Source organism: Frischella sp. Ac48 (genome assembly GCF_019641635.1).
GTDB classification, from domain to species: Bacteria; Pseudomonadota; Gammaproteobacteria; order Enterobacterales; family Orbaceae; genus Frischella; species Frischella japonica.
This window is the reverse complement of the sequence record NZ_JAETXP010000016.1, coordinates 1-115,343: the sequence shown is the minus strand read 5'-3', so window position 1 is coordinate 115,343 and position 115,343 is coordinate 1. Positions and strand designations below refer to the sequence as shown.

88 protein-coding genes, 4 tRNA genes, 1 pseudogene and 1 riboswitch (1 of these 94 running past the window's edge) are annotated in these 115,343 nt (G+C 35.0%); of the genes and pseudogenes, 73 read left to right on the top strand and 20 right to left on the bottom strand.

Annotation, left to right across the window (positions count from 1 at the left end; all coding sequences use genetic code 11):
* The 3 genes in view from fliP to fliR are tightly spaced (at most 39 nt apart) and all read left to right on the top strand, a layout consistent with a single transcriptional unit that may run on beyond the window.
* Positions 1-518, top strand: partial view of a flagellar type III secretion system pore protein FliP gene (gene fliP / locus JMI89_RS10810; RefSeq protein WP_187756164.1) — the 3' portion only. 199 nt of this gene lie to the left of the window's left edge; the window shows 518 of its 717 coding nt (coding positions 200-717); its start codon lies beyond the left edge, outside the window; the stop codon is at positions 516-518.
* An 8-nt stretch (positions 519-526) separates the two neighbouring features.
* Positions 527-796, top strand: coding sequence for a flagellar biosynthesis protein FliQ (gene fliQ / locus JMI89_RS10805; protein WP_187756108.1), 270 nt, complete (start codon positions 527-529; stop codon positions 794-796).
* A gap of 39 nt (positions 797-835) precedes the next feature.
* Complete coding sequence (fliR, locus tag JMI89_RS10800; protein WP_370633746.1) at positions 836-1,609, top strand: flagellar biosynthetic protein FliR; 774 nt, start codon at positions 836-838, stop codon at positions 1,607-1,609.
* A gap of 189 nt (positions 1,610-1,798) precedes the next feature.
* On the opposite strand, the gene JMI89_RS10795 is transcribed toward fliR, so the two are convergent.
* The gene (locus JMI89_RS10795) at positions 1,799-2,239 is read right to left on the bottom strand and encodes a JAB domain-containing protein (protein WP_187756106.1); all 441 of its coding nucleotides are present in this window, start codon (positions 2,237-2,239) and stop codon (positions 1,799-1,801) included.
* Positions 2,240-2,837: 598 nt separating this feature from the next.
* On the opposite strand from JMI89_RS10795, the gene rpe reads away from it, so the two are divergent.
* The 8 genes from rpe to purD all read left to right on the top strand — a co-directional run bounded on the left by rpe (position 2,838) and on the right by purD (position 12,990).
* Entirely contained in the window at positions 2,838-3,509 is a 672-nt protein-coding gene (gene rpe / locus JMI89_RS10790; protein ID WP_255562895.1) for a ribulose-phosphate 3-epimerase, read from the top strand.
* A 2-nt stretch (positions 3,510-3,511) separates the two neighbouring features.
* Entirely contained in the window at positions 3,512-4,201 is a 690-nt protein-coding gene (locus tag JMI89_RS10785; RefSeq protein ID WP_220680059.1) for a phosphoglycolate phosphatase, read from the top strand.
* Between the two features lie 30 nt (positions 4,202-4,231).
* Positions 4,232-5,230 carry a tryptophan--tRNA ligase gene (trpS, locus tag JMI89_RS10780; RefSeq protein ID WP_187756103.1) on the top strand — a complete coding sequence of 333 codons (999 nt, stop codon included), beginning with the start codon at positions 4,232-4,234 and terminating at the stop codon, positions 5,228-5,230.
* A 152-nt stretch (positions 5,231-5,382) separates the two neighbouring features.
* Positions 5,383-6,744, top strand: a complete 1,362-nt coding sequence (gene trkA / locus JMI89_RS10775) for a Trk system potassium transporter TrkA (protein ID WP_187756102.1) — start codon at positions 5,383-5,385, stop codon at positions 6,742-6,744.
* Positions 6,745-7,045: 301 nt separating this feature from the next.
* Positions 7,046-8,962 (top strand): ABC transporter ATP-binding protein, encoded by a 1,917-nt coding sequence (locus JMI89_RS10770; RefSeq protein WP_187756101.1) that lies wholly within the window; start codon positions 7,046-7,048, stop codon positions 8,960-8,962.
* A 211-nt stretch (positions 8,963-9,173) separates the two neighbouring features.
* Positions 9,174-9,917 carry a carbonic anhydrase gene (locus JMI89_RS10765; protein WP_187756100.1) on the top strand — a complete coding sequence of 248 codons (744 nt, stop codon included), beginning with the start codon at positions 9,174-9,176 and terminating at the stop codon, positions 9,915-9,917.
* A 145-nt stretch (positions 9,918-10,062) separates the two neighbouring features.
* Complete coding sequence (gene purH, locus JMI89_RS10760; protein WP_187756099.1) at positions 10,063-11,652, top strand: bifunctional phosphoribosylaminoimidazolecarboxamide formyltransferase/IMP cyclohydrolase; 1,590 nt, start codon at positions 10,063-10,065, stop codon at positions 11,650-11,652.
* A 51-nt stretch (positions 11,653-11,703) separates the two neighbouring features.
* Positions 11,704-12,990 carry a phosphoribosylamine--glycine ligase gene (purD, locus tag JMI89_RS10755; protein ID WP_220680058.1) on the top strand — a complete coding sequence of 429 codons (1,287 nt, stop codon included), beginning with the start codon at positions 11,704-11,706 and terminating at the stop codon, positions 12,988-12,990.
* A 175-nt stretch (positions 12,991-13,165) separates the two neighbouring features.
* Here the strand turns inward: purD and adhE are convergent, their stop codons facing one another.
* The 4 genes from adhE to glnS form a co-directional block, all read right to left on the bottom strand.
* A complete protein-coding gene (gene adhE, locus JMI89_RS10750; RefSeq protein WP_187756097.1) occupies positions 13,166-15,838 on the bottom strand; it encodes a bifunctional acetaldehyde-CoA/alcohol dehydrogenase in 2,673 nt (890 codons plus the stop codon).
* Positions 15,839-16,236: 398 nt separating this feature from the next.
* On the bottom strand, positions 16,237-17,037 hold the full coding sequence (gene tcdA / locus JMI89_RS10745; protein WP_187756096.1) for a tRNA cyclic N6-threonylcarbamoyladenosine(37) synthase TcdA: 801 nt from the start codon (positions 17,035-17,037) through the stop codon (positions 16,237-16,239).
* Between the two features lie 270 nt (positions 17,038-17,307).
* Positions 17,308-17,877, bottom strand: coding sequence for a hypothetical protein (locus tag JMI89_RS10740; RefSeq protein WP_187756095.1), 570 nt, complete (start codon positions 17,875-17,877; stop codon positions 17,308-17,310).
* 472 nt (positions 17,878-18,349) lie between these two features.
* Positions 18,350-20,008, bottom strand: a complete 1,659-nt coding sequence (gene glnS / locus JMI89_RS10735; RefSeq protein WP_220680057.1) for a glutamine--tRNA ligase — start codon at positions 20,006-20,008, stop codon at positions 18,350-18,352.
* Between the two features lie 322 nt (positions 20,009-20,330).
* Here glnS and JMI89_RS10730 point away from each other — a divergent pair, with 322 nt between their 5' ends.
* The 7 genes from JMI89_RS10730 (at position 20,331) to gyrB (ending at position 29,664) form a co-directional block, all read left to right on the top strand.
* Positions 20,331-21,083, top strand: coding sequence for a MipA/OmpV family protein (locus JMI89_RS10730; protein ID WP_187756093.1), 753 nt, complete (start codon positions 20,331-20,333; stop codon positions 21,081-21,083).
* 110 nt (positions 21,084-21,193) lie between these two features.
* Entirely contained in the window at positions 21,194-22,108 is a 915-nt protein-coding gene (locus JMI89_RS10725; RefSeq protein ID WP_220680056.1) for a recombination-associated protein RdgC, read from the top strand.
* 179 nt (positions 22,109-22,287) lie between these two features.
* Positions 22,288-23,343, top strand: coding sequence for a porin OmpA (gene ompA / locus JMI89_RS10720; RefSeq protein WP_187756091.1), 1,056 nt, complete (start codon positions 22,288-22,290; stop codon positions 23,341-23,343).
* A 228-nt stretch (positions 23,344-23,571) separates the two neighbouring features.
* Positions 23,572-24,942, top strand: coding sequence for a chromosomal replication initiator protein DnaA (gene dnaA, locus JMI89_RS10715; protein WP_187756090.1), 1,371 nt, complete (start codon positions 23,572-23,574; stop codon positions 24,940-24,942).
* Positions 24,943-24,966: 24 nt separating this feature from the next.
* Entirely contained in the window at positions 24,967-26,070 is a 1,104-nt protein-coding gene (dnaN, locus tag JMI89_RS10710) for a DNA polymerase III subunit beta (protein WP_187756089.1), read from the top strand.
* A gap of 63 nt (positions 26,071-26,133) precedes the next feature.
* Positions 26,134-27,210, top strand: a complete 1,077-nt coding sequence (gene recF, locus JMI89_RS10705) for a DNA replication/repair protein RecF (RefSeq protein WP_187756088.1) — start codon at positions 26,134-26,136, stop codon at positions 27,208-27,210.
* Between the two features lie 42 nt (positions 27,211-27,252).
* The gene (gene gyrB / locus JMI89_RS10700; RefSeq protein WP_187756087.1) at positions 27,253-29,664 is read left to right on the top strand and encodes a DNA topoisomerase (ATP-hydrolyzing) subunit B; all 2,412 of its coding nucleotides are present in this window, start codon (positions 27,253-27,255) and stop codon (positions 29,662-29,664) included.
* A gap of 59 nt (positions 29,665-29,723) precedes the next feature.
* On the opposite strand, the gene JMI89_RS10695 is transcribed toward gyrB, so the two are convergent.
* Positions 29,724-30,902, bottom strand: coding sequence for an FAD-dependent monooxygenase (locus JMI89_RS10695; RefSeq protein ID WP_187756086.1), 1,179 nt, complete (start codon positions 30,900-30,902; stop codon positions 29,724-29,726).
* Positions 30,903-31,202: 300 nt separating this feature from the next.
* Here JMI89_RS10695 and JMI89_RS10690 point away from each other — a divergent pair, with 300 nt between their 5' ends.
* The 4 genes from JMI89_RS10690 (at position 31,203) to proC (ending at position 35,680) form a co-directional block, all read left to right on the top strand.
* Positions 31,203-31,886 (top strand): XRE family transcriptional regulator, encoded by a 684-nt coding sequence (locus JMI89_RS10690; RefSeq protein ID WP_220680055.1) that lies wholly within the window; start codon positions 31,203-31,205, stop codon positions 31,884-31,886.
* A gap of 195 nt (positions 31,887-32,081) precedes the next feature.
* A complete protein-coding gene (locus tag JMI89_RS10685) occupies positions 32,082-33,002 on the top strand; it encodes a LysR family transcriptional regulator (protein WP_220680054.1) in 921 nt (306 codons plus the stop codon).
* 914 nt (positions 33,003-33,916) lie between these two features.
* Positions 33,917-34,306 (top strand): DUF2628 domain-containing protein, encoded by a 390-nt coding sequence (locus JMI89_RS10680; protein ID WP_187756083.1) that lies wholly within the window; start codon positions 33,917-33,919, stop codon positions 34,304-34,306.
* 582 nt (positions 34,307-34,888) lie between these two features.
* A complete protein-coding gene (gene proC, locus JMI89_RS10675; RefSeq protein WP_220680053.1) occupies positions 34,889-35,680 on the top strand; it encodes a pyrroline-5-carboxylate reductase in 792 nt (263 codons plus the stop codon).
* Between the two features lie 57 nt (positions 35,681-35,737).
* Here proC and gss read toward each other — a convergent pair whose 3' ends face one another.
* From gss to JMI89_RS10655, 4 genes are all read right to left on the bottom strand, one after another.
* Positions 35,738-37,624 carry a bifunctional glutathionylspermidine amidase/synthase gene (gss, locus tag JMI89_RS10670; protein ID WP_187756081.1) on the bottom strand — a complete coding sequence of 629 codons (1,887 nt, stop codon included), beginning with the start codon at positions 37,622-37,624 and terminating at the stop codon, positions 35,738-35,740.
* A 209-nt stretch (positions 37,625-37,833) separates the two neighbouring features.
* Entirely contained in the window at positions 37,834-38,472 is a 639-nt protein-coding gene (locus JMI89_RS10665; protein WP_187756080.1) for a LysE/ArgO family amino acid transporter, read from the bottom strand.
* A gap of 712 nt (positions 38,473-39,184) precedes the next feature.
* On the bottom strand, positions 39,185-40,951 hold the full coding sequence (locus JMI89_RS10660; protein ID WP_220680052.1) for a DUF262 domain-containing protein: 1,767 nt from the start codon (positions 40,949-40,951) through the stop codon (positions 39,185-39,187).
* Positions 40,952-41,571: 620 nt separating this feature from the next.
* The gene (locus JMI89_RS10655; RefSeq protein ID WP_187756079.1) at positions 41,572-42,669 is read right to left on the bottom strand and encodes a GntR family transcriptional regulator; all 1,098 of its coding nucleotides are present in this window, start codon (positions 42,667-42,669) and stop codon (positions 41,572-41,574) included.
* A 269-nt stretch (positions 42,670-42,938) separates the two neighbouring features.
* On the opposite strand from JMI89_RS10655, the gene JMI89_RS10650 reads away from it, so the two are divergent.
* The 6 genes from JMI89_RS10650 to JMI89_RS12145 all read left to right on the top strand — a co-directional run bounded on the left by JMI89_RS10650 (position 42,939) and on the right by JMI89_RS12145 (position 50,310).
* Positions 42,939-43,883, top strand: a complete 945-nt coding sequence (locus JMI89_RS10650; RefSeq protein ID WP_187756078.1) for a sugar ABC transporter substrate-binding protein — start codon at positions 42,939-42,941, stop codon at positions 43,881-43,883.
* Between the two features lie 84 nt (positions 43,884-43,967).
* The gene (locus JMI89_RS10645; protein ID WP_187756077.1) at positions 43,968-45,458 is read left to right on the top strand and encodes a sugar ABC transporter ATP-binding protein; all 1,491 of its coding nucleotides are present in this window, start codon (positions 43,968-43,970) and stop codon (positions 45,456-45,458) included.
* Positions 45,459-45,531: 73 nt separating this feature from the next.
* Positions 45,532-46,482, top strand: a complete 951-nt coding sequence (locus JMI89_RS10640) for an ABC transporter permease (protein ID WP_370633745.1) — start codon at positions 45,532-45,534, stop codon at positions 46,480-46,482.
* A 57-nt stretch (positions 46,483-46,539) separates the two neighbouring features.
* The gene (locus tag JMI89_RS10635; RefSeq protein ID WP_187756075.1) at positions 46,540-47,943 is read left to right on the top strand and encodes a hypothetical protein; all 1,404 of its coding nucleotides are present in this window, start codon (positions 46,540-46,542) and stop codon (positions 47,941-47,943) included.
* A complete protein-coding gene (locus JMI89_RS10630; RefSeq protein WP_220680050.1) occupies positions 47,936-48,820 on the top strand; it encodes a PfkB family carbohydrate kinase in 885 nt (294 codons plus the stop codon). Before JMI89_RS10635 ends, JMI89_RS10630 begins: the two co-directional genes overlap by 8 nt.
* Positions 48,821-50,010: 1,190 nt before the next feature.
* Positions 50,011-50,310 (top strand): CHY zinc finger protein, encoded by a 300-nt coding sequence (locus JMI89_RS12145; protein WP_220680049.1) that lies wholly within the window; start codon positions 50,011-50,013, stop codon positions 50,308-50,310.
* A 279-nt stretch (positions 50,311-50,589) separates the two neighbouring features.
* Here the strand turns inward: JMI89_RS12145 and folA are convergent, their stop codons facing one another.
* Positions 50,590-51,078, bottom strand: coding sequence for a type 3 dihydrofolate reductase (gene folA / locus JMI89_RS10620; protein ID WP_187756073.1), 489 nt, complete (start codon positions 51,076-51,078; stop codon positions 50,590-50,592).
* 34 nt (positions 51,079-51,112) lie between these two features.
* Complete coding sequence (locus JMI89_RS10615) at positions 51,113-52,180, bottom strand: MJ1255/VC2487 family glycosyltransferase (RefSeq protein ID WP_187756072.1); 1,068 nt, start codon at positions 52,178-52,180, stop codon at positions 51,113-51,115.
* Positions 52,181-52,452: 272 nt separating this feature from the next.
* On the opposite strand from JMI89_RS10615, the gene JMI89_RS10610 reads away from it, so the two are divergent.
* Both JMI89_RS10610 and JMI89_RS10605 read left to right on the top strand, forming a co-directional pair.
* Entirely contained in the window at positions 52,453-53,910 is a 1,458-nt protein-coding gene (locus JMI89_RS10610) for an LTA synthase family protein (protein ID WP_220680048.1), read from the top strand.
* A 119-nt stretch (positions 53,911-54,029) separates the two neighbouring features.
* Positions 54,030-54,653, top strand: a complete 624-nt coding sequence (locus JMI89_RS10605; RefSeq protein ID WP_187756070.1) for a LysE family translocator — start codon at positions 54,030-54,032, stop codon at positions 54,651-54,653.
* A 101-nt stretch (positions 54,654-54,754) separates the two neighbouring features.
* Here JMI89_RS10605 and dam read toward each other — a convergent pair whose 3' ends face one another.
* From dam to gutQ, 4 genes are all read right to left on the bottom strand, one after another.
* Positions 54,755-55,567 carry an adenine-specific DNA-methyltransferase gene (gene dam, locus JMI89_RS10600; RefSeq protein WP_220680047.1) on the bottom strand — a complete coding sequence of 271 codons (813 nt, stop codon included), beginning with the start codon at positions 55,565-55,567 and terminating at the stop codon, positions 54,755-54,757.
* Between the two features lie 37 nt (positions 55,568-55,604).
* Entirely contained in the window at positions 55,605-56,324 is a 720-nt protein-coding gene (locus JMI89_RS12140) for an SPOR domain-containing protein (protein ID WP_220680046.1), read from the bottom strand.
* Between the two features lie 62 nt (positions 56,325-56,386).
* A complete protein-coding gene (gene aroK, locus JMI89_RS10590) occupies positions 56,387-56,908 on the bottom strand; it encodes a shikimate kinase AroK (RefSeq protein ID WP_187756067.1) in 522 nt (173 codons plus the stop codon).
* Between the two features lie 226 nt (positions 56,909-57,134).
* Positions 57,135-58,112 (bottom strand): arabinose-5-phosphate isomerase GutQ, encoded by a 978-nt coding sequence (gene gutQ / locus JMI89_RS10585; protein ID WP_220680045.1) that lies wholly within the window; start codon positions 58,110-58,112, stop codon positions 57,135-57,137.
* Positions 58,113-58,309: 197 nt separating this feature from the next.
* A riboswitch (TPP riboswitch) is annotated at positions 58,310-58,419 on the top strand.
* Between the two features lie 40 nt (positions 58,420-58,459).
* Here gutQ and thiM point away from each other — a divergent pair.
* Genes thiM through thiD form a run of 3 tightly spaced genes read left to right on the top strand, consistent with a single transcriptional unit; the run spans position 58,460 to position 60,710 of the window.
* A complete protein-coding gene (gene thiM, locus JMI89_RS10580) occupies positions 58,460-59,248 on the top strand; it encodes a hydroxyethylthiazole kinase (protein WP_220680044.1) in 789 nt (262 codons plus the stop codon).
* On the top strand, positions 59,245-59,922 hold the full coding sequence (gene thiE, locus JMI89_RS10575; RefSeq protein WP_220680043.1) for a thiamine phosphate synthase: 678 nt from the start codon (positions 59,245-59,247) through the stop codon (positions 59,920-59,922). Before thiM ends, thiE begins: the two co-directional genes overlap by 4 nt.
* The gene (gene thiD, locus JMI89_RS10570) at positions 59,919-60,710 is read left to right on the top strand and encodes a bifunctional hydroxymethylpyrimidine kinase/phosphomethylpyrimidine kinase (protein ID WP_220680042.1); all 792 of its coding nucleotides are present in this window, start codon (positions 59,919-59,921) and stop codon (positions 60,708-60,710) included. The genes thiE and thiD overlap by 4 nt, the downstream gene beginning before the upstream one ends.
* Positions 60,711-60,836: 126 nt before the next feature.
* Here the strand turns inward: thiD and JMI89_RS12135 are convergent.
* Positions 60,837-60,938 (bottom strand): annotated as a pseudogene (locus JMI89_RS12135) (hypothetical protein); the annotation flags it as partial.
* 264 nt (positions 60,939-61,202) lie between these two features.
* Between JMI89_RS12135 and ubiD the strand changes: the two are divergent.
* From ubiD to JMI89_RS10410, 32 genes are all read left to right on the top strand, one after another.
* On the top strand, positions 61,203-62,666 hold the full coding sequence (ubiD, locus tag JMI89_RS10565) for a 4-hydroxy-3-polyprenylbenzoate decarboxylase (protein WP_220680041.1): 1,464 nt from the start codon (positions 61,203-61,205) through the stop codon (positions 62,664-62,666).
* Between the two features lie 309 nt (positions 62,667-62,975).
* The gene (locus tag JMI89_RS10560; RefSeq protein ID WP_220680040.1) at positions 62,976-64,451 is read left to right on the top strand and encodes a hypothetical protein; all 1,476 of its coding nucleotides are present in this window, start codon (positions 62,976-62,978) and stop codon (positions 64,449-64,451) included.
* A 161-nt stretch (positions 64,452-64,612) separates the two neighbouring features.
* Positions 64,613-65,041: a 50S ribosomal protein L11 gene (gene rplK, locus JMI89_RS10555; protein ID WP_187756061.1), complete on the top strand. Its 429-nt coding sequence runs from the start codon at positions 64,613-64,615 to the stop codon at positions 65,039-65,041.
* Between the two features lie 3 nt (positions 65,042-65,044).
* Positions 65,045-65,746, top strand: a complete 702-nt coding sequence (rplA, locus tag JMI89_RS10550) for a 50S ribosomal protein L1 (protein ID WP_187756060.1) — start codon at positions 65,045-65,047, stop codon at positions 65,744-65,746.
* Positions 65,747-66,008: 262 nt separating this feature from the next.
* On the top strand, positions 66,009-66,509 hold the full coding sequence (rplJ, locus tag JMI89_RS10545) for a 50S ribosomal protein L10 (RefSeq protein ID WP_187756059.1): 501 nt from the start codon (positions 66,009-66,011) through the stop codon (positions 66,507-66,509).
* 78 nt (positions 66,510-66,587) lie between these two features.
* Positions 66,588-66,956, top strand: coding sequence for a 50S ribosomal protein L7/L12 (rplL, locus tag JMI89_RS10540; protein WP_187756058.1), 369 nt, complete (start codon positions 66,588-66,590; stop codon positions 66,954-66,956).
* A gap of 268 nt (positions 66,957-67,224) precedes the next feature.
* Positions 67,225-71,253: a DNA-directed RNA polymerase subunit beta gene (rpoB, locus tag JMI89_RS10535; RefSeq protein ID WP_187756057.1), complete on the top strand. Its 4,029-nt coding sequence runs from the start codon at positions 67,225-67,227 to the stop codon at positions 71,251-71,253.
* An 86-nt stretch (positions 71,254-71,339) separates the two neighbouring features.
* Entirely contained in the window at positions 71,340-75,560 is a 4,221-nt protein-coding gene (rpoC, locus tag JMI89_RS10530) for a DNA-directed RNA polymerase subunit beta' (RefSeq protein WP_187756056.1), read from the top strand.
* 151 nt (positions 75,561-75,711) lie between these two features.
* Positions 75,712-75,927, top strand: a complete 216-nt coding sequence (locus JMI89_RS10525; RefSeq protein ID WP_187756055.1) for a YheU family protein — start codon at positions 75,712-75,714, stop codon at positions 75,925-75,927.
* Between the two features lie 133 nt (positions 75,928-76,060).
* Positions 76,061-76,693, top strand: a complete 633-nt coding sequence (crp, locus tag JMI89_RS10520) for a cAMP-activated global transcriptional regulator CRP (protein WP_187756054.1) — start codon at positions 76,061-76,063, stop codon at positions 76,691-76,693.
* Between the two features lie 155 nt (positions 76,694-76,848).
* A complete protein-coding gene (locus tag JMI89_RS10515; RefSeq protein ID WP_187756053.1) occupies positions 76,849-77,568 on the top strand; it encodes an isoprenyl transferase in 720 nt (239 codons plus the stop codon).
* A gap of 22 nt (positions 77,569-77,590) precedes the next feature.
* Complete coding sequence (locus tag JMI89_RS10510) at positions 77,591-78,433, top strand: phosphatidate cytidylyltransferase (protein ID WP_187756052.1); 843 nt, start codon at positions 77,591-77,593, stop codon at positions 78,431-78,433.
* Between the two features lie 10 nt (positions 78,434-78,443).
* Complete coding sequence (gene rseP, locus JMI89_RS10505) at positions 78,444-79,769, top strand: RIP metalloprotease RseP (RefSeq protein ID WP_187756051.1); 1,326 nt, start codon at positions 78,444-78,446, stop codon at positions 79,767-79,769.
* A gap of 40 nt (positions 79,770-79,809) precedes the next feature.
* The gene (gene bamA / locus JMI89_RS10500; protein WP_187756050.1) at positions 79,810-82,233 is read left to right on the top strand and encodes an outer membrane protein assembly factor BamA; all 2,424 of its coding nucleotides are present in this window, start codon (positions 79,810-79,812) and stop codon (positions 82,231-82,233) included.
* A 29-nt stretch (positions 82,234-82,262) separates the two neighbouring features.
* Complete coding sequence (locus tag JMI89_RS10495) at positions 82,263-82,751, top strand: OmpH family outer membrane protein (RefSeq protein WP_187756049.1); 489 nt, start codon at positions 82,263-82,265, stop codon at positions 82,749-82,751.
* Complete coding sequence (lpxD, locus tag JMI89_RS10490) at positions 82,751-83,779, top strand: UDP-3-O-(3-hydroxymyristoyl)glucosamine N-acyltransferase (protein WP_187756048.1); 1,029 nt, start codon at positions 82,751-82,753, stop codon at positions 83,777-83,779. The genes JMI89_RS10495 and lpxD overlap by 1 nt, the downstream gene beginning before the upstream one ends.
* Positions 83,780-83,908: 129 nt before the next feature.
* On the top strand, positions 83,909-85,210 hold the full coding sequence (tig, locus tag JMI89_RS10485; RefSeq protein ID WP_220680039.1) for a trigger factor: 1,302 nt from the start codon (positions 83,909-83,911) through the stop codon (positions 85,208-85,210).
* A gap of 85 nt (positions 85,211-85,295) precedes the next feature.
* The gene (clpP, locus tag JMI89_RS10480) at positions 85,296-85,916 is read left to right on the top strand and encodes an ATP-dependent Clp endopeptidase proteolytic subunit ClpP (RefSeq protein WP_255562893.1); all 621 of its coding nucleotides are present in this window, start codon (positions 85,296-85,298) and stop codon (positions 85,914-85,916) included.
* Positions 85,917-86,217: 301 nt separating this feature from the next.
* Positions 86,218-87,474 (top strand): ATP-dependent protease ATP-binding subunit ClpX, encoded by a 1,257-nt coding sequence (clpX, locus tag JMI89_RS10475; protein ID WP_187756046.1) that lies wholly within the window; start codon positions 86,218-86,220, stop codon positions 87,472-87,474.
* A gap of 288 nt (positions 87,475-87,762) precedes the next feature.
* Complete coding sequence (gene lon / locus JMI89_RS10470) at positions 87,763-90,180, top strand: endopeptidase La (RefSeq protein WP_187756045.1); 2,418 nt, start codon at positions 87,763-87,765, stop codon at positions 90,178-90,180.
* A gap of 270 nt (positions 90,181-90,450) precedes the next feature.
* Positions 90,451-90,771 (top strand): helix-hairpin-helix domain-containing protein, encoded by a 321-nt coding sequence (locus JMI89_RS10465; protein ID WP_187756044.1) that lies wholly within the window; start codon positions 90,451-90,453, stop codon positions 90,769-90,771.
* Between the two features lie 314 nt (positions 90,772-91,085).
* Positions 91,086-92,090: an aspartate-semialdehyde dehydrogenase gene (locus JMI89_RS10460; RefSeq protein ID WP_220680037.1), complete on the top strand. Its 1,005-nt coding sequence runs from the start codon at positions 91,086-91,088 to the stop codon at positions 92,088-92,090.
* A gap of 15 nt (positions 92,091-92,105) precedes the next feature.
* Entirely contained in the window at positions 92,106-92,885 is a 780-nt protein-coding gene (gene truA, locus JMI89_RS10455) for a tRNA pseudouridine(38-40) synthase TruA (RefSeq protein ID WP_187756042.1), read from the top strand.
* 180 nt (positions 92,886-93,065) lie between these two features.
* Positions 93,066-93,965, top strand: a complete 900-nt coding sequence (accD, locus tag JMI89_RS10450; RefSeq protein WP_187756041.1) for an acetyl-CoA carboxylase, carboxyltransferase subunit beta — start codon at positions 93,066-93,068, stop codon at positions 93,963-93,965.
* A 14-nt stretch (positions 93,966-93,979) separates the two neighbouring features.
* Positions 93,980-95,278, top strand: a complete 1,299-nt coding sequence (gene folC, locus JMI89_RS10445; RefSeq protein WP_220680036.1) for a bifunctional tetrahydrofolate synthase/dihydrofolate synthase — start codon at positions 93,980-93,982, stop codon at positions 95,276-95,278.
* A complete protein-coding gene (locus JMI89_RS10440) occupies positions 95,265-95,768 on the top strand; it encodes an SPOR domain-containing protein (protein ID WP_187756039.1) in 504 nt (167 codons plus the stop codon). Before folC ends, JMI89_RS10440 begins: the two co-directional genes overlap by 14 nt.
* 42 nt (positions 95,769-95,810) lie before the next feature.
* On the top strand, positions 95,811-96,269 hold the full coding sequence (locus JMI89_RS10435; protein WP_220680035.1) for a CvpA family protein: 459 nt from the start codon (positions 95,811-95,813) through the stop codon (positions 96,267-96,269).
* 61 nt (positions 96,270-96,330) lie between these two features.
* Positions 96,331-97,845 carry an amidophosphoribosyltransferase gene (gene purF / locus JMI89_RS10430; RefSeq protein WP_187756037.1) on the top strand — a complete coding sequence of 505 codons (1,515 nt, stop codon included), beginning with the start codon at positions 96,331-96,333 and terminating at the stop codon, positions 97,843-97,845.
* A gap of 509 nt (positions 97,846-98,354) precedes the next feature.
* Positions 98,355-101,054: an inverse autotransporter beta domain-containing protein gene (locus JMI89_RS10425; protein WP_187756036.1), complete on the top strand. Its 2,700-nt coding sequence runs from the start codon at positions 98,355-98,357 to the stop codon at positions 101,052-101,054.
* A 130-nt stretch (positions 101,055-101,184) separates the two neighbouring features.
* Positions 101,185-102,264 (top strand): hypothetical protein, encoded by a 1,080-nt coding sequence (locus tag JMI89_RS10420; RefSeq protein ID WP_220680034.1) that lies wholly within the window; start codon positions 101,185-101,187, stop codon positions 102,262-102,264.
* A gap of 168 nt (positions 102,265-102,432) precedes the next feature.
* Positions 102,433-103,545 carry a hypothetical protein gene (locus tag JMI89_RS10415; protein WP_220680033.1) on the top strand — a complete coding sequence of 371 codons (1,113 nt, stop codon included), beginning with the start codon at positions 102,433-102,435 and terminating at the stop codon, positions 103,543-103,545.
* Positions 103,546-104,298: 753 nt separating this feature from the next.
* Entirely contained in the window at positions 104,299-104,610 is a 312-nt protein-coding gene (locus JMI89_RS10410; RefSeq protein ID WP_220680032.1) for a DUF6882 domain-containing protein, read from the top strand.
* A 435-nt stretch (positions 104,611-105,045) separates the two neighbouring features.
* Here JMI89_RS10410 and JMI89_RS10405 read toward each other — a convergent pair whose 3' ends face one another.
* On the bottom strand, positions 105,046-106,863 hold the full coding sequence (locus tag JMI89_RS10405) for a SurA N-terminal domain-containing protein (RefSeq protein ID WP_187756033.1): 1,818 nt from the start codon (positions 106,861-106,863) through the stop codon (positions 105,046-105,048).
* A 265-nt stretch (positions 106,864-107,128) separates the two neighbouring features.
* Between JMI89_RS10405 and rnr the strand changes: the two genes are divergently transcribed.
* Positions 107,129-109,480 (top strand): ribonuclease R, encoded by a 2,352-nt coding sequence (rnr, locus tag JMI89_RS10400; RefSeq protein ID WP_220680031.1) that lies wholly within the window; start codon positions 107,129-107,131, stop codon positions 109,478-109,480.
* Positions 109,481-109,489: 9 nt separating this feature from the next.
* A complete protein-coding gene (rlmB, locus tag JMI89_RS10395; protein ID WP_220680030.1) occupies positions 109,490-110,227 on the top strand; it encodes a 23S rRNA (guanosine(2251)-2'-O)-methyltransferase RlmB in 738 nt (245 codons plus the stop codon).
* Positions 110,228-110,427: 200 nt separating this feature from the next.
* On the opposite strand, the gene metB is transcribed toward rlmB, so the two are convergent.
* Entirely contained in the window at positions 110,428-111,600 is a 1,173-nt protein-coding gene (gene metB / locus JMI89_RS10390; protein WP_220680029.1) for a cystathionine gamma-synthase, read from the bottom strand.
* A 168-nt stretch (positions 111,601-111,768) separates the two neighbouring features.
* Between metB and metJ the strand changes: the two genes are divergently transcribed.
* Positions 111,769-112,086, top strand: coding sequence for a met regulon transcriptional regulator MetJ (gene metJ, locus JMI89_RS10385; protein WP_187756029.1), 318 nt, complete (start codon positions 111,769-111,771; stop codon positions 112,084-112,086).
* Positions 112,087-112,397: 311 nt separating this feature from the next.
* On the opposite strand, the gene JMI89_RS10380 is transcribed toward metJ, so the two are convergent.
* Positions 112,398-113,117: a type 1 glutamine amidotransferase gene (locus JMI89_RS10380; protein ID WP_220680028.1), complete on the bottom strand. Its 720-nt coding sequence runs from the start codon at positions 113,115-113,117 to the stop codon at positions 112,398-112,400.
* A gap of 562 nt (positions 113,118-113,679) precedes the next feature.
* On the opposite strand from JMI89_RS10380, the gene JMI89_RS10375 reads away from it, so the two are divergent.
* The 5 genes from JMI89_RS10375 to tuf form a co-directional block, all read left to right on the top strand.
* A tRNA-Thr gene (locus tag JMI89_RS10375) sits at positions 113,680-113,755 on the top strand.
* A 42-nt stretch (positions 113,756-113,797) separates the two neighbouring features.
* Positions 113,798-113,882, top strand: a tRNA-Tyr gene (locus JMI89_RS10370).
* Positions 113,883-114,072: 190 nt separating this feature from the next.
* Positions 114,073-114,147: transfer RNA gene (locus JMI89_RS10365), tRNA-Gly, on the top strand.
* Between the two features lie 2 nt (positions 114,148-114,149).
* Positions 114,150-114,225 (top strand) — tRNA-Thr (locus JMI89_RS10360).
* A 250-nt stretch (positions 114,226-114,475) separates the two neighbouring features.
* Positions 114,476-115,343 (top strand): elongation factor Tu (gene tuf / locus JMI89_RS10355; RefSeq protein WP_220680027.1); only part of this gene is annotated, 868 nt, incomplete at its 3' end.

Genomic DNA, 115,343 nt, shown 5'->3' with positions numbered 1-115,343 from the left:
TACGTAATGCCCTTGGCACACAATCAGCACCACCTAATCAAGTCCTTTTGGGTATTGCATTGTTTATGACTTTATTTATTATGTCGCCAGTGATTGATAACATTTATCAAGATGCTTACCTACCTTATTCACAGCAGCAAATTACTATGCAGGAAGGGCTTAGTAAAGCCTCACAACCGTTGCGTGAATTTATGTTAACTCAAACACGAGAAAACGATTTAGCACTTTTTGCCAATATGTCACACATTGGTGAGTTGCAAACTCGACAAGAGGTACCATTAAGGGTATTGGTTCCTGCTTTTGTTATTAGCGAGTTGAAGACGGCTTTTCAAATTGGCTTTACCATTTTTATTCCGTTTTTGGTGATTGATTTGGTAGTTGCCAGTACGTTAATGGCGTTAGGGATGATGATGGTACCACCTGCGACCATCTCTTTACCATTTAAGCTAATGTTATTTGTATTAGCGGATGGTTGGCATCTATTACTTGGATCATTAGCACAAAGTTTTTTTAGCTAAGGATAACGATGTCACCAGAATATATTACTACATTGGCGATACAAGCGATCAAAGTTGCGGCCTCTTTGGCCGGACCATTATTATTAGCAGCCTTAATCACTGGTTTGATTATCAGCTTATTACAGGCTGCAACACAGATTAACGAAATGACCTTATCCTTCATTCCTAAAATTATAGCAGTAGTTCTTGTCCTAATTATTGCTGGACCGTGGATGTTATCGATTATGGTTGATTACATTCGAATTTTATTAACGGATATTCCTAATTTAACCCATTAAACAGGTGATAATTACGACACAAATATCAATATGGATAACTTGTTTAATTTCGATTTTTCTGTTCTGGTCCAACAATATTTTTTTCCGTTTGTGCGGGTTTTAGCATTAATTATGGTTGCACCTATCACTGGTGAAAAAGAGGTGCCAAATCGAGTTAAAATTGCTTTAGCTGTAATAATAACGTTACTGTTGCCGCCAGCAGATAACTACCGAGCCATTACCGTATTATCGCCACTTGGGATTTGGATCATTATTCAACAAATTATAGTTGGTATTGTAATGGGGTATACCATGCAATTGGCTTTTATGACCTTAAGGATTGCAGGAGAATTGATCGGCATGCAAATGGGGTTAAGTATGGCAACCTTTTATGATCCGATTGGCGGCCCAGCAACATCAGTGTTATCACGTTTATTTAATATTATCGGCTTATTAATCTTCTTAAGTTTAGATGGGCATTTATGGTTACTTTACTGTCTCGGGCAAAGTTTTGACATTATTCCCATCAGTACTACACTACTTAACGGCAATGGCTATTTAACGATGATTGATAGTAGTGCTTTACTTTTTATCAATGGTATTATGCTGGCGTTACCAATAATGACATTATTACTGATTGTGAATACAGCACTTGGTATCTTAAACCGCATGACGCCCCAACTCTCTATTTTCGTTGTCGGTTATCCGGCAACACTGCTACTTGGTCTGGTTATACTTAGCTACCTCATGCCGACTATCGTCCCATTCAGTCAGTATTTATTCAATCTATTTTTCAACAAATTAGTAGCAATATTGGCGGAATTGGGTCATTAATTTTAAATGAGTAATAACATACAAATTATTAAGTAAATTTCTGATTATATTTTGTTCAATTTTTCGTGGTGTTGTTTTTTAGCAAGTTTTATTTTTGCAGATTTTATTATTGCCAATCGTTAACTTTTTTGTGCTATAACCTTTTTTACTTCCCTAATTTGCTTTATGTTTTGATATGTTGATATTCATTTAACATGTTTTTTTGAGTTCATCCATTAAACCAATCGCTTTAAAACTAATGTAAGCTTTAGGTGAAATCATTAAATGGTCGACAAGTTCGATATTTAAAATCTGTCCGATTTGAATAAGACGAGCGGTAATATTTTTGGCAAACTCAGACGGGATAAGTGGTTCCGATAGGGAATTATGTATCGCAATAACATGCTTGGCATTTTTCAATACTGCAACACGGAAAATATTTGTCAGTTCAATTTCGACAGTGTTAAATGCGTCTAAGGCAATTAGTTCGATATAAATAATATAACCGGATTGATTTATGCCGATCATCCAAAAATGTTCTTTTTGCTGTACATTGTTTTTTCCGTGTAATAATAAACGTTGTACTATTGCATATATATCATCCGTACCTTCAATCTGATATTTATCACACTTCGTTAATTTAATATTCATTACTAGTTATCCATTATAAATTCTTGCAATGGTACATAGCATATTACTTTGTGACAAAGCGTAAGCAAATAAAATTGATTTTTGCGATCTGTATTGCAAAAAGATTCATAAAATAATCATTCTAAAAACGCCCGTTATTAAATAACATAAAATAAAAAATATAATATATTGATTTTATTGATTAAATTTAATTATTTACATGTTTCAATAGGTTAGGTTAAATGGATTATTTGGCGGGAGTGGTCATGTATGGATATTATTTGCTTGCCTATTAAAAAAGGTGATGAATGTGAACAACAAATCAAAAAAATCATTGACGATATGATTAAACAACCACATCTCAAATATTGATTACATTATTTTATTAAAATAAAAATCTAACATAGATTTCATTAAAAATGCATTTGTGATCGCAAAATAAATAAAAAAGAGAATTCATCATAGTTTAATTTTTGCGCTAAAATATCAGAAAATTAACCGCCATATTATTCATATTACATTTTGCTAAGCATTGGATTATAGTTAATAAAGTGTATAATGGCTTAATATATTTAATGATTGTTTATTTTGCTGACATCAAAAATAAGAGGCTAACATCATGAAAAGATTTCTTATTGCACCTTCAATTTTATCTGCTGATTTTTCTCGATTAGGGGAAGACACTAAAAAAGTACTTGATGCCGGTGCTGATGTGATCCACTTTGATGTTATGGATAATCATTATGTACCTAATTTAACCATGGGCCCCATGTTTTGCAAAGCATTACGAGATTATGGTATTAAGGCCTCAATTGATGTACATTTAATGGTATCACCAGTTGATGAATTAATCCCAGCGTTTGCTAAAGCTGGAGCTAGTAACATTTCTATTCATCCTGAAGCGACTCAACACTTGGATCGGTCATTACAATTGATTCAAGATCATGGTTGTACAGCTGGCGTTGTTTTGAATCCCGCAACACCGCTTACTTATTTAGATTATGTTCTTGATAAAGTTGATATTATATTGCTAATGGGAGTTAATCCTGGTTTTGGTGGGCAATCTTTTATTCCACACACGCTAACGAAAATCCGACAAGTTCGTGAAAGAATTAATCAAACAGGTCGGGAGATTCGTCTTGAAGTCGATGGCGGTGTAAAAGTGGAGAATATTGTCGAAATAGCGCAGGCTGGAGCTGATATGTTTGTCGCAGGATCAGCCATTTTTGGCGCGTCGGATTATAAAACAGTAATTGATGCAATGAGACAGCAACTTGCAACGGTAAAATAAATATGAAAAAACCTAACGATATTCAGGCGATTGCCTTTGATTTAGACGGTACGCTGGTTGATAGTGTACCAAGACTCGCTTTGGCTGCACAAAGAATGTTAACGGATTTAGCCCTACCTACCGTAACAAATGAACAGGTTAAAAACTGGGTGGGCAATGGTATTGATGTAATGTTACAACGGATTTTAAAAGCTGTTGGTGCCGATGAAGCACACCTAGCAGAAGCAAAGACAGCCTTTAATCACCATTATGATCAAGTTATTGACGAAGGTACCAAACTTTTTCCTAATGTACTTACTACTTTACAAACTCTCAAGAAAAATGGCTATGCAATTGCATTAGTCACCAATAAACCACGCCAATTTTTACCTTCATTGCTTAAATCATTAGGTATCGATAGTTTCTTCGATTTAGTATTGGGTGGGGGGGATGTAATTAAATTAAAACCACATCCAGCGCCACTTTACCAAGTATTGGCAAGTTTTGGGTTATTCAATGATCAACTGCTGTTTGTCGGTGATTCAAAAAATGATATTATGGCAGCCAAAAATGCGCAATGTTTTACGGTTGGTTTAACCTATGGTTATAACTATGGTGAGTCAATTACCACCAGTCACCCAGACTATGTATTTGATCAATTTGCCGATATTTTGACACTTTTACCATGTCCGAAACTTGCGCCGACCAAATAAGTGAAATAATTTAAATAACAGGAATTGATTATGAGTAAACCAATTGTTTTTAGTGGTGCCCAACCTTCAGGCGAGCTTTCTATCGGTAATTATCTTGGTGCACTACGCAATTGGGTCACATTACAAGATGACTACGACTGTATTTATTGTATTGTTAATCAACATGCTATAACAGTTAGGCAAGATCCTGAAAAACTTAAAAAAGCGACGCTTGATACGATGGCGCTTTATTTAGCCTGTGGTATTGATCCGAATAAAAGTACTATTTTTGTGCAATCCCAAGTCCCCACCCATGCAGAGTTGGCTTGGGTATTAAACTGTTATACTTATTTTGGCGAATTAAGCCGCATGACACAGTTTAAAGACAAGTCAGCGCGTCATGCTGAAAATATTAATGCTGGTTTATTTGATTACCCAGTTTTGATGGCGGCCGATATTTTGCTCTACCAAGCTAATTTAGTGCCGGTAGGTGATGATCAAAAACAACATCTTGAACTAACGCGTGATATAGCTAGTCGTTTTAATGCACTTTATGGCGACATATTTAAAGTACCAGAACCTTTTATTGCCAAAGCCGGCGCCAGAGTTATGTCATTACAAGATCCAACTAAGAAAATGTCTAAGTCTGATGAAAATCGCAATAATGTGATTGGTTTATTGGAAAACCCAAAAGAGGTAGAGAAGAAAATCAAACGCGCAGTTACGGATTCCGATGAACCTCCTGTTGTGCGATATGATGTACAAAATAAAGCAGGTGTATCAAATTTACTGGATATTTTGACGGGAATTACCGGAATCTCTATTGCTGAATTGGAGCAACAGTTTGCGGGTAAAATGTATGGTCATTTGAAAACCGAAGTGGCTGCTCAAGTGTCAGGTATGTTAGCTCAATTGCAAGAACGTTACTATCATTATCGTAATAATGAAGATCTGCTATTAGATATAATGCATGATGGTGCAAAAAAAGCGACCACAAGAGCGCAAGCAACTTTAGCAAAAGTTTATGATGCTATCGGTTTTATCAGATAATAGGTGACTTAATGTCGCCTTTTCATTTTTATATGCATCACCCATTCCACGGATCAAAACAATATATGATATGATATATATCATGATTACGATATGTAATCGCTAGCCTTATTTTCTATTCTGCATATGACTCAATAAATTTAGGTTTTATTATGAAAATCATTATCCTTGGCGCAGGTCAAACCGGAAGTGCACTAGCTGAATATCTGGTTACTGAACACTCTAATGATGTTACTGTAATCGATGAAGCGGCAGATAAACTGCAATCATTACAAGAACGATTTGATCTGCAAGTGATTCATGGCAAAGTATGTTATCCACAAATATTGCAAAGTGCCGGCGCAGAGGATGCGGATATGTTAGTTGCCGTGACTAATTCTGATGAAGCCAATATGTTAGCTTGCCAAATAGCTCATACTGTATTTAATATTCCGCAAAAAGTTGCGCGTATTCGGGCGGCTGAATATAGTGATGATGATTATCAATTATTTTCGATTGATAATGGTATTCCGATTAATCATATTATTTCACCGGAAAAACTCATTACCCAACATATTAGCCAATTAGTGCAATACCCAGGGGCATTACAAATAGCCTCTTTCTATGATGAACATGTATTCTTAGTCATGGTAGCTGCTTATTATGGTGGTGCACTCGTTGGTAGTGAATTATCCGAATTAAAAGAACATTTACCACATGTTGATGCCAAAGTTGTTGCCATTTATCGCCAACAACGGTTTATTCGACCAATTGACTCTACAATTATTGAAGCCGGTGATTTAGTCTATTTTATTACTACGCCACAAAATATTAAAGCGGTTACTAGCGAATTACAACGTTTAGAAAAACCATTTAAACGGATCATGATCAGCGGTGGGAGTAGTGTGGCAGTTTCGTTAGCAAAACAGTTGGAAAGTGATTATCAAGTAAAATTAATTGAACAAAATATTCAAAATGCGGAACATATTGCTGAACAATTAATCAATACTACTGTGTTGCATGGTGAATCGGCCGATCAGGAATTACTTTCCCAAGAACAAGTGGAATTAACAGATCTATTTATTGCTGTTACAAATGATGATGAATCCAATATTATGTCAGCGATGTTAGCGAAACGAATGGGCGCGAAGAAAGTTATTGTTTTAATTCAACGTCAAGCCTACCTTCAGTTAATTAATGAAAGCGTGATCGATATAGCAATTTCACCACAATTAACTACTATTTCGGCACTTTTAAGTCATATTCGTCAATCAGGTGTGGTCAAAGTGGTATCGTTAAGACAAGGTACTTCGGAAGTGATCGAAATTATTGCTCATGGTGATCATGATACCTCTAAATTAGTCGGGCGAACGGTTAATGAAATTCGATTGCCGTCTGGTGCAACAATTGGTGCCATCATCAGAGGTGAAGATGTGTTAATTGGTCAAGATAATACGATTATTGAAGATGCCGATCACTTGATTGTTTTTCTTCCTGATCGTAAAAGCATTAATGATATCGAGAAATTACTATAATAAGGGCGTTTAGCTTGGTCGTTTATTCAACTACCAAGCTAGAAAATAACAAAATACATATCATAATACATGCCAATGATGTGACCTTAACCGTTTAGATAACTAGCCTGATTGTTTATCTCACAAACATATTTAAAAGATTATTTAGTTTAGATTTTAGGCTTTCATATAGTGATTTTCTGGTTCAAGGTTTAATCATTGCTATTGATCATGTGTTTAACTCAACAAAAAGTAATAAGTTTGTTATTATGGGCAACTTATTTTGCGTCAAACCCAATTCAATATTAATGACAGGTGAATTATGATTACTTTTTCTTCCATTCAAATCCGCCGAGGGATTAATCTTTTGCTGGATAATGCATCCGCCAAAATTAATCCGGGACAAAAAATTGGTTTGGTTGGTAAGAATGGTTCAGGTAAATCAACCTTGTTTTCGTTAATTAAAGGCGAAATAAGTACTGATACGGGGGACGTTTCGATTCCTCATCAGTGGCAATTAGCTTGGGTTGAACAAGAAACCCCAGCCCTTGATGTTGCTGCGATTGAGTATGCAATTGATGGGGATCGCGAATATCGTTTGTTAGAACAGCAATTAGCCGATGCTAATAAAAAAAACGATGGAAATGAAATTGCTTTATTACATAGTAAACTAGAATACATTGATGGTTGGAGTATACAGGCACGTGCGGCGACATTATTGGATGGTTTAGGCTTTAGTCAAGAGCAGATGCAATTGCCGGTGCGATCGTTTTCAGGCGGTTGGCGAATGCGGCTTAATCTAGCTCAAGCACTGATGTGCCGTTCTGATCTGCTGTTATTAGATGAACCGACTAACCATTTGGATCTTGATGCGGTAATGTGGCTTGAAAAATGGTTAAAAAGTTATAACGGTACGTTATTATTAATTTCACATGATCGTGATTTTCTTGATCCATTAGTCGATAAAATTATTCATCTTGAACAGCAAAATCTCTTTGAATATACCGGTAACTACTCTTCATTTGAAAACCAGCGGGCAATGAAATTAGCCCAGCAACAATCGCTATATGAACATCAACAACATAAAATCGCACATTTACAAAGTTATATTGATCGTTTTCGAGTCAAAGCAACCAAAGCCAGACAAGCGCAAAGCCGATTAAAAATGTTGGAAAGAATGGAGAAAATTGCCCCGGCACATGTGGATAATCCATTTCATTTTTGTTTTCGCCCTGCTGAAGCATTACCTAGTCCACTTATTACTATGGAAAAAATTGTCGCCGGTTATGATGATAAAATTATTCTGAATAACATTAAATTGAATTTAGTACCGGGTTCACGTATTGGTCTACTTGGGCGCAATGGCGCTGGGAAATCAACATTAATTAAGTTATTGGCTGGAGAGTTACAACCTAAAGCAGGCCATATTCACTTAGCTAAAGATGTTAAATTGGGTTACTTTGCCCAGCATCAATTAGAGTACCTGCGGGCGGATGAATCGGCATTATGGCATTTAAAGCAAATTGCTGATCCTAAAAATACCGAGCAAGAACTGCGTAATTATCTTGGTGGTTTTGATTTTCGTGGTGATAAAGTAAACGAAGTAGTGAAGACCTTTTCTGGAGGTGAAAAGGCACGTTTAGTTTTAGCATTGATTGTTTGGCAACGGCCTAACTTGCTGTTGTTGGATGAACCAACTAACCATTTAGATTTGGATATGCGGCAAGCATTGACCGAAGCGTTGATCGATTTCGAAGGGGCAATCGTTGTGGTATCCCATGATCGCCATTTATTACGTTCGACGACCGACGAATTTTATTTGGTTTATGACCAACAGGTTGAGCCTTTTGATGGTGATTTAGATGATTATCAAAAATGGCTTAATAATGATCAAAAAGCGTTAAAAAAATCCGATCTTGAGTTTATAAACCCTATAGTTGAGAATCTTACTTCTCAAGAGAAAAAAGAGTTAAAACGCAAAGAAGCTGAATTTAGAGCGCAAATGCAACCTTTAAAAAAGGCGCTGCAACAAGCAGAAAAACTGATTGAACAATTTAACTTATCATTAACCATGATTGAACAACAGTTGGTTGATCCGCAAATTTATGAACCACAAAATAAAACAAAATTGACCGATTTACTCAAGCAACAGCATCAAATTAAATCCAATTTAGAAGAGGAAGAACTCAATTGGTTAGATATCCAACAACAATTGGATCACTTTGAAGCGAAACTTTAACTCATGCCTATATTCAGTAAATATATGCCGAAACTCATCGGCTGCTAAATCTAATACTGACGATTATATTTGCAGAAGTTATTTCTAATAACCCCCTTGATGAATAATTTTACAATATATACTGTTTTTTTTAAAAACGACTTGTTGTTGCCTATAGTCAGCGTAAAATGATGATAATTTAATTAAATCAATCTATTATGGGTGTTTAGGAATGAAAAAAATAATCAAAATAGTACCGATGTTAATTGCAGGCATAGGATTTATTACTCCAGCTATTTCTGGCCCTCATTGGGGCTATGAAGGGGATGAAATACCTGAAAATTGGGCTAAATTATCACCTGATTATCAAATGTGTGATATCGGTCGCAATCAATCACCAGTTAATATTGCTGGCACCATCCATGCACAGGCTAATGCTTTAGATATCCATTATGGCTTGGTATCAGGTAATGTTGTGAATAATGGTCATACTGTGCAAATAAATGATAAAAATACCAATGATTATGTTGCTATCGATGGTGAAAAATACAAATTAACACAATTTCATTTTCATGCGCCGAGTGAAAATCAAATAAATGGTCAGTCTTACCCTATGGAAGCCCATTTTGTTCATCAGAATGGTGACGGCGAATTGCTGGTAATGGCTGTTATGTTAGAACAAGGTAATGAAAATCCCACTGCAGAAGAGATATTGCTAGCTCTTAATGAAAAAGAAAATTTGCCAAGCAATATCAATGATCTTGATATTCGTTCCTTTTTACCACCAGTTAATGATTATTATCGTTTCTCGGGTTCATTAACTACACCACCTTGTTCGGAAGGGGTAACTTGGATTGTATTAAAACAGCCGGTTCAATTATCTAAAACTGAAATAGTAAAATTTGAACATGCATTTAAACATCATAATAATCGCCCCATCCAGCCATTACACGGACGTTTGATTATCGCTAATTAACAATTAAGTAGCTTTTTTATTAACAAGGTCTATCAGTTGATAGACCTTTTTTATCGGTATAAGTTATATTTGCTAAACTTTCGTTGACATTTTTTGTATACTGCTTTCTTAAATTAACCTTCAAAGTTTTATTTGGAGAAATACAGTGCAACAAAATCGTATAATTCGACGCGCTTTGCTTAGCGTGTCTGACAAAACAGGCATTGTTGAATTCGCAAAATCTCTTTCACAACGTAATGTCGAAATTCTATCCACCGGTGGGACTGCCAAATTATTATTAGAACATCACATTCCTGTAATTGAAGTGTCCGACTACACAGGTTTTCCAGAAATGATGGATGGGCGGGTTAAAACGTTACATCCCAAAATTCATGGTGGAATATTAGGTCGTCGTGATTTAGATGCCGAGATTATGCAACAGTATAATATTGCTCCCATAGATATGGTAGTGGTTAATTTATATCCGTTTGCTAAAACAGTTGCGAAAGCGAATTGTAGTTTAAACGATGCCATTGAAAATATCGATATTGGCGGTCCGACAATGGTCCGAGCTGCAGCTAAGAATTATAAAGATGTTGCTATTGTGGTCAATAATGATGATTATGATCACATTATCAGTATGATGGATAATAATCAAAATGCGTTAACCTTTGACTATCGCTTCAATTTAGCGATTAAAGCATTTGAACACACTGCTCAATATGATGGTATGATTGCCAATTATTTTGGTCAACTTGTTCCTCCATATTTTGGCGACACAGAAAAATTGTCAGGTCAATTCCCACGCACGCTTAATTTACAATTTATTAAAAAGCAAGATATGCGCTATGGTGAAAATAGTCATCAACACGCAGCATTTTATGTTGAAGAAGATGTGTTAGAAGCCAGTGTTTCAACCGCGACACAATTACAAGGCAAAGCACTGTCCTTCAATAATATCGCTGATACTGATGCAGCACTTGAATGTGTTAAAGAATTCAATCAACCAGCTTGTGTGATTGTAAAACATGCCAATCCATGTGGTGTCGCGGTGGCCGGAACAATTCTTGATGCTTATTTACGTGCTTATCAAACAGATCTAACTTCTGCATTTGGTGGCATTATTGCATTTAATCGTTCTTTAGATTCACAAACGGCTCAAGCTATTATAGATCAACAATTTGTTGAAGTGATTATTGCACCAGCTATTGATGATGATGCGCGACAAATATTGGCCAACAAAAAAAATATTCGCGTTCTAATCAGTGGTTTCTGGCAACAACGGGTGGCCGGTTTAGATTTTAAGCGTGTCAATGGTGGGTTATTGGTACAAGATCGTGATTTAGGTATGGTCAACAAAAATGATTTAACTATCGTGACCAAACGCAAGCCGACACCAAGTGAAATAGCAGATGCCCTTTTTTGCTGGAAAGTAGCGAAATTTGTGAAGTCTAATGCCATTGTTTATGCTAAAGATCATGCAACAATCGGTATTGGTGCCGGTCAAATGAGCCGTGTTTATTCGGCAAAAATTGCGGGCATTAAAGCTCAGGATGAAAATTTACCTATTGCAGGTTCCGTTATGGCATCGGATGCGTTTTTCCCATTCCGTGATGGTATTGACGCTGCCGCTAAAGTCGGTGTGACTTGTGTCATTCAGCCTGGTGGCTCAATCCGCGATGATGAAGTAATTCAAGCGGCAGATGAACATAATATGGCGATGATTTTTACTCAAATGCGGCATTTTCGTCATTAATAATGAGATAAATAATAGTATCAGTCAATAAACCTAATTTAAGGAAGAGCAATGAAAATCTTAATTATTGGTAATGGTGGACGTGAACATGCACTAGGTTGGAAAGTGGCGCATTCGCCATTGGTCAGTGATGTATTTATTGCGCCAGGTAATGCTGGGACGGCCTTAGAAAACAAATTACATAATGTTGATATTGCAGTAACCAATATTAATGCATTAGTTGATTTTGCTAAACGTGAAGAAATCGATTTAACCATAGTCGGTCCAGAAGCTCCATTAGTCATTGGCGTAGTTGATGCATTTCGTGCTGCAGGCTTAAAAATATTTGGACCGACTCAGGCAGCAGCACAGCTGGAAGGTTCTAAAGCATTCACTAAAGATTTTCTATCCCGACATAATATCCCTACGGCTGAATATCAAAACTTCACCGAAGTTGCACCGGCTTTAGCTTATTTAAGGGAAAAGGGGGCACCAATCGTGATCAAAGCCGATGGTTTAGCCGCGGGTAAAGGGGTGATAGTCGCTATGACACTTGAAGAAGCTGAAGATGCGGTACAAGATATGCTTGCCGGTAATGCATTTGGTGAAGCAGGTCATCGTGTAGTGATTGAAGAATTTCTTGACGGTGAAGAAGCCAGCTTTATTGTTATGGTAGATGGTAAACATGTTGAACCCATGGCTACCAGTCAGGATCACAAGCGAGTGGGGGATCATGATACAGGGTTAAATACTGGTGGAATGGGGGCCTATTCTCCTGCACCGGTTGTGACTATCGATGTATTTCAGCGCGTGATGGAAAAAATCATTTATCCTACCGTAGATGGTATGGCAGCCGAAGGCAATACGTATACGGGATTTTTATATGCCGGATTAATGATTGACAAACAGGGGCAACCAAAAGTGATTGAATTTAATTGTCGTCTTGGTGATCCAGAAACTCAACCCATTATGATGCGTTTACAATCTGATTTAGTCGAATTATGTTTAGCTGCTGTTGAGGGCAAGTTAGATAAGATTCAATCGCAATGGGATCCAAGACCAGCCTTAGGTGTTGTTATGGCAGCTAAAGGTTATCCAGGTAAATATGCCAAGCATGATGAAATTCATGGGTTACTACTGCAGGCATCAACCAATAGCAAAGTTTTTCATGCTGGAACCGTTTTAGAAAACGGTAAAGTCTATACTAATGGTGGACGAGTACTCTGTGTTACAGCATTAGGTGATACAGTATTTGAGGCACAGCAACAAGCTTATGAACTAGCAAAAAGCATTCATTGGGAAGGATGTTTTTATCGCCATGATATTGGATATCGTGCGATTGAACGGCAACAGCATTAAATTTATATGAGATCCTAGCGACAAGTAAATAAATTCATCAATCTATTTTTATTTAATAATACAATTCAATTAACTTAATATTCAGATAATAAAAAAACCTAACACAGTTTACTGTATTAGGTTTTATGTTTTGGTCGGTTAAAACCGAAAACTTGATATTAACCTATTTACTAGATTAAATTTTGGCAGCGCCTTTTGCAGTTGTTTTAATTGCCACATCTTCACTGATATCACCGTGGTCTTGATAAGCGCGACCATAATAAGTATCGAGCAGAATTTGTTTTAATTCAGCAATTAAAGGATAACGTGGATTGGCACCAGTACACTGGTCATCAAATGCATCAACAGCAAGTTGATCGACTTGAGCTAAGAAAGCTTTTTCATCAACACCAAATTCTTTAATTGAGAATGGAATATCAAGATCTTTTCTAAGTTGATCTAACCAACCAATCAATTTCTCAACTTTCTTGTCATCTTTATCTGATGCTGCGGTTAAACCTAAATGATCGGCAATTTCAGCATAACGGCTAACCGCTTTAGGATAACCATATTGGCTAAATGTACCTTGTTTAGTTGGTTTATCTGTAGCATTAAAGCGAACAACATTACTGATTAACATTGCATTAGCTACGCCATGTGGAATATGGAATGCCGCCCCAATTTTGTGCGCCATTGAGTGACATACCCCTAAGAATGCCTGTGCAAAAGCCACACCAGCTAACGTTGCGGCGCTGTGTACTTTTTCACGTGCAATAGGATTATTGGCACCTTCTTTATAGCTTGCTGGTAAATAGGTTTTTAGCATACTTAAAGCTTGTAATGCTTGGCCGTCAGAAAACTCGCTAGCCATAATCGAAACATAAGCTTCTAAAGCATGAGTCACGGCATCATAACCACCAGCAGCACAGAGAGATTTTGGCATTGTCATGACTAAATTGGCATCAACAATAGCCATATGTGGTGTGATAGCATAGTCAGCCAATGGGTATTTTTGACCCGTTGCATCATCAGTTACTACCGCAAATGGCGTCACTTCAGAACCTGTACCAGAAGTAGTTGTGACGCAAATCAGTTTTGCTTTTTCACCCATATGTGGGAAATGGCAAGTTCGTTTACGAATATCCATAAAACGTAATGCTAATTCATCGAATTTAGTTTCTGGATGTTCATATAGTACCCACATGATTTTGGCTGCATCCATTGGTGAACCACCACCTAATGCAATGATAGTATCCGGTTTGAATGCTTTCATTGATTCAGTACCTTTACGTACAATACTTAATGTTGGATCAGCTTCTACATCAAAGAATGTTTCGCAAATTGCCCCATTTGCTTCTAATTGATCCGTAATTTGTTTTGAGTACCCATTATTGAATAAGAATTTATCGGTTACCACGAAAACACGTTTTGCACCTTGTTCAATAACTTCATTTAAAGCAACAGGGAGGGAACCACGTTTAAAATAGATAGAACTTGGTAACTTATGCCACAACATATTTTCTGCTCTCTTAGCGATAACTTTCTTGTTAATAAGATGTTTCGGGCCGACATTCTCTGATACTGAGTTTCCACCCCATGATCCACAACCAAGCGTTAAAGATGGTGCTAAATCAAAGTTATATAGATCACCGATACCGCCATGAGCTGCTGGTTGGTTGATTAAAATACGGCATGTTTTCATTTTGCTGCCAAAATAGGTAATACGTTCACGATTACTGTCTTGATCAGTATAAAGCACTGATGTATGACCCATACCGCCCATTTCGACTAATTTTTCAGCCTTTTCAACTGCATCATTAAAGTTTTTAGCTTTAAACATGGCTAAAGTTGGAGAGAGTTTTTCATGAGCAAAAGGTTCAGATAAATCAACTTTAGACACTTCACCAACCAGTACTTTAGAACCCGCAGGAACTTTGATGCCAGCCATTTCGGCAATTTTAGTCGCAGGTTGACCAACAATGTTCGCATTCAAAGCACCTTTATCATTTAAGATAATTCCTTGTACGGCTTTTGTTTCTTTAGTATTCAGTACATAAGCACCGTATTGTGTTAGAAGACGACGCACTTCATCATAAACAGATTCTACTACTACGATTGCCTGTTCTGATGCACAAATCATCCCGTTATCAAAGGTTTTAGACATTAAAACAGAAGCAACCGCACGTTTTAGATCGGCAGTTTCATCGATAATCACTGGCGTATTCCCCGCACCGACACCTAAAGCTGGTTTACCAGAACTGTAAGCTGCTTTCACCATGCCAGGACCACCTGTTGCTAAGATTGCTGCAACAGCATCATGATGCATAAGGGCATTTGATAATTCGATTGATGGCTCATCAATCCAACCAATAATGTCTTTTGGAGCACCCGCTTCAATTGCCGCATCTAAGACAATACGTGCCGCTTCTATAGTTGATTTTTTAGCGCGTGGATGTGGTGAAAAAACAATAGCATTACGTGTTTTTAGACTGATTAGCGATTTGAAAATTGCGGTAGATGTTGGGTTAGTGGTTGGAACTATTCCACAAATAATACCAAGTGGCTCCGCAATGGTGATGGTACCAAATGGTTCATTCTCAGCAACAATACCACAGGTTTTATCATTTCGGTATTTGTTAAGGATATACTCAGCGGCAAATAGGTTTTTAATGACCTTGTCTTCAACAATTCCCATTCCTGATTCGGCAACAGCTTGTTGTGCCAATGGAATTCGTGCTGCTGCTGCTGCTGTTGCTGCTGCGACGAAGATTTTATCTACTTGTTCTTGAGTAAATGTTGCATAAACTTGCTGTGCCTTTTTAACGCGCACAAGAAGTTCATCCAACTCTGTTAGGTTAGTTACTGCCATACTACTATCTCCTAATTTTAAATTTAAGTTTAAGTTTAAATCTGGCCGTCTCTAAAGTAGTGGCTTTTAGCCATAATAGTTTTTAATTCTAATTATATCTTTTAGACGAATGCCGCTATCGTAAATCAGTTTCTATATCTATTCAATACTAAAATGATATGATCGGCACAATTTGTCGTTAATTAGAAAGTCACGCGAATATGATTTGAATAATCTAAAAGGATAACCTTTTTCAAATAAGACGAGTTAGTGAATTTGGATGATATTTTTATGCGATAAAAATAGCTATCAGCACCATTAACGTTATTTGCGAAAAATGAAACGTAACAACTGATTACGTTTCATTTGAATAATTATATTAAAAATAAAAAGTTGTAATATTGAGTTAAACTTAAACGTTAGTGCAATAATTTTTCCAATACATAACTAACAGCGACAAAACCAAATGTTGCTGTTACATTAGTAATTGCACCGAATCCAGAGGCACAGTCCATTTTTTTGATACCTTGTGCTTGATTTTTGGTCAAACACGTTTGACCATTAGCCGCAGGATAAGTCAATTGTTCAACAGAAAAAACGCAAGGAATACCATATTTACCCTTGCTGTCTTTGGTTAATTTATATCGGTTTTTTAATTGTTCGCGTAATTTAGCCGCCAGAGGGTCTTGTATTGTTTTAGCTAAATCACTTATTTGAATTTTAGTTGGGTCTTTTTGACCACCAGCTCCGCCGATAGTAATAACTTTTAATTTGTTACGGCGACAATAGGCTAAAACGGCAGCTTTGTCACGCACTGAATCAATCGCATCAATAATATATTGAAACTTGGGAGCTTGTTGTGAACCTAAGTACTCTGTTACATTTTCTTGAGTAATAAAATCATCAATACAGTGGACTCGACATTCTGGGTTGATCTGCTGTATGCGTTGTGCCATCACTTCAGTTTTGGCCTGGCCGATATTATTTCTTAAGGCATGAATTTGCCGATTGGTATTGGTAATACAAACATCATCCATATCAATTAAGGTTATTTCACCGATCCCACTTCGCGCTAATGATTCAGCTACCCATGAACCAACGCCGCCAATACCAATAACACCGATATGTGCGTTTGCAAATGCCGTGAGTGCCGCTTCGCCATATAAACGTGCAATTCCACCAAAACGTTGATAATAAGTTTGAGATAATGTATTTTGCATAAGTACTATTTCTATATTTTTAATGCCGGCATACTAACAGTACACCGATGTTAGTGCAACACGTTAAGCACAATCATTGGGGGTAATTTTACGAATAATTTTAACTTACTCGCCTGTATGTATGGCGTTAAATCAACAACTTATTAGTCGTGAGCAAATTAACATAATTTATTACTTGCATAAGTAATGCTAATTAGTTTATTGCCAATTGTTTATTTAATTATGCTTTAGTTATCAAATAAAAAATGGCTTTTTAACACACTTAATCAATTATTTTTTACCAAAGTTGATTAATTGATTCACCAATTGTTCTTCTTTTAAGCTATTAGCCAAAAGATAAAAATCGCGATTTTGGGCATTTTTTTGATACATTAATGAGCGTAAAATAACATGTTTGTTAGCTTTATTATATTCTTTAGTGATAATATAACGACCATTTATTTTAGAATCTGTACCTTCAATGTATTCTACATTATGAAAATGTTTGATTTGCGGATTTTTATTGGCTCGAGCTTTGGCTTGCTGTAAAAAAAGTTTCATTGCTTCTTTATCGTTAGCGACTATTTCATTGACAATTAAAATGCGTGCATTATCAAAATGATTGGTATATAGAAAAAGACGCTTGTCATTATTTTGATGTTTCGGGTTTGGTGATTTAAACATTTCTATTCGTCGGAACGGCATATTAAGAAAATCAACTTGATCGGGAAAATTGAGCACAGGTATTTTTTTTGCTGATGATTTCGTTGATATTTTATTTTCAGTTGCATGAGAGAGAGCTTGATTGATTTGAAAAGTTGATAAAATAAATACTATAAAAGCAAACATCAATTTTTTCATTATTTTCCACCCAAAAAGCTAGTTTAATAAAATATTTTAACCAATTGAATTATAAGCAGATTTATGAAATATGATCAAACTATCATTGTAATTAAGTTATTGATAATTTTATTTATATTTCATTTTTTGCAAAAATATTTGGTAAGTTAATTTAAAAAATGTAGCTAAACATTGTCAGTAGGTGTTTATTAATAATGTCGCTATTATCGCTAAGGTTGACTATGCGGCTAATGGTCAAGGTGGTTCAGGATAGGATTATTGTTTAAGCAGAAATAAATTTTGCTATCTAATATAATAAGTTGCTTAATGGTATCGTATTACTCTATTTTACGAAACTATTGATTATTAAAACTAGCATGATATAGATTTTTTTATTTAAATTTAATTTTGCATGAAAACGAAGTAAATTTATTTTGAGTATCCAAAATAAAAAACCACCTGGCTGGCGGTTTTTTATAATGAATAAAGTTATTTATTCAGCATAACTATCACGCAGACCGACAGTGCGATTAAAAACCAATTTGTCTTCTGTGGCATATTTACTATCTAAACAGAAATAACCCTCACGTTCAAATTGATAGGCTGATTCAGGCTTACTTTCACGTAAGCTAGGTTCAACAAAACCCTGTTTAATCACCAATGATTGCGGATTAATTGTTGCTAAAAAATCATCGGCAGAACCAGGATTCGGTGTATTAAATAAACGATCATAAAGTCGAATTTCAGCCGGTAACGCGAATTTAGCTGACACCCAGTGAATAACGCCTTTAACCTTACGACCATCTTCGGGATTTTTATTTAATGTGGCAGGATCATAACTGCAATAAATAGTGGTAATTTCACCTTTTTCATCTTTTTCCACACGATCCGCTCTAATCACATACGCATTACGTAACCGAACCTCTTTACCAAGTACTAAACGTTTATAATTTTTATTAGCTTCTTCACGAAAATCAGCGCGATCAATAAATAGCTCACGGGTGAATGCAACCTGACGTTGACCTAGCTCTGGACGATTAGGATGATTTGGCATAGTTAGCACTTCATCCAAATTAGCGGAAAAGTTCTCAATAATGACTCTAACTGGATCGATTACGGCCATTGCTCGTGGGGCATTTTGGTTTAGATCTTCTCGGACACAATACTCTAACGTGCTCATTTCTACGGTATTTTCTTGTTTGGTTACGCCAATTCGTTGACAAAAATCACGAATGGCAGCTGGTGTATAACCACGACGACGCATACCGGAAACGGTTGGCATGCGAGGATCATCCCATCCATCGACAATTTTTTCCGTAACCAATAAATTCAGTTTCCGTTTTGAGGTAATGGCATATTCTAAATTCAAACGTGAAAATTCATACTGATGAGGACGGCAAGAAATGGTGATATTATCCAAGACCCAATCGTATAAACGACGATTATCTTGAAACTCTAACGTACATAAAGAGTGAGTAATATTTTCAATTGCATCGGAAATACAATGCGTAAAATCATACATAGGATAGATGCACCATTTATCCCCAGTTTGGTGGTGGCTTGCATATTTGATACGATATAGCACAGGATCTCTCATCACAATAAAAGGTGATGCCATATCGATTTTGGCACGTAAACAAGCTTTGCCTTCTTCAAATTCACCATTTTTCATTTTATTAAATAGTGATAAGTTTTCATCCACACTGCGATCACGATACGGGCTATTTTTACCGGCTTGGGTTAATGTACCGCGATATTCACGGATCTCCTCAACTGATAGTTCATCAACATAAGCTAATCCTTTTTCAATAAGTTCAATTGCATAATGATAAAGTTGATCGAAATAATCAGAAGAATAACGCACATTACCGTCCCAATGGAACCCTAACCATTGAACATCATACTTAATAGATTCCACATATTCGACATCTTCTTTTACAGGATTGGTGTCATCAAAACGTAAGTTACATTTGCCACGATAATCTTGGGCAATGCCAAAATTTAAACAAATTGATTTAGCATGACCAATGTGTAAATAGCCATTTGGTTCAGGTGGAAAACGTGTTTGAATGGTTTTATATTTACCTTCTGCTAAATCACTTTCAATGATTTGGCGAATAAAATTTGTTGGACGAGCTTCAACTTCGCTCATAAAAATCCCCTAATTTAAAATGTATAGTATGAATGAGTTGTAATCAATAATTTAATTATAGTGAATATAGCAAATTTTTTACGCTTCGGGAATGTTATTAAATTCGAATTATCATTTACATAATATCGATAGATGCTTTCGTTACCTCGCTAATGATAACAGATTTCAATATATTAAACTTTATCTTGGCAAAACTTCTAGGAAATAAAAAAATTATCAATACGTTAATGTTTATTTTTAGATAATTTTAAATGCAAAGAAATTTTTTCATAACTGGTTTATAATGGAAAAATTCGATATACATATATTGTTGAGTATTTTTGTGAATAAATATTATATTGTTTCTATAACGTTGATGACGTCATCACTATTTTGTGTTTCTCATTCGGTACAGGCTGATCCATCGTCATTAGGATTAGGTATTAATGTCAGTGATTCTCCGTATAAAGGTTATGGTACAACCTATGATCCTTTACCACATATTGATTATGATAATGGGAACTTTTTTATCGATGATACCAGTTTGGGTGCTTATGTATATAATAGCCATAATCAAGAACTTTCGATTGGATTAAGTTATCTGGCAGATGAGTTTAACCCGAAAGATAGTGATAATAGGCAGCTAAAACAGTTAAATAAACGTCATTCAACATTAGTTGCACAATTGTTATATTCATTGACCACACCAATAGGTGTTTGGTCGGCTAGTCTATCAGGGGATGTTCTAAATGAGAGTAACAGTATACTAGTAGATACCAATTATATGTTTCCAATTTTTTATAACAAATTTACTTTTGTGCAAACTATTGGTATAAATTGGGCTGATGGTAACCATAATAATTACTATTTTGGTGTATCTCATCGTGAATCAGCTCGTTCTGGCCTTCGGTACCATCATGCTAAAAGTTCATTTACACCTTATATTTCTATGACGGCTAGTTATGCTATAACTTCACATGCTAATAGTTTTATAGGATTTCGAATCGATCAACTAACTGGTGATGTGAAAAAGAGTCCCATGGTTGCTAATAGTACGGTTCCTAATGTCTATGCTGGTATTAATTATCAATTTTAAACAGAAATATTATTCCTTATTTACCCAGATATTAATGTATTTTAACGATTAATCTCATTAGTGTGGGGTTTTATTTTAATTGAATTATGAGTTAGGAAAGAGTGATAACTATGCTTTGGTTTAAAAATGCAATTATTTATCAATTAAACAAAGATAATTTATTTGATACACAAGCGATTACAAATGCGGTCAATGCTTGTCCGTTTGTACCATGTGGTAATACTGACAGCATGCGTTCTGGTTGGGTTTCGCCATTTGGTGAAAGTCAGGATAATCCCTTAGTTCTTGATAATAATGGCCAAATGTTATTACGGTTAAAAAAAGAGATAAAAATTTTACCCTCTTCGGTCATTAAACAAGCTTTAGCAGAAAAGGTTACTCAGCAAGAACAATTATTTAATCGTAAATTAAAGAAAGCTGAAAAATTATCGCTAAAAGATGAAGTTTATATTGATTTATTACCTCGTGCTTTTAGTAAATATCAATTTTTTTGGTTATGGATTGATACGGTAAATAAACGGGTGATTGTTGATAGTAGTAGTTTTAAGCAGGCAGAAGATATATTGGCATTACTACGTAAAGAAATGGGAACATTAGCTTTAACGCCCTATACAAGCGATACGCCATTAGAAAAAACTTTAACTAAGTGGGTAAAAGAGTCTTTGAGTTTTCCTCCTATAATATTAGGTGATGAAATTGAATTAAAAGATGCGGTAGAAGATAGTATTGTTGTAAAGTGTAAAAATCAAGAAATTAATAGCCAGGAAATTTTTGTACATATTGATTCAGGTAAACAAATCAGTAAATTGAAGTTACTTGATGAACGCGGAGTGAGTTTCATTTTGAATCGTGATTATACTTTAAAAAGAATTAAATTTGATAACGCGATTTTGGATAAAAATGAAGATTTTTTACCAGAAGAAAGCAATGCTAAATTAGAAGCCGATTTTATGCTCATGATCAGTCAGTTAACTGATACTTTTAAATCTATGCAAAAAATTATAGAAGAAATCATAACTGTTTAAAAATATTAATATTTTTAACTTAAATAAAAGATAAAGCATTTTAATATTAAAATGTTGTGATATAATCTTAATTAGTATTAGCGTATAAATTACAAAAAGAAAGAGGTTAATTAAACTCTCAGTAAATTTATATTAAATACTGGGATATGTTTTCAACAACACTTTAGTTGAGGGATAAAATGAAAAAAACGACTTTAGCACTAGCAGTGGCAATTGCTAGTATGTCATCTGTAGCAAATGCTGCACTACCAGAAGATACATTTTATGTAGGTGGTAAAATAGGTTGGTCTAAATTCTTTGATACTAAATCACAGAAAGTAGAAGATGCGAGAAAAGTAACCAATAACCGTGTTGGTGGTGGTGCTTTTGTTGGCTTTCAAGCTACTCCTTATTTAGCCGCTGAATTGGGATATGATTGGCTTGGTGAGTTAGAATATAAAGGACACCATAGAAGTAAAGCTGGTAAGTTAACTGCACATGGAGTATCTTTAACTGGTAAAGCAAGTTATCCGTTAGGTTTCATCTCTGATGATTTAGATATTTATGCGCGTGCTGGTGCATTTATTCATATCACTAAATGGAAACAACATAATCATAGTAGTGATACAGAAACTGGTGTGTCTCCAGTATTTGCATTAGGTCTTGATTATCGGTTAAATGATGATTTTTCAACTCGTTTAGAGTATCAATGGGTTAACCGAATTAGCAATGATGGTCCAACACGTCCAGACAATGGTATGTTATCATTAGGTGTCACTTATCGTTTAGGTTCTCCTGATGTTCCAAGAGCACCAGTAGAACGTGATGTACGTGAAAATCGCTATGTATTTAATGAAGATGTATTATTTGGCTACAACAAATCTGACATTAAACCAGAGGGGCAAGCTGCATTAAATGAGTTAGTCCGTACATTAGTTAAAATTAATCCTTCTGACAGTGCGATTATCGTTATTGGTCATACTGATCGTATCGGTTCTGCAAGCTATAATCAAAAACTTTCAGAACGTCGTGCTCAAGCAGTTCGCAATTATTTAGTTTCGCAAGGCGTGCCTGCTGGTTTAATCACAGTACGTGGTGAAGGTAAAAATCAGTCAGTAACTGGCAATAAATGTAACGAACTTAAAGGCGCTAAGCTTAAAGATTGTTTAGCACCAGATCGTCGTGTAGAAGTTGAAGTGAAAGCTAAAACTGTTGAAGAATATGTTGTTGAAGAAAGAAAAGACAATATTAAGTAATTCTTCAGGCATCTGTACAAGTAATAAAAAACCCGGATTACCGGGTTTTTTATTGATTATTTAGATACATTGATTAAAATAATAATCTGGATTTGTTTCTCAAATTTATGCAATATTTAAGTATCACCACGATTATTAACGCGTAATGATTTTTTTATTATTGATAATTTTCTCATTCACGACACTTACCTGTGAATAATTAGTACAATCAAACAAATTGGAGTTATTGTGTCTGCGACTGTTTGGCAAGAATGCCTATCTCAACTTCAAGAAGAGTTAACATCTACTGAATTCAATCTGTGGATAAGACCATTACAAGTGGAAATTGATAACGACAACCTTTATCTTTACGCGCCAAATCGTTTTGTATTAGATTGGGTCAAAAACAAATATTTATCGACAATATCGGCACAAATAAGCCAATTAACCAATGGTCAGTCCCCGAAGATATCCATTGAAGTTGGTTCACTTCGTCAATCTAATACCAGTGCCAAAATTATTAATCAAAATATAAAACAAAAACTAGCAGTACCATCAATAAAAACTAGAGAAATTAAAAAAACAGAAGAAGTTATTTATCGTTCTGGAATTAATCCTAAACACACATTTAATAGCTTTGTTGAAGGGAAATCAAATCAATTGGCTAATGCGGCAGCTAAACAAGTCGCTGAGAACCCTGGTAAAGCCTATAATCCATTATTTTTATATGGTTCAACGGGGTTAGGTAAAACGCATCTTTTACATGCTGTTGGGAATCAAATTATTCAAAATAAAGCTAATGCTAAAGTGATTTATATGCATTCTGAACGTTTTGTGCAAGATATGGTTAAGGCTTTACAAAACAATGTCATTGAAGATTTTAAACAATATTATCGTTCAGTTGATGCATTACTAATTGATGATATTCAATTTTTTGCAAATAAAGAGCGTTCACAGGAAGAATTCTTTCATACGTTTAATGCATTATTGGAAGGTAATCAACAAATCATCTTGACCTCTGATCGATATCCGAAAGAGATTGATGGTGTTGAAGATCGCTTAAAATCGCGTTTTGGTTGGGGGCTCACAATTGCCATTGAACCACCTGAATTAGAAACACGCGTTGCGATATTAATGAAAAAAGCTGAAGAGAATCATATTAAATTGCCTGAAGAAGTAGCATTTTTCATTGCAAAACGCTTGCGTTCCAATGTGAGAGAATTAGAAGGGGCATTAAATCGTGTGATTGCTAACGCTAATTTTACTGGTAAAGCAATTAATATCGATTTTGTCAAAGATGCATTAAAAGATTTACTGGCATTGCAAGAAAAATTAGTAACCATTGAAAATATTCAAAAAACTGTCGCTGAATATTATAAAATTAAAGTTTCGGATTTGTTATCAAAACGTCGTTCCCGTTCAGTTGCTAGACCACGACAAGTGGCAATGGCATTAGCAAAAGAATTAACTAATAAAAGTTTACCTGAAATCGGTAATGGTTTTGGTGGGCGGGACCATACCACTGTGTTACACGCTTGTCGAAAAATTGCTGAATTAAAAGAAGAAAGTAATGATATCAAAGAAGATTATTCCAATTTAGTTCGTACACTTTCTACATAACTATTTTTAAGTAAAGAAACCATTATGAAATTCATTATTGATCGTGAAAAACTTATCAAACCATTACAGCTAGTGAGTGCGCCATTAAGTAGTCGGCCAGCTTTACCTATTTTAGGTAATTTGTTATTACAGGTTAGTGAAAATGTATTATCAATGACGGGAACTGATTTAGAAATAGAGATGATTACCCGGATACCATTGATTGAAACAAATGAATCTGGAGCAACTACGGTGCCTGCACGTAAATTTTTAGATATTTGCCGTAGTTTGCCAGCTAGTTCCAAAATTGCAATTAAACTTGAAGATAATCGTTTAACCATTCAATCAGGAAGAAGTAAATTTGCTTTATCAACTTTACCTGCCAGTGATTTCCCCAATTTAGAAAATTGGCAATGTGCAGCAGATTTCTTTGTTCCACAAAAAACATTAAAGCATTTGATCGATTCAGTGCAGTTCTCAATGGCTAGTCAGGATGTTCGTTATTATTTAAATGGTATGTTATTTGAAACCGAAAATAATTTACTTAAGACGGTTGCAACAGATGGGCATCGTTTAGCAGTATGTGCTTTACCAGTTGGGCAAACAATTCCAACTAGCTGTTCTGTTATTATGCCGAGAAAAGGTGTATTAGAGCTGGCTAAATTGGTTAATGATAGTGACGAATTAATCAATATTCAAATTGGCAGTAATAATTTACGGGTAAATTTAGCCGATTTAACTTTTACCTCAAAGTTAATTGATGGCCGTTTTCCTGACTATCGTAAGGTCTTACCTCGTAATCCAGATAAAATTCTGCAAGCACCTTGTGAGGAGCTAAGAAGTGCATTATCCCGTGCCGCAATTTTATCCAATGAGAAATTTCGTGGTATTCGTCTGTATATTCATGATAATCGTATTAAAATCACGGCGAATAATCCTGAACAGGAAGAAGCTGAAGAAATAATTGATGTTCAATATAATGCCGAACCACTAGAAATTGGGTTTAATGTTACTTATCTACTCGATGTACTTAATGCACTGAGATGTGAAACAGCCCAAATGTTATTAACCGATTCAACGTCAAGTGTGCAGATTGAAAATATCAATGATGAATCAGCAACTTATGTTGTAATGCCAATGCGGTTATAAAAGTAGTATCAGCATATTGTTTATTCTAAAAAGCAATATGCTGGTAGTTATCAATGTTCTATTATGACTATTGCTCAAATCCAAATTCACCATTTTCGTAATATTGAAAGTGCTGATATTATGCCTTCTACGGCGTTTAATTTTATTATCGGTAATAATGGTAGTGGTAAGACGAGCTTTCTTGAAGCTATCTATATGCTTGGACATGGGCGAGCTTTTCGCAATCAGTTATCAAGTCGTGTAATTCAGCATCATTACCCTGAACTGGTATTATTTTGTAAATTAATTGGTAATCATGAACAAATCCATACAATGGGATTATCGAAATCACGTCATGGCGAAAATAAAATCCGTATCGATAGTAACGATGGTTATAAACTAACCGATTTAGCTAAATTATTACCATTACAATTAATTACACCTGAAGGATTCGAACTATTAATAGGTGGACCTAAATATCGCCGAGCATTTGTTGATTGGGGATGTTTTCATCATTATCCGGAATTTATAGGTTTATGGAATAATTTGCGACGGTTACTTAAACAACGCAATGCTTTATTGAAAAATGCCAATTCTTATCAACAATTATTACCATGGGATAAAGAGTTGGTACCGATTGCTAATAAAGTCAGTGAAATTCGTGCTGATTATATCGGGCAAATTCGTGATGATATCCTTAATACAACGGCGGATTTTTTACCAGAATATCAATTAGATTGTCAGTTCTATCAGGGTTGGGAGCATTCTAATGATTATGCAAATTTATTATCTGAACATTTTGATCGCGATAAAGCTGTAAGTTATACAACAATAGGCCCTCATAAAGCTGAATTGAGACTAAAAGTTAATAATATTCCTGTTGAAGCGTTATTTTCTCGTGGCCAGCTGAAATTACTACTTTGTGCGTTACGTCTTGCTCAAGGTGAATTTTATGCAAAACATAATCAGCAATCATGTTTATATCTCATTGATGATTTTGCTTCAGAGTTAGATGCGACAAAACGAGAACTGTTTGCCAAACGCCTAAAATCAATGCATTCACAAGTTTTTATAACGGCAGTTGATCAATCGCAAATCCAAACGATGATCAGTGAAAATGACAAGATTTTTCACATAAATTCTGGTATAATTAGCCGATAATTTCGTCTTTTCTATAAAATAAAATTTTCTAGCGAGAAATACATGTCTAATTCTTATGATTCCTCAAGTATAAAAGTACTTAAAGGTCTCGATGCTGTTCGTAAACGCCCTGGTATGTATATTGGCGATACCGATGATGGCACAGGTCTACATCACATGGTTTTTGAAGTTGTGGATAACGCAATTGATGAAGCACTTGCAGGTTATTGTAATCATATTGAAGTGATTATTCATACCGATAATTCGGTTTCGGTACGTGATGATGGGCGCGGTATCCCAACAGGTATTCATGAAGAAGAAGGTGTATCGGCTGCAGAAGTCATCATGACCGTTTTACATGCCGGTGGTAAATTCGATGATAACTCATATAAAGTGTCCGGTGGTTTACATGGTGTGGGTGTTTCAGTGGTTAATGCCCTATCTGATAAATTAGAGTTAATTATTTACCGTGAAGGTAAAAAACATCACCAACTTTATAACTTAGGAGTACCGCAAGCACCGTTAAAAGTCGTTGCTGATACGACTGAAAGTGGTACTTATGTGCGTTTTTGGCCAAGTCCTGAGACTTTTACTAACATTGAATTTGAATACGAAATTCTTGCCAAACGGTTAAGAGAGTTATCATTCCTAAATTCCGGCGTTTCAATCAAACTACTTGATGAACGTACTGGAAAAAGTGAACATTATCATTACGAAGGTGGGATTCGTGCTTTCGTTGAATATTTGAATAAAAATAAAAATCCAATTCATCCAAAAGTTTTCTATTTCAGTGCTGAAAAAGATGGAATTGGTGTTGAAGTCGCTCTTCAGTGGAATGATGGTTATCAGGAAAATATTTACTGTTTCACTAACAATATTCCACAACGCGATGGCGGAACGCATTTAGCGGGTTTTCGCGGTGCGATGACGCGTACCCTTAATACCTATATGGAAAATGAAGGGTATAGTAAAAAAGCCAAAGTCAGTGCAACCGGCGATGATGCAAGAGAAGGGTTGATCGCTGTAGTTTCAGTAAAAGTACCTGATCCGAAATTCTCATCGCAAACTAAAGATAAATTAGTTTCGTCAGAAGTTAAATCTGTTGTTGAATCGATTATGGCTGAAAAGTTGTCTGAATATTTATTGGAAAACCCAACTGATGCTAAAATCGTGGTAGGAAAAATCATTGATGCAGCCAGAGCACGTGAGGCGGCGCGTAAAGCCCGTGAAATGACCCGTCGTAAAGGCGCATTAGATCTTGGTGGTTTACCGGGTAAACTGGCCGATTGTCAGGAGAAAGATCCTGCATTGTCGGAACTTTATCTGGTGGAAGGGGACTCGGCTGGCGGATCAGCCAAACAAGGTCGAAACCGTAAAAATCAAGCTATTTTACCCCTTAAAGGTAAAATTCTTAATGTTGAAAAAGCTCGGTTTGATAAAATGCTCTCTTCACAAGAAGTTGCTACGCTGATTACTGCATTAGGTTGTGGTATTGGTCGCGATGAATATAATCCAGATAAAATGCGCTATCACAGCATAATTATCATGACTGATGCTGATGTCGATGGTTCACATATTCGGACGTTATTATTAACATTCTTTTATCGACAAATGCCAGAAATTATCGAACGCGGTTATGTCTATATTGCACAACCTCCGTTATATAAAGTGAAAAAAGGTAAACAGGAACAGTATATTAAAGATGATGATGCTATGACGGAATTCCAAATTACGTTAGCATTAGAAGGGGCTTCATTACACGTTAATCCTCACGCGCCAGCCCTTGCCGGTGAACCATTGGAGAGACTGATTGCTGAATATCAGAAAATTGAAAAACTAATTGAAAAAATGGAACGCCGTTATCCAAAAGCGATGATGGCTGAATTAGTTTATCACGACGTATTGACGGAAACGATTTTACACAATCAGCAACTGGCTCAGCAATGGGCACAGACATTAGTTGATACTTTACAGGCAAAAGAACAACATGGTAATCTTTATCACTTTGAAATCAACTATAACGAAGAAAAACAGTTATATATACCAGTCGTGAAGATTAGAACGCATGGTGTTGACAATCAATATCCGCTTGATTTAGCGTTTGCTCATAGTAATGAATATCGCAATATCTGCCATTTGGGTGCGCAGCTTAGAGGATTAATTGAAGAAGGTGCTTTCATTAAACGCGGTGAACGTGTTGAACCTGTTAGTAAATTTGAAGATGCGGTTGAATGGTTAGTTAAAGAATCCCGCCGTGGTTTAACAATCCAACGTTATAAAGGATTGGGTGAAATGAATCCAGAACAGCTTTGGGAAACTACCATGGATCCAACCAGTCGACGGATGTTACAAGTTTCGATTAAAGATGCAATTGCCGCCGATCAACTTTTCACTACCTTAATGGGTGATGAAGTAGAGCCAAGACGTGCCTTTATTGAGGAGAATGCTTTAAAAGCAGCTAATTTGGATTTCTAATCTGTAAAAATTAGTTATCAATGATAATCAAAACTCCCACAATGGGAGTTTGATTGGGTTTATTTCATTCCATATTCAACGATTGTTTTTTTCAGCCAATTAATATGATTAATGGCATTCATACCGATTCCTCGGGTAAAACTTTTTACTGGATTATAACCAGTAAAAATATCCTGAATACCTTTCATTGCTGCCATCATAATCAAAGTATCTTTATGACGTTTCAATTGATATTGGCGATAGAATTTGACTAGTCCAATATCATGCTGAGCAACATAAAGATGATTTATGGTATCTGTTAATTGCTGTGCATCTTGAAAACCTAAATTTGCACCTTGACCAGCTAAAGGATGGATGGTATGTGCTGCATCACCAATCAATATTAATCGTGGTTTTACGGTATCCATACAGTAACGGGCGATAAGTGGAAAGGTATAACGATCGCTAATTATTTTGCATTGTCCAACGTAACGAGCAGTAATTTGACTTAATTGTTGACCAAATGCAGCGGGTGCCATCGTGTTAAGTACATTGACATTATGCTGATGGGTTGACCAAACTAAACAACTCTCATGTGATTTCCATAATGGTAGAAAAGCTACAATACCCTCAGGATAGAAGATCTGTTTAGCACATGCTTGGTGAGCTAATTCAGTCTGTACTGTTGCAATAATTGCATGATGTCGATAAGGTTGTTTTAACATTTTGATTTGCTGATGTTGGCGTATAAATGAATTTGCACCATCAGCAGCAATAATTAATTTTGCTGCAATTTTTTCATTATTAGCTAATTTGATAAAAGCACGGTCGGAACTAAACGTTAGATCTGTCACTTGATGATAAAAAAAAACGACATTTTTTTGTTCAATAAGCTTTTGATATAAGGTATTTTGAATTAGTTGATTTTCAATAATATAGCCTAGTTTTGTGTAAGCATAGGCTGAACAATTTTCCACTAATTTCGCAAAACCTGATACTTCTTGTACTTCAATTTGATCAAAGGGTTGTACTCTACCACTGTGGAGCAATTTATCCCAAATGCCAATTTGTTGAAAATATTGTTGGCTAGCATGATTGATGGCAGAGGCTCTGATCTCAACTCGTTCTTTATCTAAGTGGTGATATAATTGTTGATTATCCGTTATAACAGCGATTTTCATTCCTTGGCGATATAAAGCACTAGCAGTCGCTAAGCCAACCATACCACTGCCAACAATAGCAACGTCGAAATCAATCACGCTAACCTCGTCTTATTTATAGTTCGTAGAGTGAATAATAACATAATTTATCGCCATTCATTAGCCACTGACGGCATCATCTTTATATTTATCGTAACGATAATACCGCTACAAAGACAACCATCGAAAAAGGTTCGATCGCTTTAATTGCTAACTAAATTGCAAAATATAATCATTTACTATTTTCATAAAAAAATGATTTTTTTAATATTTACATAATATTCATATAGTTATAAATAAAAAATTAATTTATAATGATGTTCCTAACATTTTGTACCAAGAATAGAATAGGAAATAAAAATGAGAACGAATAAAAGTGTGCAAAATTTCAAGCATCGACTTGCCGAGATAATGCAAAATAATTCAATTGCTAGTTTTGCTAAAAAATGCGATATGTCTGAAACCGTGATACGTGATTATTTATCAGGTAAAACTTACCCTTCTTTAAATCGTTTAGCCATTATAGCTGAAAAATGTGATGTAACGTATACATGGTTGGCGACGGGATATAATCCTCAAGATATAGATTTACTTGAAGATAGCCAGAATTATAATGATCCGATTTATCGGATTCCGGTTTATAGTAAACAATGTCCAACACCTGAAGAAGCAAGTACACAAAAATATGTTAGAGGGACACCGCCAGTAATGAATTATCCTGTATTAGCCGGTTGGTTAGGTTACCGAGGATTAAATGCAGAAAAATTAATTATTTATTGGGCTAAAGGTAATATGATGGCACCTGATATCAAGAATAATAATGGGCTAATCATAGATACAACAGCAAAAGATATTGTAGATGGTAATATTTATCTAATTGAATATTTAGATATCACTATGGTCAGACGTATTCAGATAACACTCGAAGGCTGGGTTTTATTAGCAAATAATCCTCAATGTGAAGCAATTGTGGTTCATCGTCACGATTTTAATTCCTATCATATTGTTGGTAATGTTGTTCAAATTATTAAAGATCTTTATTAAAATTTTCCATAAAGCAGTTGATTTATCTTCAATTAGTAGCCCATTTTTAACTGGGCTACATTTTTTAAACTCTCTTCTATGCGAATTATATCTTGAATGTACTATTGATTGCTTAACAAGCAATGATTAGACTAAGATGAAAAATTGATAATCATTGTTTGAATTATCTACATTATCATTATAAGAGACGTTACGGTGAAATTAAATCAATTACGTTATATTATTGAAGTTGCTCGTTGTTGTTCAATTAATGAAGCAGCTAAAAAACTGTTTATTACTCAACCCAGTTTATCAACCGCGATCAAAGAGTTAGAAGATGAATTTAATATAAAAATTTTTTTACGTACAGCCAAAGGGGTTTCTTTAACTACGGAGGGGATTGAATTTTTAGGTTACGCGAAACAAATTCTCGATCAAACTGAATTATTAGAACAACATTATAATAGTAAAATCCCATCTAAACAACTTTGCAGTATTTCAACGCAACACTATGCCTTTGCGGTGAATGCTTTTGTTAATTTAATAAAAAAAAATCATACTGATGAATATGAATTTACTTTAAGAGAAACTCGGACTCACGATATTATTACGGATGTGGCAACCTTACGTAGTGAAGTTGGTATTTTATATTTGAATGATTTTAATCGTAAAGTCATAAAGCGCTTATTAAAAGAACATCAACTCACTTTTTTCCCATTGTTTGAAGCGAGTCCACACGTTTTTATCAGTACACAACATCCATTATCACAGCAAAAAATGATCATGCTGGAAGAACTTGATAACTTTCCTTACCTTTCATTCGAACAAGGTGAATATAATTCATTTTACTTTGCTGAAGAAATCCTTAGTACGGTTTATCACAAAAAAAGTATCCATGTTAGCGATCGCGCAACCCTATTCAATTTACTGCATGGCTTAAATGGTTACACTATCAGTACCGGTGTACTGAGTACTGATCTCAATGGTTCTGATATTGCTTCTATTCCTTTAGTTACCGATGAACGAATATTGGTGGGGTGGATCACTTCACAAAAAGTACAATTAAGCCAATCAGCACAGCGTTATATTGAAGAATTAAAAATACTGATTCAAGAGTATGGATTTAAATTGAAATAAATTAATCATATTTAAATGTTTATATTAAAAATTTAACATTACTATTGCTTAATAATAGATAAATACATCGATGAAAATTATTATGGTTATAAAAGTATCAATGGCTAACTCGAAGCGCTTAAACAATATTGGTTATGGCTAACCTTGTTTAATGGGATTAGGACATTAACTGTTTCATAAATAGAGTGACTAGCATTTAATGCGCGATTTTTATCTTTCAATAGATTATTGTAGGTTTGCCGGAAGTAGAGCATTATGGCAGGTTTGATGATAAATATTATAGAGAATTTATTCTGCAATGTATTGTACCTTTCATATTTGCTATCAACCAATTATTTATTTAGGTATAAAAAGAAATTCATTAGAAGAGGTTGATTAATGAAAGAGGTTATTTTTTCATGAATGTTTAAGCACAAAGTTCCATTGAAGCAATAAGATTAATAAGAAAAACGTAATTCCAGGTATCTCTATTCAATAGATTGGAAAGTATTCAAGATATTGATTAATGTTAACTATTTTTATTTATGGTTATTGTATCACCGAATCTTAGACAAAAATTAACATAAAATTTTTAAAAGAAAATAAAGGATTTAAATATAGCGCCGTCATTAACTTAAATTATTTCGCCGTAATAGTATTCTGTTATGTTGTGTTTCATAGGTATTTAAAATAATCGGCTATTTATCAATTATTACGGTTAAAATGATATTGAATATTGGTAAACAGGCTTATTATTTTTTCTCCCTAATAAAGCCCAACAAAGTTAATGTCTATTTGGCCAAATTAGAAATATTGAAATTATAAATAATATAAATGTTTAGTCATTAAAATTAAAAAGCTTATAATTCAGTTTTATTTTCTTTAAATTTTAGGTTACAATCCAATTCCTTTTTAAATAAATTAACAAAGTTATTATGAAAAATTATAATGTATACAAACATGCGGATGGAAAAGTTGAAGCAGTAAAACAAGGTTGGTCTTGGCCTGGATTCCTATTCGGCGCAATTTGGGCGCTAGTTAAGAAATTGTGGTCGGTTGCGGCTATTTTAATTGGTATAGCGGTACTGATAAATATTATTTCTGTCATGATGATGCCAAGCTCTTACGACTATTATGAGCAATCTACATCTGCAGCCGCTTTCGGTTTATTCGGTAATTTGTTACAATTGGGCATCGCGATATTTCTTGGTGTAAAAGGAAATAGTTTAAGAGAAGCCAATTTAACTAAAAGGGGCTATGCATTTGTCGCAAATATAAATGCAAATAATCCTGATGAAGCTATTTCGATAGCGTTAAAACAATAATTATTTATGTTAAATATTTTATTGATTTAAATCATCGCTAAAAGAAATTTTATTTGGAATTTCTCTTTTATTAAATAACATAGCGTCATTTAGATTTTTATCTAATGTAGTAGTGAAAAGACTGCAAAATATGGTCGAATTAAACTTATTTAAGGTGCCATATTTTGTATCTTATCAGTTTTTATCCTATCATCGTTTTCTAAATTATTTTGTTTACATTGCAACTGTAGTAAAACTGGACATTTTAAATGTAGCAAATAACTTATCTCAAGTTATGTTTAAAAAAATTTACAACTTCACTTAGTTATCATCTAATCATAGCAATTTGAAAAATTTTAAATAAAGGGTATAAGGTATTATGCTCATGAATATTTTCAAAATGATTAATGCATTTTACAATGTGAACGTTCATATTATCACCGCTATCTTTTATTATTGATTAAATAATAATTCGTAGTTAATGATATCATTAATTTTATGGTCATATTATTACGAGATCATAACAGCGTTTTTATTTGGCTAAGCTGACAGTCATCGTTTGTTATGATGGTAATTTGAATAAATTATATTTAAGGAATAAAAATGAAACAAATTGGAATTATTGGCGTGGGTCATTTAGGCTCAGCCATATTACAAGGCCTAATATTCAGTCAATATGTTACGCCACAAGATGTGTTTATAAGTGGTGGAACAAGTGGTAAAACGCAACAGATAGCTAAAGAATTAGATTGTCAATTTTGCTTGACGAATCGAGCTGTCGTAGAGCAAACTGATATCATTATTTTGGCAGTGATTCCTCGAATATTACCGAGTGTTCTTGAAGAAATAAAACCTTATCTTAGTGGGAATCAAATGATTATTTCTACCGCTGCATCTTTTACTATGGCACAAATTCAAGAAATTCTCACCTCACATCAGGCTATTATTCGCGCAATTCCGAATATTCCAAGTAGAGTTTGCCAAGGCATGACCGCTATAAGCCCTGCCAAACAGGTTACCAATAAACAGTTAGAAATAGTTAAGCAATTATTTATGGCGATCGGTAAAATTGCTATTGTTGATGAAAGTAAATTAGATATCAGTAGTACCATAGCCGGCTGTTCACCAGCATATGTGGCATTATTTATTGAGGCATTGGCTGATGCGGGAGTATTGGCTGGATTAACTCGCGAAGAAGCCTATTTGATGAGCAAGCAAGCGGTACTTGGTTCTGCAAGTGTATTGCTGGCGCAATCAATGTTACCTGCTGAACTAAAAGATGGTGTATGTTCACCAGGTGGAACGACGATTCGAGGAATAGCTCAGTTAGAAAAATACGGTTTGCGTAATGCTGTCATTGAAGCGGTAAAAGCTTCAGCAAAAATTAAAGCGTAATTATTAGCCATATGATAACCTGCCCGATATTTTATCCGGATCGGACAGGTTTTAGTATCAAGTTTTATTTTGCACAAAATCTTGATCATTAATAACTCGTAAAACTTCCATATCGCTTTCTCCTTTAATGACTAACGAAGAATCAGAACGTAAGCATGCACCACCATAATGTCCGCCCACTGTGAATGTACAGATCTGTAAATATTTGTTGGCTACTTTAGGTAAGCACCAAAGTTGTTGATAAATATTTTCTTGGCGAGCAAAACGTCCGAGCGTTTTATCTAATACTTGTTCTTTACTATTGACCAATTCTATATTACTACCGCAGCGTCCAGCAATGGGTTTTACGGCATAACCTTTTTTGATTAATTGGTCGTTTAGTTCAAATTCTGATTCTAATAAATAACGATGATCAGGGAATAATGCCCATAGTACCGGTGATATTGCTTTATTACTTGGAATGATGGTCCAGAGTGGTTCAAATACTAAAATTTCAGGTCGCAATAGTACATCAATTAAGCGCACTTTATCGTCTGCTTGACCTGTGCGTATCGGCGGAGCTGCTACTTGTGATTCACTTTCTTGTCGTAATTGTTCCAGAACGGTTTCCCACGCCCAAGTTTTCCAAACACATTTTACTTTGCGATTTTCATTATCAACCACTCTGCCACGACTATCCCAATGTAAATCATCTAATCCATGTAGAATTTTGCTTTCAAAACCAGCTTGAGTTAATGCTTTTTGCATAAATAGGGCATGATAATTTTCCTCACTATCATTGTCTTGCATGATATGAACAAACTGTTTAGCATCACTATGTTTCCAACAATCAGCTAAGCTATCTAATAAGGCAGATCCAGGATTAGAACCAATGGATAAACCACTTTGCTCGACCCATTTTTGGGTTATTAATCCACATTCTGTATGGCAAGAGGCTGAATCAGCATTATATTCATAACTTTTTAAGCCACGTTCATCCATACAAAAATCAATACGCCCACTAATCATTTGATAACGCCGTTTTTGCCATGATAATCGTAAGCGGGGCCATAAAATTTCAGGAATATCGAAATTTTTTAACAAATTATCATCTTTTAATACCTTATCGGTCGCATGTAGATACATTAAATGTAATTCATTGGTTGCACGAATCAACTCCTGTTCGGCACAGGCAGACATTGTAAAATATTGGTAAGGATCATCATGGTTAATTTTGTGACCATTGGCTAAAACATAAGCTTGCTCAATAGCATCATTTTCATTTAACCATTTGCCATTAAACTGACCATGGTTGTCTAAATGTTCGCAATGAATTGAACGATAGGGGAGAGGAGTGCTCGGCTGGGGCAAACTATATGTGGTATCATCGGTTTGAATCATCCAACCAAGAATAATAGTGTCTTGAAAATCATCATGTAAAACATAATGCCCGTCATTTATATGTAGACGGAGTTCTCTTGTCCATTGTTGACCGACTGGTAATCGATGATGAATAACATTTTGTTCGACAATTCGTATTTTATCTGCAAAAACTTCAGTAATAATGGCTACATGACCTGTGTGTTTAAAAATTCCACTTTCTTGCCAAATGAGTAATGCTCCTGCAACAGGGGCTTTTTGACTACCATTGGCAAATGCTTGTAATGGCAGTAATGCTTCATCAACAACTCGACGTAAAATTCTTAATGAAAATATCTCATAGGCCATACCAACATCAGTAAATACCATGCCGTAATTGATATATAAAAAACGGCGAGCAAACTCGACACATTGCCACTTATATCCCATATATTCATGACCAATGTAACTACGATAGGAAATATCATCAGGATAGTCATTTTTATTAATCGTCGTATAATCAGAAGAATAAATTGCTACTCCACCAGGAGCAAAGCCAAGTAAAGTGCCAAAGGGTTCGGTTTCATTGACAAAACTGACAGACATGGTTAAACCTTAATACATTATTGCTTTTAGAATAACTTATATCATATGCCAATTTACAGGCAATCTCTAGCGGAATTGACTAAAATTGATGTTTGGTAATCCAGAAATCAGTCAAGACAGCATCGCCCGAATTGCCACATTTATTTTTTAGTTTATTTTGGTTGTAATCAAAAGTAGCATTTGTTTTATCAAACAAACACCACATATCTTTAATGTAGAAGATCATTGTGAAATAAATATAACAGTAAACTTAAAGCGATAAGCCACATTATTATTGCAATAACGATTTCGATTACGCGCCATACTTTTGGTTTGGTAAAATAAACGGATAATTTTTGTGCGCCGTAACCTAATGAATAAAACCAAGTGGCGGAAGCAAGTACTGTACCCATAATAAAAGCTATCTTTTCCATGGTTGTTATCAGTGTCATAGATATACCACCAATGATGACTACCGTATCTAAATAAACATGAGGGTTTAGCAAGGTGATGGCTAATGTTGCAGAGATACTTGATAACACACTAATTTTTTTTGTGTTATTATTTTCAATATTAAAACTTGAGTTGCCTCTCAACGCAGAACGAAACGATAAAAAACCATACCAAAATAAAAAGAGTGAGCCTGCTAACGTAAGAATAATGAGTAAGATTTGATTTGAACTAATCATCTCACCGACGCCAAATACACCCATTGTCATTAATAAAAAGTCACACAAAAAACAGACACTACAAATCCAAAAGATATTGTTTTTTAATAATCCTTGTTTTAATACAAATGCATTTTGCGCACCGATAGCACATATTAATGACAAGCTGACTGTAAAACCTTTTAGTATTGTTAATAGCATAGTTTTCCTAAAGCAAAATAAGTGGCACTTGCAATAATTGATGATAAAGAATTGGGCTACTCGATAATCTTCAAAATATTGATGCCACGTGGTGAGAGCCGGTAACTATAGCATAAAAAAAACATAATTTCTTTAGATTAACTGCATTAAAAAAATCGTTAAAGTATATGCTAATTAACCTAACAAAAAATAAACAGCATACAAAATACGATTGTTAATACGGCAATCTATTTTTCACCATTGTTGTGGGATCTACTTTCACCAACCGAGAAAAAATTAATCAATACCAGAATTGAAGAATGTTAGCTATTAATGGAGTTTTAGTGTTTACCACCAAATGACTTGACGAAAAAAATGTAATTTCTAAATTTTAATTAAAATGGCTTTTTAGCGCAGAATTAAGCGATAAAAGCCATTTTTAAAAGAATGAATCGTATTAATTAGTTAAATAGCATTTCCACTAAGTGATTTTAGTAAATGTTTAACGATAATAACACCTCTAATCATTATTAAGATTAGGAAAAATCCAATTCAAATTATCGTAACCTAGTTTTCGCTACTATCCTTAATTTATACCCTCTCTTTTTATGCTGATAAGATTGCTTGTTATGGTATCAGTATCATATATCCTAGTATCTTACGAGCAATAAATAGCAGATTAAATGATGGTTATAGCTAAATCTATTCAATAATTATCTTTTTGTTTTTTCAATTAAATGTCTATTTCAATTGATGACAAGTCAATGTCTAATAATTCTTCAATCTGCTCAAGTATCCATAAATAACGATTTTGTAATGCTGATTCATGCCATTGTTGGTTAAATGTATTTAGTTTGAAATCATCCAATATTTTTTGTGACAGTCGAAATGCCGTGGTACTATCTGTTTTATTGCCTTGATAGATTTTCATCTTTACAGCAAAAGAATTATTACTTGCGTCAATATTTTTTTTGCCACTTAATAAAGTTAAATTGGCAATACTGTGTAACCATTTATTTTTAACCTCATCTGTTATATGACTCCATTCAGCTAATTCTTGGTATTTTTTAGGTAATATATGTTCCAGATGTAAATCGTTAGTCAATGAAATGAAGTTAGGATTAGATTGATCTGTTAAATTATATTCAATTAATATTAACAATGGTTTAATCCAGGCTTCTTTATCTACAACATTTGAAATTAATTGCGATGTTGCATATTCGTGAATTTTATCAAGTTCTAATTTATTATTAAAAATCGCTTTTAAATAATTAATATGTTTTTTATCTTTTATGGCTTTAATTATATTAAATGAAGTTTGCTTTACCTGTGACAGTGTTTTTCCTGCAATCCAATATAGATAATAAAAACGCCTTAATTGGAATATCAATGTATCGAATTCCTTGTAATTAGTTGTTATTGCTGTCATTAATATCGCTTTCCAATAATGACTCCATCTTATATACTTAAATGAATAAATAATCTTATTATTGGTTTTATAAATTTTTTCATAATAATCAGTAATAAAACTTTTTAAAGCGGCAATAACATCATTTGGGTCTTGGTGTTCAAATAAAGTTTGTAATTCCTCTGTATAAGATTTTTTTTGATTAGAACCTAATAAATAATGTGCATAAATGATAAATAAATCATTTAAGCTAATATCATCACAATTTCTTATTATTTGCTCCATTTCACGCCAATCTGACATAAAATTGTCTTCTTTAATTTTAGATGTTTCTAAATCATGTTGATATTTTTTATATAATTTTTCTAAAAGAAAGCTTTTTATTAAGTCTGCTGGTGTTAAATCAAGCCCCCTATTATTCAATACTTGAAATAACTTAATAGCAAAATCACGACTAGTACAATCAATGCGAATAATTTTAACGTGGTAAAATAAATAGTTAATTAAACAACCAAGTTGATTTTCCCTATTATATTCATTTAATTTTTCGATAAAAATTAATGCGGTATTGATAAATTTGAATTTGGGTTCTTGATCTTTTTTTATCTCATATTTGTATGGGGCAATAAGTGCTTTAGTTGCACCTTCATTAAGAATTAAAGCATTAAAATCGGATTGATGGGAACTATGAGTATAAAGTCTCAAACGTAACGCTCGGCTATTATAGGTAATAGCCGAGCGTATAGTATCAATATTAACCGTAAGGGGATTATCAGTATCATTTTGATTCAGATCAGGGAAGTGATCACGTAGTACACAAAATAAAATCATTAATGTTGTTAATCGCTGTTGCCCATCAACAACATCAATATAACCTAATTTTTCTTCATTTGGACTTGCCGTTATAACTGAACCTAAAAAATAATTCGCGATCTCGTTTTCATATGATTCGCGAATATCATCCCATAATTGCTCAACTTGTTCACTTTCCCACTTATAAGGTCGTTGATATTTAGGTATTTGATACAAACTTTTTGTATCGCCAAACAATTCTCCGATAGATAAACTTCTAGGTTTAAAAGATTCTTCCATAGTTCTTCCTGTTAATATTATTATGTTTTGTTTTATTTGTAATAGCTAATCTAAATATTTTAACAATTACATTATTTTTAATAAACGGTTTAATTTAACTTATTTATGTAATCTTATTCAATAATCAAAGTGGCGTAAAATTGAATTTGTTCGATTAGTTATTTTGGAAATACAAAGTTATTAACAAGTCAGCTAGCACGTGGCAGGCAACGTTATGTTTCGATTTAATAATGTTGGAAAACTTATTGGAAATATCTTTACTTTTGTTTTATTGGGATATTTAGCAAATAGAACCCTTAATAAGATGGCTACGTTATTTTTTTTTCAGTTAGTTTACTTAGTTGCCTCAATAATTTAAGGGTAATATCTAAATAAAAAAGCCCGGTATTTTGAGCTTTTTGTTAAGATGGAAGTCAAACCGATAAATATGTGAAGTTATATAACATTTGTTCCGAATTGGCTATTATGCTTATGCAGCGTGTATATAACATAATAATCAGATTTGCCTTAACTCGAAATTCCACAACAATGTGCTAATTTTACCCGTTACTGCTAATTATTTGAGCAAATAAACAACATATTACGATCAATAAAATTTAATTTATTCATTTGTTGTTTAATTATAATAATACCTCACTAGAGTTACGAATTACCAATTCGCCTTCTACATAAATTGTTCGAATAGGTAATGTGGTATCATTCACCCGTTGTATTAATGTTTCAACGGCAGTACGCGCAATGCTAACCAACGGTTGTTTATAAGTAGAAAGTGGCAGTGCCAAATGACTGGCATATTCGGCATCATCGAAACTGATGGTAAATATTCGCCGCTGAGGATAATGACGTTGATTTAATGAAAGCAGCTGCATGGCGGTAAAATCGTTACCACATACTACATGCTTCACGTCTAACTTAACGAGTGTCTTAATGATGTTTTCGTCAATTTGTGATGCTTGGATAATCCAATTATTATCATATTCAATATTAGCATCCATTAACGCTTGTTTATACCCGATGATTCTTAATGCAATGGTATGAGCAGAGTCACTTTTTAAGATAAAAGCGATTCGTTTATGGCCTTGCTTAATAAAATGCCGTGTAACAATATAACCTGCCGCAATATTATCTATACTGACTAAATCTGCTTGTCCGCGCGCAGGAAAGACACAATAATCTCGTTCAAGTAAAATACACGGTACTTGGTATTTTGTTAAACATGTAATAATGCCTTCATTGATACGTTTAGCATATGGATGAAACTCTAAAGGTGAAAAAAATATACCATTAAGATTATTCTTTTTATAATTAATGATGACATTTTCAATATTGCTTAAAATGGTCTGAACATCATAACTACCCGTTAACATTCCTGCCCATAATAATGAAAATTGGTATTGGTTCGATAAACTGGCTATTTCTGAATATAAACTATCTAAAATAATCCGACTTTCATCCTGATCAAGTCTCGGTGCTAAAATACCAAATATATATTTACTGCTAATTTTATCAAACTGTTTTACATAATATTTTGCTCCTTGACTACCATCAATATAGCCTTCTTGTTTTAAGCGTGAATACACTTTAGCTATTGTTGGTCTGGAGACATTAAACATGGTACTCAATTCGGAAGTTGATGGTAAAGGGCCATCAAGCCCGAATACACCGTTTTGAATGTGGGTTAAAATTTCCTGATATATTTGCTCACTTTTTTTTGCCATGCTGATATTTCATCCTCAAAATTATGGCTTAACAATTTATTATTATGCATTATGCCATACCGATAAACTTGTTAAATTTAATTTTTACAAGTTAATCTTAAATAGTGACATCATTATCATAACTAGTAAAAAAAATGGATTGTTATTGTAATATAAAATGAGTCTCTTAGACTAGCATGTACTAGGTATAATATTATTCAATATAATTTAGATCTAGTAATCATAAGATTTATGTCTTATTCATTCTGCAAGTAGGTGAGGTAAAATAAATGAAAAAACTGATAACGTTATTCATGACAATAATAATGATTTTTTTTACAACTGACTCAATATACGCCAAGGAAAATGACCATAAACCGATAAAATTTGCTTTTATAACATCAACCTTAAACAACTCTTTTTTTACCGCTATTTCTGATACGTTTGCTGATATTGCTAAAAAAAATGGTGATCAATATATTCTGATCGATCCACAATATGATCAAGCCAAACAAATTTCAATGATGGAAGACGTGATTAATCAAAAAGTCGATATCATTTATTTAATTGCTGTTGATTCAGAAGGAATTCGCCAAGGATTGCTCGCTGCACAAAAGAAAAATATTCCTGTTGTTGTAATTGATAATCCAATTAGTGATGACGATCTGGTTGTAAGTACGATTGCTTCTGATAACTTTTTAGCTGGCAAAATTAATGGGGAACGGATGGTTAAAGATTTTCCTGATGGAGCTAAAATCGCAGTGATTGATTGTCCATTTAATCGGGCTAGCGTACTAAGAGCAGACGGATTTTTTGCTGGTTTAGGCGAGAGCCGTAGCAAATTTAATGTCGTTTCTCAACAAAATGGTAAATGTGCTTTGGAAGTCACCATGCCAATTGCTGAAGATATTATTCAAGCTAATCCTAATGTCCAAGCTTTTTTTGCTGTTAATGACCCATCAGCTTTAGGGGTCGTGGTGGCATTAAAGGCATCAAATAAATTAAAAAATATTAAAATTTATACTGTTGATGGTTCACCTGATGGTAAAAAAGCGTTTAAAGACGGGCAAATAACACTAACTGTTGCGCAAGCTCCCATTCAATTAGCGAAAGAAAGCTATAAAGTTGGCGAAAAGATTCTTGCTGGTGAAAAGGTTGATAAAGAAATCCTTGTGCCAACCTTTCCAATTACTGAAGAATTGATTCAAAAATATGGTGTTAAAGCCTGGCAATAACGACTAGTTCGGTTAACTAATATACAAAATAAAGATAACAATAGCGTGTATTAGTTAATCGATTAAAATCCAGAAGGTAATACTATGGAACCAATTGCATTACAACTCAATCAGATTGAAAAAAAATTTGCTGGCGTCCATGCTCTAAAAAATATGCATTTTACATTGCAGCAAGGCGAAGTTCATGGGTTATTAGGTGAAAATGGCGCGGGTAAATCAACCTTGATAAAAATTATTGGTGGTATATATAAACCCGATCATGGTGAAATAAGAATTAATGGTAAAAATGTCACCATTAATAACATCAAAGAAGCACAAGCTTATGGGATTAATGTTATCCACCAAGAAATCGTATTAGTACCACATATCAGCATTTACGAAAACATATTTTTAGGCCGAGAACCTATTAACAAATGGGGTTTGAAAGATCATAAAAAAATGATTAGTAAAGCACAGATTATGATGGCAAGTATGGACCTATCAATCGATGTTCTTACACCCGTTTATAAGCTAACAATTGCACAACAACAGCTAGTCGAAATTGTTAAAGCTATTTCTTTTAATGTCAGAATTTTAATTATGGATGAACCAACATCCTCTTTAACGGAAAAAGAAGTTGAACAATTGTTTGTCATGATTAAAAAATTAAAAGAACATAACGTTAGTATTATTTATATATCTCACCGTATGGATGAACTTTTTGCTATTACCGATCAAATTAGTGTTATTCGCGATGGTGAATATGTTGATACGGTTAAAACTTCTCAAACCCATATTGATGAGCTAGTCAAGATGATGGTGGGGCGAAGTTTAAATAATTATTATCAACGTAATTATCAACAATCTAATGATGTGATTTTAAGCGTAGAAAACCTGACTCGAAATGGTGTATTTAGTAACATAAATTTTCAATTAAAAAAAGGTGAAATTCTCGGTTTTTCCGGTTTGATGGGCGCAGGAAGAAGCGAAATTATGCGGGCGATTTTTGGCGTCGACAAATATGACAGCGGTACAATTTATTTTGAAAATAAACCTATCTTGATACGCTGCCCACAAGATGCTATCGATTTAGGTATTGCCTTGGTGCCAGAAGACCGTAAAAAAGAGGGATTAGTACTTAATAATAGTATTGGTTTTAATCTGTCATTAACTGTTCTCAAGCAATTTATTCATGGATGTTTTGTTAATCACAAGCAACGTGAAAAAATTATTCAAAATTATATTACAAAACTCAATATAAAAACACCGAGCGCGAATAAAATCGTTGGTGAACTGAGTGGCGGTAATCAACAGAAAGTTGTTATTGCTAAATGGTTAGCAACATCGCCGAAACTGATTATTTTAGACGAACCAACAAGGGGCATTGATATCGGTGCCAAAGCTGAAATATACAAAATTATTGATGAATTATGTGCTAATGGTATTGCCATCATTATGATTTCATCGGAATTACCCGAAATTATTAACATGTGTGACAGAGTTTGTGTTGTCGCTAATGGCGAAATACAAGGTGAACTATCTCAGACTGAACTCTCACAAGAAAAAATTATGAAATTAGCGACAGGGAGAGCTTAAAATGTTCAGTAAACCTAATAACAGTTTAAATAGCAATCATACTAGCCAGTATGCAAATACACATAATTTAATTATAAAAAACTTTCTTGATTTCTTTATTAACAACATTGGTATTTTAATCGCATTAATTTTAATTTGTATTATTCTGGCATTTTCAACACCGGTATTTCTTACCCAAGATAATATGTTGTCGGTATTAAGACAAGTCTCTACTAATATGTGTTTAGCGCTAGGTATGACATTAATTATTATGTTGGGTGGTATCGATTTGTCTGTAGGCTCAATTGTGGCTATGGCGGGAACGCTGACCGTTGGATTCATCTCTATTGGTGAAATGGGCATCATACCCGCTATTTTATTGGGACTGCTTATTGGTACGTTATGTGGTGCGGCAAATGGTGCTGCAATAGCCTACACTGGGATACCACCATTTATTGTTACTTTAGCGATGATGATGATTGCGCGTGGTATTGGCTTTATTTACAGTGGTGGTCAATCAATTCGTATTTTTGATGATAACTTTACCACAATTGGCACCGGTTACTTAGGCGTAATTCCTTACCCTGTTATCTATATGTTTGTATTTATCGTCGTTATGTTAATTATTGTCAATAGAACGCGTTTAGGAACATATATTTACGCTTTAGGTGGTAATCGTGAAGCGGCAAGATTATCGGGCATTCCGATTAAACGCGTGGAAATTATTGTTTATACCATTGCTGGTTTTCTGGCTGCTTTTGCCGGCATTGTCCTTGCTGCACGAATGTATTCAGGGCAGCCTTCTGTTGCGCAGGGTTATGAAATGGATGCTATTGCGGCATGTGTGTTAGGTGGCATTTCCATGTCGGGAGGCATTGGTCGTATAAGTGGTACTATTTTAGGCGTTTTTGTTATCGGTATTATTAATAATGGTCTAAATTTACTTGGCGTAAATTCATTCTGGCAACTGGTTGCGAAAGGGGTAATCATTTTCTTAGCGGTTTATGTTGATATCTTGAAAAGAAAACGAAGTAAATCTGCCTAAAAAGAAAGCTATCAAGCAACAAAACAGATTTTACAATTAAATATAGGACAAATTATAATGAAAAAATGTACCTTAATGCTCAATAATCCTGATGGACTAACCAGAAACAATGAGCCGGTGTTGACCCGATTATGTTTTCCTGATGAAGGGATAAATCCTGCTGATTTGAGATTAGTTAATGAACAAGGTGAAACGGTTCCCCATCAATTATTTGATCTCATTTATTGTAATGAGCAGCGTATTTCAGCTTGTTCTATCGCTTTTATCGTTAACAATATGACGAAATTAGTCGAAAACTATACCTTGGTATGTCAACCTAATAACCCAGTAGCAAACATCAAGGGCATTGAGCAATTAAAACCTACTTTATCAGACGGGGTAAAACGGCTGGATACCGGTCATTATATTTTAGAACTCTGTCGTGGTACTGGTGATGGAACTTCATACGGTAAGTGGGGTATAAGATATTTTGCCGCAAAAGCGGAGGGACGTAATTTAATTAAAGATTGTTCTAATGCTATTGGTGGGTTTTACGGTCCATTCTTTACGCCAGCAAACGGATTAATCAATCCACCCGAACATTGTATTGTTGATTGTATCACTGAGGTTGAGGGACCGATTTATTGTCGTTATCGTTTTAATGGTGAGGTTCCTAATGGCCTTGATCCTGCGTTACACAATAAAAAATTTTCCATTGTTTGGGAATTCTTTTATCAATCACCTTGGTTTAGACGTCGTTATGACGTTGATGATTTTACTACCTTTGTCGATGGTATGCCTGTTATCAACAAAATAACCGTTGGTGATGAATATGAAAGTGGTCAGAACGATGTTGTATTCTCGCGTTTTGCTAGTTATGGCGGAACCTATTATCGTGAAGGTGATTTATATGCCAAAATTTTAGCAGCCGAAGTAAATCGTATTTTATCACAACCCACGCAGACACTTTCTGAGAATGCCAGACAATATCGTGATTCTATTGGTGATAATATTAATGCGGTATCTTGGGATTTCTTTTGGCGATTATTTTGTGTTAAAGAAGGCATATTGACAGATGAAGAAATTAGAGACCATGTAAAAGATATTTTACGTGAAGCGCATCACGTGGTACATAAAAGCCCGCGTCATCGAGATGTTTTGTTTGCTAAGGAAGTTGATGTAAATAGTGTACCAGAACAAACTATTTTTCCGTTAGCTGCCAATAAAACAGCTGAAATCAATCCACAATCGGGGTATGCTATGGTCTGGTACACCAGTAATATTGTTGGTCGCTATCAAATTGTGCAACGTAAAGATTCCGGTTGGGTAAATTGGGGAACGAATGGTGAAAATGAATACCCAGAACTGCCTACTGGTTCAACAATTTATACTGCTTACGGACAATTTGAAGATTGGCAACAACAAGCCGACAGTATGGAAAAAAATATCGATATCAAACAAGGAATAATCGAATATGACTAACCTAAAGATGATCGCAGTAGGTGAGTTTCTATGGGACTATTTACCTAACGGCAAAAAAATTGGCGGTGCTGCCGCTAACTTTTGTTATCATGCTAAATCAGCCGGCGCTCAAGCTATATTGGTATCAGCCGTTGGCGATGATGATAATGGCAAAGAATTATTGAATCAGTTGGCTATGTTAGCTATTCCGCATAGCGTACAAATTTCAGCCAATTATGCAACGGGTAAAGTGATGGTGGAACTCGATGCAGACGGCAAGCCGACCTACAACATTCTTAATCCCGTCGCCTGGGATGATATCCAACTAACAACATCGTTAGAACACTTACTTCAAGATGATATCGTGGCTATTTATTTTGGTAGTCTTATTCAACGCAATAGTAATAATCATCAATTATTAAAAAGAATTGTGGCTGAATTGCCGGAAAAGGTAAAAATTATTGTTGATATTAATCTTCGCCAAAACCATTATACCAATGATATTTTGCGTTTTTCAATTGAGCAAAGCCACATTTTAAAACTGAATGATGAAGAGCTTCCGGTTATAGCCCAATTACTCAATATTAAAAATGATCCTAAGGTATTGTTTGATTATCTTAATCAACATTATCAATTAGAGTTATTAATTTATACCTGTGGGAGTGAAGGGAGTTACCTAATTAATCAAACTGAGCAAGATTACTGCCCAGCGGAAAAGATTACCCCAATTGATACGGTTGGTGCTGGCGATTCATTTATGGCAACTGCAAGCACCTTGTATTTAAAGGGAAGATCATTAAAAGAGATTAATATTAAGGCAAACCATGTTGCAGCGTATGTTTGCACTCAAAGTGGTCCAATGCCTAAAATGCCAGATGAATTGATAAAAAATTTATAGCTAAATAATGGCATTATTAGTGTGATTCATTATTGAAAAAGGTATCGTTCATTTTTGTAAGTTTCTAGCCAATTTGCTGATAGATTTGCCTATCATCTTTCAAATCGACTTAAGCTGATGGAAAAGCAAACATTATGCTTAAGTTGGTTTTCAAATTTCAGTTAGTGATTAAATAATTGCTAATAATATTATAATTTTTTATTTTAATGTCATAACAAAATGCAATTTGATTTGGTTTGTTAAATCATTTTCACCACGAAAAACTGTCTGGTTTTTCCTCAATATGTTGTGATATTTTATCGTCTAATAGTTATATCTTTGCTAGTTGCACAGTTTCTTGTGAAATATGAAGACATTTCAACAACTTTTAAGAGATCTTTAGCAAAAGCTTTATTAAACAATATATTTCGATTTTTATTAAACATTAGTAAATTTATCAAGGTTTTTTTGATAAGGAATAATATAATAAGGCAAAAGATATTCAGTAATAATTATATTGTTTTTATTCTGGTTTGGTGAAAGTTAATCTGTAATCATCTATAAACTGTTCTATCATTTGTTAAATACAAAGTTATCTATTCTAAAATTGCAATTAATAATAAGTGTAATAAAGGTTTAGGTATTGGGAAATATCAATAAGCTGCTATTTGTTATCAAAATTGGTATACGTTGTTAATTACAGAAAGTGGGGATCCTTTCAGAAACAACTTGGTATTTATGTGTTTGATTCCATTAGACCAAAATGGTTGATTAATCGTTAATCTATGATTTTACGGATTTAGCGTATGATAGTTTTAATAAAGAAAATATCCTATCAAGTCATATTTTTTTATTTTTTGCTTAAAAAGAAATAGGTATTGACCCTATCGAACAAATGATAATCGCCTTAATTGCATTTTATTAATCATCTTTTTAATGTTGTTATTCTTGACAAAAAACAGCAAAATTTTTTAAGCACGATTTTTTTGTGCGGTAAATAAAAAAGTAGTTATACTTTTTAACCATCATGCATTTAATTCATGAATTATAAGATATATATTATGATTCTAAGTGAATATGTTTGATAATTGATACTCAATATTGAAAATGTCTATTCAGTTAAATAATAATAAACTGAGATGCGTTTGAGAGTTGGTATATTACGTTTGTGAGAAATCATTAACTGTTTTATCTTTAGTTGGGGGTAGATTATGATTCGAGGAATTCAAACTGATGACAGCGGACGCTGTATACATTACCATAATGAAAATGATATTGTGGCGCTTCAATGTGGTCAATGTAAGCAATATTTTGCGTGTTATCAATGTCATGACGAAATTTGCGATCATCCGTTTGTCGCGATACAAATTCATCATACCAAACCTGTAATGTGCGGGAAGTGTAAGGCATGTCTAACATATGAACAATATCAACACTATAAATGTCCATTTTGCTTGGCTGAATTTAATCCCCGATGTGCCCTTCATCAAGATATATATTTTAAAAAGTAAATATCATTTTATGGCTAATGAACATAATTTAGTTTATGTTGTGTAAGGTGTTTCTGTGAGGATCAAATGAAGCATTTGCTCCTAAAGTAAATAGAAACCAATTAAAAGATTGCATCAAAATGATTGCACCTGCAAAAAAACCTGAATCTTAAACCAGACCTGGATGATGATAAAATGAGTAATTGCAACGTAAGCTTTTAAATATTTTAAATCTAATCGCTAATATCAACAGTAAGTAAATGAATTTGAAATATTTGTTGCTATTATTTTGCAATGAGTTTATTTTTTTTCCAAAATCTCAAACCAATAATCATAGGGATTTTTTTCGTCAGCTAGATGATACTCTTTAAATATTGATTGCCATTGTTCACAATGATAATTAGGAAAGTGAGTATCGCCGGCAACGTCGGTATTAATGTGGGTAAGATAAAGCCGATTCACTTGTGGTAATACTTGTTGATAGATATTACCTCCACCAATAATGAATACTTCTGGACTCGTTTTAACAATAGCCAATGCTGCTGGTAATGATGTTGTCCATGTAATATTTGGATTATTGCTGGTTTGAGGCGTTCGGCTAATAATAATATTATGTCGATTCGGTAGTGGTCTTCCTATCGATTCAAAGGTTTTTCGTCCCATAATAACCGGTTTATGTAAGGTATTTTTTTTAAACCATGCTAAATCAGCAGGCAAATGCCATGGCATTTGATTATTTAACCCAATTACTTGATTGTTGGCCATCGCGACAATAATACTTAAGATCATAATTAGCTCTTTAAAATATTTTTCCTAGTTTAAACTATAAGATATAACCTAATTCAGCAATTTTTTGCTGGACATGTTCAGGATAGTGAGTCTGTTGCCACAAACGCTCACTTAAATTGGAAAGCGGTTCAGCCTGACCAGAGACAATCCAATTAGCTAATTGTGGGGCAACATCAGGATAAATAACAGGATCTGGTGATGATTGTGTCAACCAATATTCAAGAACAGTTTGATCAAGTGAATTCATCACTGTCGCTAAATCTAATTGCTGCAAACAATGCCCATTGTATATTTGTTCAAATTGACCGGAAACGGGTTTAGTGAGAATTTTTTTTCCAAGCACTAATGCTTCAGAGATCAACCCAAAGCCAGTATTACTAATAATACCGGAACATGAAGCTATCGCTTGAGTGAAGCTATCGCGACATAATGGGTGTAGGCTAATATTATGCTCGACTGAAGCATGTTCTATATTGGGGTGAAAACATTCAAATTGATATTGTTGGCTAAAAGGTGCTATCAAATTAAAAATATTATTCAATGATTCGAATGGTAAATAGACAATTATTTTTTCATTCTCCGGTTGACTTACCATTGGGTCAATTATTGGTGGGATTAAAGTATGACCGAAATGGAACCAATGTAAACCCACTGGATCAGTTACTGGCGCATAATATTTCATAATGGCATTAGCAATTAAACCATATTCTTTCGGTTTTAAATATTGGCAAATAACCTGATTACTGATCCCTAAGCATTTTCGTTCTTGATGATAAGCCGCCCAAGCACTAACCGGTTCAAAGTCACTGATAATGGTATCATATTGGTCAAGATTTAATTCTCGAACATCCTTTATTAAACGAAATGCACGAATGCGACTAATTGTTTTACGAATATTAATTTTACCATTTTGGGTAACAAAGCTCATACCTTCATAAGTTTTATAATCACCAAAATCATTCATATCGAAATAGTCTTGAACGTTGCGACCACTAAAAATATAATCAACATTAGCTCCAGCAGCTTTTAAAGCTTTAGCTAAAGTGCGGCAACGACTAATGTGTCCATTGCCGGTACCCTGAACACCAAAAAGGATCTTCATTATATTTTCCTTATCATATTTGCCAATTGTGATTGCTGTTAACGTATCATAGCAGAATCTAAGCAATTTGATATCAATCTAATTGATAAAAAATAATAAAGATTATTTATTGTTGTAATCGTATAAATCTTATTTTTGCTATTTTATTATAAACCATGATCGACTGCATAAGATCATTATGTTTTCTGCAAATAAAAAACTGATCAAAACTGCAAAAAAACAGGTTTAAGTATATACTAACCAGTATTTTTAACGATGAGTTGTATCGAATTATGTTGTTTTTTCCTGTTAATGCTTGGATAGTTTTTCCTTTAGTAATTATTACCACGATGTTAGCTTCGTTTGTTACTGCTAAAAAATATAAATATATTATCGTATTAATGCTAACTATTTTTATTGTAATGGAAGTGATATCCATCTATTTTAGTGGCGGATTTATTGATTATCAGTTTTTTGTTAACTTAAATATTAATGATATTTGGGAAGGATTGTTAATTTTTAAATTACAAGCTTTATTAACGGTATTACTATTTTTGGTTTTTATTTTTTTATTAACCAAACTTGCCGCTATTTGTCGTAGAAAAATTAATGTCCAAATGCGCCTAATGGTATTCGTAATAATGATATTATCGCTTAATTATAGCCATGGCCCGTTTGATAAACTACTTGAATTGTCTCGTATAACTGGTGCATCTAAGATAGATTTTCAAGAGGCTCTAACTCAGCTTAATATGCGTGATTATCCACTAAAAAATCAGGTTTATGCCACACAAGGTAAAAATATTATCGTTATATCTTTAGAGTCATTTGAAAAAGGGTTTTTAGATTTTGATCAATTAACTCCTAATCTGAATCAATTACGCCAAAAATATAGTTTTTATGGCGATATCCCAATGGGGAAAGGCAGTTCATGGACCACGGCTTCCATGTATACTTATATGACGGGAATGCCTTTTTTAGTAGGAGGGATAAACACTAAACCATTTGCTAATTATTCACAAACCCAATTAGTTAGTTTAGCTGATGTGCTGCATAAAGCAAATTATCAGACGCGATATGTGATTGGCGATCCAACCTTTTCAGGTATTGGCCATATCATTTCCATGCTAGGAATCGATATTGTCAGTGAATCAAATTATCCTGGTCAATATCCACAGGCGCCCTTTGGTTTGTATGATAAAGATACGTTTGATATTGCTAAACGTCAAGTGACAGAGTTATCTAAAGAAAATCAACCATTTGCATTATTTATCTCGACTATATCAACTCATGCTCCAAGTGGTTTTTATGATCAACGAATGGAAAAAGTGATTGATAAGCAAGATGATAATATGGCGTTTGCCGCAGCTTCACTTGATTATAATATTGGGCAATTTATTGCTTATCTTGAACAGCAAGGTATATTGGAAAACACTGTTTTTTATATTTTTCCAGACCATTTAATGATGGGAGCGGGTACACCTACCATTGCTAAATTATCGACTAAGCCACGTTCTCTTTATGTTATCACTAATGCTAATAAGGAAGATCTCGGGCCATATGCCTCGTTACCAGATAATATTTATCAATTAGATATGCCACGAATTATTCTCGATGGTGCAAAAATTAAATCTAATGCTCGATTCTGGACCGATTATCTTAATGATCAAAAAGTGACACATCGGGCAGAATATGTTGAACGTGTATTAACCGATATAGCAACATTGAACTGTTCAGCCGCCATACCTTAACATTGCTGTATTTATGACTAGCATGAATTATGAGTAATAATCGTCAGTCATTAATATATCGGTTGATTATCGATAAATGGCAAATATAGTTGGCAATTAACTTTTAGAGTATAAAAAATATGGAATATGAGTCATTTATCATTGTTGCGACTATTAGCTTGCTAGGTATGATTTCACCAGGGCCAGATTTTTTCTTGGTTGTGAGAAACAGTCTTAATTATCCGCATAAATATGCGTTAATGACTTGCTGGGGTGTTATTATGGGAATTTTTACCCATATGAGCTACTGTGTTGCTGGCATTGCCGTATTGATTCAAACAACACCATGGCTGTTTAATACTTTGCGTTATGTTGGTGCTGCTTACCTGGGGTGGATTGGTATAAAGGCGCTATTGGCTAAAACAAATGGTGTGAGTTATGTAGATCGTTCTTACAATATCTGTAAAATCAATTACTTTAAAGCTTTTATGCAAGGATATTTATGTAATTTACTTAATCCTAAAGCTACGCTATTTTTTTTAGCGATATTCACACAAGTTTTGGCATTGGATTCTTCTTTATTAGAAAAATTATGTGTAGCATTGATTATCTGGATTGAAGCTGTGCTATGGTGGCCTTTAGTTACTATTGTTTTTCAATCTGAAATAGTGCGACGAGGGTATTTTAAAATACAGTTTATTATTGATAAATTATTAGCGGTCATTTTACTTGGGTTAAGTCTTAAAGTTGCACTGGATTTTTAATATTATTAATGTATTAGAAAAGACCTATTTAAAATTTAATTGCAAGCTGTTCAACATTGCTATGGGTATTCTAACTGAAATATATTAATATATTGAAAAAGTTAATATGAGTAAAGTGCTAATAATTCATCAATCTTTTTTCGCCCTTGTCCATCACAACTAATAGAACGGCGAGTTTCAACTAAATGTAGCTGAGCATCTTTATACCATTTTCGAGTATGAATAGTATCATGATTGGAAATTAGCACTGGAATTTCTTGCTTTGATAATTTTAGTGCAATATGTGCTAAATGTTTCTGATCATGTATTGTAAAGTTGATCGAATAATAAGTCGTGAAATTAGCACTTTGCGATAACGGCATATAAGGTGGGTCACAATAAACAACGGATCCTTTTTGTGCTTTATTCATGACTTGATGATATGGGGCACAAATAAACTCAGCACGCTGTGCTTTTTCCGAAAAAGCAAATAATTCTTTTTCTGGGAAATAAACACTATGATATTGCCCAAATGGAACATTGAATTCACCGCTACTGTTATAGCGACATAATCCATTATAGCAATGTCGATTTAGATATAAAAATAGTAATGCTCTTTGATAAGGATTTTTACTATGATTAAAGTGATCACGTAATTCATAAAAAGCTTCGGCTTGATTATTTTGTTCGGTAAATAATAGCTTGGCATCTTCAATAAATTTTTGCGGTTTATTTTTGATGAAATTGAATAATGAAATGAGATCCTTATTAATATCAGCTAAGATATACCGCTTATAATTTGTATTCAAAAAAACTGAACCAGCTCCTACGAACGGTTCAATCAATAAATCACCATCTGGTAAGTGTTTTACTATTTTATCAACAAGCGAATATTTTCCACCTGCCCACTTAAGAAAAGCACGTTGCTTTTTCAAACGCGACTCCCGTTAACTCTCTGAGAATACTGATCGATCATTGCAAAACTTGCTTTTCTTTATTTACAACTGTACCGGATTTAACCCAAGGAGAATTGCGTTGTAAGTCTGCTGATAAATATTGTATAACTGTTTTTGCATCTTTAATGTTAGCAAATTCACCTTTAATAAGCACAAACCAAGGTTTATTTTCTCTGCGTGTCTCGTAGATTTGGTAATTAGCCAATTTATTTGATTTGACAAAAGCCATCATACTTTCAAGTGAAGATGTTGCAATAAGTTGAATGGTATAATGATTATTTTGAATCGTTTTACCTAATGGTAATTCGTTATGTTCGAAATCAACATCGGTGTTTTCGCCATTGAATTCTATCAACGAACCATTTGCATTATAGTATTGCGACATATGTTCAGTTATGTCATCAGGTATCTGAATTCGTTCTGTGCCATAACTGAGATCGACATCTGTAAAAGTTGAGTTAGACGATATATGACTCGGAGGATTTAGCGTTTGATAACCGCGGTTATTACTAACTTGCCCACCGCCAGCATTTAAAGAATTATTTCTAATCTCATCTTGCGGCGAACGACCAGTAGCCATTAAAAAAATTATCAATAATAAAGCAACAATAATCATAGCCATAATGATTATTATCAACTTTTTATTCATAAAAAAAGATTGAGTTAGAATTGATGTGCTCTGTGGTTGCTCAGAGAAATAGCGATCTTCTTTATTTGTACGAATTGGTTTATTCACAACGCCTCCTATGACTCACAATGCATAAATTTTGAAAACATTATAATTACTCAGCAGTGTAATTATATCTGTTCTATTTGCTCAATAATATAACTAGCTACACCTTTAGCACTCTGTTCGTCTGTTTTAATTGTAATATCGGCTATTTCTTCATATAACGGTACACGCTCTTCTTCAAGCTCTTCATAACGTTCACGAAGATTATTATTACCTTGCAATAATGGTCGTCGTTTATCTTTTTGCGTACGTGCCATCTGTTTTTCAATTGTTGTTTGTAAATATACCACAATTCCTCTTGCAGATAGGCGATTACGTGTATCTTTAGATAAAATAGAACCACCACCAGTGGCTAATACAACGCCTTGTTTTTCAGTAAGCTCGTTAATCACTTTCTCTTCTCTGGTACGGAAACCTTCTTCTCCTTCTAAATCAAAGATCCAAGCGATATCCGCGCCAGTTCGTTTTTCAATCTCTTGATCTGAATCAAAAAAATCCATGCCTAGTTGTTGTGCGATCTGCCTACCAATAGTACTTTTACCTGCCCCCATTGGGCCAATTAAAAAGATATTTCGCTTCTCTGCCATTATAAATTCATCATCTATATTTAGTTAAACATGCTGACAATTTGTTTTAAATATCTTTATCAGATAAAAAAACAAACTGCAATACTTTTAGTCTCCGTTCTAAAGACAAAATTTAGGGCGATAATTATCGCAGGAGATAGAGCTATTTTGCAATAAAAAAATGCTGATTATTTATTTCCAAGCATAAATAATATTAACTTTCTTTAATTGCATAGAGTTTTCAGCCTTATGAAATACCAGCCTGATGCAAATCATGGATATTGATTGCTCCTACCAAACAATCATTTTGATCAACCACTGGGGCTGCAGTGATATTATAATCGTTAAATGATTTAAGTGCTTCAATGGCCTTCCAATTCTCAGGGAGACGATACCCTGGTGTTGTCATAACTTGTATAATTGGATCATTTAACGTACCGTCTTTCAATAATAAACGACGTAAATCCCCATCGGTGAATACACCTTTAATGTGTCGATCGGTATTACAAATAATGACTAATCCTAATCCTGTACGACTTAATTCTAACATTGCATCAAATACAGTAGCATTTTCAGGTATTTTAGGAATACGTTCACCAGTACGCATAATATCTTTTACACGATTAAGTAATTTTGCCCCTAAACTTCCAGCAGGATGAGAACGGGCGAAATCTTCTTCATTAAAGTTTTTCGCTCTCATTACTGTTATAGCCAATGCATCGCCCATTAGTAGCGTATTAGTTGAACTAGACGTTGGGGCTAATCCCATAGGACAGGCTTCTCTTTCAATACTGACATCTAAGACGGCTTTTGCTGCTCTGGCTAATGGCGATGTTTTTTTGCCAGTGATTGCAATAATTGGTATACCTTTATCTTTCAGTATTGGCAATATGTAATTAAATTCATTTGCCTGACCAGAATATGAAATCAGTATGATAATATCTGTTTCGCTAACCATACCTAAATCACCATGTAATGCTTCCGTTAAATGCATAAAGAATGAAGGTGTACCAGTACTGGCTAAGGATGCAGCAATTTTTTTGCCAATATGTCCCGATTTGCCAATACCTGAAACTATCACTTTTCCTTTTGTCGTTAACATTAATTCACAGGCTTGAATAAAGTTATGATCAAGACGAGCAGGTAATTTTTTCGCTTCACTAAGTTCTAACTCTATTACTTCACGTCCGTATTCTAATAATTTTGTGCGTAATGGTGAATTCATATAATTGATCGTACTTAATCTAAAATTTTAATTAGTGTACCAACAATCATTCAAAAGTAAATAAACGTTTAATTGACGTCATACATTTGTTAAATAAAACCGTAACAATAAATTAAAATAATAAAAATTTTTTGCTCATTTTATTATCATTTTGATATTTGATTGTTTATAAAATAGCATGCATAATAACTACTTATTTATTTGACTCGGGGTGTCATAACAATGATGAATTGTTTTATGGCTGAGAGCTTACCCGTTGAACCTGATCTGGGATCATGCCAGCGTAGGGAAGTCGGAATGCTATCCTGCGATAGTCACCTTCTCTACGATATTAATGAGGAGAGAGGATGACCACTATTATTTCATTTCAAGCCGATCAAGCTATTCCTTTTATAAAACAAGTCCGTCTGCAAAATCCATTAGTCCACTGTATTACGAATGATGTAGTACAAAATTTTACTGCTAATATTCTATTGGCAATTGGTGCTTCACCGGCAATGGTGGTAGCGGAAGAAGAAGTGGAATCATTTGTAAAAATTGCCAATAGTTTATTAATTAATATTGGTACCATCGAACAATCATCGGCAAGGAGTATGCAACTTGCTGCACATACAGCAATGATGACTAAAACACCATGGGTACTCGATCCTGTTGCGGTAGGAGAAGTACTCACATTTCGAACCAATATTGCAAAGGCGTTATTATCTTGTTATCCAACCGTGATTCGTGGAAATGCGGCGGAGATATTGACGCTGGTTGGGCAAAAGTCCCAAGCTAAAGGCGTTGATAGTCAAGATTCTACCGAAATAGCGTTAGAAGCGGCAAAAGAATTGGCCAGTCAGGTGCAAACCATTGTAGCAGTGACCGGTAAAGTGGATTATGTGACGAATGGTCAACAAGTTTATGCCATTTCAGGTGGCGATATCGCCCTTACACGTGTTACCGGTACCGGATGTTCATTATCGGCTATGGTTGCCGCATTTGTTGCTGCTACACCGGATGATCGGTTAACCGCTACCGCTTCAGCTTGCTTTATGATGAAAAGAGCTGCTGACACGGCCATTCATCAACAAGGACTTGGCACATTTGCCATATCATTATGGGATCAGCTTTCGCTGATGGAAACAATATCATGAGTAGCAGAGATAATATGCGTCAAAAAAAGCTCGATTTATCCCTTTACCTCGTTTTAGATCCTGATTTATGTGGTGGAATTGACGGTATGGTTAATACTACTCGAATTGCTGTCGCAAATGGTGTTACCGCCGTCCAACTAAGAGCTGAACATGAATTTACCCGTCGTGATTGGTATCTCGCTGCATTAGCATTAAAACAGGTATTAAAGGATACCACGGTGCCATTACTCATTAATGATCAAGTTGATATTGCCTTAGCTGTTGAAGCTGATGGTGTGCATGTTGGTCAGAAAGATCTTCCAGTTGATGTTGTACGCAAATTAATTGGTGCCGATAAATTATTGGGATTATCAATATCAAATTTACAACAAATCAATCAAGTTAATTGGCAAAAGGTAGATTATTTAGGTATTGGACCCGTTTTCCCAACCATGACGAAACAAGATGCTGCACCACCATTAGGTATAACAACTTTAGCAGAACTTAATCAATTTAAACAATGTCCTGCGGTAGCAATAGGGGGAATTAATTTACAAAACGCCGCCGAAGTTATGCAAAGTGGGAGTGACGGAATCGCCGTGATTTCAGCTATTTGTGGGCAGCCAAATATACCGTATGCCACAAGGCAACTTTACCATGTTATTGAACAAGCTAAACAAGGAATAAAAAAATGACAATTGCATTAACAATAGCAGGTTCAGATCCCAGTGGTGGTGCCGGGATTCAAGCTGATTTAAAAACGTTTTCCGCGTTAGGTGCTTATGGAATGGCAGTTATTACAGCACTTACTGCGCAAAGTACCCAAGGCGTATCAGATGTTTTTCCTGTCCCCGCTGATTTTGTTAAACAGCAGTTTGATGTGTTAATTAACGATAGTAACATTGATTGTTTAAAAATCGGCATGTTAATGAATGAAGCGATTGTTAACGCTGTCGCTGAACTATTAAGTCAAAATCCGCTACCATATGTAGTATTAGATACGGTAATGGTAGCAAAAGGTGGACATGCATTATTAAAACAAACTGCCATAGATGTTATTCGTCAGAAACTTTTACCTCTGGCAACGATAATTACACCAAATTTACCGGAAGCCGCAGCTCTGCTTAATTGTCCAGAAGCAACTAATGAGTCGCAAATGCAACAGCAAGGGCAAGCATTATTACAGTTAGGTTGTAAGGCTGTCTTGATGAAAGGCGGACATTTACCGGGTGATGAATGCCCCGATTTTCTAATCACATCGAAAGAGATAATACGTTATGCGACAAGAAGAGTTAATACTAATAATACTCATGGTACTGGTTGTACTTTATCCGCAGCGATTGCCGCATTATTACCAGTACTACCTTTAGGCGAAGCAATTAAACAAGCAAAGGATTATTTAAGTGGTGCAATAGCTAATGCAGATAGACTCCATGTTGGCAAAGGGATTGGACCAACTCATCATTTTTATCGTTGGTGGTGAAGTTATATCATGTCGCTGGCATAATCAAGTTGAAGATCCAACGGATATGTAATTATCTATTGGTCATCATGCATTAAAGACAATAGATTAAAGTTTCTTTATATGTGAAATATCTACTTGATTATTTTACCTTTTACTAGGATCGCATTGCTGTTTGATTGCGCGTATTAACTGACGATTTTCATAAGGAATTGCCACATTAAAATAGTTAACCTTGGCAGTACCTACACCATGTTCTGCAAATTAGGTTATGCCTGATTATCGTATATTAGGAAAAAGTATAGCCCCATAATGTAACGTACTAACGTTAAAGTTAATTAATCTATTTTATATATCTTTATTTTTTATCTTCAGATTTATTGAATTTTGCTCATTATGTTAATGATAGGTAAAACACAATTATTATGATGGTCAGGCAAATTAAATACAGTACGTGCCGATTAGTACTAATCACGTTATAATTATGGATAGATATTATTATGTGGATCAATTATGAAATTTACAGATCTTAGAGATTTTATTACTCAATTAGAAGCACAGGGTGAACTAAAGCGGATAAGTTATCCGGTTAATCCTCATCTAGAGATGACCGAGATTGCTGATAGAGTGTTACGTCAAGGTGGGCCGGCATTGCTATTTGAAAATCCGATTGGCTATGATATTCCGGTACTTTGTAACCTATTTGGCACCCCTAAACGGGTTGCAATGGCGATGGGGCAGGAAGAAATATCGGCATTACGCGAAGTTGGACATTTATTAGCATTTTTACGGGAGCCCGAGCCACCAAAAGGGGTCAGAAGTTTTTTGACTGAACTGCCAAAATACAAACAAGTTTTGAATATGCCAGTAAAACGACGCTCATCGGCTGCTTGTCAAGAGCACGTGGTAAAAGATCAAGATGTTGATTTAACTAAAATTCCAATTATGCAGTGTTGGCCAGAAGATGTGGCGCCCTTGATTACTTGGGGATTAACAATTACGAAAGGTCCCAATAAAGAACGTCATAATTTGGGTGTGTATCGTCTACAGCGATTAGCAAAAAATAAATTGATTATGCGTTGGTTAACGCATCGTGGGGGGGCATTAGATTTTCAAGAATGGCAAAAAGCTCATCCAGGTGAAAATTTTCCGGTAGTGGTGGCATTAGGTGCTGATCCGGCTACTATTCTAGCTGCTGTTACACCGGTACCTGATACATTGTCGGAATACGCTTTTGCTGGATTATTACGTGGACACCGTAGTGACGTAGTTAGGGCCTTGTCCTGTGATTTAGATGTTCCGGCTAGTGCAGAAATTGTATTAGAAGGTTATATTGCTCCAGATGAAACGGCTTTAGAAGGTCCTTATGGTGATCATACTGGCTACTATAATGAAGTAGAACGTTTTCCCGTTTTTACTATAACTCATATTACTCGTCGTAATGATGCGATTTATCATTCAACATACACTGGACGCCCACCAGATGAACCAGCAGTAATGGGATTGGCCTTAAATGAAGTGTTTATTCCTATTTTACAAAAACAATTTCCGGAAATCGTTGATTTTTATTTACCACCTGAAGGATGCTCATACCGTATTGCAGTTGTGACGATAAAAAAACAATACGCAGGACATGCCAAACGTATCATGATGGGCATATGGTCCTATTTACGGCAATTTATGTATACCAAATTTGTAATTATCTGTGACGATGATATTAATGCTCGTGATTGGAAAGATGTTATGTGGGCAATTTCAACCCGCATGGATCCCAAGCGTGACATCACCTTTATTGAAAATACACCGATTGATTATCTTGATTTTGCATCGCCAGTTTCTGGTCTTGGTTCTAAAATTGGTTTAGATGCGACAAATAAATGGCAAGGTGAAACAACGCGCGAATGGGGTAAAATTATTACAAAAGATGCCAAGATTGTTGCGCATATTGATAATATTTGGGATGAATTAGGGATTTAATCTTTTTCATTTTTTAAGTAATTTCCTCTCACCATTTTTAAAAAGGATTGGTTAACTAGCAATCCTTTTTTATAAATTTTTTGTATTAAATCTTAGTAAAAAAAATCATAACCTATTATTTTAATTGAAATTTTTGTTTTAATCTCTATAATCTATGTAAGTTCCTTATGTTAGTAATATTTATTGATCATTTATTATTTTAATAAAATCTTCTTCTATATCAATTTATTATTAATGTTTGTTAATTCACTCAATTTTAAACCGATAAACTAATTAGTTATGGGGTGGTCTATGAAAAGAGGAGTAACAATGAATAATAATTACAATAGTGTTAATTTTATTAAAATATCAAAAAAAGCATTGGTTAGATATCACTCGGATTTATCTATTGCTATGACTTCTATTTGCTTAGTGATAAGTTCTTTATCCCATATAGCACTAGCTAGCCTATCCATTTCTTCTGCCAATACTATTCGTGGGGAAGCGCCACAAATTTTACCAACAGCAGATGATAAAATTTTAGATGGAATTCAATTTAAATTAAAAGTAGCAGATGGGCAAAATCTGACCTTTACTCCTGGTTCATTAGAAGAGATACATGTTGCTTTTAATGTTTCGCCTAATGACTATACTTTTGATGTGGATTTGTCTGATTTGGCCGTTGGGGATATTTATGATAATGATGGAGATACTCTAGCTTCGACGAAAGGATTTGTTATTGACAGTATCACTGCGGAATGGACGGATAGTAATAGTAAAAGTTTAGATGCGAATTCACAAAAAGCGTTAGGTAGCAATTTATGTAATAATGATGGTTATAAAGGCGATGCATCGGTTAAAGTTACGGTTAATTTTCATGCCGTGACTGAATATGGCGACCCGAAAGTGTCTGATATACGAGAAGTGTCAAAAACTTTTAAAATCAAACCCGATGATGGATTATGTTATATTCAGCCCGGTGTATTGGCATTAAATATTCCAAATGGTTGGCCGGAAGGTAATAATTATCTTGATGCGGGAAGTAATATGGTAAATAGAACTGATGCCTATGATGCCAGTCAATTTATTCCCCATAAAGGATTTATCGTGTCGGCAAAAAGTAATAACGGAAAAAGTTTCCCGACAACTGCATTTCCTGAGGCGCGATTTAGATTGGTGCCTTTAAATACCATTCCAAGTTATTCTTATACCATTGTTAATAATCCTAATTCTGCTTTGATAAGTACCAGTCGTAATTTCGCTCCAAATACACAGAGCGAATTTAAATTTACTGATAATGTGCCGGCAGTAGGTGAGAATTTTGTTATTGCTGTTACTAACAACGATACGAAAGCCACCTTCACTTATACTTTTTCTTTAGAGCATTGGTTCTACCCTTATAAGGGAGATAGTATGTGGATGCCATGGAATAAAGCTCAGGATTTTTGTACAAGCAATGGTGATCGCCTACCAACAAGATCAGAACTGTCTAACTCGGTTTATGCATATGGTGATTTTACCGATCTAGATAATGTAGGTTATTATGCAAAAAATAATGGTTATAAAAGAGCAATTGGCGATAGTTTAACAGGAGAATGGGGTAAACTGTATTATTATGCACCGTTGGATAAAATCGGTCGTGATATGATGAATGGTATCAATGACTTACAACCCTTTTTCCTATATGAATACTATTTTACCAGTGAAAAAGGCCCAAGAAATACAAGATATTACAGTGTTGGTTCGGTTGAAGGAAATGTTATTATTGACCCTGATTATGCCTATGCTATTTGTGTGAAATATTAATTACAGTCTAACTTAATTTTTTGTCATTTTATTTGCTATACATTGAAAATAATTGTTGCAATTTTACTCTATTTATAGCAAAATGTCGCCCTTATTTAACTTAGGGGAGCTTTCTGTTATCGGTTTAACAGGGCGATTGTACCCGAGAAAAGGAACAAAAAATGGCAAAGAAAGTCCAAGCTTACATCAAGCTGCAAGTGGCAGCTGGTGCTGCAAATCCTAGTCCACCAGTTGGTCCAGCACTTGGTCAACATGGTGTTAACATCATGGAATTTTGTAAAGCATTTAATGCAAAAACAGAAGGTTTAGAAAAAGGTTTACCAACACCTGTTGTAATTACCGTTTATTCTGATCGTTCATTCACTTTTATTACTAAAACACCTCCAGCAGCAGTATTATTGAAAAAGGCTGCTAATATCAAGTCTGGTTCTGGTGAACCAAACAAGAAAAAAGTTGGTAAAGTAACAAGCGCGCAGATTCGTGAAATTGCTGAAACGAAAGCTGCGGACATGAATGGTGCAACTATTGAGACAATGATGCGTTCTATAGAAGGAACTGCTCGCTCAATGGGTCTGGAAGTGGAGGGTTAATTAATGGCTAAATTATCTAAAAAGGCTAAACTTATCCGCGAAAAAGTTGATGCAACTAAACAATATGAAATTAATGACGCTATCGCTTTATTAAAAGAGCTAGCAACAGCAAAATTCACTGAAAGTGTTGACGTATCGGTTAATTTAGGTATTGATGCGCGTAAATCTGATCAAAATGTACGCGGTGCTATTGTATTACCAAATGGTACTGGTCGTAGCGTTCGGGTTGCGGTATTTACCCAAGGAGCTAATGCTGAAGCAGCTAAAGAAGCTGGTGCCGAATTAGTGGGTATGGAAGATCTTGCTGAACAAATCAAAAAAGGTGAAATGAACTTCGATGTTGTTATCGCTTCACCTGATGCAATGCGTATCGTTGGTCAATTAGGTCAAATCTTAGGGCCACGCGGCTTAATGCCAAACCCGAAAGTGGGTACCGTAACTCCTAACGTTGCTGAAGCTGTAAAAAATGCTAAAGCTGGTCAAGTACGTTACCGTAATGACAAAAATGGTATTATTCATACCACTATCGGTAAAGTTGATTTTAATGCTGAACAGTTAAAAGGCAATTTAGAAGCGCTACTTGTGGCATTAAAAAGAGCTAAACCAGCATCTTCTAAAGGTGTATTTATTAAGAAAGTTAGCCTTTCTACCACTATGGGTGCAGGTGTGGCTATCGATCAAACTAGCTTAAGTGCATCAGTTTAATTTTTCTTAATTACATAAGAATCGGTTGGTGTCTGGCCTAATCCAGACCCCGTCCAAGACCGTAGGTGTGATTAAATTAATGACTTAATATCCTACGTAGACGGTGACAGAACCTAAACGTTATTTTGATTAGATATATATAGTTGAATTAACAGGACTCTGCTCACCGTAACAACGCTAATTATTAAATGATCTGATGTGATTTTAGTAGTTAGTACAGTGAGTCTAGGTGTAAACCTAGTTTAATTCAGGAGCAAAACTAATGGCATTAAATCTTCAAGATAAGCAAGCAATTGTTGCTGAAGTTAACGAAATTGCCAAAGGTGCGCTTTCTGCAGTCGTTGCGGATTCTCGTGGCGTGACTGTAGAAAAAATGACAGCATTACGTAAATCAGCTCGTGAAGCTGGCGTTTATATGCGTGTGGTTCGTAACACCTTATTACGTCGCGTAGTTGAAGGTACTCCTTATGAGTGCTTAAAAGATACGTTTGTTGGTCCTACTCTTATTGCATTTTCAAATGAGCACCCAGGTGCAGCAGCACGTCTTTTCAAAGCGTTTGCTAAAGAAAATGAAAAATTTGAGATTAAAGCAGCAGCCTTTGAAGGTGAGTTAATTACTGCGGCAAATATCGACCGCTTAGCAACTTTACCAACTTACGAAGAAGCATTAGCTCGCTTGATGTCGACCATGAAAGAAGCCGCAGCTGGCAAATTGGCTCGTACTCTGGCAGCAGTTCGCGATCAAAAACAAGAAGCTGCATAATTTTATTGATAAAATTGCAGTTAGTTTTAATTGGGAACAGTTAACAATTTAAAAATTCTAAATTTAGGAAACTATATTATGTCTATCACTAAAGAACAAATTTTAGATGCAGTTGCTGAAATGTCTGTAATGGACGTTGTTGAACTAGTATCAATGATGGAAGAAAAATTTGGTGTTTCTGCAGCTGCAGCAGTTGCTGTCGCAGCAGCAGGTCCAGCAGAAGCAGCTGAAGAAAAAACTGAATTCGACGTTATCTTAAAAGACGTTGGTGGTAATAAAGTAGCTGTAATCAAAGCGGTACGTGGTGCAACTGGTTTAGGCTTGAAAGAAGCTAAAGATCTTGTTGAATCAGCGCCCGCTACTGTTAAAGAAGCTGCAAGCAAAGATGATGCTGAAGCACTTAAAAAAGCGCTTGAAGAAGCAGGTGCAGTTGTCGAACTTAAATAAGTTTGATACAAAATATGCAGCCTAATAAGGCTGATGGCTGGTGGTTTTTACCTCCAGCCTTTTTGCGCTGTAAAGGCGTGAAAAAAGAAATTGTATATAGCTATAGATTTAATGAATGTATAGTTAAGAACCTAATCAATTGATATTTATAAATATTTCGAGCAGGTGTCAGATTTAATTAGTCGATAATTAGGGTCTGATGAATATTTAATAAAGCCGTTTTGATAGTAAATTATTATTAACGGCCGATCAGCAAGTTGAGGAACTAATGGTTTACTCCTATACCGAGAAAAAACGAATTCGTAAGAATTTTGGTAAACGTCCACAAGTGTTGGATATACCCTATCTTCTTTCTATTCAACTTGATTCGTTCCAGAAGTTTATTGACCAAGATCCAGAAGGTCAATATGGTTTAGAAGCCGCTTTTCGTTCAATCTTTCCTATAAAAAGTTATAGTGGTAATGCAGAACTTCAATATGTCTCTTTCAAAATGGGTGAACCTGTTTTTGATGTAAAAGAGTGCCAAATTAGAGGGATTACTTATTCTGCACCATTACGCGTGAAATTACGTTTAGTTATCTTTGATAAAGATGCGCCAGAAGGCACAGTAAAAGATATCAAAGAACAAGATGTTTATATGGGCGAAATTCCTTTAATGACTGATAATGGAACATTCGTTATTAATGGTACTGAACGGGTAATTGTTTCTCAGTTACATCGTAGTCCTGGTGTGTTCTTTGATAGCGATAAAGGTAAAACTCATTCATCTGGAAAGGTGTTGTATAATGCAAGAATTATTCCTTATCGCGGTTCATGGTTAGACTTTGAATTTGATCCTAAAGATAATTTATTTGCCCGTATTGACCGTCGTCGTAAACTTCCTGCAACGATTATTTTAAGAGCGTTAGGTTTTACTACTCAAGAAATTTTAGACATTTTCTTTGATAAAACAGTATTTGAAGTTGCAAAATCAAAATTAAAAATGGAACTTATTCCAGAACGACTACGTGGTGATACAGCACTTTTTGATATTGAATCAAAAGGTCAAGTTTATGTTGAGAAAGGTCGTCGTATTACCGCTAGACATATTCGTCAGCTAGAAAAAGATAGCGTAACGAAAATTGATGTGCCTGTCGAATATATTATCGGTAAAGTTCTGGCAAAAGATTATCTAAATGAAACAACTGGTTCGGTTATTGCGTTAGCAAATACACCAATTTCACTGGAATTATTAGCAGAATTAACCAGTGCTGGTTACAAAAAAATTGAGACATTATTTACCAATGATTTAGATCATGGAGCATTTATATCTGAGACGTTAAATGTCGACCCAACTCAAGATCAGTTAGGTGCATTAGTTGAAATTTATCGTATGATGCGTCCAGGTGAGCCACCAACGAAAGAAGCAGCAGAATCGTTATTTGAAAACTTATTCTTTACTGAAGAACGATATGATCTGTCAGCTGTAGGGCGAATGAAGTTTAATCGTTCACTAAACCGCGATGATATTGAAGGTAGTAGTGTTTTAACCAAAGAAGACATTATTGAAGTGATGAAAAAACTTATCGCCATCCGTAATGGTCATGGTGACGTAGATGATATCGATCACCTAGGTAATCGTCGTATCCGAAGTGTTGGTGAAATGGCAGAAAACCAATTCCGTATTGGTTTAGTACGTGTTGAAAGAGCGGTAAAAGAGCGTTTATCTCTTGGCGATCTCGATGCGTTAATGCCACAAGATATGATTAATGCTAAACCGATTTCAGCCGCGATTCGCGAATTCTTTGGTTCGAGCCAATTATCGCAATTTATGGATCAAAATAATCCATTATCTGAAATTACCCACAAACGTCGTATTTCGGCACTGGGTCCAGGTGGTTTAACGCGTGAACGTGCAGGATTTGAAGTTCGTGACGTACATCCTACTCACTATGGTCGAGTATGTCCGATTGAAACCCCTGAAGGTCCAAATATCGGTTTAATTAACTCTCTTGCAGTTTATTCACGTACTAATGAATACGGTTTTCTAGAAACACCATACCGTAAAGTGGTTGACGGTGTGGTAACCGATGAAATTGATTACTTATCAGCAATCGATGAAAGTAGCTATGTCATCGCGCAGGCGAACTCAAATTTAGATGATAATGGTCGCTTTAAAGAAGATTTAGTGACATGTCGTTTAAATGGTGAATCAGGCTTATATAGTCCTGAACAAATTAACTATATGGACGTTTCGACTCAACAGATCGTTTCTGTGGGGGCATCGTTAATTCCATTCCTTGAACACGATGATGCGAACCGAGCATTGATGGGTGCAAACATGCAACGTCAGGCAGTACCAACGCTGAAAGCGGAAAAACCATTTGTTGGTACGGGGATGGAACGTGCTGTAGCTGTTGACTCCGGCGTCGCTGTGGTTGCCAAACGGGGCGGCAGTGTTCAATATGTTGATGCATCACGTATTGTTGTGAACGTTAACCGTGATGAAATGTATGCTGGTGAAGCAGGCATTGATATTTATAATTTAACTAAATACACTCGCTCAAACCAAAATACTTGTATTAACCAAATTCCTTGCGTTGAATTAGGGGAAAAAGTTGAACGTGGTGATGTATTAGCCGATGGTCCATCAACTGACTTAGGTGAATTAGCACTTGGTCAAAATATGCGTGTGGCATTTATGCCGTGGAATGGTTATAACTTTGAGGATTCGATCTTAGTTTCTGAAAAAGTGGTACAAGATGACCGTTTTACTTCGATTCATATTCAAGAATTATCTTGTGTGTCACGCGATACTAAATTAGGTGCTGAAGAAATTACTGCTGATATTCCAAATGTGGGTGAAGCAGCGTTATCTAAACTTGACGAATCTGGTATCGTTTATATCGGTGCGGAAGTAAAAGGTGGTGATATTCTGGTTGGTAAGGTAACACCAAAAGGTGAAACACAATTAACCCCAGAAGAAAAATTATTACGTGCCATTTTTGGTGAAAAAGCATCAGATGTTAAAGATACCTCATTACGTGTACCAAATGGGGTTTCAGGTACGGTAATTGACGTACAAGTATTTACGCGTGATGGTGTTGCGAAAGATAAACGTGCTTTGCAAATCGAAGATATGCAATTGAAACAAGCACGTAAGGATTTGACAGAAGAGTTCAAAATCCTCGAAGCTGCACTTTTTGCACATATCAAAGATGTTTTAATTTCTGGTGGTATTGAAGCTAGTAAACTTGAAATGTTATCACATGATAAATGGTTAACAATCGGTTTAGCAGATGAAAGCAAACAGGGACAACTTGAACAATTAGCGGCTCAGTATGATGAAATCAGAGCTGATTTCGATAAGAAACTGGAAGCTAAACGTATGAAAATTACCCAAGGTGATGATTTACAACCTGGTGTACTGAAGATTGTTAAAGTATATCTAGCGGTTAAACGTCAAATCCAACCGGGTGATAAAATGGCAGGACGTCATGGGAATAAAGGGGTTATTTCTAAAATTAACCCAATTGAAGATATGCCATATGATGACAAAGGTCGACCAGTGGACATCGTGTTGAACCCATTAGGGGTACCATCGCGTATGAATATCGGTCAGATTTTAGAAACTCACTTAGGTATGGCGGCAAAAGGTATTGGTCAGAAGATCGATGCAATGCTGAAAGAACAGCAAGAGTTAGCTAAATTAAGAGAGTTTATCCAAAAAGCTTATGATTTAGGATTAGGTGCAGCTCAGAAAGTTAATGTTGCTGAGTTTACCGATGAAGAAGTCATGACGTTGGCACAAAATCTGCGTAATGGTATGCCATTGGCGACGCCAGTATTTGATGGAGCTAAAGAAGCAGAAATTAAATCATTGTTAGAATTAGGTGATTTACCAACTTCAGGTCAAATTACCTTATATGATGGTCGTACAGGTGAGAAATTTGAACGTCCAGTAACCGTGGGTTACATGTATATGTTAAAACTCAATCACCTTGTTGATGACAAGATGCATGCTCGTTCAACCGGTTCTTATAGTCTGGTTACCCAACAACCATTGGGCGGTAAAGCTCAATTTGGTGGTCAACGTTTCGGTGAGATGGAAGTATGGGCGCTTGAAGCTTACGGCGCAGCTTACACATTACAAGAAATGCTGACAGTGAAATCGGATGACGTGAACGGACGTACTAAGATGTATAAAAATATTGTAGATGGTGATCATCGTATGGAACCAGCGATTCCAGAATCATTTAACGTATTGTTAAAAGAAATCCGATCGCTTGGTATCAATATCGAATTAGATGAAGAATAATCACATCCAGTTATAAGATTGCTATTTATATGGGAGATGGTAATTATGCCATCCCCCAGTTGGTTTAACTCCATAGGAGCCAATTCGTGAAAGACTTATTAAAGTTTCTAAAAGCGCAGACAAAAACTGAAGAGTTTGATGCTATTAAAATTGGACTAGCCTCACCAGATATGATCCGCTCGTGGTCATTTGGTGAAGTTAAAAAACCAGAAACCATTAATTACCGTACTTTTAAACCGGAACGTGATGGTTTATTCTGTGCCAGAATTTTTGGTCCGGTAAAAGACTATGAATGTTTATGTGGTAAATATAAACGTTTAAAACACCGTGGTGTAATTTGTGAAAAATGTGGCGTTGAGGTTACTCAAGCTAAAGTACGTCGTGAACGTATGGGACACATCGAATTAGCATCACCAACTGCCCATATTTGGTTTTTAAAATCTTTACCATCTCGTATCGGTTTGTTATTAGATATGCCATTACGTGATATAGAGCGTGTGCTTTATTTTGAATCATTTATGGTGCTTGATGGTGGAATGACTAACCTTGATCGTGGTCAAATCCTTACTGAAGAGCAGTATTTAGATGCCCTTGAAGAGTTTGGTGATGAGTTTGATGCACGTATGGGTGCCGAAGCGATTCAAGAGCTATTACGTAATTTGGATCTGGATGCAGAGTGTGAAGCATTACGCGATGAACTACTCACTACAAATTCAGAAACTAAACGTAAAAAGTTAACAAAGCGTATCAAAATTTTAGAAGCATTTATCCAATCTGAAAATAAACCAGAATGGATGATTTTAAACGTGTTACCCGTATTACCACCCGATTTGCGTCCATTAGTACCATTGGATGGTGGTCGTTTTGCAACGTCTGATTTAAATGATTTATATCGTCGTGTGATCAACCGTAATAACCGTTTAAAACGTTTACTTGATTTAGCTGCGCCAGATATTATTGTGCGTAACGAAAAACGGATGTTACAAGAATCTGTTGACGCATTATTAGATAATGGTCGTCGTGGTCGGGCAATTACAGGTTCTAACAAACGTCCATTAAAATCGCTCGCCGATATGATTAAAGGTAAGCAAGGTCGTTTTCGTCAAAACTTACTGGGTAAACGTGTTGACTATTCAGGCCGTTCAGTTATTACTGTTGGTCCTTACTTACGTCTACATCAATGTGGTTTACCGAAGAAAATGGCACTTGAACTATTTAAGCCATTTATTTACGGTAAGTTAGAACGTCGTGGTTATGCAACAACCATTAAAGCGGCGAAAAAAATGGTAGAACGTGAAGATGCGATTGTTTGGGATATCTTAGATGAAGTAATCCGTGAACATCCGGTATTATTAAACCGTGCACCAACGCTCCACCGTTTAGGTATTCAAGCATTTGAACCGATTTTGATTGAAGGTAAAGCGATTCAGTTGCATCCATTAGTTTGTGCTGCATTCAATGCTGACTTCGATGGTGACCAAATGGCGGTGCATGTACCGTTAACGCTTGAAGCTCAGATCGAAGCGCGTGCGTTAATGATGTCAACCAATAACATCTTATCACCAGCAAGTGGTGAACCAATTATTGTACCATCACAAGACGTTGTATTAGGTCTTTACTATATGACACGTGATAAAGTTAATGCCAAAGGTGAAGGTATGGTATTAACTGGACCGAAAGAAGCAGAAAAACTTTATCGTTTAGGTGAAGCAGAGCTGCATGCACGTGTTAAAGTGCGTATTGTCGAACATCATCGTAATAGTGCAGGTGAATGGGAAGCATCGACATCATTAGTTGATACGACAATTGGTCGGGCGATACTATGGTTAATTATGCCAAAAGGTTTACCGTTCTCAGTAGTCAATCAACCATTAGGTAAAAAAGCGATTTCGAAAATATTGAATGTTTGCTATCGCCAATTGGGCATGAAAGAGACGGTCATTTTAGCTGACCAAGTAATGTATACTGGTTTTGCTTATGCTGCTCGTTCAGGTGTATCAGTTGGTATTGATGATATGGAAATCCCTGCTAAAAAAGCAGAGATTATTCGTGAAGCAGAAGTTGAAGTAGCTGAAATTCAGGAACAATTCCAATCAGGTTTAGTTACGGCCGGTGAACGTTACAATAAAGTTATCGATATTTGGGCGGCAGCCAATGAACGCGTTGCGAAAGCGATGATGGATAACTTGTCCACTGAAAAAGTAATAAACCGAGAAGGTAAAGAAGAAGCACAATCTTCATTCAATAGTATTTATATGATGGCCGATTCTGGTGCGCGTGGCTCTGCTGCACAGATTCGTCAGCTAGCTGGTATGCGTGGCTTGATGGCAAAACCAGATGGTTCGATCATCGAAACACCTATTACGGCAAACTTCCGTGAAGGCTTGAACGTATTACAGTACTTTATCTCGACTCATGGTGCACGTAAAGGTCTTGCCGATACTGCATTAAAAACCGCGAACTCAGGTTACTTAACCCGTCGTTTAGTTGACGTGGCACAAGATTTAGTCGTTATTGAAGATGATTGTGGCACTCATGAAGGTGTGGTAATGACACCCGTTATCGAAGGTGGAGATGTTAAAGAACCACTTCGTGAGCGTGTTCTTGGTCGAGTGACCGCTGAAGATGTATTAAAACCAGGTTCAGCTGATATTCTGATCCCACGTAATACATTACTTGATGAAAGTTTTTGCGACTTATTAGAAGCAGAATCAATCGACAGTGTTAAAGTACGTTCAGTTGTATCGTGTAATACTGATTTTGGTGTGTGTGCGAAATGTTATGGCCGTGACTTGGCGCGTGGTCATATTGTTAACAAAGGTGAAGCAATCGGTGTTATTGCTGCGCAATCAATCGGTGAACCTGGTACACAGTTAACCATGCGTACGTTCCATATCGGTGGTGCGGCATCGCGAGCAGCAGCAGAATCAAGCGTACAAGTTAAAAATAACGGTAACGTTAAATTAGCTAATGCGAAATTTGTTATTAACCCAGATAAGAAACTGGTTATTACGTCTCGAAATGTAGAACTAACTGTTGTCGACGATTTAGGTCGTATGAAAGAAACGTATAAAGTGCCTTACGGTGCGATTTTGACCAAAGGTAATGGTAGCGCAGTTAAAGCTGGTGAAACTGTCGCAAATTGGGATCCGCATACCATGCCAGTTGTTTCTGAAGTACAAGGCTTTGTAAAATTTGTTGACATGATTGATGGGCAATCCATTACCCGTCAAACCGATGAATTAACTGGGCTATCTTCAATCGTTGTACTTGATGTTGCTGAAAGAACATCACTTGGTAAAGATTTACGTCCAGCGATTAAAATTATCGATAAACAAGGTAATGATGTATTTGTAACCGGCTCAGAAATGCCAGCACAATACTTTTTACCAGGTAAGGCGTTAGTTCAATTAGAAGATGGTGCTGAAATTAATATCGGTGATGTATTAGCGCGTATTCCGCAAGCTTCGGTAGGAACCAAAGATATTACCGGTGGTCTACCTCGTGTTGCTGATCTATTTGAAGCACGTAAACCAAAAGAGCCAGCAATTTTGGCTGAGGTTGATGGTATAGTTTCATTTGGTAAAGAAACGAAAGGTAAACGTCGTCTTGTAATTAGTCCTGCAGATGGTAGCGAGCCATACGAAGAGATGATTCCTAAGTGGCGTCAGCTTAACGTATTTGAAGGTGAGCACGTGCAACGTGGTGATGTGATTTCTGATGGTCCTGAATCACCGCATGATATTTTACGTTTACGTGGTGTGAATGCGGTCACGCGTTACATTGTGAATGAAGTTCAAGAAGTTTATCGTTTGCAAGGTGTTAAGATCAATGATAAACATATTGAAGTGATTGTTCGTCAGATGCTACGTAAAGCAACAATTATCAATCCAGGTGATTCACGCTTATTAGAAGGTGAACAACTTGAAGTGTCACGTATTAAGATTATTAATCGCGAACTTGAAGCACAAGGTAAAGAACCTGCGACTTATTTACATGATTTATTAGGTATCACTAAAGCATCATTGACTACTGAATCATTTATCTCTGCGGCATCATTCCAGGAAACAACACGAGTGTTAACGGAAGCGGCAGTAGCTGGTAAAAATGATGAATTACGTGGGCTTAAAGAAAATGTTATTGTCGGTCGACTTATTCCAGCAGGAACAGGTTACGCTTATCATAAAGAGCGTTTACGTAAACGTGCTGTAGCGATTGATGGGAATGAACAAGAAGTCACCACAATCACCGCTGAGGAAGCAACAGCAAATTTAGCTGAATTATTAAATTCAACTGACGACGTTTAATTGCTTCTTATCTGAAATAAAAAACCACTTTTTTGAAAGTGGTTTTTTTATTTTAAATTCATTGCTCATTTTTAGACGCTAACCATTATTTTGGTTAGCACTGATAGTTTGCATGCAATAATTGATTAACTTTAGTTGAGTAGTAAATGAAATGATTATTCCTTGGCAAGAACTTGAAGATGAAACGCTAAATAATATTATTGAGTCATTTGTGTTACGTGAAGGAACTGATTATGGCTTGGTAGAAAAGGCATTAGCCGAAAAAGTTGCCGATATTAAAACACAATTACAGCAGGGATTAGTTGTGATTGTTTGGTCTGAAATACACGAAACAATTAACCTAAAATATGTCGCTGATTTAAAATAATTTTGCGACAAACATTTTAAGATCAATGAAAATGTTAGTAAAGCTATACTATTCACTATTCAACTTTGGTATAGTGTGCTACACAAAAATAACTAGACACCTTCTAGGTATTGTATAAACGGAGAAGAGCCTAATGATTATTAGTAAACAACAGTCCGATACAACATTAGATTGGTTTTTGTCGCATTGCCATATTCATAAATATTCTGCTAAAAGTACCTTAATCCATCAGGGCGAAAAAGCTGAAACACTATATTATATTGTAAAAGGCGCAGTCGCAGTTTTGATTAAAGATGACGAAGGTAAAGAAATGATTTTATCCTACTTGAGTCAAGGAGAGTTTATTGGCGAACTTGGTTTGTTTGAAGAAGGTGTTGAACGCAGTGCTTGGGTTAAAGCCAGAAAAAATTGTGAGATAGCTGAAATTTCCTACAAGAAATTTAAACAATTAATACAGGTGAATCCAGATATATTAATGAAACTTGCTGCACAAATGGCAAATCGTTTGCAAGTGACCTCCGAAAAAGTCAGTAATTTGGCGTTTCTTGATGTTGCAGGAAGAATTGCTCAAACTTTACTTAATTTAGCAAAACAACCTGATGCAATGACACATCCAGATGGCATGCAAATTAAAATTACTCGTCAAGAAATTGGTCAAATTGTTGGTTGCTCTCGTGAGACGGTAGGTAGGATATTAAAAATGTTGGAAGAACAACATCTTATTTCTGCACACGGCAAAACAATTGTCGTATATGGTACGCGTTAGTAAGATAAATAAATTCGTTATAGATAAGTTTGAATGAATAACGATTATTTAGCGAATAAAATTCAATAAACTAATGATATAAAAAAAATTAATTTTTTGGTTAGATGCGCTTATGTTAACATGGCAAACAATAAATTTTATAACTTAGGATTGGCATGATACAACAAACACTCATTCCAAAACATATTGGCATTATTATGGATGGAAATGGGCGATGGGCAAAAAATCGCAATCTATTGAGAATTGTCGGCCATAGAGCTGGCTTGAGAGCTGTTCGCCGAACTGTAGAACGAGCTAATGAACTTGGTGTCAAAGTTTTGACACTCTATGCCTTTAGCAGCGAAAATTGGAATAGACCAGAGCAAGAAGTATCGGCATTAATGGCTTTATTTATTTACGCCTTGAACAAGGAAGTGAAGATTCTTCATCGCAATAATATACAATTAAATATTATTGGTGATATTACGCGCTTTCCAGCACAAATACAAAAAATGATTAAACTAGCACAGGCAAAAACGAAGAACAATACTGGTTTAATTTTAAATATTGCTGCAAATTATGGTGGCCGTTGGGATATCGTTAACAGCGTTAAAAAACTCATCAATCAATATGAACGACAAAGTATCACACTAGATATGATTGACGAAGAAGCGATTAATAAAGAGATTGCATTATATGGCTTACCTGCTGTAGATCTAGTTATTAGAACGGGGGGAGAGTACAGAATAAGTAATTTTCTTTTATGGCAAATTGCCTATTCTGAATTGTATTTTACAGATGTATTATGGCCTGATTTTAATAAAGAAACTTTGGATGACGCCATATCAGAATTTATTAAAAGAGAGCGACGCTTTGGTCAAATATCCGGCGCTTGAAAAATAATATTAGGGAAAAATAATGTTAATTCCACGTTTACTTGCGGCATTGGTATTGATTCCACTTGTCATAATCGGTTTATTCTTTTTATCTACGACTGGTTTTGTTATAGCCATGTTAGTTGTTTTTGCTTTATCAGCTTGGGAATGGACGCAGTTCTTACATTTCAATACTAAACTAAGCAAGTTGGTCTTTACTATAATCTTTACAGTTATGACGGCGATTATTTATTATTTGCCTTTATATACAACAGTATCGACCTATTTGTATGAAGTAATATTACTTCTATCGTTAGTATGGTGGTTATTCGCTTTAATATTGGTATTCTTTTATCCTAAATCAGCACAGTGGTGGAAGAATTCATTAATCATCAAATTAATGTTTGCCTTTTTTACCTTAGTTCCTTTTTTCATTGCCATGATTCAATTGAGGCAAAATAGTTACTTTTATGACAACTTTGAGGGAGCTTTATGGTTGCTATATGTTTTAGTTCTGGTGTGGGCAACGGATTCAGGTGCTTATTTTGCTGGGCGAATATGGGGAAAACATAAGTTAGCACCGGCGGTATCACCAGGAAAAACCATAGAAGGACTTATCGGTGGTGTTGCATTATCATTAACTATTACTATTTTAGTTTATTATTGTCATTTCTTTACGATTTCTTTTTATCGTTTAATGGTAAGTTCATTCTTCGCTATCATGGTTTCGGTTTTAGGTGATTTAACCGAAAGCATGTTTAAACGTGAAGCACACATAAAGGATAGTGGTCATCTAATACCTGGTCATGGTGGGATTCTTGATCGAATTGATAGCTTGACTGCAGCAATGCCAGTTTTTGCCGCATTGTTTTTGTATATTGTTTAGGATCTTTTGTGTGATTAACTCGACAATTTCTTTTTTAATCACGATTAGTATTCTTGTTACTTTCCATGAGTTTGGGCATTTTATTGTTGCCCGATTGTGTGGCGTACGAGTAGAGTGTTTCTCTATCGGTTTTGGTAAAAAATTATGGTCACATGTATCGAAATCTGGCACAGAATACGCTATTTCGATGATTCCATTGGGCGGTTATGTCAAAATGTTGAATGGACACAATAATAGTGACATATCTCAACAAGATATCTCATTTGCCTTTGACCATAAATCGATATTAAAGCGTTTTGCGATTATTTTAGCTGGACCGCTTGCTAATTTTATTTTAGCTTTTGTTCTATTTTGGATTATTTTCCAAATTGGAGTAATTCGTTATCCAATAGTGATTGAGCAAATTTTGCCGAATACACCTGCTGCTAGTGTCAATATTCCTCTACAATCGGAAATAAAAGCGATTAATGGTAAACAAATTGAGACTTGGCAAGATGTTAACATGATATTAATAAGTCAAATAGGGAAAGATTTTGTCGATATCAGATATCAAACCGATAAGAAAGATATTTATGACCAAACAGTAAATATTAAAAATTGGCGTTTTGATATTGAAAAAGAGTCAGCCGTAAAAGCATTTGGTTTAGTGCCCGCTAAAGTTATAGTTTATCCCATAATAAGACAAATCAAACCTAATTCAGCAGCTGAAGCAGCTGGTCTAAAAGAAGGTGATGAAATTGTGTCTTATAACGCTAGCAAATTTGATAATTGGGAAAACTTTTCAGCGCTTGTAAGAACAGCACAATCAATTACTTTAGGCGTAAAGCGTGGAGATCAGTTTATATCGGTAAATCTTGAGCCGAAACGTGAATTAAATGCAAAAGGACAACTTGTTGGAATTGCAGGAATTTTTCCAAGTAATAACACAATTGTTAAACAGTATGGTATAGTAGGCGCGTTTGTAAAAGGATTTGAGCAAACGACCTCAATGGTAAAATTAGTTGTACAATCTTTTTACCAATTATTAACAGGTGAATTGAGTTTAAAAAATTTATCTGGTCCAGTGGGAATAGCTCAAAGTGCTGGACAATCAGCATCGAATGGAGTTGTGCCATATTTATTCTTTTTAGCATGTATTAGCATTAGTCTAGGTGTTATGAATTTAATACCGTTACCGATGTTAGATGGTGGTCATATTTTATTTTTAACGATTGAAAAATTAAAAGGTACCCCTTTATCTGAGGCTAAACAAGTAATATTTTATCGGATTGGTTTTATATTAGTAATAACAACAATGGGTATTGCTTTTTTTAATGATTTTATAAGGTTATTGTAGTGATGAAATGGGGTTATATAATTATAGGTGAGCCGCGCAAATGAAATTTAATAAATTGCTCATAGCATCCTTATTGTTAAGTTCTGCTACTTATGTACCAATAGCATTAGGTGCTAAAGATTTTGTAGTTAAAGATATTCAATTTGAAGGGTTACAGCGGGTAACCGTTGGCGCCGCGTTATTGAAAATGCCAGTACAAGTTGGTGATTATGTAAACGAGTCGGAGTTAGGTGATATTGTTAGGTCTCTGTACGCAAGTGGTAATTTTGAAGATATCAATATTGTTCGCAATGGCGATAATCTAGTTATCAAAGTTAAAGAGCGCCCAACTATTGCTAATATTACCTTTTCAGGCAATAAGTCTGTGAAAGATGATATGTTAAAGACCAATCTTGATGGTTCTGGTGTACGAGTTGGTGAAGCATTGGATCGCACCACGTTATCAGCCATTGAAAAAGGTTTAGAAGATTTTTATTATAGTATTGGTAAATATAATGCCAAAGTTAAAGCGGTGGTGACGCCGTTGGCTCGTAATCGTGTCGATTTGAAGTTAGAGATTGCCGAAGGTGTTTCAGCGCTGATTGAGCAAATAAATATTGTTGGCGCTAAAGCTTATTCGTCTGAAGAATTAATCTCTCGTTTTTCTCTTCGTGATGAAGTTCCGTGGTGGAACATGTTAGGCGATCGTAAATACCAAAAACAAAAATTAGCAGCAGATTTAGATGAGTTGCAAAGTTTTTATCTTGATCATGGTTATGCTCGTTTCAGTATTAATTCTACCCAAGTTAGTTTGACACCAGATAAAAAAGGCATCTATGTCACAATTAATTTGCACGAAGGTGAACAATATAATTTATCTAACATTGAATTAAAAGGGGATTTTGCTAACTATAAAGAAAAAGTGCAAGAGATTGCATCGTCCGAACTTAAACCGGGTCAGCTTTATAATGGCAAAAAAATTACCCAAATCGAAGATAAAATTAAGAAGATGTTAGCTAACTATGGTTATGCTTATCCACGAGTTCTTACCCATCCTGAATTAAATGATACTGAACACACTGCTAAATTAATTATCTTTGTTGATGTTGGTCCACGTTATTATGTCCGAAATATTAATATTGTTGGTAATAATGTTACAAGTGAAAAAGTCATTCGTCGTGAGCTACGGCAAATGGAAGGGGCTTGGTTGAGTAATGATTTAGTTGAATTAGGGAAAACACGACTTAATCGACTAGGGTTCTTTGATAATGTTGAAACTGAAACTGAAAAAGTCTCTGGTACTAATGATCAGGTCGATATTACTTATAAGGTGACTGAACGTAATACAGGGAGTATTAAGTTTGGTATCGGTATTGGGACCGATAGTGGATTAAGTTTCAATGCAGGTATTTCTCAAGAAAACTGGTTAGGAACAGGTAATAGTGTCGCTTTTGATGTCAATACAACTGATTCTGATAAAACAGCTTCTATTTCGGTAACTAATCCATATTTTACTATTGATGGTGTTAGTTTAGGGGGAAGTATTTATTACAATACTTATGAAGCCGATAAAGAGAGCGGTGATGTATCTGAATATTCTAGTAAAACATGGGGAGGCACCGCTAATTTAGGTTTCCCAATTAGTGAGAAGAATTTTGTCCGTTTTGGTACTGAATTTGCTAATCACAAACTTGATGATATGAATGCTCAGTATGGCATGTGGCGTTATTTTAAGTCGATGGGTAAAGATATTAACCGATCAAATATTTCATTTAGTACGAATGATCTATTATTGAATGCTTATTGGGGTTATAACTCATTAGATAGAGGTTTTTTTCCAACTGATGGTTTAAGATTAACGGCGAATGCTAAAGTGACGGCACCAGTATTTGATAACCGTTTTGTTAAATTTGTCGTTGATGGGTCTTATTATTATCCAATTGATTATGATCATACCTGGGTTGCTTTAGCTCGTGGTCGATTTGGTATAGGCAAAGGTTTTGGCGGTAAAGAGTTACCATTCTATGAAAACTTTTACGCAGGTGGTTCAACGGTATTACGTGGCTTTAAATCAAATACGGTTGGTCCAAAAGCAGTAAAATATAATTTCTCTGGATCGTCAACATGTGATTTGAGTAATACTTCTGGATGTCGAGCTTCTTCGGATGCTGTGGGAGGAAATGCACTTGCTTTTGCTAGTCTGGAGCTGATAGTTCCAACCCCTTTTACCAGTGAAAAATATGCAAATAGTATTCGAACATCCTTTTTCGTGGATGCTGGTACAGTATGGGATACTGAATGGGATCTCAAGAGTCGTGATATTCCTGATTACGGTTCAGCAACCGATATTCGCCTGTCTGCAGGTTTGGCTGTGCAATGGATGTCCCCGTTAGGACCTTTGGTATTTTCATATGCCCAACCAATTAAAAAATATGATGGTGATTCATCGCAACAATTCCAGTTTAATATTGGTTCAACATGGTAAAACGAATAAATTAAAAAAAGGTAAATATTATGAAAAAATTGTTATCAATTATAACGTTAAGTGTAGCATTGTTATTTACGGGGTTAGTACAAGCAGAAATGAAAGTTGCGATTGTCGACGTTCTTACTGTTTTGGATAAGATGCCGGAATCGAAGAAGATTATTGAACAGTTAAATAAAGAATTTGAAGCACGCCAAAAAGCACTACAAGCAGAAGAGGTAAAAGCCAAAGAAGCTGCGCGCAAATTGGAAAAAGATCGTATAACATTATCTGCCTCTGAAAGAAATAAATTAGAGAATGTTTTTGTTGAGTTCCGAAAAAATCTTGGAGAATTCAATTACAATTATGAGCAACGTAAAAAAGAAGAGTTTGCAAAATTATTTGTTCAAATTGAAAAAGCAGTACGAGCTGTAGCTGAAGCCGATAAATATGACTTGATCTTAAATACAGAAACAGTCCTATATTTAAATGACAAAGTTGATGTCACCGATAAAGTTTTAGCAAAGGTTGTTAAATAATGACTTCATATACCCTAAAAGCGTTAGCTGATGAATTAAATGCTACCTTTCGTGGTGATGAAAATATAACCATTGATGCTATAGCATCAATGGCTAATGCTAAGCCAGGACAAATAACTTTTTTGGCTGATAAAAAGTATCAAACACAATTGCAAAATTGCCAAGCAAGTATTGTTGTGTTAACGGAAGAAAGTCTTGAGCATTGGAATGGAGCAGCATTAATTGTTGCAAACCCATACTTAACTTATGCTAAGTTAGCTCAATTATTGGATACTACACCATTACCAGCTAATGATATTGCACCTTCAGCTGTAATTTCATCACAGGCTAAGTTAGGAAAAGATGTTGCAATCGGTGCTAATGCGGTCATCGAAAGTGGTGTCTGTTTAGGTGATAATGTCATAATTGGTGCGGGATGCTTTATAGGGAAAGACACAATCATTGGTAAGAATACCAAATTGTGGGCTAATGTTTCCGTATATCATAATGTCCAAATCGGTGAAAACTGTTTGATACAGTCGGGAACAGTTATTGGTTCAGACGGTTTTGGTTATGCTAATGACCGTGGCCAGTGGATTAAAATACCGCAACTTGGGCGAGTTATTATTGGTAATAATGTTGAAATTGGTGCTTCAACTACAATCGATCGAGGGGCTTTAGATGACACCATTATTCATAATGGTGTCATTATTGATAATCAATGCCAAATTGCACATAATGACCAAATTGGTGAACATACAGCTGTGGCTGGCGGTGTTATCATGGCGGGTAGTTTAAAAATAGGCAAATATTGCTTAATCGGTGGTGCAAGTGTTATCAATGGGCATATGGAAATTTGCGACAAAGTGACTATTACAGGAATGGGGATGGTTATGCGTCCGATTTCTAAACCTGGTGTTTATTCTTCTGGTATTCCTTTGCAAGATAATAAAATCTGGCGTAAAACAGCTTCACTAGTGCTACATATTGATGAGATGAATAAACGGTTAAAATCACTCGAGAAAAAACTGTTACAATTGGCAGTATAAATATTCTCGACGTAATAGATATCGGGCTGTATAATGCATGCCTATTTTGTAAACTCTTGGTGTTTGTTGCATTTATTGTTGTTAGTTATGTAATAAACATATTAAATTAAGATTCTGAGGTATAAAAAGATGCAAGTTTCGGTGGAAACAACACAGGGATTAGGTAGACGTTTGGCGATTACTATTCCATCAGAAGAGATAAAAAAAGCGGTACAAAAAGAAGTTGTAAATACGGCAAAGAAAGTCCGTATTGATGGTTTCCGAAAAGGTAAAGTACCTTTAAAAATTGTTGAGCAACGTTTTGGCGCTTCTATTCTTCAGGATGCTTTAAGTGAATTAATGCAACGTAATTTTATTGAAGCGATTATTCAAGAAAAGATTAATCCAGCTGGTTCGCCTACTTATAATCCTACAGAATATAAAGATGGTGAAGATTATCACTTTACAGTTGAATTTGAAGTTTATCCGCAAGTTGAAATTAAAGATCTTGATAAAATGGAAGTTGAAAAACCAGTAGCTAATATTGGTGATGCTGATGTTGAAACAATGATTGAGACATTGCGTAAACAACAAGGTACCTGGAAAGAAGTGGCAACCGAAGCGAAAGAACAATCACGTGTTGTTTTAGATTTCTTAGGCACTGTTGATGGTGAAGAGTTTGAAGGTGGTAAAGCGACAGACTTTACTTTAGTATTAGGGCAAGGTCGTATGATTCCTGGTTTTGAAGATGCAATCCTAGGCCATAAAGCAGGTGAACAGTTTGATATCAATGTAACTTTCCCAGAAGATTATCATGCGGAAAACTTAAAAGGTAAAGCGGCTAAATTTGCTTCTACATTGAAAAAAGTTGAAGAGTTGGAATTACCCGATTTAACTGAGGAAGTCATTAAACGTTTCGGTATTGTTGATGGTACGTTAGAAGCTTTGAAAGCAGAAGTACAAAAAAATATGCAACGCGAATTGACGGCAACTATCCGTAACAAAACAAAAGCTGCAGTGATTAAAGAGTTAGTAAAACATAATAATATTGACGTTCCAACCGCATTAATAGATCGTGAAGTTGATGTATTAAGAAAACAAGCAATGGCACGTTTTGGCGCTAATACAAAACAACCGGTTGATTTACCACGTGAGTTATTTGCCGATGAAGCGAAACATCGTGTAGTGGTTGGTTTATTATTCAACGAAATTATTGAAACTAATAAACTGGAAGCAAACGAAGAGCGCGTGAAGACATTGATTGAGGAAATTGCTACCGCTTATGAAGATCCTCAAGAAGTCATAGCTTATTATAATGAAGATAAGAAAGCATCAGAAAATTTAAAAGCAGTTGCTTTAGAAGATCAAGTAATTGACTTATTACTTGAAAAAGCAAAAGTAACTGAAAAAACATATTCATTTTCTGAGTTAATGAACCAAAAACCGGCTTAATAAAGTTAGTTTTTGATTTTTTTAAAATTATAGCCCAAAATGAGAATACTCTTTTTTGGGCTGTTTTGTTAGTTAAGGAGAAAAAATGTCTTTTAACAACACTTCTATTGAAGAAAGAATGGCAGTGATCCCAATGGTTGTCGAGCAAAATTCACGTGGTGAAAGAGCTTATGACATTTATTCTCGTCTTTTAAAAGAACGTATTATATTTTTAACTGGTCAAGTTGAAGATAATATGGCTAATTTAATTGTTGCGCAAATGTTATTTTTAGAGGCAGAAGATCCAGAAAAAGATATCTATCTTTATATCAATTCACCAGGAGGTGTCATTACTGCCGGCATGTCTATCTATGATACGATGCAATTTATTAAGCCGGATGTAAGTACAATCTGTTTAGGTCAAGCTTGTTCCATGGGCGCATTTTTATTAACAGCGGGAACTAAAGGTAAACGTTATTGTTTACCCAATGCACGAGTGATGATTCATCAACCGTTAGGGGGTTTTCAAGGGCAAGCTTCGGATATTCAAATTCATGCACAAGAAGTTTTGAAAATTAAAAATAGAATGAATGAATTGATGGCTTACCATACTGGACAGAAAATTGAAGTAATAGAAAAAGACACTGACCGCGATAATTTTATGTCAGCAGAGCAAGCCGTAGAGTATGGGTTAGTTGATGCTATTTTTAATAAACGTGCTCAATAGCTTGGTTTTTGAGAAATATAATTAATGTTTTTCAATCAGAACTTTTTGTAAGGATAAACTGGCATACAAAGTGAACTTTTGGTCTAAATATGACTATTTAAGATCACATTAGCTAGTTTATGATATCATTAACCATTAGTTCATTTTGGTTAATTGAATTTTTAACTCGTTCATTTATGTTTATTCTTTTAGAAATAGGAATAAATAACATAAAGAAACGTTATTTAAGTGGTTAACTCTTAAATTAAGAGTTAGATATGATGATTCAAAATGAGTAAATCAATTTATTTGTAATCGATAGGTGGATGTAGTGAATAAAGAGAATTCCGGTAAATTACTTTATTGTACCTTTTGTGGGAAAAGCCAACATGAAGTAAAAAAGCTAATTGCAGGGCCATCATCAATTTATATTTGTAATGAATGTATTGCATTATGTAATGATATCTTACAAGAAGAGACAAACACCCTTTTTGTTGACGATACTTCAACCGAAAAGGCTTTACCAACTCCACATGAAATCCGCGCTCACTTAGATGAATATGTCATTGGTCAGGATCAGGCAAAAAAAGTATTATCTGTTGCTGTTTATAACCATTATAAACGAATCAGAGCGCCGAAAAATGAAAGTGGCGTTGAATTAGGGAAAAGTAATATTCTTCTTATCGGACCAACGGGAAGTGGTAAAACCTTACTTGCAGAAACTTTAGCGCGCTTTTTGGATGTTCCATTTGCTATAGCTGATGCGACAACGCTAACGGAAGCGGGGTATGTTGGAGAAGATGTTGAAAATATTATTCAAAAATTATTACAAAATTGTGATTATGATGTTGAAAAAGCGCAACGAGGAATAATTTACGTTGACGAAATAGATAAAATTTCCCGAAAATCTGATAATCCATCTATTACGCGTGATGTATCAGGTGAAGGTGTACAACAAGCATTATTAAAGATTATTGAAGGTACGGTTTCCTCGGTACCACCTAAAGGTGGTCGCAAGCATCCGCAACAAGAATTTTTGCAAGTTGATACTTCAAAAATTTTATTTATTTGTGGTGGTGCGTTTGCCGGACTTGATAAAGTAATTGAAAGAAGAGTCTCGGTAAACAGAGGTATTGGATTTGGTGCTGAAGTTAAGAGCCAAAAACAAAAAGAATCCGAATCTCAGTTATTTGCTAAAATTGAGCCTGAAGATTTAATTAAATTTGGTCTTATTCCTGAGTTCATTGGCCGATTGCCTGTTATTGCAGCTCTTGCTGAGTTAGATAAAATCGCATTGATTAAAATTTTAACTGAACCGAAGAATGCACTAACTAAACAGTATAAAGTATTATTTGATTTAGAAAATGTTGAATTAGAATTTACGGATGAAGCACTTGATGCGATCGCTGAAAAATCGATGCAACGTAAAACAGGTGCAAGAGGTTTAAGATCGATTGTTGAAGGAGTGTTACTTGAAACAATGTATGACTTACCATCGTTGAAAAATGTGAAAAAAGTGGTTATAAATCAAGAAACAATCAAAAATTCGACCACACCAGAAATTATATATCATATTTAATCCTATCCCAACACACTTGAAATTTCAGGTGTGTTGATTATTCTTTATTTATCAGAGATCTGCATCTTACCATTTTTCTTTTATTCTTAGTTATTAGTGTTAAAATGAAACGTTATTATATACATTTAATAATAACTTATAACAGATTTTGCCTCCTTCAATGAGCAATATTAATTCTATATGTTGAATTTTAACAAGAATAATATGAGATTCAATAAATAGACTTGAATATTCATTATTGACCCCAATATAAGCTTAATATTAAGTAACGCTACTAGAGAGAGTTATATGAGAACAAAACAATCAAAACAGATGATACCAATATTGCCATTAAGAGATGTGGTCGTTTTTCCACATATGGTTATGCCTCTGTTTGTGGGAAGAGAAAAATCAATTCGTTGTTTAGAAAAAGCAATGGAAATGGATAAAAAAGTCTTTTTAGTAACTCAAAAAGATGCAACGCAAGAAGATCCACAAGAAAGTGATCTTTATACAGTTGGGACAATCGCTGAAATTTTACAACTCTTAAAGTTACCTGATGGTACGATTAAAGTTTTAGTTGAAGGGACACAAAGAGCTAAACTTATTGAAATCGTTGATCAAGATAAAGAAGAATTTTTTATTGGACGTATCGAACCTGAAATAGCCACTAAAAGTATTGAAAATGAAGCATTGATACGTGTAGTATTATCGAATTTTGAAGAATATTCCAAATTAAATAAAAAAATCACTCACGAAGTTGTAGATTCTATTCATCATATTCAGGAACCTGATCAATTAGCCGATTCTATTGCCGCAACGTTATTTATTAAAGTTGATCAAAAACAAGAAATTTTAGCAACGCTGGATTTAGAGAAACGTTTTGAACTTTTGGCTTCGTTAATGGAATCTGAAATTGATTTATTAGAAGTTGAAAAAAATATTCGCCAGCGCGTTAAAGAGCAAATGGAAAAAGCGCAAAAAGAATACTATCTTAATGAGCAAATTAAAGCGATTCATAAAGAATTGGGTGATCTTGAAAATAAACCTGATGAATATGAAGAGCTAAAAAAGAAAATTGAAAAAGCTAAAATGCCAAAAGAAGCCACTGAAAAGGTTATGGCTGAGCTTAACAAATTAAAAATGATGCCAACTATGTCTGCAGAAGCCACTGTTGTTAGAGGTTACATCGATTGGATGTTACAGTTACCGTGGCATAAAAAAAGCAAAGTTAAGAAAAGTATAAAAGAGGCTTTAAAAGTTCTTGATCGTGATCATTATGGCTTAGAACGTGTAAAAGACCGAATATTAGAATATTTAGCTGTACAAAGCCGGGTAAATAAAGTGAAAGGTCCAATTTTATGTTTAGTTGGACCACCGGGGGTTGGTAAAACTTCATTGGGGCAATCTATTGCCAAAGCCACAGGACGTGAATATGTCCGTATGGCATTAGGTGGTGTGCGTGATGAAGCTGAAATTCGTGGGCACCGAAGAACTTATATTGGCTCAATGCCTGGTAAATTGTTGCAGAGAATGGCAAAAGTTGGTGTTAAAAATCCGCTTTTCTTGTTGGATGAAATCGATAAAATGGCTTCCGATATGCGTGGCGATCCTGCTTCAGCGTTGCTTGAGGTTCTTGATCCTGAGCAAAATAATGCTTTTAGTGACCACTATTTAGAAGTTGATTATGATTTATCGGATGTGATGTTTGTGGCAACCGCAAACTCAATGAATATTCCAGGACCATTGTTAGATCGAATGGAAGTGATTCGTTTATCAGGTTATACCGAGGATGAAAAACTAAACATTGCTAAGCAGCATCTTATTTATAAACAAATTGAGAATAATGGTCTTAAACCTAGTGAGATTATTATTGAAGATTCAGCAATTATCGGTATTATTCGATACTATACCCGTGAAGCAGGCGTTCGAAGTTTAGAACGTGAAATCGCCAAAATTTGCCGCAAAGTGGTTAAGCAATTATCGTTAGATAAAAAACAGAAGAAAGTAGTTGTAAATCAAAACAATTTAAAAGCATTTTTGGGAGTACAGCGTTTTGACTATGGCAAAATTGATAGTGAAAACCGTATAGGGCAAGTGAATGGTTTAGCATGGACTGAAGTAGGTGGTGATTTATTAACAATCGAATCGGTAAGTGTGCCAGGTAAAGGTAAATTGACTTATACAGGATCGTTAGGTGAGGTAATGCAAGAATCGATTCAGACAGCATTAACAGTTGTACGATCTCGCGCAGAAAAGTTAGGTATTAATACCGATTTTTATGAAAAACGTGATATTCATGTTCACGTACCTGATGGCGCAACGCCAAAAGATGGTCCAAGTGCTGGTATTGCGATGTGTACTTCTCTGATTTCTACTTTAACGGGTAATCCAGTTAAAGCCAATGTTGCCATGACTGGAGAAATTACACTAAGAGGACAAGTTTTACCAATCGGAGGCTTAAAAGAAAAACTTTTAGCTGCTCATCGTGGAGGAATAAAAACGGCAATTATTCCAATAGACAATGTTAAAGATTTAGAAGATATCCCGGATAACGTTAAAGCTGCATTGGATATTCATCCTGTGAAATGGATTGATGAGGTATTGACTATCGCACTGCTTAATAATCCATTCGGAAGTGAACCAGTGAAGGTTGCTAAAACGTCAATTAAACGGACAACTAAAAAATCAAAGAATGATCTTTCCAACTTAGGAAGATTAAATTAATCAAAAACCTATTTAAAAAACCAGCATAAAAGCTGGTTTTTTTGTAATGTCATTTTTGATTAAATATCTAAACTTATCATTAGGTATAGCAGATATACAAGATGGAAAACCACATATTATATTGCTAGTTAAATCACAAATATTAAGAATGATAAGAAAAATAACAAAATGGTTTTCAAACTATTAGGAAATACTATCACTGATTGTCTTATTAAATATTTATTCATGGCATAGTCTTTTTACCAATTATTACTAATTCAGGAAAAAACTATGAAAAAATTTAAAGTGTATTTTAATGTTATTATTTTATTATTATTAACTATTAACTTATCTCCTACAGCTATGGCTGAACAACAAACATCAGAAAATAATCCCCCTAATCAAATTGCGCAAATGGCAACGGTAAATATTAATACTGCTTCAGCAGAAGAATTAGTAAAAGGACTAAATGGCATTGGTTTAAATAAAGCAAAAAAAATTATTGAATATCGGGATAAGTTCGGCCCCTTTGTTACAATAGAACAACTTAAAGAAGTATCAGGAATTGGTCAATCGATACTTGATAGAAACAATGGTAAAATTTCGCTGTAATATACTGATAATTCAAATTAAATTAACGCTATTAAGTTGGATAAATTTAATAGCGTAATTCATTGAATATGAGGGTAATTCCATATTTTAAATAAAACCGATAATCAACTGTAAATAGTATGATCTTAATGATATTTTTAGTTATTTTCTTTAATGAATTAGATTCAAATTGTTGTATAAGACTTTTTAAGTAATCCTATAACCGTTAGGAATTTTATGTATCATTATTTAATAATGGATTACCACTGTATCTTAGTTACAATAGTCAGTATAATCAGCCGAAATTGATTAAATTATTAATAGGTTAGTAAATTATGTCATCATGGAATATTGCCGTAGTTGGTGCGAGTGGTCAGGTAGGAAAAGCCTTAGTTGATTTGTTACAATTTAGCAACTTATCGATTGATAATATTGGATTAATTGGCAGTGATAATAGTGAAGGTGAAACCGTTCGTGTATCAGGTAAAAATCTCACGATTGAAAATATTAACACAGTTGACTGGTCACAATATCATATTGCATTTTTTGCCGTTAATCAGTCTGTTTCTCAACAATATGCTCGTTTAGTTGCACAGTCTGGATGTATAGTAATTGATGCTTCTGGTTGTTTTGCACAAGAAGATAATATTCCCTTAGTTTTACCGAGGATTAATGATAGTTTATTAGCGGATTTTCGTAATGAAAATATTATTGCGGTAGCTAATCCGGTTGTTAGTCAGGCGCTGAGAACAGTTGCAACATTAACAGATATACGGCAGTTATTACAATTGCATATTACTAATTTAATTCCGGCCTCATTTTATGGTAAAAATGGAGTTGAACAATTAGCCAATCAAAGCGCACGTTTGCTTAATGGATTACCGGCTGAAAATGAACTTTTTAATAAACAAATGGCATTTAATATTTTGCCACTAAATAATGCGCTGGCAGATGAGGTGACTATTATTGAGGAAATTAGAAAAATAACCGGTGATTACCAGTTATCAATAACGATTGATGCAATGTTGGTCCCAGTATTTTATGGCCTAACCCAATCCTTGACTTTTACTTCTTCAACACCTGTCAATATTGATTTTGGTTACGATGATAGTTTTGGCTTGGAATATGGTGTCACGCTTATGACTTCTGATTATCCAACACCAGTAACACAAGTTAAAGCTGAACAAGAAGGGTTGCAATCGATTCATCTTGCTGATATTCGCTATAATCATGGTCATTCTGAGCAAATAAAATGTTTTAGCGTGAGTGATAATATTCGTTTTTTAGGGGCACAAATTTTATTAGAAACGGCCGAAAAATTACTTACCGAATATTTATAATTGCGAGTTACCATAATGAAAGTGGCATTAGGTATAGAATATGATGGCAGCCAATATTTTGGCTGGCAAAAACAACAACGTGTTGTTTCTATTCAAGCAACATTAGAAACTGCATTGAGTAAAATTGCGAACGAATCTATTTCAATTTTTTGTGCCGGTCGAACTGACGCTGGTGTCCATGCTACTGGGCAAGTCGTTCATTTTGAAACGCAAACACAACGATCGATTACTGCATGGACCTTTGGTGTAAATGCTAATTTACCAGCTAATATAGCGGTTAAATGGGCACGAATTGTTGACGATGATTTTCATGCTAGATTTAGTGCATTGGCTCGTCGATATCGCTACATTATTTACAATCATCCTCTTCGGCACGGCATTCTCAATAAGGGGATTAGCCATTATTATCCAGACTTAGATGAAAATAAAATGCATAAAGCTGCCCAAGTTTTATTAGGTGAAAATGATTTCAGCGCATTTAGAGCTGCCCAATGTCAATCTTTGTCTCCATTTAGAAATGTACATCATATTAGGGTAACTAGACAACAACGTTATATTGTTATTGATATTCAAGCTAATGCATTTGTGCACCATATGGTCAGAAATATAGTTGGTAGTCTGATTGAAGTTGGGAATGGTCATCAATCTGAAGAATGGATACAATTTTTATTATCCTCAAAAGATCGAACATTAGCCGCTGCGACAGCTAAACCAGAAGGACTCTATTTAGTCGATGTGATCTATCCTGATCATTTCCAATTACCTAAAAATTCATTAGGTCCTTTATTTTTATGAATTTATTGATTAAGTCTGGTATCTGAAAGTGATGTTAATTTTTGCTTAGAAATTATGCTAAATTTAAAATATTTATTAAGTAACGGATTAAAATAATATACAATAGGAAATATTTTAAAGTTGATGTTATTACAATATGTGCTTGTATAGTACTTTCAATATGCTACTAGAAGGTTAATAATGAGTTGGATTGAAAAAATTCTGAATAAGAATAATATCTCGTCGAATCATAAAAAAGCAAATATCCCTGGTGGGGTTTGGACTAAATGTCCTAGTTGTGAACAAATTATTTATCAAGCAGAACTTGAACGCAATTTAGAAGTCTGTCCTAAATGTGATCATCATATGCGAATGCCTGCACGTGTTCGCTTATATTATTTTTTAGATGAAGGTTCTGATATTGAGCTTGGTACCGATTTAGAACCCAAAGATGTACTAAAATTTAAAGATTCGAAAAGATATAAAGATCGTTTAACAGCAGCACAAAAAGCAACCCATGAAAAAGATGCCATGATTGCTATGAAGGGCACTTTATTTGGTATTCCTGTGGTAACCGCAGCTTTTGAATTTTCTTTCATTGGTGGTTCAATGTCATCTGTGGTCGGTGCGATGTTTGTCAGAGCAGCAGAGCAAGCGATTGAAGATAAGTGTCCATTAATTTGTTTTTCAACAAGTGGTGGCGCTCGTATGCAAGAAGCCTTATTTTCACTAATGCAAATGGCAAAAACCAGTGCAATTTTAGCCAAAATGCAAGATGAAGGATTACCTTTTATTTCTGTTATGACAGATCCAACAATGGGTGGCGTTTCAGCAAGCCTTGCCATGTTAGGTGATATTAATATTGCTGAACCTAAAGCTTTAATTGGTTTTGCCGGACCACGCGTTATTGAACAAACGGTAAGAGAAACACTTCCTACCGGTTTTCAACGAAGTGAGTTCTTACTCGAAAAAGGTGCATTAGATCTCATCATTCATCGTAAGGATATGCGAACAAAAGTGGCTAGTATATTGGCTAAATTGATGCGATTACCTGATCCTTTTAATACCGCTGCTGTGGAAGTTTCAGTGGATCAAAATTAATTGTAGCTTATATCATGAATATAGCGAAGTCAGAAAAACCAAATGCCAAGTCAATGTTAGAAACTTGGCTTAGTTATTTGGAACAAATTCATCCTATAACAATTGAATTAGGTTTGGAAAGAGTCAGTCAAGTTGCTCAACGATTAGATATAGGCAAACCGGCTCCTTATGTGTTCACTATTGCTGGTACTAATGGTAAAGGGACAACTTGCCGTACCCTTGAAATGATTTTATTAGCTGCAGGTTTACGGGTTGGCGTTTATAGTTCTCCTCATATTTTACGATATACCGAACGTGTTCGTATTAATGATCAGGAGCTACCTGATACACAGCATACTAATGCCTTTAATCTCATAGAACAGGAACGTCAGGATATCTCACTGACTTATTTTGAATATTCGACCCTTGCAGCCTTATTAATGTTTAAACAAGCCAATCTTGACGTTGTGATTTTAGAAGTCGGTTTGGGCGGACGTTTAGATGCTACCAATATTGTTGATGCTGATGTAGCGGTCATAACCTCAATCGCATTAGATCATGTAGATTATTTGGGTAATACGCTTGAAAGTATCGGGCAAGAAAAAGCCGGTATTTTTAAACAAAACTGTATTGCCATTGTCGGTGAACCTAATACACCTCAATCTATTATTGCATGTGCAAAGAAAAAACATGTTCAATTGCATATTTGCGCGCCTAACTTAGGTTTTGACTGGCAATATCGTTTAATTAACGACCGGATTTGGCAATTTCAATCATCAAAAAACCATTATAATAATTTGCCAGTACCAAAAATTCCTTTAGCGAATGCAGCAACAGCCTTAGCTGCGATAAGTTATTCACAATTAGATATTGATTCAGAGAGTATTTATCAAGGTTTAGCTAATACCGCATTAACCGGCAGATTTCAAGTTATTCAAGAAAAACCATTAGTTATTATTGATGTTGCACATAATCCTCATGCTGCAACGTATTTAGCCAATCAATTGCAAGAATGCATTATACAACGTGGCAACATTAAAAAACTACGGTTTGTCATTGGGATGCTAAAAGATAAAGATATCAAATCGACTATTGCTGCTCTGCATGCTGATTATTGGTATTGTGCATCATTGTATGGTGAAAGAGGTGCAAAGGCTGGTGATATTGCTGCCTTTATTGATCAATCCGTCGCGACTGTATTTACTTTTCCATCCGTAAAATCTGCTTGGGAGCAGGTAAAATCGGATGCAGATGATGATGATATTATTGTTATTTGTGGTTCATTTCATACCGTATCAGATATTTTAGGAATCGTTAAAAATGATGAGCAGTAAAATTAGAAATCGACTAATCGGGATTATCTCTTTAATATTGTTTAGTTTAATTATTGCCCCCTATGTTATAACTGACAAAACCAAAAAAACTACCACTACGATTCCTTTACTCCCTTCAACGAATAATCTCGAAACAGACAATAACCAGTTATCACCGTCTGCATCACTTGATAATAGAAATAATATTGATTTTCAAGTGAATAATTCTGATCAACATGAACAATATCCTGCCAATAATCAAAGTAGCTATTCACCGAGTGATAAAGGCTATGTTATACAATTAGTTGCTTTAAAAAATAAACAAAAAATTGATGAATTAATCGCTCTTTTACGTTTAAATAATTATGATGTTTACACCGTTCCTCAAGTTGTTAAAGATGGTCAGCTTACACGATTATTAGTTGGAAATTATCAAACCCGAGAACAGGCTGATATGGTTATTATTGATTTAGAGAATTTGACTAAACTTAAAGGCTATATATTACAGTAGAATAGCAATAAAATTGTCATTTTTTAGAGGAATCTATTTGTAGTGAATTGGATAGATATTATTATTCTTTGTGTTATTGGCTTATCAGCTTTAGTTAGCCTATTACGTGGTTTTGTTAAAGAAGCGTTATCGTTAATCAGTTGGATTTGTGCATGTTTTGTTGCCAGTCAGTTTTACTATCATATTGCTGACTATTTAACCTATTTTGATAATGGATATATTCGTAATATTATCGCTGTCATTGTGCTTTTTATTACAACAATGATAGTTTGTAGCGTGGTGAGATATATCATTTGCGAAATTATACAACATGTGGGGTTATCAACGATTGATCGGATTTTGGGTACGGTGTTTGGTGTGTTACGCGGTATATTGATTGTTACAGCAATATTATTCTGTTGTGATACATTTACCTCATTATCACAGAGTTTAATGTGGCAAAATTCAATTTTAATTCCCCATTTTGAATATTTAATTCATTGGTTTTTTGGAGTATTTTAAAGTTCAACCGCTTTATTAGCAGCGCATCAATGATAATAATTAATTTATTGAGGGTTAGTTTATGTGTGGTATTGTAGGAATTGTTGCTTTTAGTCCAGTCAATCAATCTATTTATGATGCTCTTACTGTGTTGCAACATCGTGGACAAGATGCAGCAGGAATTGTAACCATAGATCAGCATAATTATTTCAGATTACGTAAAGCCAATGGATTGGTACAAGATGTATTTCAATTGCAACATATGCAGCGGTTACAAGGAAATATCGGAATAGGGCACGTGCGTTATCCAACCGCAGGTAGTTCTAACGTATCAGAAGCCCAGCCATTTTATGTTAATTCTCCATATGGTATCACACTAGCTCATAATGGAAATTTAACTAATACTCGTGAATTGCGAGAAACAATATTACAAAAAGTTAGACGGCATGTTAACACACAATCTGATTCCGAAGTATTATTAAATATTTTTGCCAGTGAACTCGATAAGTTTTCTACTGCGCGATTAACCCCAAATAATATTTTTTCGGCAATTTATCAGCTTAACAAAATCATTAAAGGTGCTTATGCATGCGTGGCAATGATTATCGGTCATGGATTGATTGCTTTCCGTGATCCCAATGGGATTCGTCCATTGGTCATAGGTAAACGGGTTATTGATGGGCATACAGAATATATGGTGGCTTCTGAAAGTGTTGCATTAGATACGTTAGATTTTGAATTTATGCGCGATGTTAAACCGGGTGAAGCGATTTATATTACTTATGATGGGCAGCTTTTTGCACAACAATGTGCTGATCAAGTTGAATTTTGTCCATGTATTTTTGAATATGTCTATTTTGCTCGTCCGGATTCATTGATGAACGGGATTTCAGTGTATCAATCACGAATTTTAATGGGACAAAAGTTAGGTCAAAAAATCGCGCGTGAATGGCATGATTTAGATATTGATGTGGTTATTCCAATACCAGAAACATCATGTGATGCAGCATTAGAAATAGCCAGAATTTTAAACAAACCTTATCGACAAGGATTTGTGAAAAATCGCTATGTAGGACGTACATTTATTATGCCAGGTCAATCAATTCGTCGTCGTTCAGTAAGACGGAAGTTAAATGCTAATCGGATTGAATTTGAAGGTAAGAATGTTTTATTAGTTGATGATTCCATTGTACGTGGTACCACTTCGCAAGAAATTATTGAAATGGTTCGTTCTGTCGGTGCTAAAAAAGTCTATTTGGCTTCAGCTGCCCCTGAAATACGTTATCCAAATGTGTATGGAATTGATATGCCAGCAGCAGAAGAACTAATTGCTTATAATAAGACGATTAATGAAATAGCACAAAAAATAGGTGTCGATAAACTTATTTTTCAAGATTTAAAAGATTTAATTGCTGCGGTCAATGAAGGTAATCCTAAAATTACCGAATTTGAATGTTCTGTGTTTGATGGTCATTATATAACAGGAGATATTACTAAATCCTATTTATCTGCTCTTGAATTAACCAGGAGTCAGAAAAATTCAACATTGTTTAATAAAGAAGCAGAAAATTTAGAAATCTATAATGTCGATCAATAACTAAAGATTATTGACATATAAAATTATAATTTATTTCACGATTAAAAATACAAAATCGCGTCAATAGTATTATTGATAAAGGAATAAAATAAATTTGGTTAATTTTTATCTCAATTTTCACTAAACCACTATTCATAAATAAACAATCCGCGAAATCAATAAGGTAGTAAACGGATTGTTTTCAAAAAAGAAATAAAAATCAGTTTTATAAATTTAAGTTATTATTAGAATTAATTATTTTATCTAGATTATTAAATATTTGTTAAGTAATTTTTACAAAAATATGTTACTAAATTACAAATATGTCATATTTTTTTTAATCGTAACCAGTTGAATTATAAGGAATATAATCATTTGTCGCTTATAATTAATACCAATAATAACAAAATAGTTATTGATTGTTTTGTTAAAATATTATAAATTTGACGGAAAATTATAAGAATTTTTGTATGAATTTTTGATAAAAGCACATAATTATAAAAAAACATGAGCAAAGTTAAGGAATTACTATGATAAAGAAGTATTTTAATTTAACTACTGTTGCAACATTTGTGATTGTGACTTTAAGTTATAATGCTGCTTATGCTAAAATAAGTGCTAATTCTACAATAACCAATAATTATACTAACAGTTCTGAAAAAACTGAAGATGCTGTGCGAATTTTTATCAATGATCAACAACGCAGCCTGTATCAAATTGCGCTATTGAGTAGTATTTCCATTATGGAATTACGTGAACTTAATAAAGGTGAATATGATAATGTTGATGTAGTTAAAGAAGGTCAAAGCATTATATTGCCCGCTAATTCGCCATTATTGCCACCTCTTATTGCGGAAAGTAAAATTGAGAGCGAAAATAAATATAACCTCCCTAGTTTGGGATCTTCCGAAACGGTAGATAATAAAAAAGCTTCAGATAATGAAGTCATCGAAACTCATTTAGCCAATGCATTGCAATTCTTGGGGCAACAAGATTGGGAAAATATGTCTTCCAGTAGAATAAAAGATGAGTTACACACTAATGCTAAAGATTATGCTGAAAGCTATATTCGAAGCCAAGTCCATAGCCAAGTCATCGATCCTATTCAAACAGCTGCGCAAGACTTTTTAGGTCTTTTTGGAACAGCACAATTATCATTCGATGTGAGCGATCAAGCCAGACTAAATAATGTAAATGTAAAATTATTTAGTCCTTGGTACGATTCTGATCGAACATTGATCTTTTCACAATTAACCTATCAGGAATACGAAAAAGATCGCCGGATTGCTAACTTTGGTATTGGTCAGCGTTGGGATGTGGCTGATAAGAGTTGGTTATTGGGTTATAACGTATTTTTTGACCATGATTTTAAACGTAATCACAATCGTTTAGGTCTTGGTTTGGAAGCATGGTCGGATTATATGAAATTTGCGGCTAACTACTATATGCCATTATCCGATTGGAAACATTCTAAAGATTTTGATGATTATCTAGAACGTGCAGCACGAGGATTTGATATTCGATTCCAAGGGTATTTACCATCTTATCCGCATTTTGGTGCATCTTTAATGTTTGAGCAATATTATGGTAAAAAAGTTGCTTTATTTGGTAAAGATAATTTACAAAAAGATCCTTATGCTTTAACAGTCGGTATTGATTATACACCTGTTCCATTATTCACCATTAAAGGTGAACATAAACAAGGTAAAGACGCTAAGAAACAAGCTAAAGTTGAAATGACGATGAATTATCGCATTGGCGTACCATTAAAAGATCAGTTGGATCCAGATATGGTACAGGTGGCTCGTTCACTTAAGGGTAGCCGTTATGATCTGGTTGATCGTAATAATTTTATCGTTTTGGAGTATAAAGAGAAAAAATTCAGTGTTGATCTCGCTGCATTGGGTGAATTTGAGGAAGGTATCAGCATTCCGCTTTCTATTGCAGTACATAATGCCAAAGATGGTATTACAATATCACCAACTTCTTGGAACACAGTGAGTGGTATTCTCGATTTTAATGCATTATTTAATGATGGTGGTGATATTTGTTACGAACGACGTGTTAATAATAGTCCTTGTCAAGCCGGTAATAGTGCTAAGGTTATTACGGTTAAGGATGTTGAACATTGGTCAATTCTTGTTCCATCGTATATTAATCAACAAGGTATACGCAATCCAGCGCCATCAACAACGAAAACAGCGGGCCGTTATGAAATTGATGTTAAAGTTACCGATGGTAAAGGAAAAATAGCTCAATCTAATACAACTTGGTTATCCATTAAGCCATCAATTACGCGCAGAGAAATAAAGTTACGTAACATTTCCACTGTTGTCGGTACAGGTGAACCAGTTGGTTCAAGTCTACAAACAGCGGCCAGAAACGATGGTGTAGATTCAGTATTGTTAGAAGTTACCTTATTTGATAACAAGGTAGGTTCATCGTTTAATGATCCAACTATTTTAAGTGATTATCCTAATTCATATAATATTGATAAAATTAATCAATATTGGTCAGCGGTTACCGCTACTGATAATCGAAGCATCAACTTTATTGATGGTTCAGCAACAGGAGCTCAATGTCCGAGTGATCAGGATTGTTTATTAGTTAAATCCATCAATCCGGTAGCTGGTACACCTGATAAGTACTTGCTAGAAATCGCAACAACAGCAGCCTTGAATCAAGTGAATATCACAACTAAAGTGGCTCCATATGGTTCGGCAACATTACCGATTTATTTCGTGGATAGTAATAATTCGGCAAATTGGCTTGCGGTATATAACAAAGATACCGGTGAAATGGTTGCTTCAGGTAGACTTAGTTATAACACTAGTTCAATTATTGTGACGCCAGATAGCACACATCCATTCGTGGTTGATTCAACTTATGAAGCTAAAGCATATAATATTGATCCGAGTCAGAATGGGGCAATTACTATAAGAGCTAATTTTGTTTGGTCATTGGTTGGTGATAACAATGCAGCGTGTTCTAGATCAAATAATACGCAATTAAATGATTATATTGGTAATCCGAATGGACCATGGTTTAATGTAAGTTTAAGTGATACCTATACGATTAAAGGTTTAGTAAATGGTAAAATCAGTTTGGCAAGTGATGGTTCAACTGGTTTAGCCGTGGCGGGGAAAACTTGGGGCGCAGCGCATCCTCCTGTTTCACCAGCAGCATGTGCCGGGGATCAAGGCTTTCAATTACAAGTAACAACTTATTAAAAATAAGTTAATAAGTTTAGCTAAGTTTATATCATCAAATAAGCTTAGCTATTGAGCAGCAAACACCACCAGGTGGTGTATTTATATAAATACAACACAATATGTTGAAGATAAATGGGAAATTTAATTTATGAAAAATTTAACGTTAAAAAAAGTCGCTATAGGCTTATTGTTAGCAGGTTATAGCATTAGTGGAGCATATGCAGCAAATAGTATTACCACTGGAATTATTAAAGGACGTGCACCGCTCGTTAATGCTAAAAACAAAACAACAGCGGTCTATGATAAAAACAGTATTACTGTTAAACTTTTTGACAAAAACGATAATGCAGTTGCGCAGGCCAACACAGTAACTAATGGTTATAAAATTAGAATCTACTTTAATGTTGTTGACCAAGATGGTGATAAAGATAGCTTACAGCTAACTGCTAAAACGATTAAATTTGGTTATAATAAGCTTAAACAAGATCGTTCTAGGGAATTTGTTTGGGTAGCAAGTGGTAGTGTTGGTACGGACAATGATGGTGACTATGCTCAGTGGGTCATACCACAAGATGCGGTTGGATCTCGTATTTACTATGAAATTCTTGCAAATACAGATTTTGGTAATCCGTCCGTAGCAAGTCAGTATGTATACGGTGATGTATTTAAATCAGACGATGCAGGTCTTAAAGATAATTCGGGGGACACACCAGCTGCGACTAATGTAGGTTCCGGTAGTACTGATATTCCGTCCATTACCAATGGTGAAATTGGTCTAGATAGTGACTCATATACGATTGAGCTTTACGCAATATCGGTTAACAGTGGTGTCATAACTTATAGCGCTGATAGGATTGGTGCTAATGATTCCCCAGTTGTTGGTCTATTATATGCACCAAAAGTTACTTCTACCGAAATAACGAATGCGGATATAACGAATCAATTTAAATTCGAATGGAATTTAGTTGATTTTACCACCAACCGACAAGACATTGTTAATTCGGGTCAGCCGGCTAATGTTCCGACGCCAAGTCAACCAGACATAACTCAACTTGATGCTGTAAATGCGAGACAGTCATCAGGTGGACAGCAAATTGAAGGTCTATACTATCAGATCCCAGTGAATGGTCTAGTGAGTGCTAGTGGACAAACTGTACAAAACTTGGTGGCAGGAGCGCAAGGATATAAACTTAAGGTAATTGCTTCTGAGGCAACGCCTACGAACTAAACTAATATAGGGTACTTGTTATAAAGAAACACCTTAATCGGTGTTTCTTCTACCTGAGTTTACGTTTTAACTGAAAATGAATAAGAGCATTCATAAAATTACTACTAATGTTATTAAACAGAATATATATATAATTTAAATGATCGTCACAAAGGAAGTATTTTCTATATGAAATATATAATATTAAAAGAAGTAGCTTTAGGAATGCTTTTAACAGGCTATTTTTTTAATGTGGCGTATGCCAGTGGAAACGATATCGCTGCGACAACAGGCATTATACGTGGTCATGCACCGTTAGTTAATGCGCCATCGAAGATGGTAAATAATACATCAATTTTTACTGCTAATTCTGTGGATATCACTAGTAGCAGGAATAATAATCAGCCACTCAAAGTTGGTGATACGCTTACGCTAAAATTCGTAGTGGTTGATAAAGATCTTGACGAAGATAAAGGTGGTAAACAAACACGCCAAACAGTAAAGTTTGGATATAAAGATAGCACTAGTGGACAATTTGTTTGGTCGGATAGTGGTATTACCTTCGAAGACAACCAAAATCCAGATTTATCGTCCGGTACCGTTAAATGGAAGATTCCTGCAGCTGCAGTAGGTTCATTATTAGCCTACCGAATTCAACCTAATACACCTTACGGTAATCCATCAAAATTTGATAAAGTAGTGGTTGGTTATGTTCACCAGATTACAGCGCCAGGTCTTATTGATGAAAATTCATCTTCCGAACCTAGCGTTAATGATGGTACTGGTGGTACAGCTGTTAGCGGCGGTGTTGTGCGTCGTTTTGAGGACGGGGCGCAGATTAAGATTTATCGCGCAAATTTTAATAATGGTACGTTTACCATCGGAGATGAATTAGGGAATGGAATTCCAAAAGTGTTGGAATATTTCACGGTAAAAGTAATGTCAGAAGACAACACTGATATAACCGGATATTTTAACTATAAATGGTCATTGGTAAATCAAGACGTGAATGCTATAGGCGCCACTACATCCGCCCAAGATAATGTGGTAGATTTGGTTAGCATTAATACAACTATGGATCAACAAGGACCAACTATAAATGGTATTGTTTATCAAATTCCGGTAAATGGTAATTTGAAAATTAAGAATAGTTCTGATGTACAACTTCGTTATGCAGGTGCTCAAGGGTATTATTTAAGCGTTGATGCAACTTATAACGATACTGCTGTAATTAGAACTTCAGCTACTACAACGCAATTGGATGATAGTCCAGAACTTATTAGACGTTTATTAAGTGATTAATAAAAACTAATAGGAATAATTTAATTATTATTAGGCTGCCAACATCTATTGTTAAACTCTTAATCAAAAACACCTTTCGAGGTGTTTTTTGCTAAATCGCTATTATATTTAGCTTTTGTTCTTTAGCCAATCAAGTGAAGTTTCAAAGCTATTAGTGGAGAGACACATAGTAAAATTGATAAGATAAATTTGCTTTTAAAAACCTTTTCCTAATAAATCGGTATGAAATAAATATGCAAATAATAAAATGAACATGGATTAATTAATCTAACTAAGAGTCAAAATATCTGATAGATATGGGTTGCTCTGTTGCTAGAATAAATTAAGCCACTAATTTTCGGTCAAGTTGTGAACGATCGAATATCTACAAAAAATTATCTACTTGAATGGCAATAATTGTATTCTAATCTAATATAAAAAATATTGTGCTTCAATGGATGCTGCATATGTATGTCATCCTACTGCCAATATTGAACATTTATAAGGTTCATTAACATAAATTAATACATTAAAAAGAATAAATAATCTGTTTTTAAAAACTTTTAGCTGCAAAGGAAAAGGTTCTTGTAACATTACGGTCGTGCTTTTAGAGCCAGATCTGACTATTGCACACGTCGAAGCATGAGATACAGTTGCCTAGACAAGTAGCAATAGATATGTAGGACCTTGATACAGTTTCATAAAAAGTTACTCTTGATTTAGCTATGATCACTTTTATCAATGACGCAAAGGATTTGATTATAATTACAACCAGTGCAAGTAGTCGGCACTTACGATACTGAAGATGGCACTTGGTTATTGGGGAGGGATCACCCATCAGTAAGCGAACCATTAGGTGCGTTTGCTCGGCGAGTACGGAACTTTGGTGAGCAATATCAGATGGAGATGCTAACTATACGTAAAATTGCTGGGTCTATGGATGATGCAGGGGAGTTTGCTGCTCTTACATGTTTCCTCGGCGGTGGCGAAGTTGGTTACAGTGGCCTATCGTGTTCAACTCGAGTGTTTATGGTATGGATCCGTGACGATGAGCAAAAAGGACTAACCAGCATAACTATACATTAAACTGACTGTCAGATTAGATATATCTATGAGTTGCAAAAGTGTCAGCTTGAATTTAAGCTAATACAATTTAACTTTTATTTGCCCGATAGTTTTGTAAAATCACAAACCAACTAATATATCGGTAAAATTAAATCAAACCGCTTCTGTTCTTATTAACGAAAGTATAATAAGTAAAATGACCGATTCTAATACAACATTAAAATTGATAAAAAGATTTTCCTACCCATTTTTTTGGGGTTACGTAAGTTAATTATCTTATTTTTATAAACGTGCTAATTTTTCCTATAGCTAACATCATTATTAATTATTCAATGACCATATATCAATGGTTGATTTTGCCGCGGTTAATGGTTGATTAATCAGTAATAGCAATAAAAAACCATCCGTCAGGATGGTTTTGAAAATAACGATAATTAATCACATTAAATAACATAGTTATTTTTGCGAAAGCAATTCAATTTTTGCATTTGAACGAAGTTCATCAAGTACATAATCATAATTGATGGTTGTATAATCAAGTTGTAATGGCGTTGACAAATCAGCAACTTCACCATCTTTTACGTTGATTAAAACATATAGTTTAGCATTTGTTGGGGTTTCAATAGATCCGCCAAAAATTCTACCTGTTTTGGCGTTTGGCACCATGGCAAATATTTTATCGACACTGCTTTGATCAAGTAAGTTACTTTCATTATTAGTGCGTTTTAATGTTACTCGCTGCGCAAAGGCGATATCGCCATTGGAATTTTCGTTATTCATTTGTGTAACAATTGTATCAACAGCTTCAGAAAAATGCTCTTTCTTTTTCTGTGTGATTAAAAAGTCTTTAATTTGATTTTTAACTTCATCAAACGGCTTAATGCCAGCATCTTGATAATCAGTCACTTGGACAATAAAACTACTTTGGTATTCAGGGGCATAGATAATATCTGAAATGGCATTGGTTGGTTTGCCATCTTTTATCATTAAATCACTAAAAATGATATTACGAATTGTTTGGAATCTGCCGATTGAGTATATCTCATTTTCGGTTGTCCATTCTGATTCATTTATGTGAAGGCCTGATGCACGGGATATTTCCTCTAAAGTAGGTAGCTTAGCGGCTTTTTCCAAACGGATTTGTTGTTCATTGTAGATTTTATCAGCTTGTTCTTTTTTTAACACACTCTCTATGTTAGCTTTAACATAATCATAAGGTAATTTTTTTGCTACTTGAATTTCATCTAAACGAATAATATAGTATGAATTTGCCTGCTTAATGGGTTTAGAAATACTGCCAACTTTCGTTAGCTTTTGATTTTGTAAAAGCTCATTAACCGATTGTTCACTACTAAACCATCCTAAATGATCCATTTTTACCGCCAAACGTTTGGGAGTTGGCATAGCAATCAGACTTTGGTAGCTAGCTTGAGCTTTAGCTAGTGAATTAAATGACAAAATACTATAGGATTGCTTTGGTAATGACATCGTTCCCGGTTTACCTTCATTATAGTATTCTTGGATATCATTTTGAGAAATAGTAATATCTCTTTCAATTTCCGGATAAGGATTAATAAGATATTTCATTTTTAATCGAGCAGGATGTGTGTATGACTGCTTGTGAATATTATAAAAGTTCTCAATATCTTGATCTGAAACCGAAAAATCTTCTTTTAAATTGGATAAACTATAATCAGTTAAGTAGATAGTTCGAGTTTGGTTAATCAATGCAGAAATCTCGGAATCTTTGGGAACAACGAAATTAGTAGTAATTAATCCATTAATTAACTGACTTTTTTTCATTTCAGTGCGATATCCTGCAGCATAAACGTCCGGTGTCAGATTGTTTTCTGCTAGTAATTGTAAATAGCGTTGATTACTAAAATGATTATTTTCAAAGAAAATCTTTTGTTGACGAATTACATTTTTGATTTGCTCATCCGTGATATTTAAGGCAAGTGAATTGGCAAATTCATATGATAACACATCGTTAATAATATTAGATAGAACTGATTTACTGACCTCTTCGAGCAGAGGATCATCCGGTTTCAAATTCTTTGCCTCTTTCAAGACCATCTGGAGTTCTTTTTCGTAAACTTCCCGACTAATTCCTTCTCCATTAACTTTAGCAATATATAAGTTTCTATCGTTTGAGCTATAAAATCCAAATTGCAAAAAATTACCAAACCCAGTAAAAATAAAAGCGATAATAATTAAACCAAATATTACTTTAACAATAGTACTATTACCTGCCGTACGAATTTTTTCCATCATATTCCGTTATTCTCCATTGAATAATCTTCAGCTTGAAGTTTATTCATTGTAATGAGTGTTACTAACAACTTAATAAACATTTGTTAAATTATATCATATCTATCATGATTCGCTATTAAAGTTAATCGAACAATACTTGAGTTATCACGGCTAAATAACACAGTAAAGATTAATTATTTATTTGCTTAAACTTATAGCTAATCGATATGGAGTTGATGAAAGTATGCTATGCTATTAGGTAATTTTATCAATAATGGATAAACAAATGGTAATCAAAGATCCTTTTTATGATCGCGAAGCTGAAAAATACCAATCACCGATTGCAAGTCGTGAACATATTATCAACTATTTAGAAAATATTGCTAAACCAGCTAATCTGGAAAATATTGCTAAAGCAATGGGATTGCTTGATGAACAACAAAAAGAAGCATTGCATCGTCGTTTACGGGCCATGGAGCGTGATGGACAAGTCATCTTTACTCGCCGTAAATGTTATGCATTGCCCGAAAAATTATTAATGGTCAAAGGATTGGTGTTAGCTCATCGCGATGGATATGGTTTCTTACGGGTTGAAGGTCAGGCTGATGATTATTTTTTATCGCACCAAGAGATGAAAAAAACACTTCATGGTGACGTAGTTCTCGCTCAACCGATTGCTAGTCAATATAAAGGTAAAACCGAAGCGCGTATTGTTAGAGTGCTTGAGTTTCGTAGTGATCAAATTGTCGGTCGCTATTTTATTGAAGAAGGCATTGGATTTGTCGTTCCTGATGATAACCGATTAAATTTTGATATTTTAATTGCTGAAAAACCACCTAAAACGGTACGTATGGGGACAGTAGTTGCGGTTGAATTACTCAAAAGGCCACAACAGCGCCAAAAAGCCATCGGCAAAATTACCGAAATATTAGGCGAAAACATGGGTACCAGTCTAGCTATTGAAATTGCCATTCGCAATCATGATATTCCTCATGTGTTACCTGTTGAAGTTGAAAAAGCCATCAGTAAATTATCTGAAACCGTTTCCGCTCAAGCTAAAAAAGGTAGAAAAGATCTGACACATTTGCCTTTGGTGACAATTGATGGGGAAGATGCGCGTGATTTTGATGATGCAGTATATTGTGAAAAAAATCGTGGTGGTGGATATCGACTTTGGGTAGCGATAGCAGACGTCAGTTATTATGTCAAACCTAAAACCGCATTAGATAAAGAGGCCTGTAATCGAGGAACGTCAGTTTATTTTCCATCTCGAGTGGTGCCGATGTTACCCGAAGTATTATCTAATGGGCTTTGTTCTTTAAATCCACAAGTAGATCGATTATGTTTAGTGTGTGAAATGACTATTTCGCTAAAAGGCAATTTAACGTCTTATCAGTTCTATGAAGCAGTAATGAATTCTCATGCAAGATTAACCTATACTAAAGTGCATAAAATGTTACATGGTGATCAGCAGTTACGTGATCATTATCAACCGTTAGTTAAACATTTAGAAAATCTTCATAATCTTTATCAAATTCTCGATAAAAAACGTAATGAACGAGGGGCAATTGGATTTGAATCGGCAGAGCCAAAATTTATTTTTAATGCCGATAAACGCATTGAGCGAATAGAAATGGCTGAACGAAATGATGCCCATAAAATTATTGAAGAATGTATGATTTTAGCCAATGTCGCCGCCGCAAAGTTTGTTGAGCACTTACAAGTTCCATCGCTTTATCGTGTACATGATAAGCCTGATGAAGATCGTTTAAATAATTTACGAACCACACTAAATGAACTAGGGATAACTTTAGAAGGTGGGTTAAAGCCGCAACCGAAAGATATCGCTAAATTAATGGCATTGGTCGCTAAACGCCCTGATCATGACATGTTGCAGACGATGATACTGCGTTCAATGAAACAGGCTATTTATGATCCAGAAAATCGAGGGCATTTTGGTTTAGCTCTTGAATCGTATGCTCACTTTACTTCACCAATTCGGCGTTATCCCGATTTATTATTACATCGCACTATTAAATGGATTTTAGCTAATCAAGCGCATTGTGATAGCAAAACAGGTGGTTACCACTATAGTATGCAAGAAATGCTCTATTTTGGTGAGCATTGTTCAATGACTGAACGTCGTGCAGATGAAGCGGTTAGAGATGTGGTAGACTGGTTAAAGTGTGATTTTATGCAAGATCATGTTGGTGAAGTTTACGACGGTGTTATTAGTAGTGTGACTAACTTCGGATTTTTTGTGCGATTAGATGATCTGTTTATTGACGGTTTAGTCCATGTATCATCTCTAGAAAATGATTATTATAGTTTTGATGCTGCAAGAAGTCGTTTAATCGGTGAAAATACTCGCTTCAGTTATCGCTTGGGTGATAAGGTTAAAGTGAAAGTTGAGGCGGTAAATCCAGAAGAGCGAAAAATTGATTTTAGTTTAGTTGGCAGCGATAATAAGCCACGTCGTTACGGAAAAACTGGCAAAGAACGGGGTAATAAACAACAACGTTCTGCACCTAAACTTAATCTTGATAAATCGATCAAGAAAAAACGTAAACGTGCCGGAACATCATCTGTGAAAGCGAAAAAAAATACGAATTCATCAGCTAAGAAGAAAACTAAGTAGTCAATCAAAATGAGTGAAATAATATACGGCATTCATGCCTTACAAGCTGTTTTAGCCCGCTCGCCAGAAAAATTTTTGCGAGTTTATCTATTAAAAAATCGTGAAGATAAACGATTAATACCATTAATTGAAGAATTACAATCACTCGGTATTGTGATTAAATTTGTTGAGCGTAAATGGCTTGATGAACAAACGAAACAAGGCGTTCATCAAGGTATTATGGCAGAAATTAAACCGAGCCAAAATTACCATGAAAATGACTTGCCAAATTTAATTAAAAAAGTAGCGACACCTTTTATCTTAATTTTAGATGGTGTTACCGATCCACATAATTTAGGTGCTTGTATCAGAAGTGCTGATGCTGCGGGTGTGGATTTTATTATTGTACCTAAAGATAGATCTGCCCCACTGAATGCTATAGCTAAAAAGGTAGCCTGTGGTGCTGCTGAAGGAGTACCGGTTATTCGAGTCACCAATCTGGCACGTACCATGCGAATGTTAAAAGATGAGTTTCAGATTTGGATTGTCGGTACAGCAGGAGAAGCCAACCATACCTTATATCAGAGTAAGTTAACTGGGCCACTTGCTTTAGTAATGGGCGCTGAAGGTGAGGGAATGCGACGCTTAACCAAAGAACATTGCGATGAGCTTGTCAGTCTTCCAATGGCAGGGATGGTCTCTTCGCTGAATGTTTCCGTGGCAACTGGTATTTGTTTGTTTGAAGTCGTGAGACAAAAATCTAACTAACCTAGTCAGGTAAGTTGTCACGACGAATCAGTAATGAAGTGATATTAGCATTAAACAATGCGAGTGGGATTGTGATAATAAGTAAAAAATATACGCGCATAGTGCAATTTGATTAGAATCATAAAACATTTTGATTCTGGATATTGGTCATTTTATTATAATTCAAATTGATAAGTGGGTTTTAACCCACTTACGTTGGATTAAATCTGCTCTAACGCTTGAGCTAAATCGGCAATCAGATCATTAACATCTTCTAAGCCAACTGAAATTCTTAACAATTGATCCGAAATTCCCGCGGCCTGACGAGCTTGAGCACTAATACCCGCATGGGTCATAGTAGTTGGATGAGAAATCAAACTTTCGGTACCTCCTAATGATTGTGCTAAGGTAAAAATCTTTAGTTTTTCAACAAAAATAGGTGTTTTTTCTGCTCCGCCTTTTAGCTCAAAACTCAATAACGAACCATAACCCTTTTGTTGTTTCTTGGCAATATCATGTCCCAAAGTGGAGGTTAAAGATGGGTGATGAACAGCTGCGATTTTTGGATGTTGTGAGAGAAAATCGACGATTTTCATAGCACTTTCTTGCTGTGCTAAAACGCGCACCGCTAATGTTCTTAAGCCACGTTGGAGTAAATAAGTATCAAACGATGAATTAGCTGTTCCGATATTATTTGACCACCACAAAACATCATCAGCAAGCTGTTGATCTTTAAATACTAAAACGCCAGCTAATAAATCAGAATGACCATTTAAAAATTTAGTGCATGAATGAATAATTATATCAGCACCGAGTGTAAAGGGTTGTTGTAAGATGGGTGTCATAAAGGTGTTATCGACAAGCACTAATGCACCTGCTTGGTGAGCTAAATCAGCTATTTTTTTTATATCGACTACGCGTAATAGTGGATTATTTGGTGTTTCAATTAAAATTAATTTTGGCTGCAAAGCTAATGCTTGTTTAACCGCTTCATCGTCAGCCTGATTGATAAATTTTGCTTTAAAATAGCCTTTTTGACTTAAACTATTAAATAATCGGTAGCTACCACCATAGCAATCATAGGGAGCAATAACTAAATCATCAGGAGAAAGTAACGCAACCGAAAGCAAGTGAATGGCCGACATACCGCAATTTGTTAAAATGGCATCAACACCACCTTCGAGCGCGGCAATCGTTTTTTGTACTGAATCTCGATTTGGTGTCGATTTTCGACCATAATCGAATGGTCTTGGTTTTGCAAATTCTTCAAAACGATAACAAGTCGTTAGAGAAATTTTAGGAATAACGGCACCATGTTGATTGTCGGTATTTAATCCACTCCTTACGGCAATTGTTCTTTGAGAAAGAACGGGCTGATCGCTGTATTTTTTCATAATGTTCAACCTTTATAAGAATATATGTTCAAATATAGCACACCAGTATAAGACGTCAACATGTCTAGATGTCTAAATACTTCGATGTGTAGATTGCGACGATTAAAAAAAGACGATAAAATTAATCACATATATTTTGTTATTAATACCAAATGATGAGGTAGCTGTATGATGGAATGGAACGGTGATTATATCAGTCCCTATGCTGAACATGGAAAGAAAAGCGAGCAAGTGAAAAAAATTACTGTGTCAATTCCTTTGAAAGTTTTAAAAATTCTTACTGATGAACGCACTAGAAGACAAGTTAACAATTTGAGACATGCAACGAATAGTGAATTGTTATGTGAAGCGTTTTTACATGCTTTCACCGGTCAACCATTACCAAGTGACAATGATCTAAATAAAGAACGTGATGATGGTATTCCTGTTCAGGCACGAGAAATGATGATTAAGTTGGGAATTGATCCTGATGCATTAGAATATTAATCATGACTTATCATTTGATATTGGAATATGCAATCAGAAAATAGGTTTAAATAAACATAATTTATCAATAATGGCTTATTATTTTGCAATATTACTCAAAATAATGCTTATTGTTTGCTGGTGATTTGACTTGCCAAAAAAATTCTATTGATGCATAAACAGGATTTGTGCTGTCGCCACCAATTCGATTTGCGTTTTAAAACAAACTATTTTTTGTCAGTTTAAACCTTAACTGACAATGCTGTGTTTGGCCATCAATAATATTTTCGTTTAGTTTATTCCCGCCTAATTATTCAATCGAAAACAGTTTTTTAGCTCGACAAATAGTCGAGAGTTAACTTGTCAAGAAAAGTAAAAAGTTTTCGATTCATTTCGGTATAATCATGTGCACGAAGTTGATCAGGCGTATCAACAAAGCGGTATTTAGTTGCTTGGCTGAGATCGTTTTGTGAATGGCAAATAAGTTGTTCAACTACTTCATTAGTTAATTCCATATGACATTGAAAACCATAAACCAATTTATCATAGGCAAGGATTTGACGAGGACACCCTTCACTGTAGGCAATGATTTGGGTATTTTTAGTCAGACCAGGCATATCATTATGCCAATGCCCTACTGCTAGTTCATCACCAAACTCAGAAAACAACGGATGATTTTTGCCCGTTTGGGTTAACTTAATTGGAAATTTACCAATCTCTTTTTCAGGGCTATGCTCATGCTTTGCGCCTAAAGCTTCACCAATCAATTGTGCACCAAGGCAAACCCCAATTACCACTTTACCAGCTTTAATTGCTGACCGAATAAGGCTTTGTTCTGCAAGAGAATTAAAATGGGCACATTCTTGTTGGGTGGTCGACGGTGATTGTGGGCCACCCATGATAATTAAAAAATCAAGGTTATCTATGTCATCTGGTAGTAATTCTCCTAAATAAACGCGAGAATAACTCATAATATGTTTATGACTGATTGCCCAATGTTCATAGGCACCGGGTGCTTCAAATGCTTCGTGAATAATAAAATGAATGTGCATTGTGATGTTCCTATATTCTAAATACTTTACCAATATTGCAAAAGAATTATTATGTTTGATTAATGTGCCTAAGAGATGGATGTAATAATAACCGAGTATAATTGATCCATTATGCGTATTTTACTAATAAACACAATATAACCATTGGAAATAATTTAGCCGTTAACCTAAAATTATCGATGATAAATGACGGTTATTTTTTTCGAGTTGGTAAGAATTTTTGCAATTTATCTCGCTGCGAAATTTGTCATATTCTTTTTTAGAATTAAAAAAAGTGTATGAAATTCATTTTGTTAGATTGTTGCCTTAGCATATTATTGGATATGTTGGTAAAAATATTATATAAAACATATAATTATCGATATATTTTTCGATGTTATTATTTAAAAAAAGCCAATGCAATACATAATTAAGATGAAAAAACAGCCAAAGTCAGGTTATAATTTATATAAAAAAATATCTGTAATTGAATATCTTTGAATGCTTTTTAAGCAACTGGAAAAAAAATTGCAATTAGCACTTGCAATGGCTTTTAAATAAATCTACAATGCGCAGCACTTAGGCCGGCTTAGCTCAGTAGGTAGAGCAACTGACTTGTAATCAGTAGGTCGCCAGTTCGATTCCGGCAGCCGGCACCATATTATCCTAAGTAATATTTTAAAAAGTAAGTTGTAGTTTCGGGTGGGGTTCCCGAGCGGCCAAAGGGAGCAGACTGTAAATCTGCCGTGTCACACTTCGAAGGTTCGAATCCTTCCCCCACCACCATTTATTGTAAGATAAATAATTTTTAAAACTACATAATTTATAATATTATTCAGGTTAATAGATTTTTAATAAAGTAGAATGATAGCCAGTTCTATTTTATAATTATGCAGCTAAGTGCGAAAATTAGTAAGGTCGCGTAAAGTATGCAATATCTAACTATATAAGCATTTAGGTAGCCAATGTTGAACATGCGGGCATCGTATAATGGCTATTACCTCAGCCTTCCAAGCTGATGATGCGGGTTCGATTCCCGCTGCCCGCTCCAATGCTGATATAGCTCAGTAGGTAGAGCGCACCCTTGGTAAGGGTGAGGTCGGCAGTTCAAATCTGCCTATCAGCACCAATGTCTTCCCTTAATTTTATACTTAATCTCGACCTGTCAAAATTAATTTTCTTTACTTAAGCAAAATTATACTATAAAGCTTGTAACAAGGTACTTTTATCTGTTATCATTCAGAGCTGATTTTTAAGTGAGTGTTTTTACTTTTTGGACGTTTTTTATTATCAAATATTAAAAAGCTGAAGAACAGTTAAAAATACGAGGTTAATGTGGTGATTTAACACCGATTTGTATTACATTAGAGGGACAATTAATGTCTAAAGAAAAATTTGAACGTACAAAACCCCACGTTAACGTAGGTACAATCGGCCACGTTGACCATGGTAAAACAACTTTAACAGCAGCAATTACTTCAGTACTTGCTAAAAAATACGGCGGACAAGCACGTGCATTCGATCAAATCGATAATGCACCAGAAGAAAAAGCACGTGGTATTACCATCAATACATCACACGTTGAATACGATACACCGAATCGTCACTACGCACACGTAGACTGCCCGGGCCATGCTGACTATGTTAAAAACATGATCACCGGTGCAGCACAAATGGACGGTGCTATCCTAGTAGTAGCAGCAACAGATGGTCCGATGCCACAAACTCGTGAGCACATTCTATTAGGTCGTCAGGTAGGTGTTCCTTACATCATCGTATTCTTAAACAAATGTGATATGGTTGATGATGAAGAGTTATTAGAATTAGTTGAAATGGAAGTCCGTGAACTTCTATCTCAATACGATTTCCCGGGTGATGACACGCCAGTTATTCGTGGTTCAGCGTTAAAAGCGTTAGAAGGCGATGCAGCATGGGAAGACAAAATTGTTGAATTAGCGGAAGCGTTAGACACTTATATTCCGGAACCAGAGCGTGATATCGACAAACCATTCCTACTTCCAATTGAAGACGTGTTCTCAATTTCGGGTCGTGGTACAGTGGTAACAGGTCGTGTAGAAAGCGGTATTATCAAGGTTGGGGATGAAGTTGAAATCGTGGGTATCAAAGCGACCACAAAAACAACTTGTACAGGCGTTGAAATGTTCCGTAGATTACTAGACGAAGGTCGAGCGGGAGAAAACGTTGGTATCTTATTACGAGGAACTAAACGTGAAGAAATCGAACGTG

What these genes read in the sequence shown, in the direction of transcription:
- JMI89_RS10615 (WP_187756072.1), bottom strand. Translation starts at nt 52,180, where the DNA reads ATGAAGATCCTTTTTGGTGTTCAGGGTACCGGCAATGGACACATTAGT.
- JMI89_RS10510 (WP_187756052.1), top strand. Translation starts at nt 77,591, where the DNA reads ATGTTAATTCCACGTTTACTTGCGGCATTGGTATTGATTCCACTTGTC.
- metJ (WP_187756029.1), top strand. Translation starts at nt 111,769, where the DNA reads ATGATGGAATGGAACGGTGATTATATCAGTCCCTATGCTGAACATGGA.
- crp (WP_187756054.1), top strand. Translation starts at nt 76,061, where the DNA reads ATGATTATTAGTAAACAACAGTCCGATACAACATTAGATTGGTTTTTG.
- JMI89_RS10785 (WP_220680059.1), top strand. Translation starts at nt 3,512, where the DNA reads ATGAAAAAACCTAACGATATTCAGGCGATTGCCTTTGATTTAGACGGT.
- trkA (WP_187756102.1), top strand. Translation starts at nt 5,383, where the DNA reads ATGAAAATCATTATCCTTGGCGCAGGTCAAACCGGAAGTGCACTAGCT.
- JMI89_RS10765 (WP_187756100.1), top strand. Translation starts at nt 9,174, where the DNA reads ATGAAAAAAATAATCAAAATAGTACCGATGTTAATTGCAGGCATAGGA.
- JMI89_RS10420 (WP_220680034.1), top strand. Translation starts at nt 101,185, where the DNA reads ATGAAAAATTTAACGTTAAAAAAAGTCGCTATAGGCTTATTGTTAGCA.
- recF (WP_187756088.1), top strand. Translation starts at nt 26,134, where the DNA reads ATGACTATTGCTCAAATCCAAATTCACCATTTTCGTAATATTGAAAGT.
- JMI89_RS10650 (WP_187756078.1), top strand. Translation starts at nt 42,939, where the DNA reads ATGAAAAAACTGATAACGTTATTCATGACAATAATAATGATTTTTTTT.
- JMI89_RS10665 (WP_187756080.1), bottom strand. Translation starts at nt 38,472, where the DNA reads ATGCTATTAACAATACTAAAAGGTTTTACAGTCAGCTTGTCATTAATA.
- JMI89_RS10465 (WP_187756044.1), top strand. Translation starts at nt 90,451, where the DNA reads ATGAAAAAATTTAAAGTGTATTTTAATGTTATTATTTTATTATTATTA.
- glnS (WP_220680057.1), bottom strand. Translation starts at nt 20,008, where the DNA reads ATGAGCGAAGTTGAAGCTCGTCCAACAAATTTTATTCGCCAAATCATT.
- accD (WP_187756041.1), top strand. Translation starts at nt 93,066, where the DNA reads ATGAGTTGGATTGAAAAAATTCTGAATAAGAATAATATCTCGTCGAAT.
- tcdA (WP_187756096.1), bottom strand. Translation starts at nt 17,037, where the DNA reads ATGCAAAATACATTATCTCAAACTTATTATCAACGTTTTGGTGGAATT.
- JMI89_RS10690 (WP_220680055.1), top strand. Translation starts at nt 31,203, where the DNA reads ATGAGAACGAATAAAAGTGTGCAAAATTTCAAGCATCGACTTGCCGAG.
- dnaN (WP_187756089.1), top strand. Translation starts at nt 24,967, where the DNA reads ATGAAATTCATTATTGATCGTGAAAAACTTATCAAACCATTACAGCTA.
- rpoB (WP_187756057.1), top strand. Translation starts at nt 67,225, where the DNA reads ATGGTTTACTCCTATACCGAGAAAAAACGAATTCGTAAGAATTTTGGT.
- JMI89_RS10415 (WP_220680033.1), top strand. Translation starts at nt 102,433, where the DNA reads ATGAAATATATAATATTAAAAGAAGTAGCTTTAGGAATGCTTTTAACA.
- rplJ (WP_187756059.1), top strand. Translation starts at nt 66,009, where the DNA reads ATGGCATTAAATCTTCAAGATAAGCAAGCAATTGTTGCTGAAGTTAAC.
- JMI89_RS10460 (WP_220680037.1), top strand. Translation starts at nt 91,086, where the DNA reads ATGTCATCATGGAATATTGCCGTAGTTGGTGCGAGTGGTCAGGTAGGA.
- JMI89_RS10740 (WP_187756095.1), bottom strand. Translation starts at nt 17,877, where the DNA reads ATGAAAAAATTGATGTTTGCTTTTATAGTATTTATTTTATCAACTTTT.
- folA (WP_187756073.1), bottom strand. Translation starts at nt 51,078, where the DNA reads ATGATCTTAAGTATTATTGTCGCGATGGCCAACAATCAAGTAATTGGG.
- folC (WP_220680036.1), top strand. Translation starts at nt 93,980, where the DNA reads ATGAATATAGCGAAGTCAGAAAAACCAAATGCCAAGTCAATGTTAGAA.
- aroK (WP_187756067.1), bottom strand. Translation starts at nt 56,908, where the DNA reads ATGGCAGAGAAGCGAAATATCTTTTTAATTGGCCCAATGGGGGCAGGT.
- JMI89_RS10495 (WP_187756049.1), top strand. Translation starts at nt 82,263, where the DNA reads ATGAAAAAATTGTTATCAATTATAACGTTAAGTGTAGCATTGTTATTT.
- purF (WP_187756037.1), top strand. Translation starts at nt 96,331, where the DNA reads ATGTGTGGTATTGTAGGAATTGTTGCTTTTAGTCCAGTCAATCAATCT.
- thiE (WP_220680043.1), top strand. Translation starts at nt 59,245, where the DNA reads ATGAGTAGCAGAGATAATATGCGTCAAAAAAAGCTCGATTTATCCCTT.
- gyrB (WP_187756087.1), top strand. Translation starts at nt 27,253, where the DNA reads ATGTCTAATTCTTATGATTCCTCAAGTATAAAAGTACTTAAAGGTCTC.
- metB (WP_220680029.1), bottom strand. Translation starts at nt 111,600, where the DNA reads ATGAAAAAATACAGCGATCAGCCCGTTCTTTCTCAAAGAACAATTGCC.
- fliQ (WP_187756108.1), top strand. Translation starts at nt 527, where the DNA reads ATGTCACCAGAATATATTACTACATTGGCGATACAAGCGATCAAAGTT.
- rnr (WP_220680031.1), top strand. Translation starts at nt 107,129, where the DNA reads ATGGTAATCAAAGATCCTTTTTATGATCGCGAAGCTGAAAAATACCAA.
- JMI89_RS12145 (WP_220680049.1), top strand. Translation starts at nt 50,011, where the DNA reads ATGATTCGAGGAATTCAAACTGATGACAGCGGACGCTGTATACATTAC.
- trpS (WP_187756103.1), top strand. Translation starts at nt 4,232, where the DNA reads ATGAGTAAACCAATTGTTTTTAGTGGTGCCCAACCTTCAGGCGAGCTT.
- ubiD (WP_220680041.1), top strand. Translation starts at nt 61,203, where the DNA reads ATGAAATTTACAGATCTTAGAGATTTTATTACTCAATTAGAAGCACAG.
- JMI89_RS10645 (WP_187756077.1), top strand. Translation starts at nt 43,968, where the DNA reads ATGGAACCAATTGCATTACAACTCAATCAGATTGAAAAAAAATTTGCT.
- adhE (WP_187756097.1), bottom strand. Translation starts at nt 15,838, where the DNA reads ATGGCAGTAACTAACCTAACAGAGTTGGATGAACTTCTTGTGCGCGTT.
- rplL (WP_187756058.1), top strand. Translation starts at nt 66,588, where the DNA reads ATGTCTATCACTAAAGAACAAATTTTAGATGCAGTTGCTGAAATGTCT.
- JMI89_RS10610 (WP_220680048.1), top strand. Translation starts at nt 52,453, where the DNA reads ATGTTGTTTTTTCCTGTTAATGCTTGGATAGTTTTTCCTTTAGTAATT.
- rpe (WP_255562895.1), top strand. Translation starts at nt 2,838, where the DNA reads ATGAAAAGATTTCTTATTGCACCTTCAATTTTATCTGCTGATTTTTCT.
- JMI89_RS10440 (WP_187756039.1), top strand. Translation starts at nt 95,265, where the DNA reads ATGATGAGCAGTAAAATTAGAAATCGACTAATCGGGATTATCTCTTTA.
- JMI89_RS10655 (WP_187756079.1), bottom strand. Translation starts at nt 42,669, where the DNA reads ATGGCAAAAAAAAGTGAGCAAATATATCAGGAAATTTTAACCCACATT.
- JMI89_RS10770 (WP_187756101.1), top strand. Translation starts at nt 7,046, where the DNA reads ATGATTACTTTTTCTTCCATTCAAATCCGCCGAGGGATTAATCTTTTG.
- rplK (WP_187756061.1), top strand. Translation starts at nt 64,613, where the DNA reads ATGGCAAAGAAAGTCCAAGCTTACATCAAGCTGCAAGTGGCAGCTGGT.
- tig (WP_220680039.1), top strand. Translation starts at nt 83,909, where the DNA reads ATGCAAGTTTCGGTGGAAACAACACAGGGATTAGGTAGACGTTTGGCG.
- JMI89_RS10680 (WP_187756083.1), top strand. Translation starts at nt 33,917, where the DNA reads ATGAAAAATTATAATGTATACAAACATGCGGATGGAAAAGTTGAAGCA.
- bamA (WP_187756050.1), top strand. Translation starts at nt 79,810, where the DNA reads ATGAAATTTAATAAATTGCTCATAGCATCCTTATTGTTAAGTTCTGCT.
- JMI89_RS10630 (WP_220680050.1), top strand. Translation starts at nt 47,936, where the DNA reads ATGACTAACCTAAAGATGATCGCAGTAGGTGAGTTTCTATGGGACTAT.
- thiD (WP_220680042.1), top strand. Translation starts at nt 59,919, where the DNA reads ATGACAATTGCATTAACAATAGCAGGTTCAGATCCCAGTGGTGGTGCC.
- JMI89_RS10560 (WP_220680040.1), top strand. Translation starts at nt 62,976, where the DNA reads ATGAATAATAATTACAATAGTGTTAATTTTATTAAAATATCAAAAAAA.
- thiM (WP_220680044.1), top strand. Translation starts at nt 58,460, where the DNA reads ATGACCACTATTATTTCATTTCAAGCCGATCAAGCTATTCCTTTTATA.
- rlmB (WP_220680030.1), top strand. Translation starts at nt 109,490, where the DNA reads ATGAGTGAAATAATATACGGCATTCATGCCTTACAAGCTGTTTTAGCC.
- JMI89_RS10605 (WP_187756070.1), top strand. Translation starts at nt 54,030, where the DNA reads ATGGAATATGAGTCATTTATCATTGTTGCGACTATTAGCTTGCTAGGT.
- lpxD (WP_187756048.1), top strand. Translation starts at nt 82,751, where the DNA reads ATGACTTCATATACCCTAAAAGCGTTAGCTGATGAATTAAATGCTACC.
- purD (WP_220680058.1), top strand. Translation starts at nt 11,704, where the DNA reads ATGAAAATCTTAATTATTGGTAATGGTGGACGTGAACATGCACTAGGT.
- gutQ (WP_220680045.1), bottom strand. Translation starts at nt 58,112, where the DNA reads ATGAATTCACCATTACGCACAAAATTATTAGAATACGGACGTGAAGTA.
- JMI89_RS10725 (WP_220680056.1), top strand. Translation starts at nt 21,194, where the DNA reads ATGCTTTGGTTTAAAAATGCAATTATTTATCAATTAAACAAAGATAAT.
- JMI89_RS10425 (WP_187756036.1), top strand. Translation starts at nt 98,355, where the DNA reads ATGATAAAGAAGTATTTTAATTTAACTACTGTTGCAACATTTGTGATT.
- ompA (WP_187756091.1), top strand. Translation starts at nt 22,288, where the DNA reads ATGAAAAAAACGACTTTAGCACTAGCAGTGGCAATTGCTAGTATGTCA.
- JMI89_RS10380 (WP_220680028.1), bottom strand. Translation starts at nt 113,117, where the DNA reads ATGCACATTCATTTTATTATTCACGAAGCATTTGAAGCACCCGGTGCC.
- rplA (WP_187756060.1), top strand. Translation starts at nt 65,045, where the DNA reads ATGGCTAAATTATCTAAAAAGGCTAAACTTATCCGCGAAAAAGTTGAT.
- gss (WP_187756081.1), bottom strand. Translation starts at nt 37,624, where the DNA reads ATGTCTGTCAGTTTTGTCAATGAAACCGAACCCTTTGGCACTTTACTT.
- lon (WP_187756045.1), top strand. Translation starts at nt 87,763, where the DNA reads ATGAGAACAAAACAATCAAAACAGATGATACCAATATTGCCATTAAGA.
- truA (WP_187756042.1), top strand. Translation starts at nt 92,106, where the DNA reads ATGAAAGTGGCATTAGGTATAGAATATGATGGCAGCCAATATTTTGGC.
- JMI89_RS10405 (WP_187756033.1), bottom strand. Translation starts at nt 106,863, where the DNA reads ATGATGGAAAAAATTCGTACGGCAGGTAATAGTACTATTGTTAAAGTA.
- JMI89_RS10635 (WP_187756075.1), top strand. Translation starts at nt 46,540, where the DNA reads ATGAAAAAATGTACCTTAATGCTCAATAATCCTGATGGACTAACCAGA.
- JMI89_RS10515 (WP_187756053.1), top strand. Translation starts at nt 76,849, where the DNA reads ATGATACAACAAACACTCATTCCAAAACATATTGGCATTATTATGGAT.
- JMI89_RS10660 (WP_220680052.1), bottom strand. Translation starts at nt 40,951, where the DNA reads ATGGAAGAATCTTTTAAACCTAGAAGTTTATCTATCGGAGAATTGTTT.
- JMI89_RS10795 (WP_187756106.1), bottom strand. Translation starts at nt 2,239, where the DNA reads ATGAATATTAAATTAACGAAGTGTGATAAATATCAGATTGAAGGTACG.
- clpP (WP_255562893.1), top strand. Translation starts at nt 85,296, where the DNA reads ATGTCTTTTAACAACACTTCTATTGAAGAAAGAATGGCAGTGATCCCA.
- JMI89_RS10525 (WP_187756055.1), top strand. Translation starts at nt 75,712, where the DNA reads ATGATTATTCCTTGGCAAGAACTTGAAGATGAAACGCTAAATAATATT.
- proC (WP_220680053.1), top strand. Translation starts at nt 34,889, where the DNA reads ATGAAACAAATTGGAATTATTGGCGTGGGTCATTTAGGCTCAGCCATA.